Source organism: Streptomyces cucumeris (assembly GCF_024295805.1).
Classification (GTDB): Bacteria; Actinomycetota; Actinomycetes; order Streptomycetales; family Streptomycetaceae; genus Streptomyces; species Streptomyces cucumeris.
In genome coordinates this window covers 1-113,386 of sequence record NZ_JANCLX010000007.1, presented here as the reverse complement: position 1 = coordinate 113,386, position 113,386 = coordinate 1, and the positions used below count along the sequence as shown (strand labels likewise).

Here is a 113,386-nt window from a genome sequence, read left to right as displayed (position 1 = left end):
GCGCCGCACCCGGCCCACCATGGAGCGCACCTTCCGGGTGCCGCTCTCGCCGCTCTTCCCGGTGATCGGCTTCGCGCTCTGCCTGTGGATGATGGGCAGTCTGGAAGTCGTGACCTGGGTGGTCTTCGGTGTCTGGATGGCAGTCGGCCTTGTGCTGTACTTCGGATACGGCATGCGCCGATCCCGACTGGCCACAGCAGAAAAGTGATTCCCCCGCAGTGCGACTGAACGACCTCGACGAACGCATCGTCCACGCCCTCGCTGAAGACGCCCGCCGCAGTTACGCCGATATCGGCGATCTCGTCGGCCTCTCCGCCCCCGCCGTCAAACGCCGGGTGGACCGGCTGAGGACCGAGGGGGCCATCACCGGCTTCACGGTGCGGGTCGACCCGGCGGCGCTGGGGTGGGAGACGGAGGGCTTCATCGAGCTCTTCTGCCGCCACAACACCTCTCCCGAGGACATCCGACGGGGTCTGTCGCGCTATCCCGAGGTGGTGTCCGCGTCGACCGTCACCGGCGACGCGGACGCCGTCGTCCAGGTCTTCGCCTCCGATATGCGTCACTTCGAACGGGTCCTGGAGCGCATCGCGGGGGAGCCGTTCGTGGAGCGCACCAAGTCGGTGCTGGTGCTCTCGCCGCTGCTGCGGCGCTTCAGCTCCGGCGCTCCGGCCTGATCCGGAAGGGAACCCCGGGCGATACCGGCCCGCGCGCAACGAATCGTTGCCGCGGGCCGGAAACGTGTAATGAATCGACGCCGGATGCGCAACGGTCGCGCCTTGTCGATGGTTCTCGGCCACACGTACCGTTCTGGTGTCGCTTCCTCCCCCTCCTGGATCCCCAAGGTCTGCCCATGCCGCCGCTGCGCACCGCACTGCTCCAGAGCTCCGGTCACCCCGGCGACCCCGCCCGCAACCTCAAGGTCCTCGACGCGGCCGCCGAGCGTGCCGCGGCCGACGGAGCCGGGCTGCTGATCGCCCCGGAGATGTTCCTCACCGGCTACGCCATCGGCGACCGGATCCAGGAGCTGGCCGAGCCCGCCGACGGGCCCGGCGGGCAGGCCGTGGCCGCCATCGCCGCGGCACACGGCCTCGCGGTCCTCTACGGCTACCCCGAGCGCGACCGGATGCGCACCGAGGTCGTCTACAACTCCGCGCGGCTGGTCGGCCCGGACGGGGCCGAGCTGGCCAACTACCGCAAGACCCATCTCTTCGGCTGCTTCGAGCGCGACGCCTTCACACCCGGTGACACCCCCGTCGTCCAGGCCGCCCTGGGCGGGCTCACCGTCGGCATCCTGATCTGCTACGACGTGGAGTTCCCGGAGAACGTCCGGGCCCATGCGCTGGCCGGAACCGATCTGCTGGTGGTGCCCACCGCGCAGATGCACCCCTTCCAGTTCGTGGCCGAATCCCTGGTCCCGGTGCGGGCGTTCGAGAGCCAGATGTACATCGCGTACGTCAACCGCACCGGCCCCGAGGGTGAATTCGACTTCGTGGGCATGAGCTGTCTGGCGAGCCCCGACGGCACCACCCGCACCCGGGCCGGTCACGGCGAGGAGCTGGTCATCGGCGACGCCGACCCCGAGCTGCTGGCCGCCTCGCGCACCACCAACCCGTATCTGCGCGACCGCCGCCCCGGGCTGTACGGGTCGCTGACCTGAGCCCCGGGCGCCCGCCGCCCGCCCCCTGTTTCCCCTCCCCCCCACGCGCACCCGCACGACCGCAAGGAGTCCGTACCGATGACGTCCATGCCCAACGCCGTGCCCGGCGAGCACGAGCCGCAGCAGGCCGACGCCCTCCCGCCCATCACCATGTTCGGGCCGGACTTCCCCTACGCGTACGACGACTTCCTGGCCCACCCGGCGGGTCTCGGCCAGATCCCGGCCACCGAGCACGGCGCCGAGGTCGCGGTCATCGGCGGCGGTCTGTCCGGCATCATCACCGCGTACGAGCTGATGAAGATGGGTCTGAAGCCGGTCGTCTACGAGGCCGACCGGATCGGCGGACGGCTGCGCACCGTCGGCTTCGACGGCTGTGACGCCTCGCTGACCGCCGAGATGGGCGCGATGCGCTTCCCGCCGTCCTCCACCGCGCTCCAGCACTACATCGACCTGGTGGGGCTGGAGACCCGGCCGTTCCCCAACCCGCTGGCGCCCGACACCCCCTCCACGGTCGTCGACCTCAAGGGCGAGTCCCACTACGCCCGCACCATCGACGACCTCCCGCAGGTCTACCGCGAGGTCATGGAGGCGTGGAACGCCTGTCTGGAGGAGGGCGCGGACTTCTCCGACATGAACCGCGCCATCCGCGAGCGGGACGTGCCGCGGATCCGGGAGATCTGGGCGCGGCTGGTGGAGAAGCTGGACAACCAGACCTTCTACGGTTTCCTCTGCGACTCCTCGGCCTTCACCTCCTTCCGGCACCGGGAGATATTCGGCCAGGTCGGCTTCGGCACCGGCGGCTGGGACACCGACTTCCCCAACTCCATCCTGGAGATCCTGCGCGTCGTCTACACCGAGGCCGACGACCACCACCGCGGTATCGTCGGCGGCAGCCAGCAGCTTCCGCTGCGGCTGTGGGAGCGCGAGCCCGAGAAGATCGTCCACTGGCCGCACGGCACCTCGCTGTCGTCCCTGCACGGCGGTGACCCGCGTCCGGCCGTGACCCGGCTGCACCGCGCCGCGGGCGACCGCATCGTGGTCACCGACGCGGACGGGGACATCCGCTCGTACCAGGCCGTCGTCTTCACCGCGCAGTCCTGGATGCTGCTCTCCAAGATCGACTGCGATGACTCGCTCTTCCCGATCGACCACTGGACGGCGATCGAGCGCACCCACTACATGGAGTCCAGCAAGCTCTTCGTGCCCGTCGACCGTCCGTTCTGGCTGGACAAGGATGAAGAAACCGGCCGGGACACGATGAGCATGACGCTCACCGACCGGATGACCCGCGGCACCTATCTGCTGGACGACGGCCCGGATCGCCCCGCCGTCATCTGCCTCTCGTACACCTGGTGCGACGACAGCCTCAAGTGGCTGCCGCTGTCGGCGAACGAGCGGATGGAGGTCATGCTCAAGTCCCTGTCGGAGATCTATCCGAAGGTGGACATCCGCAAGCACATCATCGGCAGCCCGGTCACCGTCTCCTGGGAGAACGAGCCCTACTTCATGGGTGCGTTCAAGGCCAACCTGCCCGGCCACTACCGCTACCAGCGGCGGCTGTTCACCCACTTCATGCAGGACCGGCTGCCCGAGGACCAGCGCGGCATCTTCCTCGCGGGCGATGACATCTCCTGGACGGCCGGCTGGGCCGAGGGCGCCGTGCAGACCGCGCTCAACGCGGTGTGGGGCGTGATGCACCAGTTCGGCGGCGCCACCGACGGCACCAACCCGGGGCCGGGCGACCGTTATGACGAGATCGCGCCGGTGGAGCTGCCGGAGGACTGAACCGGCCAGGACGGCAGGGGAGTCAGCAGGAAGCGTCCGACCAGGCCCACACTCGCGTCGACACGTTCGGTGAACTCCTCCGCGAGCTCCGGGAGTCCGCGCAGCCCCCACAGGGCGCGGAACGCCGCCCACGCGGCGTCCCGCGCCCGCTCCAGGCTCCAGGAGCCCACCAGATGGGTCAGCGGATCGGCCACGTCCAGCAGATCCGGGCCGGGCATCAGCTCCTCCCGGATCCGCTCCTCCATCCCGGTGAGCAGGGCGCCGATCCGGTCGAAGTCCCCCTCCAGCGCATCCGGTTCGGTGTCCCGGGCCCGGCAGGTGTCCACCAGCGCGAGCGCCAGGTCATGGCCGATATGGGCATTGATCCCGGCGAGTGCGAACTGCACCGGACGCACCTGAGGATGGCATCGCAGCTCGAACAGCGGGCGCCAGCAGGCGGGCGGCCGGCGTCCCGCCGCCACCGTGTCCACCGCGGCCAGATAGCGCCCGGCGAAGCGCACGTCCAACTCCTCGGTGGCGGCCGGGTCCTGGAAGTACCCGGTCATGAGCCCCCGGCCGATCTCCTCGGTGACCGCGAGATAGACCCGGTTGAAGACCGCCACCCCGTCTCCGGGCGGCAGCGCCGCGCCGAGCGCCCGCATCCGCGCCACGACGCTCTGCACACTGCGCGGCGGTGCGGGCCGCGCGCCGGTCGGCATCGTCATGGACACAAGCGTGGCAGGGCGGCGCCGTCCCGTCCCGCCGGGCGGCCGGGCTTCCCCGGATCGGCCCAACGGACCGTCAACCCCGGGGCCCCGGCGCCCGGTCACGGGTCCGGGCACACGGTCGGCCGGTCGTCACTCCGGACGCTGGTCGTCGTAGCCGCTGGTGCCCTCGTCCAGCAGCGGCGGCTGCGGCTTCAGATGGGCCGGGGCCAGGGCACGCAGCGCGTGGTAGCCGACCAGCACCACGATGGTGCCCAGGGCGATCCCGCTGAGCTCGAAGTTCTCGCTGATCTTCAGATTGACCCCGCCGACGCCGATGACCACACCCGCGGCGACCGGCACCAGGTTCAGCGGATTGCGCAGGTCCACCTTGTTGTGCACCCAGATCTGCGCGCCGAGCAGCCCGATCATGCCGTAGAGGATCACGGTGATCCCGCCCAGCACCCCGCCGGGAACGGCCGCGACCACCGCGCCGAACTTGGGGCAGAGTCCGAAGAGGAGCGCGAAGCACGCCGCCGCCCAGTACGCGGCGGTCGAGTAGACGCGGGTGGCGGCCATCACGCCGATGTTCTCGGAGTAGGTGGTGGTGGCCGGGCCGCCGACCGCCGTGGAGAGCACGGTCGCCGCGCCGTCCGCCGCGATGGCGGTGCCGAGCTGGTCGTCCAGCGGATCGCCGATCATCTCGCCGACGGCCTTCACATGCCCGGCGTTCTCCGCGATCAGGGCGATGACCACCGGGAGGGCGACCAGTACCGCGGACCACTCGAAGCTGGGCGCGTGCAGGGACGGCAGACCGATCCAGTCCGCCGAGGACACCTTCGACAGATCCAGCCGCCAGTGGTCGGTGAGCTTCCCGCTGCCGTCGATGGAGTGGATCCTGCCGAAGACCCGGTCGAAGAGCCAGGAGACCGCGTAGCCGAAAAGCAGCCCCAGGAAGATCGCGACACGGGACCAGAACCCGCGCAGACAGACCACGGCCGCACCGGTGACCAGCATCGTCAGCAGCGCCGTCCACTGGTCCGCGGGCCAGTACGTCCCGGCGGTCACCGGGGCCAGGTTGAACCCGATCAGCATCACCACCGCGCCGGTGACCACCGGCGGCATCGCGGTGTGGATGATCCGGGCGCCGAAGCGCCGTACCGCGAGTCCGCTCAGCAGCAGCGCCGCGCCGACCACCAGGATCGCGCCGGTGACGGCCGCGCTGCCGCCGCCCTGCGCCCTGATCACCGCGGCCACGCCGACGAACGACAGACTGCACCCCAGATAGCTGGGCACCCGGCCGCGGGTCGCCAGCAGGAACAGCATGGTCGCGACGCCGGACATCATGATCGCGAGATTGGGGTCGAGGCCCATCAGCACCGGGGCGACGAAGCTGGCCCCGAACATCGCGACCACGTGCTGTGCGCCCAGACCCGCCGTTCTCGGCCAGGACAGCCGCTCATCCGGCTTGACGACGGCTCCGGGGGCGGGGGTGCGCCCGTCGCCGTGCAGGGTCCAGCGCACGCCGAGGCCCATGAAACTGCTCCACTTCCTTGCTGAGACTGCTGAGAGTGCTGTCGTCGCCGAGGGGATTCCGTGCGGGGTTCCGCGGGAGGCCGGCGAGCGAATCGGAGCAATGTTAGTTGGCTGAAAATGTGCTTCTCACCCATGCGCCGCCATGAAGGCGTCGGACAGCGACTCCGTCTCCGCGTATCCGGGAAGCGGGGCGGGATCGCTCCCGGGGTGGGCGAGGGACCAGGCCAGCTCGACGGCGCTGTGCAGCGCGGCACGGAAGAGCAGTGAACCGCAGCTGATCCGCCGTACGCCCAGCTCCGCCAGCCGCTCATAGGTGTGGTGGCCGGGGGAGAGGAGAATGTTGAGCGGGGTGTCGCCGAGGTCGTCCGCGAGCGAGGCGATGTGGTGCTCGTCCGTGAGCGCGGGGACGAAGACCCCGTCCGCCCCCGCCCGGACGTAATGCTCCAGCCGCTCGGCGGTGACCGACAGCCGGGGCGCACCGGCGGCGCCGGTGGCGGCGAGCCAGTGGGTGTCGGTGCGGGCGTTCACGAACAGCCGGGGGACCCGTTCCTTGACCGCCTCGATCACCGCGCACTGCCGCGCGAGCGGGGCGAGTGTGCCGTCCGGGCGCCCGTCCTCGATGTTCACTCCCACGACCCCCGCCGCGTCCAGTGCGGCGGCGAGCGCGGCGACCTCCTCGGGCCGCTCGCTGAAGCCGCCCTCGATGTCCACGCTCACCAGCGCCGGCAGCCGGGTCAGTCCGCGGGCGAGGGCGAGCGTCTCCGCGCGGGTGGCGCCCGTCGCGTCCGGCAGCCCGGCCGCGACGGCCACCCCCAGGCTGGTGGTGCCGATCGCGGGGAAGCCGCGGCGGACGAGGGCGGCCGCGGAGGCGTGGTCCCAGGCGTTGGGCAGCAGCAGTGGCCGTCCGGTGTGGTGGAGCCGGTGGAAGGCGGTGTGGCCGTCGGGGCCCGGGTGTGCGCTCATGGATCCGACGGTAGGTCCGCGACGGTTCGGCCCCGGCCGAACCGTCGCGGCGGTGCGCCTCACACCGGGGTGGTGACGCCCAGCAGTTCGCGCAGGGCCCGTTCACCCTCCGGGCTGACGCGCAGCGCGCGGCCGCTGCCGATGCGGATGCACCAGCCGGTGTCCAGCGCGTGGCGGCACAGCGCGGCCCCGGCCACCCCGGCCAGATGCGGTCGCCGCTCGGTCCAGTCCAGACAGCTACGGGCCATCGGCCGCCGTCCGCGCGCGGCGGCCTCCGGCAGATCCAGGCCCAGCTTCGCGAACCAGTCCATCCCGGCGTCGGTCAGCGCGAACCCCGTCGAACCCTGCAGCAGTCCGCGCTCCAGCATCGCGTCGGTGATCGCGGTGCCCAGCCGCCCGGCCAGATGGTCGTAACAGGTCCGCGCCCGCGCCAGCGCGCCGCTCGCGCTGGAGGCGCGCAGCGTACGCGGCGGCGGCGGTGGCGCGGCGTGCGCGGACAGATCCTCGATGAGCTGCGCCACCTGCGGCCCGGCCAGCCGTACATAGCGGTGCCTGCCCTGCCGTTCCTCGGTCAGCAGCCCGCCGTCGATCAGCTTGTGCAGATGCCCGGTGGCGGTGGAGGCGGCCACCCCGGCGTACCGTGCCAGCTCTCCCGCGGTCCAGGCCCGTCCGTCGAGCAGCGCAAGACACATGGCGGCACGGGTCTCATCGGCGAGCAGTCCGGCCAGTCGCGCGAGCCGCGGTCCCCGGTGCGGTGAGGGTGTCATGGCTCCATGGTGCGCCCGCGACGCTTCGGCGGTCACCGAAGTGTCGCGGGGTGCGGGCCGCGAACCGGGTGAGCCGTCGGTCGCGCTCAGCCGGACGCCGTGCGCTCAACCGGACGCCGTGCGTTCGGACGCGCCGGGTTCGTGGACCGGGGCGCCCGGCGCGGCGGCCGGTTCGCCGGAGGCGCCGCGGAGTACGCCCGCGCCCGCCACCAGCCCCAGGGCCCCCGCCGTGACCAGGCAGAACGACACCGTCAGCGAGGTCAGATCGGCGATCGAGCCCATGGCCGCGGGGGCGATCAGCCCGGAGGTGTAGGTGATCGTGGCCACGCCCGCGATGGCCTGGCTGGGGGCGGGACCGCTGCGGGCCGCCGCCGCGAACGCCAGCGGCACCACGACCGCGATGCCCAGCCCGATGAGACCGAAGCCCGCGATGGCCAGGCCCGCGTTCGGCGCGGTGACCACCCCGAGGCCGCCGAGCGTGGCGAGCACCCCGCCCACCCGTACCGTCCGCACCGCGCCGAACCGGCCGACCACCGCATCGCCCGCCAGCCGGGCCGCGGCCATGGTGCAGGAGAAGGCGGTGGTGCAGGCGGCGGCGACGCCGGGGGAGGAGTCCATGACGTCCCGCAGGTAGACCGCCGACCAGTCCAGGCTCGCCCCCTCGGCGAACACCGCGCAGAACCCCACCGCGCCGATGATCAGCGCGGACCGGGGCGGCAGCGCGAAACGGGGCGGCGGGTGCTCCTCGGCCGCGCTGTCCAGGTCCAGCACCCAGTGACAGGCGATCACGCCCAGCACCGTCAGCGCCGCGGCGGCGACGGCCAGATGGAGCCGGGCGTCCGCCTCCGCGTGGGCCGCGACCGTGCCCGCCGCCGAGCCGATGAGCGCGCCCGCGCTCCACATCCCGTGCAGCCCGGACATGATGGGGCGGCCCAGCCGGGTCTCGATCTCCACACCGAGGGCGTTCATGGCGACGTCGGACATCCCGGCGGTGGCGCCGAACACGAACAGCGCGCCGCACAGCCAGACCGGACCGGGGACGAGCGGGGGCACCGCGAGCCACAGACACCACAGCGCCAGCAGCCCCCGCAGGGCCGTGCGGGCCCCGAAGCGGTGACTGATCCGCCCGGCCAGCGGCATCGCGAAGGACGCCCCGACCGCGGGAAAGGCGAGTGCCAGGCCGAGTTGGCCCGCACTCAGGTCCAGCCGCTCCTGGATCCAGGGGATCCGGGTGGCGAAGTTGCCGGTGACCGCGCCGTGTACGGCGAACACCACCGCGACGGCCATCCGCGCCCGCCGTACGGGGGCCGGTTGGGCTGCCCCGGATTCCGTGGCACTGCTCATGGCTGTCGCTCCCTCCCCGAAGCGCGGCCCCTCCGGTGCGGCCCTGCCCTGTGTGGTCCCTTCCCGTGCGGTCCTTCCTCGGCCCGCATACCGGTGGGGAAACTATCAGGGAGCCTGCCTGATAGATAGGCGATATCCCCGGACAGCCGTCTGGAAGGACTCCGGCATGACCTCGACGCGTGGCCCCGCCGCGGGCCGCACTGCCTCTCCCGCTACGGCGCGGGCCATCAACGACCGCCTCGCGCTGCATCTGCTCAAGGACGAGGGGCCGCTGACCGCAGGTCAGCTCAAGACACTGACCGGTCTCTCCCGCCCCACCGTGGCGGACCTGGTGGAACGGCTGCGGGCGGCCGGACTGGTCGCGATCGTCGGGGAGTCGGGGGCGGAGCGGCGCGGGCCCAACGCCCGGGTCTACGGGATCGTCGCGGACAGCGCGTACGTGGCCGGGGTCGACGTCCGCACCGACAGCGTCGCCGTCTGCGTCGCGGACCTGCTCGGCCGGACGCTGGCCGAGGCGTCGCTGCCGGTCGCCGCGGACACCGACCCCGCGCGCACCGTCTCCGGCGCGGTCGCCCTGGTGGCGCGCACCGCCCGGCGGGCCGGGGCGGACCGGCTGCACCACATCGGCGTCGGCGCGCCCGGCCTGGTCGACCCGGCCACCGGTGAGCTGGACTCCCCGGGCGGATTGCCCTCCTGGCACCGCGAACTGGCCGCCGCGCTGCACCGCGGTCTGGCGGCGCCGGTGCTGCTGGAGAACGAGGTCAACCTCGCCGCCGTCGCCGAACAGCGGCTCGGCGCGGTGCGCGACCGTGACACCTTCGTGCTGCTGTGGCTGGGCCACGGGGTCGGCGCGGCCGTGGTGCTGGACCGGGTGCTGCGGCGCGGTGCCTCCGGCGGCACCGGCGAGATCGGCTTCCTGCCGGTCCCGGGGGCGGCGGGACTGCCGTCGGCGACCGGCTGCGACGGCGGCTTCCACGCCCTCGTGGGCAGCCGCGCCATCGGTGAACTCGCCCGGGAGCACGGCCTGTGCGCGGCCCCGGCGGGCGGTGCGGACGACGCGGCGACGGCGGAGGCGGTGCTGTGCGAGGCCGTCGCGGCGGGTGAGCCGGCCGCCCCCTTCCTGGACGCGCTGGCGGCCCGGGTCGCCCTGGGGGCCGCGGCGGTGAGCGCGGTGCTCGACCCCGGCTGTGTGGTCCTCGGCGGGGAGACCGGCCGCGCCGGGGGTCCGGCCCTCGCCCAGCGCGTCGAGGCCCAGGTCGCCCGGATGTCCCCGCTGCGCACCGAGATCCGCCCCGGGGCCGTCGGCGGCACCGGGGTGCTGCGCGGCGCGGTCCTCACCGCGACGGACGCGGCCCAGAACGACCTGTTCGGAGCGGACCAGGGCGTGTTCCGGACATAGCGCCGTCCGCCCGGAGGGCGGATCCCGCGGCGTCGGGGGCACCTCCCGGCGGAGGGCCGTCCTCGCGGCGATCCCGGCATCGCGGCGAGCGTATGCGCAGGCGTCGCTGGGCAGGGGGCGTCCGGCACACGCCCTGGCCACCGGCACGGCGCCGGACGGCGCCCGGACGGCCGGGCTTCCCTCCGGCGCGGTCGGGCGACGAGCCGAACGCACTGCCGGGGGAAGGGCCGACGGACACCCCGCACCCCGTCCCCGCGGGCCCGGAGCCCGCCCCGTGAGGGAGGCCACAGGGGGTGGGCCTCCAGCTCCGCTGATCGTCGTGGCACACTGGGCGCGTACCAGTGACGTCAGCGCACTCCGGGGTCGGTGAAAATCCGAACCGGCGGTTACAGTCCGCGACCCGTCCGCCGCCAGCGGTCGGTTGACCAGGTGAAATTCCTGGACCGACGGTGAAAGTCCGGATGGGAGGCAGTGCGCGGCGAATGCGACATCACCGGTGCGCCGCCGTCGGCGGTCCGCGCTGTTCCTGTGCGGTCCCGTCCGCGATCCCGGCGTACTGGCGGCGCCGTCGTTCGTTCGTGTCGTTTCCGACAGCCCCGGAGTCCGTGCCCGAAGAGGCAGGAGGACCCGGTGGCCACCGCAGCCGAACCCGACGCGATGCGTCGTGCCGTGACGCTCGCAGCCCGCGGCCTCGGCCACACCAGCCCCAACCCCGTCGTCGGCTGCGTCATCCTCGACGCCCAGGGCCGCATCGCCGGTGAGGGCTGGCACCAGCGCGCCGGCGGGCCGCATGCCGAGGTCCACGCCCTGCGCGCCGCGGGGGAACGGGCCCGGGGCGGGACCGCGCTGGTCACCCTCGAACCCTGCAACCACACCGGCCGCACCGGACCCTGTGCCCAGGCGCTCATCGACGCCGGGATCGCCCGTGTCCGCTACGCCGTCGCCGATCCCACCGCCGAGGCCCGGGGCGGCGCCGCCACCCTGGCCGCCGCCGGGATCGACGTCGCGGCCGGGCCCCTGGCCGACGAGGCCGAGGCGGTCAACGAAGCCTGGCTGACCTCGATGCGGCGCGGCCGCCCGTTCGTGCTGTGGAAGTACGCCGCCACCCTCGACGGGCGCAGCGCCGCGGCGGACGGCACCAGCCGCTGGATCACCTCCGCCGCCTCCCGGGCCGATGTGCACCGGCTGCGCGCCGAGGCGGACGCCGTGGTCGTCGGCTCCGGCACCCTCCGTGCCGACGATCCCCACCTGGCCGTCCGCGACCGGGACGGGGCGGCCCAGCCGCTGCGCGTCGTGGTCGACACCCGTGCGACCGTCACCCCCGGCGCCCGGGTGCTGGACGACGCGGCGCCCACGCTGGTCGCCGTCGCCGAGGACGCCGACACCGGCCATCTGCCGGGCGTGGCGACCGTACGGCTGCCGCGTGCCACCGGCACCCCCGGGCTCGACATCCCTGCGCTGCTGGCCGCCCTGCACGACCGCGGAGTGCGCTCGGTCCTGCTGGAGGGCGGGCCCACACTGGCCGGGGCGTTCCTCGCCGCCGGAGCCGTCGACAAGGTCGTCGGCTATCTGGCGCCCGTTCTGCTCGGTGCGGGCCCCGCCGCCCTCGCCGACGCCGGAATCACCACCATCGCGCAGGCGTTGCGCCTCGAACCGGCCGATGTCACCCGGCTCGGACCCGATCTGCGCATCACCGCCGTGCCCGCCCCCCTCGCCGAGGAGAACTGAAGTGTTCACCGGAATTGTCGAAGAACTGGGTGAGATCGTCGCCGTCGAGAACCTCGGCGACGCCTCCCGCTTCCTGGTGCGCGGCCCCGTCGTCACCGACGGTGCGAAGCACGGCGACTCCATCGCGGTCAACGGCGTCTGTCTCACCGTGGTGGACCGCCAGGAGGGTCCCGCGGGCGGCGAGTTCAGCGCCGATGTGATGGCCGAGACCCTGAACCGCTCCAGCCTCGGCGCGCTCACCGTCGGCTCCCGCGTCAACCTGGAGCGCCCCATGGCGCTCGGCGGACGGCTCGGCGGCCACCTCGTCCAGGGGCATGTCGACGGCACCGGCACCATCGTCGAGCGCACGCCCTCCGAGCACTGGGAGATCGTCCGGATCTCGCTGCCCGCCGGACTCGGCCGCTATGTGGTGGAGAAGGGCTCGATCACGGTCGACGGCATCAGCCTGACCGTCGTCGACGCGGATCCCGACTCCTTCACCGTGAGCCTGATCCCGACGACGCTCGCCCTCACCACCCTCGGCGTCAAACAGCCCGGCGACCCGGTCAACCTCGAGGTGGACGTGGTCGCCAAGTACGTCGAGCGGATGCTCGGCGACCGCGCCCGGGGCCCCGCCGCCCCCGGCCCCACGTCCGGAACCGCCGAGGAGGCCGTCTCATGACCACCGTCGACCGGCTGGACGCCGGACCCCGAACGATCCACCGCGAGACCGCGAGCGCGCCCGTTCCCGGAAGGAGTCTCATGACCGAGGCATCCGCGCAGACCGTGCCGCAGCACGCCGATCCGCAGCCGACGCCGGCCCCCGCGCCGCGCGCCGTCCGCACCGGCGGGCAGTGGCCCGACGAACTGGCGCTGGACTCCGTCGAGCGGGCCATCACCGAGATCGCCGCGGGGCGTCCCGTCGTGGTCGTGGACGACGAGGACCGGGAGAACGAGGGCGATCTCATCGTCGCCGCCGAGAAGATCACTCCCGAGATCGTCGCCTTCATGATGTCCGAGTGCCGCGGGCTGATCTGCGCCACCCTGGAGGGCGCCGACCTGGACCGGCTGGAGCTGCCCCAGATGGTGGAGCAGAACTCCGAGTCCATGCGCACCGCGTTCACCGTCTCGGTGGACGCCACCGCCGAGCACGGTGTCAGCACCGGTATCTCCGCCGCCGACCGGGCCACCACCCTGCGGCTGCTGGCCGATGCGCACAGCGTCCCCGGCGACTTCGCGCGCCCCGGCCACATCTTCCCGCTGCGCGCCCGCCCCGGCGGGGTGCTCTCCCGGGACGGCCACACCGAGGCCGGGGTCGACCTGGCCCGGCTCGCGGGGCTGCGCCCGGCCGCCGCCATCGTGGAGATCGCGGGCGAGGACGGCACCATGCTGCGCCTGCCGGACCTGGTCGCCTTCGCCCGTAAGCACGATCTGGCGATCATCTCCATCGAGGACCTGATCGCCCACCGCAAGGCGCTGGAGCCCGGGGTGCGGCGCGAGGCCCAGACCCGGCTGCCCACCGCCTTCGGGGACTTCCAGGCGTACGGCTACCGCTCGACGGCCGACGGCGTCGAGCACATCGCGCTCGTCAGCGGTGAGATCGGCGACGGCGAGGACGTGCTGGTGCGCGTCCACTCCGAATGCCTCACCGGCGATGTCTTCCACTCGCTGCGCTGCGACTGCGGCCCCCAGCTGCACGCCTCGCTGGAGCGGGTGGCCGCCGAGGGCCGGGGCGTGGTGCTCTATCTGCGCGGCCACGAGGGACGCGGTATCGGACTGCTGTCCAAGCTGCGCGCCTACCAGCTCCAGGAGCTGGGCCGGGACACGCTGGACGCCAATCTGGAACTGGGTCTGCCCGCCGACGCCCGGGACTACGCCGCGGGCGCGGAGATGCTCACCGACCTCGGTGTGCGTTCGCTGCGCCTGATGACCAACAACCCCGAGAAGACCACGGCACTGGTCCGCCACGGTCTGCGGGTCCTGGACCGGGAGCCGATGCCGGTCCAGGCCGGGGAGCACAATCTGCGGTACCTGCGGACCAAGCGGGACCGGATGGGGCACGACCTGCCCTGGCTGGACGGCGACCGCGCCGAACCCGTGTCCGCCTGCGGCAACCAGTAGCCGCGGGCGAACAGCACCACCCACCACCCCCATCAGCACGACCCGTACGGAACCCGTACGCGGGCACAACACGCACCGAGGAGAGACGTGAGCGGTAAGGGCGCCCCCGAACTGTCCGTGAAGAACTGCGGCGACCTGCGCGTGGCCGTCATCGCCGCCCAGTGGCACGAGCAGGTGATGGACGGACTGGTCGACGGCGCGCTGCGCGCCCTCGGCGAGCTCGGCATCTCCGAGCCCACCGTGCTGCGGGTGCCCGGCAGCTTCGAGCTGCCGGTCGTCGCCAAGGTCCTGGCGGGCCGCGGCTATGACGCGATCGTGGCCCTCGGCGTGGTCATCCGCGGTGGCACCCCGCACTTCGAGTACGTGTGCCAGGGCGTCACCCAGGGCCTCACCCAGGTCAGCGTGGACACCGGGGTCCCCATCGGCTTCGGCGTGCTGACCTGCGACACCGAGCAGCAGGCGCTCGACCGGGCCGGGATCGCCGGATCCAGCGAGGACAAGGGCCACGAGGCGGTCACCGCCGCCGTCGCCACCGCCACCACCCTGCGCTCGGTCGCCGAACCCTGGCGCTGAGCCGGGTGGGCCCGCACCAGTAGGATGGCGGGCATCATGGCCAACAAGACGTTCGAGGAGCTCTTCACCGAGCTCCAGCAGAAGGCCGCCACGGCCGATCCCGCCACCTCCCGCACCGCCGAACTGCTCCAGTCCGGTGTGCACGCCATCGGCAAGAAGGTGGTGGAGGAGGCCGCCGAGGTGTGGATGGCCGCCGAGTACGAGAGCGACGCGGCGACCGCCGAGGAGATCTCCCAGCTCCTCTACCACCTTCAGGTGATGATGGTCGCCAAGGGCCTCTCCCTCGATGACGTCTACGCTCATCTCTGAGCCGTCGCGCCCGTCCCGTCACCCCTCCGCGTCCCGAGTCACACCCCTCTCGCACCGATCGCTACCGAAGGAAAGAACGCTCATGCTGCGCATCGCCGTCCCCAACAAGGGTTCACTGTCCGAGCCTGCGTCGGCGATGCTCCATGAGGCGGGCTACCGGCAGCGCAAGGACCGCAAGGAACTGGTGCTCGTCGACTCCGACAACGACGTTGAGTTCTTCTTCCTGCGGCCCCGGGACATCGCGGTCTACGTCGGCTCCGGCCGGCTGGACATCGGTATCACCGGCCGTGATCTGCTGCTGGACTCCGGCTCCAAGGCCGAGGAGATCATGCAGCTCGGCTTCGCCGGCTCCACCTTCCGCTACGCCACGCTCCCCGGCACCGCCCGGGACGTGAGCGAGTTCGGCGGGAAGACCGTGGCCACCTCCTTCGCCGGACTGGTCACCAAGCACCTGGCCGACCACGGGGTGGACGCCGATGTGGTCCACCTCGACGGCGCCGTCGAGACCGCCATCCAGCTCGGCGTCGCCGAGATCATCGCGGATGTCGTGGAGACCGGCACCACCCTGCGCAACGCCGGGCTGGAGATCATCGGTGAGCCGATCCTGCAGTCCGAGGCCGTGGTGATCCGCCGCACCGGCGCCCCCACCGACGACCCCAAGGTGCAGCAGTTCCTCCGCCGGATGCAGGGCGTCCTGGTGGCCCGGCGCTACGTGATGATGGACTACGACATCCGGGTCGAGCACGTCGAGCGCGCCGTGGCGCTCACCCCCGGTCTGGAGTCGCCCACCGTCTCCCCGCTGCACCACGAGGGCTGGGTCGCGGTCCGTTCGATGGTCCCGTCCAAGGACGCCCAGCGGATCATGGACGAGCTGTACGACCTGGGGGCACGGGCGATCCTGACCACCGGGATCCACGCCTGCCGGCTCTGATCCGGCCCCGCCGCCCCAGCCCATCCGCCTCCCACGAGAGTCCGGCCACGTGTCCTCCGCGCCCCTGCCCGCCCTCCCCGTCACCTTCCGGCCGACCAGGACCCGGGCGGTCCTGCTGACCGTCGGTACCGCCGTCGTCATCGCGCTCACCGCGGTCGGACTGCTCCTGGACAGCCTGAGCCCGGGGGAGAAGGCCAGCTTCGCCATCACCGGCCTGATCTTCTTCGGGGTGCTGCTGCTGCTCAGCCGTCCCAAGGTGATGGCCGACACGGACGGGGTGACCGTGGTCAACCTCACCACCCGGCGCCGTCTGGCGTGGGCCGAGGTGCTCCGGGTCAATCTGCGGCCCGGCGATCCATGGGTCTTCCTGGACCTGGCCGACGGCACCAGCCTGCCCGCGATGGGCATCCAGCCGGGCATCGCCAAGGAGCGCGCCATCCACGACGCGCGGGCGCTGCGGGCCCTGGCCGAGAAGCACGGCACGGGTGGTGAATCGGCCTGATCCTCGCCGCCGCGGCCGGTCCGCGGCGGCCGGGCGGCACTCCACCGGCCCGAGGGGCCTGCCCGTGACGCCCCATCCTTGATTACCCTGTTGCCGGGGCCGAACGGTGCCCCACCCCGCCTTCCCATGTCCGCGCTCCCCCCGCGCGGTCGGCGGGCTCCCCTGCGACCCGAGGAGTGACTCCCTCCGCAGATGGACGGATCGTCCTGTAGTACCTGCGCCGCCGCCGGCTTCGAGGCGGCGGCATGAGCATCACCCTGTCCCTCCTGCTGCTCTGTGCGGCACTCGTTCTCATCCTCGCCAACGGCTTCTTCGTGGCGGCGGAGTTCGGCCTGGTCACCGTGGAGCGGCCGGACGCCGAACGGGCCGCCGACGAGGGCGACCGGCGCGCCCGCACCGTCGTCGAGGCGCTGCGCGAGCTGTCCTTCCAGCTTTCCGGGACCCAGCTCGGCATCACCATCACCTCCCTGGTGGTCGGCATGCTCGCCGAGCCCGCGCTCGGTCATCTGCTGACCCCGCCGCTGGAGGCCGCCGGCCTGCCGCACGGGGCCGTCCCCGGTGTGGCCGTGGTCATCGGCATGCTGGTGGCGTCCGCCGTGCAGATGATCATCGGCGAGCTGGTGCCCAAGAACTGGGCGGTCTCCCGGCCGCTCCAGGTCGCCCGGTTCGTGGCGGGCCCGCAGTACGCCTTCGCCCGCTTCTTCCGGCCCGTCATCGCCCTGCTCAACACGGTGGCCAACCGGCTGGTGCGGATGCTGGGCGTGGAGCCCACCGAGGAGCTGGCCTCCGCCCGTACCCCCGGTGAGCTGGTCTCGCTCGCCCGTCATTCGGCGCGCGCGGGCGCCATCGAGCAGGACACCGCCGATCTGTTCGTGCGGACCCTCTCCCTGGGCGACCTCACCGCGCAGCATGTGATGACCCCGCGGGTCCGGGTGAGCGCGCTCCAGTCCACGGCCACCGCCGAGGACGTGCTCAACCTCACCCGCGCCACCGGGCTCTCCCGCTTCCCCGTCTACCGGGACCGGCTGGACGAGGTCATCGGGATGGTGCACCTCAAGGAGGCCCTCGCGGTGCCCGCGCACGACCGGCTGCGCACCCCCGTGAGCCGGATCGCCCAGGCCCCGCTGCTGGTCCCGGAGACCCTGCCGGTCCAGCCGCTGCTGGAGCGGCTCCGCAGTGAGCAGCCGATAGCCGTGGTCGTCGACGAGTACGGCGGTACGGCGGGCGTCGTCACCCTGGAGGACATCGTCGAGGAACTCGTCGGCGAGGTCCGCGACGAACATGACGATGAAGCGTCCAATATGCCTGACTTGACACAAATTGCCATGGAGGACGGCCGCCACGCCTGGGACGCCGACGGCGGCTGCCGCGTGGACACCCTGCGCCGGATCGGCCTGGAGGCTCCCGACGGTCCCTACGAGACCGTCGCCGGACTCGTCGCCGATCTGCTGGCGCGTATCCCCGTCCCCGGTGACACCGCCGAGCTGCCCGGCTGGAAACTGGCGGTCCGACAGGTCGGCCACCACCGGGCCGAGCTGGTGCGCATCGTCCGCGCCAAGGCGGGTACGCCCGTGGGGCAGCAGGGCACCGCCCCCGCAGCCACCGCCATCTGTCCGGCAGCCGGCACGGCCGCCGGTGCCGCCGCCGGGAAGGGGACCGAGCGATGAGTCTCGTCCAACTGCTCTTCGCCGCCCTGCTGGTGCTCGCCAACGGCTTCTTCGTGGGCGCCGAGTTCGCCCTGGTCTCGGTGCGCCGCAGCCAGATCGAGCCGCGCGCGGCCGAGGGCTCCGCCCGCGCCCGCACGGTGCTCACCGGTCTGGAGAGCCTGCCGCAGATGATGGCGGCCGCCCAGTTCGGTATCACCGTCTGCTCGCTGACCCTCGGCGCGGTCGCCGAGCCGACCGTCGCCCATCTGCTGGAGCCGGTCTTCCACGCCGCCCATCTGCCCGCTCAGGCGGTCCACCCCCTCGGCTACGCCATCGCGCTCGCCGTCGTGGTCTTCCTCCACCTGGTCATCGGCGAGATGGTGCCGAAGAACCTGGCCATGGCGGCGCCGGAGAAGACCGCGCTGTGGCTCGGCCCGGGCCTGGTCGGCTTCGCCCGGCTGTGCCGCCCGGTCACCGCGGCGCTCGGGGCCTGCGCCCGGGTGGTGCTGCGGCTGTTCCGGGTGGAGCCCAAGGACGAGGTCGAGGCGGTCTTCACCAGTGAGCAGCTGACCCATCTGGTGGAGGACTCCCGGCAGGCCGGACTCCTCGAACCCGGGGAGCACGAGCGGCTCGCCGACGCCCTGGAGCTCGGTAGCCGCCCGGTCACCGATGTGCTGCTCGACCCGGCTGCCCTGGTCACCGTGGATCCCTCGGTCACCCCCCGGCGGATCGAGGAGCTCACCGTGCGGACCGGCTACTCCCGTTTCCCGGTGCGCGGTCCCGGCGGCGCCTTCATGGGCTATCTGCATGTGAAGGACGTCCTGGACCTGGAGTTCCGGGAGCGTGCCGTACCGCAGCACGTCTGGCGGCCGATCGAGACCCTGCGGGCGGAACTGCCGCTCGACGACGCGCTCACCGTGATGCGCCGGGCCGCCTCCCACCTCGCGGCCGTCACCGACGCCTCGGGGAAGGTGCTGGGCCTGGTGGCCCTGGAGGACGTCCTGGAGATGCTGGTCGGCGAGGTCAGGGACCCCGCCCACCGGGCCGGGAAGCGCCGCCGGGTGACCGAGCCCCGCGGTGCCTCGGCGGAGCCGTCCGGCCGCGAGCCGACGCGGCCCTCCGGGGAGGAGCCGGCGGAGCAGCCCGCGATGGTGGCGCGCTAGGGTCCGTCTTCAAAGGGAGTACACCGCCGCCCGGTGGCTCCCGGGGCGGTCAGGACAGCGGATCCTGCGGGTCGCGGTACATCGGACCGCGACCCGACAGGACCTCCCCGTATGCCTGCATCAGATCCGGCAGCCGCAGGGTGGCCAGATCGTCCCGGGTCGGGGTGCCCGTCCACCCCGACAGCCGCAGATCCCGGTACGCGCAGCTCTTCTCGTACAGGGTGCGCAGAAAGCGGCCGTTGCCCAGTTCGTCGATCCAGCCCTGGTCCACCACATGGCCGCTGATGCTGCGCAGCTCCTCCACGGCCTCCTCGTCCCAGACGTCACCGTTCTCCGCGGCCAGCACCTCGCCGATGCTGGTCAGCTCCAGCGGACGGTAGCTGGGGAAGTCCACCCGTGTGGTGAAGCGCGAGCCGAGACCGGGGTTGGCGGCCAGCAGCCGGTCCATGCCCTCGGGGTAGCCCGCCAGGATCACCACCAGCCGGTCGCGGTTGTCCTCGGCGCGCTTGAGCAGCACCTGGAGCGCCTCGTCGCCGTAGGCGTCGCCCTTGCTGTAGCCGGAGTTGGACAGGCTGTACGCCTCGTCGACGAAGAGCACCCCGCCCAGCGCCGAGTCGATCAGCTCATTGGCCTTCACCGCCGTCTGGCCCAGGTACTCGCCGACGAGGTCGGCGCGCCCGGCCTCCACCAGGTGGTCCCCGCCCAGCAGCCCGAGCGCGTAGAAGACCCGGCCCAGGATGCGGGCCACGGTCGTCTTGCCGGTGCCGGAGGGGCCGGAGAAGACGAAGTGGCGCTTGGGCGGCTGGACCGGCAGGCCCTGCCCGGCGCGCAGCCGCGCCATATGGAGCTGTGCGGACAGCGCCCGGACCTGCCGCTTGACCGGCTCCAGGCCGACCATGCGCTCCAGCTCCTGCAACGCGCTCTCCAGCAGCGCCGGATCCGAGGGGCCCGGCGGGGCGGGCGGTCCGGACCGCTCCCGGGTGCCGCCGGAGCCCACCACGGCGGAGCCCAGCAGCGCCGCGCCCCCGGGGCCGGCCTCGCCGCCGGTCCGCGGCTCACGGCCGTCGCCCGGATCGGCGGTGGGCAGCGGATCGGGGTCGAGGGCCGTGGCGTCGCGGAGGTCGCCCGCGTCCTGGCCGCCGGCCCCGGCCAGGGAGACGGCCGCCAGATCGGCGGGCTCGTCAAGACCGTCGGACTCGGCTATCGCCGCCAGCCGCGCCGAGGTGTCCATGAAGGTGGGATCGATCCGGTGCACCGCGCGGTACAGGGGAAGCGCGGCGGCGCTGCGCCCGGTGCCCTCATGGGCGCGGGCGAGCCAGTAGCGCAGCTCCTTGCGCTGCGGCTGTTCGCTGCGGCAGCGCATCAGCGCGGCGGCGAGCAGTGGTTCGGCCTGGCCGAACATCTCCAGCCGGACCCGGGCCATCCCGCCGAAGAGCCCCGCCTCGATACCCAGCAGCGGATCGTCCAGCAGCGGTTCGGTGTGCCGCACCAACTGCTCCCAGTCCTTGACCAGATAGGCGCGGCAGGCGTGCAGGAAGCGGGCCTGGGGGTCGGCTTCCACCGGCGGGCACCCGGCCAGTGCCCGGTCCAGCTCGGGGACGTGGCGGCCGTCGAGCCAGTGGGAGGCGTGCGCGAGCAGCAGATCGCGGCTGGTCTCCAGCACCGGCTGGACCCACCAGCCCAGCCAGTACCAGGAGTTGAGGGTGCGGCGGTGGCGGGCGCGCTGCTCCCCGAAGCGGTCGCGGTGGCGGTACATCCGCAGCAGGGCGGTGGCGGTGTCGGCGCGCAGCGCATGCAGCCCGAGCCAGGCGTCGGCCATCGCGGGGTCATGCCGCACGGCGGCCCGGAACTCCTCCTCGGCCTGTGCGTAGGCGCCCATCGTGTAGGCGTCGACGGCCCGCAGCCAGGCGAGATCGGCCGGGGCGTGCGATCCTTGCGTGCCGAAATCCATCACGTCCCCCACAACCCCTGCCCCCGTGGATGCCGCAGGGGCGACTGCCCCTTGGGCATCGTACCGGCGCAAACGGCACCGGCCGAGGGTGCCGCACTGTTGTTCGTCGCAATCGCATAATGCCGACCCGGTGTGCGCCGGGGGCGTATAGGGGGCGCGAACGGCCATGTCCGGCCGGATGTCCATGGTCACCGAGGGTGAGATACGCGCTGCTCACGGCATCGGAAAACCGACCCCAGACAGGACGAAGCCCCCGATCACGGGGGAACAACCGGGGGCTTCGCGTTGTGGGGCGACTCGTACGAGTCGCACATTGAGAACGTAAGACCTGTATGGCCCCCAGGTCAAGCCGAGTTGGGGCACGCGTCGCACCTCGGGCACCGGGTGCGGGCCGGTCGGCCACGCCGGATCACGCTGAGTGAGGAGGGGGCTCGTTTCGGTCGACCTCCGCCGGTCCCGGGAGCAACACATACCCCTCTCTTCCCTCTGTCACCAGGGTGTCGGCAAAGGGGCGCGAGGGGTCGGCGGTGAAGTGCAGCCGCTCGGCGTGTCGCCAGCCGTCCCAGAATGCGGACTGTTCCGGTCCGTCCCGGCGCTCGCCGCGCCGCCAGGCGAGGTGGCCGGGCAGATCCATCCACAACAGCCGCGCCAGGGAAGGGCGTACGGCACGGCGGCCACAGCCCACCCCCTCCAGCAGCACGACCGGCGCGGGGTCCAGCTCCCGCTCCCCGGCCGCGAAGCGGCGCGCCACCCAGTCGTACGGGGCGTACCGGGCGGTGGCGCCCCGGGCGAGCGGATCGAGGATCTGGTGGCGCAGCCGCCCCGCCCAGCCGAACAGCTCGTCATGAGTGGCGAGGTCATCGGTGTGCAGCACCGGGGCGCCGCCGAGCGCCGCCGCGAGCCGCCCGGTGAAGGTGGTCTTCCCCGATCCGGCGTGGCCGTCCACGGCGATGAGCCGCACCGGACCGCAGGAGGGCGGCAGGGCGCGCAGCCGCCGGGCCAGTGCGTCGAGCCCGGCGGTGGTGCCGGTGGTGCCGGTGGGGTCGTCCGTGCCGGGTGCGCCGGTCGGTTCGGGTGAGTCCATCGCCGCCCAGCCTACGGCGCCCGCCCTTCCGTTCACTCCACTGGTCCACACCAATATTGATGAGCCCGCGGGAGGGGAATCACTGGTCCGAGACCATCCGCAGCGGCCATAGTTGGGCGACGGTCACGTATCCGCCGCCCCGATGGACGACTGGACGACGACTGGGGGAACCCCGTATGAGCAGATCCGGATCCACGCCCCGCCGTTCCGTGCTCACCGCCGCGCTCGGCGTCGCCGGCGCGGTCGCCGTCTCCACCTCCGCCGCCTCGGCCGCCGGGACGGCCCGCCCGGCCGGGGAGCCGGTCGCGGCCGGCGGGCCCAAGCGCCGCAGGGCCCCCGCGGTCGCGGAGTACCACGGCTGGAGCAGCGACGCCGACTGGAAGGCCGGGACCGCCAAGGGCGTCCGCGTCCAGTCCGGCTCCCGCCCCGGCATCGTGATCTCCACCCCCGCGGGCAGCACGGACTACACCGACCCGCACACCGGCACCAAGGCCCGGTGGGAGTACGCGACCTGGACCTCCCCGGTGCGCAAGCTCTCGGTCCCCGCCACCGAGGCGATCGTCTCCTGGAACGCCCGCACCCCGGCCGGCACCTGGATCCAGATCGAGCTGAAGGGCACCTACTCCGACGCCACCAGTACGCCCTGGTACGTCATGGGCCGCTGGGCCTCCGGCGACGGCGCCGACTCCATCCGGCGCACCTCGGTGGACGACCAGAGCGACGACAAGAGCTCGGTGTGGACCGACACCCTCTCCGTCGACGCCCCGGCGAGCGGGCTGCGGCTGGTCTCCTACCGGATCCGGCTCACCCTCCACCGCAAGCCCGGCACCAAGCTCACCCCCACGGTGTGGCGGGTGGGCGCGATGGGTTCGGATGTGCCCGACCGCTTCGAGGTGCCCGCCTCCGCCCCGGGTCTGGACGGCGGGCGGGAACTGACCGTCCCGCGCTACTCGCAGGAGATCCACAAGGGTCAGTATCCCGAGTACGACAACGGCGGCGAGGCATGGTGCAGCCCCACTTCCTCGCAGATGATCGTCGAGTACTGGGGCCGCACCCCCACCGCCGAGGACCTGGCCTGGGTCAACCCCGACTACGCCGACCCCCAGGTCTGCCACGCCGCCCGCGCCACCTTCGACTACCAGTACGAGGGCTGTGGCAACTGGCCGTTCAACGCCGCGTACGCCGCCACCTACCGCGACCTCCAGGGCGTGGTCACCCGGCTGGGCTCGCTCACCGACGCCGAGAAGCTGATCGGCGCGGGCATTCCGCTGATCACCTCGCAGTCCTTCCTGAAGACCGAGCTGGACGGGGCGGGCTACGGCACGGCGGGCCACCTGATGACCGTCGTCGGCTTCACCGCCGAGGGCGACGTCATCGCCAACGACCCTGCCTCGTCCAGCAACGAGGCCGTCCGCCACATCTACAAGCGGCGCCAGTGGGAGAACATCTGGCTGCGCACCAAGCGGTACAACGCCGACGGCAAGGTGGTCTCCGGCACCGGCGGGGTCTGCTACCTCTACTTCCCGGCCAAACCCACCGCCGCCCAGCGCCGTGTGCTGGAGGAGCTCGGCATCCGGTGACCTCCGCAGGTCGGCCGCCCCCCTACGGCCGCCCGCGGCCGGATGCCGGGGGCGGGGAGGTGACCCCGTCGGTCAGCGCGCCGGCGGTGGTTCCTCCGGGCCGGTCCGGGTGATCTTCCACATCCGGGTGGCCACCTGGAGGTTGAGTCTGCTCTCCACGTCCGCGAGATCCATCCCCGTGATCTCGCGGATGCGGCGCAGCCGGTAGCGCAGTGTGGAGCGGTGGATGACCAGGGCCGCCGCGGCCTCGCTGTAGTGGCCGCCGCAGTCGAAGTACTGGGACAGCGTCTCCACCAGGGCGCTGTGGTGCCGGGCGTCGTAGTCCAGCAGCGGGCCCAGCCACTCCCGGACGAACCGGTCCACCTCCCGGTGGTCACCGCCGGGCGGCAGGATCCGGTACAGCCCCAGATCGTCGAAGAACGTCATCCCGTGCGCGGGGTGCGAACGGCTGCGCACCTCCAGCGCCCGCAGCGCCTCCTGGTAGGAGCGCGGCACCTCGTGCGGCGGCTCACAGCGGCCGCCCACCCCGATCGCCCCGGCTTCGCTGCCCACCTCCCGGCTCAGCGCCCGGTACAGCGACCGCTCGCCCGGCGCGCCCCGGGCCACCAGCACCGCCGTACCGTCACGCCGGGTGGGCAGCACCGGCAGGCCCAGCCCCGCGGCCGTGCGGACCACTGCCCCCAGGAACGCGTCGTCGACCGTACGGCCGGGCCAGCGCACCGCGATCACATGGTGCGGACCGTGCAGATCGTGGCCCACCGCCTCGGCACGGGCGTGGGCGCCGGGGACATCGGCTCCCACGAGCAGATCGTCGACCAGTTCATGCCGCAACCGCAGCTCCACCTCGGCCAGTTCGCGCACATGGGCCAGTTCCAGGGCGAGCGAGGTCGCCGCGTGGTCCAGCGCCCGCAGGGCCCGTTCATCGGCCCGGCCCCCGGGGTCCACCAGCGACAGCGCACCCAGCACCTCACCGCGCGGCGCGGCCACCGCCACCAGCCGGTCCCTGGACCGCACCGGCCGCGGCCGCCGGGCGGCGTCCCGCAGCAGCTCCTCGCGGTGGGCCGGGTCCGGCTTGGGATACGGCTCCGGACGGCCCGGACCCGCCCAGGCCCGGAGGTTGCCGAACCGGTCCTCGATCGCCGCGGGCAGTCCGGTGGCCCGGTGCAGCGCCCGGACGATGCCGTCCTCGCCGTCGCCCCGGGCGGCCGCGCGGGCCAGTGCGTCATGGACCGCGCGCAGATGCCCCAGGTCGGACAGGGAGGACTGGAGCCGCCGTCGGATGGCCTCCCGTTCATCCCGGGCCCGGCGCGCCTCGGCCGCATGGGCCCGCTCCCGGCGGTGGGCGGCGGCGATGGACAGCGCCGCGGCCGTCTGCCGCACCAGCACCCCCAGCAGGAACCGCTCATCGTCCCCGGGCCGGTCGCGGGAGCTGACCACCAGGGCGCCGCGCAGCCCGCCCGGCTCGCGCAGTGCGAACGCCCAGCCCCAGGCGCGCCGGGGGAACCGCACCGGTCCGTCCCGTCCCGCCAGCTCGCGGACCTGCGCGTCAAGGGCGGCGGTGGCCCGCAGGCCGTCGTGCGGACAGCGCACCAGCGCATCGCCGAGCAGCAGATAGCCCGCCTCGGCGCGGCCCGGTCCGACCACGCTGACCTGCGCCATCGCCCGGCGCAGAATCTCGGCCTCGTCCCGGCTGTCGAACATGGCCAGACAGCGCGACAGCAGATCGTGGATGACGCCTGATGTCATACGCCCTGGAGTACCCACTTTCAGATGAATAACCCCATAAAGCGACATTTCTTCTGTGCTCCCGGGGTGAGTCCCGCTGCCGCTCTCGACCTGTGGGCGCAGGGGAGCCCGGCCGCCGATGGGGCGGGGGCGCCCGTCAGTGGTTCCACCGGTGGCGGCGGCCGGGCGGGGGTGGCGCGGGACCGCCCCGGCGCGACCGTCCGCGCGGCACGCCGTCCCGCGACACGATCGCGACCGTCCGTGCGGCACGGCGCGACGGTGTGAGCCGCCCAACATCCCTCCACCCCGGGCGAGATGGGGGACGATGGGCGCACCTCCCCCCGGGCCGGGGCGGATTGACGGCGATGTGCTCAGCATCACCGTCTCCGTTCCGGAAGTCGGAACCCCGCCATTTCGGCCCCGCCGGTCCGTACGGGCACCGCGGCACCTGACGGCCTCGGCATACGCCCCGCGAGGCCCGTGGCCGACGCCCCGCGGAACCGCCGGATCACCGCGTCGTCCTGCGGCGGGGCAGGTTTTCGAGGGGTGCGCGATGGCGCGATCCGGACGGTGGCAGATGCCTCTGACAGGTGCCCGTCTTCTCCCGGCTTCTCCCTTCTCCCCGGCTCGATGCGGACTTCCGATTTCCGTTTTTTCCTTTCCCCGCCGAGCGGTTGATCAGTAATCTCGCCTCAGCAGCGGGTTGCCCTGCCGCTCTTCGTCGTGCTCCACTTCCCCGAGGACGCGGACGGCCCGAGGGCGGCCCCGGAAGCCGGAAGAGGGCGAAGGAAGTGCAGGACGTGGACTGGCGGCCGGAGGGAACGAGCGCCGCGGACGAGGTCGGAACGGGCCGGGAAGGCCATTCCGCGGAGCATGCGATATGACGTCGGAACCGGGCGGACCGAGACGTGACGGCGGCTCCCACGATGCCGCCGGCCCCACGGCCGGGGACCGTACCGAAGACACCGCCCGCGACGCCACCGGTCCGCGGGACACCGGACCGGAACGGTTCGCGGCGCTGTGGAGCCGCGCCGTCCACCCGGTCGTGGCCACGCCCCTGACCCTCGCGGAGTTCCAGGACCGTCTGGTGCCGCTGGCCCGCCAGTTGGCCACCGCGCTGCACGCCCGTCCCTTCGACACCGCGGTGGCCTACGAGGTCGGTGCCGCCCTGGTGGACGCCCACTGCACCGAGCCCGAGGCGCTGCCCGCCGTACTGGGCGCCGTCGACGCCCATCTGGTCGACCACTGCCCGCCGGAGGGCACGGAGCCGCCGGACGACTCCGGCGCGCGCGCCCGCTGCGCCCGGCTGCAGCATGCGCTCGCCACCGGGTTCGTCCGCGAGCTGCGGGCCCGTGAGCGCGCCGCCCAGCAGGCCATCTCCCGGGCCGCGCTGGCCGCCCGCACCGAGGCCGAGAAGGCGCTGCACGCCAGCGAGGCCAAGTTCCGGGCGGTGTTCGAGGGTGCCGTCATCGGCGTCGGCATCGCCGCGCTCGACGGTGAGATCCTCGTCGTCAACGACCCCATGGCTGTCATGTTCGGCGGACGCGACTTCTTCCGCCCCGGCCGGAACGTCAACGAGTTCGTCCACCCCGACGACGCGCCGGGCGCCCATGAGCTCTACCGCCAGCTCGTGAACGGCGAACGCGACCACTTCCGCATCGAGAAGCCGCACTACCGCGACGACGGCAGCGTGCTGTGGACCAATCTGACGGTCACCCTGCTCCGTGACTCCACCGGCGCCCCGCAGTACCAGCTCACCCTCGCCGAGGACATCACCGAACACCGTGAACTCCAGGAGCGGCTGCGCTACGAGGCCACCCACGACGAGCTGACCGGACTGCCCAACCGCGCCCTGTTCCTCGAACGGCTCGACCAGGTGCTCGCCGCCGACGCCGACGCCGAGCGGTTCGGCGTCTGCTACCTCGACCTCGACGGCTTCAAGGCCGTCAACGACAGCCTCGGCCACTCCGCCGGGGACCGGATGCTCATGGCCGTCGCCGAACGGCTGCACGCCTGTCTCACCTCGCCCGACGAACTCATCGCCCGCGTCGGCGGGGACGAGTTCATGGCCCTGGTCACCGGCCCCTCCGCACAGACCGACGGCACCGCGCTGGCCCGCCGGATGCTCGCCGCGCTGGCCGAACCCGTCCGCGTCGAGGGCCGTGAACTCCAGGTGCGCGTCAGCATCGGCGTCGTCGACGGACGGGCCGGGGAGATCGGCCGCGCCGAGGTGCTGCGCAGCGCCGACATCACCATGTACCGGGCCAAGGCCGCGGGCGGCAACCGCTTCGAACTCGCCGACGCCGACTCCAACGCCCGGGTGATCGCCCGTCACAGCCTCACCAACGGACTGCCCTCGGCCCTGGAGAAGGGCGAGTTCTTCATCGAGTACCAGCCCCTGGTGCGGCTCGCCGACGGCACCGTGCGCGGCGCCGAGGCGCTCGTCCGCTGGCTGCACCCGGTGCACGGAGTGCTCGGCCCCGACCAGTTCATCCCGCTGGCCGAGGACACCGGTCTGATCGTCCCGCTCGGCCGCTGGGTGCTGGAGCAGGCCGCCCGGCAGGCCCGGAAGTGGCGGGACAGCGCCGAGGACGACCGCGATCCGCTGCGCGTCAACGTCAACCTCTCGCCCTGCCAGCTCAACCACCCCACCCTGGTCTCCGACACCGTGGCGGTGCTGGAGAACGCCGGACTGTGCCCCAGCACGCTGTGCCTGGAGGTCACCGAGAACGACCTCATCGGAGCCGACGAGGACGCCTTGCGGCCGCTGCGCCAACTCGCCGACCTGGGCGTGGACATCGCCCTGGACGACTTCGGCACCGGCTACTCCAACCTCTCGTACCTGCGCCGCCTGCCGGTCAGCCAGCTCAAACTGGACCGTTCCTTCACCCGCGGGATGCAGCGCGCCCCGGCCGATCCGGTGGACGTCAAGATCGTCGAGGGGATCGTCTCACTCGCCCACACCCTCGACCTCGCGGTGACCGTGGAAGGCGTGGAGACCGCGGTACAGGCCGAGCATCTGCGGATGCTGGGCTGCGACACCGCGCAGGGCTGGTACTACGCCCGCCCCGGCCCGCCGGAGCGGCTGCACACCCTGGCACTGGCCGACGCCAGCTAGGGCGACGGCCCGGCCGGTGCGCTACCCGGCGTCCAGCAGCCGGGAACGGATGAGGAACCGGACGCCCTCCGGCGCCTCCAGCGAGAATCCGCTGCCCCGCCCCGGCACCACGTCCACCGTCAGATGGGTGTGCCGCCACCGCTCGAACTGGGACGCCGACATCCAGAAGCCCACCGGCCGCTCGACGTCCTCCACCACCAGCTCCCCGAGCAGCACATCGGACGCGCCGGTACGGAACTCGCCCAGCGGGTAGCACATCGGCGCGCTGCCGTCGCAGCAGCCGCCCGACTGATGGAACATCAGCGGCCCGTGAGCCGCGCTCAGCCGGCGGATGAGATCGGCGGCGGCCGGGGTCAGCGCGATCCGCGACACCTCGGACATCCTGCGGCTCCTCTCCTGGCCGGGTTCCCAACGGTACCGACCCAGCCAACCCGCGCCCAGGTTGCGAGAGGGTTGCACGGGCGCGCGTCGCGGATCCGCGCCGCCTCCGGTCACCGGGCGCCGCCTCCGGCCACCGGGTCACGCGGACAGCAGCCGCCGCAGATGCCGGCGGTCGGTGGCACCGATCTTCTGGTAGATCCGGTACAGGGTGTTGCTCACCGTCCGCGGCGAGATCACGAGTTGGCCCGCGATCTCCTTGTCCGTCAGCCCCTGCGCGGCCAGCCGTGCCACCGTGCGCTCGCGCGCCGACAGCGGCGCGCTCTCCCCGAGGAAGTCCAGGGGCGGAGTGACCACGTCGTCACAGCGTTTGAGCAGGGTCCGCGCCTGGGCCGTCGCCGCGGTCGCGGCCCGGTCGCGGCCCGCCCGGTGGTGCAGCCGCGCGAGTTCGGCGTAGCCCTCGGCCGCGTACAGATGGGCACCGGACTCGGCCATCGTCCGGGCCGCCTGCCCCAGCAGCTTGGCGTCCCCGTCCGCCACCGCGCGGGCGTAGAGCAGCCGGGCGCGCAGCAACGGCCCCTGGACCGGGTGGTCGTGGTGGACCGCCGGATGCTGCTCAAGACCCAGCCGCGCGCACTCGTGCAGCACCGCCACCACATCCGCGTAGCCGTGGTGGGACAGCGCGTCCTCGACGGCCTCGTGCAGGAACCGGGTGGCGCCCTTGACGTCCCCCGCGTGATGAGCCCGGCGCGCGTGGGCGAGCCGCAGCGCGCCGCGGCAGTGGCCGCCGAACAGCCCGTCGAGGGCGTCCTCGGTGCCGGCCGGGCCGTCCGCCGGACCGGCGGCCCCGGGCGGCAGACAGCTCATGGCCAGCGCCGAGTAGACACGGGACATGGCCTCCCACGGCTGCCAGCCGACCTGGTAGGCGGGGGTGAAGGTGAGGAACGCCAGGGCCTGGCGCGGGCGGCCGCGCTCGTACAGCACCGCGCCCAGGGAGAGCCCGCGCTGGGCGTCCACCCGCGTCGCGTACTCCCGGGTGGCCGCGTGGTACTCGCGGGTCAGCAGTATCTCCGCCTCCTCCAGCCGCCCGCTGAACAGCAGCGCCACCGCGTGCAGTTCCTCCAGCGAGTCCTGGATCAGCGGCCAGGCGATCGAGGTGTGCAGCTCGGTGTCGTCCCGCAGCCGCCGGTAGTGCTCCAGGGCCTCCGTCGGCCGCCCCTGGTAGCACAGGGTCGCCATGGCGAAGAGCCCGGACTCCAGCCGGTGGGTGGGCAGCGGGGCGCGCAGCAGCGGTGAGCAGTGCTCCAGCGCCGCGCCGAAGTGGCCGCGGAAGAAGCACACCATCCCGTTGATGAGCGCCGCGTCGGCCTCGGGCAGCCCCGTCGCCATCTCCTCGGCCTCGTGCGGACGGCCCTGGAAGACGAAGGCGCGCGCCCGCACCGGATCCAGCACCGTGCCGTACTCGCGGTGCTCGGCGCGCACCGCCGCGACGAACGTGTGCAGCTCCCCGAACTCCGCGCGGGCCAGCAGCGTCCGTGCCCGCATCTCGGCCGCCTCCGCCGTGCCGAAGTGGTCCCAGGCCGCGGTGGCGAGCCGGGCCGCCGTCGGCAGCTCATGGGCCCTCAGGGCGTCCTGTGCCGCCTCCAGCAGCGTCTCCTGGGCGGGGACGTCCCCGGCGTCCAGATGCCACTGGGCCAGCAGGATCCGCTCGGCCGGGGGCCGGGCCCCGGGCCCGGGCAGCGCCCCGGTCCAGGTCCGCAGATAGTGCTTGCGGCGCAGCGGCGCCACCCCCTGGCGCAGCACCTGGCCCAGGTACGGATGGGCGATCCGGACCGATGCCGCGTCGGCCTCGGCGGCCCGGCGGCGCGGATCGGGGGCCTGGATCAGCCCCTGGTCCTCCAGGTCCAGCAGGGTGGGCAGCCCGACGAGTGTCTCCAGCACATCCAGCCGGGCGGGTTCGGCCAGCGCGATCAGCTCCAGGGCGCGCCGGGACTCCGTACCGAGCGGGCGGAGCCTGCGGTCGGCCAGATCGCGCAGCGCGTCGGAGGTCGGCAGGGCGTCGTCCAGGTGCCACCAGCCCTCGTCCTGCCGCAGCACCCCCTGGGCGAGCGCGGCGCGCACCAGCTCGCGCAGCAGCAGGGGGTTGCCCGCCGACATCCGCGCCAGCCGGGCCACCCCGGTCTGGGCCAGCCGGTCCTCCAGCAGGGCACCGGCCAGCCGCCGGGAGGCCGGGACGTCCAGCGGTGGCAGATCCACCCGGGCGAGGTGCTGGTCCTTCCACAGTGCGTGCAGATGCGGCGGCGCCTCGTCCGGGTTCACCGTCAGGAGCATCTTGTCGCCGCGCCGCCGGAGCAGGAGCAGCAGCGGTTCGATCGCCTGCGGCGGCAGCAGATGCGCGTCGTCGATCCACAGCAGCCGTGGCCGCCGGGCGGTGGCGCACAGCAGCCGCTGGACGGTGGGCAGTACGCCGCCGGGCGCGAGTTCGTCCACACCGGTGACGACACCGGCGGCGGAGGCGGAGCCGGGGTGCGGGGTCATGATCGCCGCGGCGAGTTCCCCGCCGAGCCGGGTCTTGCCGATCCCGGCGGGGCCGGTCAGCAGGACGCCGCCGGGGCCGTGGCGGCGGCTCAGCACCGTCAGACCCGCGGTCAGCTCGCGTTCCCGGCCCACGAGGGGCGGCTCACTGGTCAGACCGACCGTGTGGAGTGCCTGCGCCTCGTCCGGGGACGAGGGCGGCGGCCCTCCGGAGTACGGGGGCGGCGGGGACGGTGCCGCGGGCACTGCGGTAGCCATCGAGATGTCCTTCAGCGTTCGGAACGGGCAGCGGGTCCGCCGTACGCAGCCGTCGGCATGCGGCACCGCCATCTTGAGCCCGCGGGCGGGCCGCCCGAATCCGTGACATCACTGGTTCGTCGCCGAGGACCGACTCGGCTCCGTGGGCCGAGCCGGTCCTTCCACGCAGATGGTCCCGCGGCGGCGCGGGCCGGTCATGAGCAAGCCGTACTCACATGGGCGATCCGGCTCTCCCCGTTCCGGGCCACTCCATCGGGGAGTAGCGAATACTCCGGAAACGGCGCGGCGGCGGAGCGACGATTTTTTCGTATTGCTGGATCCGCTTGCTGAATCCGCACCGCGGAAACGACCGGGAGGAGATTTCCATGACCGCGCCCGAGGCCCCCGAAATGCCGAAGAAGGACACCGCGCGCCGCCGGATGATGATCGGGACCGCGAGTGTCGTGGTGGCGGCACTCGCCATCGGAATCGGGGTGTATGCCTACGATTCCGATGACGACGACTCCGGCTCCTCACGGGCGGGCGGGAAATCCGGCTCCGAATGGATCGAGGAGTCCTTCTTCGCCCAGGTGCCGAAGGACGGTGTGTTCGAGACGCACCGGGGGAATCTGCCGCTTGCGAGGTTCCCGTCCGGGATCGCGAAATTCACCGAGCCCAAACTGCAGAAGGCATTCGCCCTGGGCGGCAAGCTCCGCGACAAGAACGGCAAGGTCGTCGGCTTCTCCACCGAGATCGAGGAAGTGCTGCCGGAGACCGACTTCGCTTCGGGCAAGATGATGACCCACACCGTCTGGACCCTGTTCTTCCCGGGCCGCGGATCCCTCGTCCTCGACCAGATCGAGAACTCCACGAAGGTCGCCACCAAGGTCTTCAAGCCCGCCTTCGCCAGTAAGAAGCCCTGGGTGGGGAAGCTGAAGGCGAACACCACCGCGGGCCCCCGCAAGGACGGCCGCGGGACGATCCTCGGCGGCACGGGAGCGTTCGCGGGCATCCGCGGCAGTGGTGTCGAGATCGCCGACCTCAAGCGCTTCGACCCGGCCACCGGGGGTCTGGAGGGCGTCTTCGAGCTGCGTTTCCGCTACAAGCTGCCCAAGCGCTGACGCATGCCGCCGCCGTCGCCCCGGCCGTCGCCGTCGGCGGCGGCCAGCGCCGCGTAGGTGGCCCGGACGATGCTCAGCCGGCGGGGGTCCATGGCGCTCCGGGTCTCCCGCATGCGGTTGGGGACATAGGCCAGGGCCATCCGCCGGTCGGGGTCGATCAGACAGAACGACCCTCCCGAACCGCCGAAGAAGGCGCCCCGCGGAGCGGGCAGCGGCAGCTCCGGCGACGGCAGCAGCCAGCTCATTCCCCATCGGGCGGGGGTCAGGAACGTCCGGTCGACCCCGTTGGTCTGCTCCTCGAACGCCCTGCGGCACCCGGCCTCCGACATCAGCCTGACCCCGAGCGTCTCGCCCCCGTTGGCCAGCAGCGACTGGACCGCGGCGAGCCCCCGCGCGTTGGCGATACCGCCCATGGCGGGCAGCTCGGCCTGCCGCCATGCGGGCGTCCACGCGATGGTGTGGGTCTCCTGGTGCATCGGCGGATTTCCGATGATCTCCCGCAGCGGATGGTCCACGGGCCTGCCGGAGAACATGTCGTCCAGCGGAATCACGGGGGAGACCCGGTGGTGCTCCTCGGGCGCCAGACCGATGTAGCAGGGGGCCCCGAGCGGCCCGGCCAGTTCCTCGGCGAGGAACCGCCCCAGGCTCCGCCCGGTCACCCGGCGGACCACCTCGCCGATGATGCTGCCCTGCGTATACGCGTGATAGCCGCTGGCCGTGCCGGGCTTCCATCGCGGCCGCTGCCGGGCCAGCAGTTCCACCGGCTTCTCCCAGCCGTAGAGATCCTCGAAGGTGATCTCCTCGTCCCAGGTCGGCAGCCCGGCGGCATGCCCCAGCACATGCCGGACCAGCACCCCCTCCTTGCCGCCCTGACCGAACTCCGGCCAGTACCAGGCCACCGGCTCGTCCAGGCCGATCTCGCCCCGGTCCGCCAGCAGCAGGACGCACATCGCGGTCAGATTCTTCGAGGACGACCAGACCGCCGTGACATCGTCCCGGTCCCACAGCCGCCGGCGCTCGATGTCGAAACAGCCGCCCCAGACGTCGAGGACCGGCTCGCCCTCCATGAAGATCGCCACGGAGGCGCCCAGGTCGGCGCCGCTCGCGATGTTTTCCGCGAGAACGTCGCGGACGCCTTCGAAACGCTCGTCCCAGGTGCCGAATATCTCATGCATACGGCCGACCGTAAGGCGGTGGGGAATGCGTCGACGACGCTCAGGGAGAATTCGAGTAACGATTGCTCACGGTGCCGGAAAATCCCTTCCGGTCCACGAGTCGAGGATAGCGCCGGCCATGGCGACGACTCTCGGGCGGCTCGTCGCCGGAAATCCCTTTCGTGCCCGCGCCGTTCACGTCCGTGTCCGTGCGGTGGCGTCCCAGGCACCAGAAATAGTGTGCCAAGCGAAGTGATTCCGCATAGGGACGTGCGCGAAGGCGCCCGACGGAGGCTGTGTGCCCGTCGGACGCCTTCCCGCTCAGCCGATGTCGGCTTCTAGAAGAAGCCCAGCTTCTTCGGCGAGTAGGACACCAGCAGGTTCTTCGTCTGCTGGTAGTGATCCAGCATCATCTTGTGCGTCTCGCGGCCGATACCGGACTGCTTGTAGCCGCCGAAGGCGGCGTGGGCCGGGTAGGCGTGGTAGCAGTTGGTCCAGACGCGGCCCGCCTGGATGGCGCGTCCGGCGCGGTAGGCGGTGGAGCCGTCGCGGGTCCAGACGCCCGCGCCCAGGCCGTAGAGGGTGTCGTTGGCGATCTCGATCGCCTCGTCGAAACCGGAGAACCGGGCGACCGCCACCACCGGGCCGAAGATCTCCTCCTGGAAGACCCGCATGTGGTTGGCGCCTTCGAAGATGGTGGGCCGGACGTAGTAGCCGCCCTCCAGCTCACCGCCGAGCTCGGCACGCGTGCCGCCGGTGAGGATGCGGGCGCCCTCCTGCTTGCCGATGTCCAGATACGAAAGGATCTTCTCGAGCTGGTCGTTGGACGCCTGGGCGCCGATCATGGTCTCGGTGTCCAGGGGATGTCCCTGCACGATCTTCTCGGTGCGGGCCACGGCCGCGTCCATGAACTCCTGGTAGTGGCCGCTCTGCACCAGCGCCCGCGACGGACAGGTGCACACCTCGCCCTGGTTGAGGGCGAACATGGTGAAGCCCTCCAGCGCCTTGTCCCGGAAGTCGTCGTCGGCCGCCCAGACGTCGTCGAAGAAGATGTTCGGGCTCTTGCCGCCCAGTTCCAGGGTGACCGGCTTCAGGTTCTCGCTCGCGTACTGCATGATCAGGCGGCCGGTGGTGGTCTCACCGGTGAAGGCCACCTTGGCCACCCGCGGGGAGGAGGCCAGCGGCTTCCCGGCCTCGACGCCGAAGCCGTTGACGATGTTGACCACGCCCGGCGGCAGCAGATCCGCGATCAGGCTCATCCACACGTGGATCGAGGCGGGTGTCTGCTCGGCGGGCTTGAGGACCACCGCGTTGCCCGCCGCCAGCGCCGGGGCCAGCTTCCAGGCGGCCATCAGGATCGGGAAGTTCCACGGGATGATCTGCGCGACGACGCCCAGGGGCTCGTGGAAGTGGTACGCGACCGTGTCGTCGTCGATCTCGGAGAGACTGCCCTCCTGGGCCCGGATCGCGCCCGCGAAGTAGCGGAAGTGGTCGATGGCCAGCGGGATGTCGGCGGCCAGCGTCTCCCGCACCGGTTTGCCGTTCTCCCAGGTCTCGGCGACCGCCAGCTCCTCGAGGTGCTGTTCCATCCGGTCGGCGATCTTCAGCAGGACGGACGACCGGTCCCCGGGCGCCGTACGGGCCCAGGCGGGCGCTGCCGCGTGCGCGGCGTCCAGGGCCCGTTCGACGTCCTCGGCGGTGCCCCGGGCGATCTCGGTGAATGTCTTCCCGTTGACCGGACTCGGGTTCTCGAAGTACTTCCCCTGGGCGGGCGGTACGTACGCGCCGCCGATCCAGTGGTCATAGCGCGGCTGGTAACTGACGACCGAACCCTCGGAGCCCGGGGTTGCGTATCGCGTCATGGGGCGGCCCTCCCGTGGGTGTTCCTCTTCTCGGCCGCTCGCCCGGGAACCACCGCACCTCGGCGGCGTCCCTCGTGGCTGCGGCACTCCTCGTCGAAGACGGAACGACGGTAGGCACCGGGACGTTGCGCGGACGTTGCGCCATGCGGAGCATTCCGGCCAGTGGACCGGTCAGGTCATGGGAGCGGCGCGGACGCCGGACGTCTCACGCCAGCCCGTACGCCTCGCGCAGCCGCCGCACCCGCGCCGCCGGGGCCGCTCGGGCCGGGGTCCCCTCCGGTACCGCCGCCACCAGCGCCTCGGCCACCTCGAGGTCGTCCTCGCCCCACGGCGTCTGCGCCCAGCGCCGCAGGAGGTCCGGATCGCCGCGGGACAGTACGGCGCGGCGCAGACCGTCCTCCAGGGCCTGTCGCATCCGGCTGATGCCCGGCGCCTCCGACAGGGGTAGCAGCGGCCCCGGATAGGCACCGAGGGCCGTGCTCGGGTCGCCCGCGGACAGTGCGTCGGCCGCCACCGCCACATCGGTGCGGACCGGTGCGCACAGCCGGTAGGGGCGCGATCCCAGCAGCGGTCCGACCAGCCGTCGCAGCCGGGACAGTTCGGCGCGCAGGGTCACCGGGGACTGGTGGTCGGCCCGGTGGCCGTACAGCTCCAGCGCCAGCCGGTCGCCGCTGAGCCCCTCCGGGTGGCCCGCGAGCAGCACCATGATCTCGCTGTGCCGCCGTCCCAGCCGCAGCCGGCGGCCATCGGTCACCAGCAGCGCCTCGTCACGGCCCAGCGCCGACAGACTGATCCGCGGTCCGGGCGGGCGCGGCGCGGTGGCGGCGAGCTGTGCCTCGGCGGCGCGGGCGGTCGCCTGCACCAGGGCCAGGCTGTGCGGGGCGGCCAGATGGTCGCCGCCGGTGATGTCCACCGCGCCCAGCAGCCGTCCGGTGTGCGGATCGTGGACCGGTGCGGCGGCGCAGGTCCACGGCTGTACGGTGCGGTTGAAGTGCTCGGTGGCGAAGATCTGCACCGCGTGGTCGACGCTGAGCGCCGTGCCGGGCGCGTTGGTGCCCGCGTGGCGCTCGTCCCAGCGTGCCCCGGCCACGAAGTTCATCCGCTCGGCCCGGTCCCGTACGCCGGTGTGTCCCTCGACCCACAGCAGGCGGCCCTGTTCGTCGCAGACCGCCATCAGATGGGCGCCGTCGTAGGCGATCGTGCCCAGCAGTTCCCGGAACAGCGGCATCACCCGGGCCAGCGGATGCTCGGCCCGGTACGCCTCCAGCGTGTCGTCCGCCAGCTCGATCGGCGCCACGCACTCCTGTGCCACCCGGGCGTCGGCCGAACGCCGCCAGGAATCCGCCACCACCGGGCGGACGGCCGGATCCACCGCCCCCTCCGTCAGGAACTCCTCATGGGCGCGGCGCACGGCGCGGGTGCGCTCCGCGGGGTTCGTACCGGGTGTCATCGCCAGCCAGGGATTGACGTTGACCACGGGGGCCTCACTCAGCAGTACGGGCGGGTGGGCGGAGGGCTCAGGTGGGGAGGGCCGGGGCGGGTGCGACGCCGGGCGGCGAGGCGTAGCCGCAGGAGTGACAGATCTTCCACCCGTCCTGGTTGACCGCGAGGTGGCCACCGCAGTTCGGGCACTGCTCGGAGCTCATGATCGATCCTTTGGTTCATACACGGGCGGTGTGGGGCCGCCGGCGTTCAGATTTCCTTGTGAGGCGGATGCCCCGCAATAGTCAGAACAAGTCGCGTTCAGGTACGGCGTGGCGCCTCTCCGCGTTCATGCGGCGGTGCGGTGCCCCAGTGCGCCCCCGACGTCGGTACGGATGCCTCGAATGCGACGATGAGGGCGTCATGGAAGCGGGGCGCGGACTACGGGCGCTGCGGGCAACGGTGTTCGCGGCGGTCTGTGTGCTGCTCGCCGCACTGGGCCACGCGGTGATGTCCGGTACGGGCGTGCCGTGGTGGGCCGTCACTGCGGCCGTGCTGGTCACCGGTGGTGCCGCGTGGGCCGTGGCGGGCCGGGAGCGGGGGCCGCTGCTGATCACCGCCGCGACCGTCGGGGCGCAGTCGGCGCTGCACCTGGGTTTCACGTTCGCGCAGAAGGTCACGGCGGGGGCGGTGGCCGGGGCGCCTGGGGCGGTGCGGGCGGTGGCCGGGAGCGGCCGCGTCCATCACACCGGACACTTGGCGCACGCATCCGCGCACGCCCACGCCGCCGTGGACACGATGGCGATGCACGCCGCGCCGACGCACTCCATGACTTCGCACGCGGCCATGGGCCACGCCGCCATGGGGCATGACGCCATGGGCCACGCTGCCACGGGCCACACCGCCATGGGGCATGACGCCATGAGTCACTCCGCCATGGGGAACGGTGTCGTGGCGGACGCCGTCATGGGGCATGGCGCGCTCGGCATGTGGTCCGCCCACGTCCTGGTCGCCCTGCTGTGCGGGATGTGGCTCTCGGGCGGTGAACAGGCCGCGTTCCGGCTCTTCCGGCTGGTCCGCACCCGGGCCGTGCGCCTCTTCGCACCCCTGCTGGCCCTGCTGCCGGGCGGCGCGCCGCCGCCCGGTCCGGTGCGCCCGCGCGCCGCCCGCGAGGGCACCGCGCAGCGGCTGCGCCGACTGTTGCTCGTCCATGTCATCGCCACCCGTGGTCCACCGGTGCCCTCCGCCGTCCCCGCCCGCTGACGGGCGATCCGCGACGGCACGCGCACCGAACCACGTCACCGGACGGCCGGCCGCTCAGCGGCGTCGTCCGGAATCCAGGAAGGACCGCAGGTGATGACCCCTGCCCGCAGCCGCCCGGCCGTGCCACGACGGCATCCGGCCCCGGCCACCCACCCCGCCCCGGCAGCCCCGGGGAGCTCAGGCCCCTTCGCGGCCCATCTCGTCCAGGCGCGCCGCCAACTCCCGCAGTTCGCGGGCCCGTTCACCCCAATGGCGGCACTCGGGGCACCGCCGCAGATGGGCGTCGAGCGCCCCGTCCGGCACCTCCGGCGGGAGCGCCTCGCCGTCGACACGGGCGGAAAGGGCGGTACGGAACGCTGTGCAGCTCACCTCCCCATCGTCGCCGACGGTGTCCGCCGCGCGCCCGGAGGTCCCCGTGCCGGAGCGTGACGACGAGACCGTGACGGCCTGGGCGCTCGCCGCGCGCGGTGGTGACCCCGACGCCGTCGACCGCTTCATCCGGGCCACCCAGCGCGATGTGTGGCGCTATGTGTCCCGGCTGAGCGATCCGCAGTCGGCCGACGACCTCGTCCAGGAGACGTATCTGCGCGCGCTGCGCGGACTGCCGCGCTTCGAGGCCCGCTCCTCCGCGCGGACCTGGCTGCTGTCGATCGCCCGCCGCGCGGTCGTCGACCGGCTGCGCCGCAACGCGGCGCGTCCGCGGCTGTCGGACACCGCCGACTGGGAGGCGGCGGCGGAACGCACCCAGAGTCGGGGGCTGCCGGTCGTCGGCTTCGACGACGGCGTGGCACTGACGCAGCTGCTGGCGCTGCTGCCGTACGAGCGGCGCGAGGCGTTCGTACTGACCCAGATGCTGGGGCTGCCGTACGCCGAGGCCGCCGTCGTCGCGGGCTGTCCGGTGGGCACCGTGCGCTCCCGGGTGGCCCGGGCCCGTGAGGCCCTGATCGGTGAACTGACGGCGCCGGACCCGTCCGACGGCTCCCCGTCGCCCCTGCCGCAACCCGCCCTGGCGGGCACCGGGTGACGACCGGCCCGGCCGGTCCCGCCCCCCGTGGTGTGACCGGCCGGGCGCGTCCCCGACTCCCGTGCCGGGAGATCGCACGCGGCTCCGCAGCGCCCAGGGCGAGGTCCGCCCATGGGGCTGTCGGAGCGTCCCGGTGGGCGGTGGCGACTGCCTCGGAGGTATCGCGGCTCTCCGGGGGACGGCAGCGAAGTCCGCGTCAACGCCCCGCCGCGGAACGGTCGGAGGCGAGAGGGCGGAACTCGTCGGCCGGGCGGGCAGCGGCCGCGCCGCACGGCCGCTCGCCGTCGGCTGACACTCTCCTGAGCCTCGGGCAGGGCCGCTGACCCCGCCCCGCTCGTCCCCGCGGCGGCTTCCTCACGCCGCGTACGGCACGGCACGCGCACCGAGTGGTCACGGCTGTCGTCGGAAGGGGCCCGTGCCGGGTGGTCATCCGCTCAGTCGGCCACCGCGGTGCCCGGCCGGACGGCCACCGCCTCCACCCGGACCCGCCCGCTCTCGCGGAAGTGCAGTACGAACGGTACGCGGTCCCCGGCCCGCAGCCGCCCCGGCGCGGGCCGGAGCATCACATCCAGTTCCTCCGCCGACATCCGCAGGGTGGTACGGGCGGGAACGCGGGCCGAGGACACCATCCGCATCGAGCCCGCGCCACGCCGGACGATCCGGCGGCTGAGCATCGCGCTGTCGGCCAACGGCGTGGTGACACGCAGGAGTTCGTCCTCCGCGCCACCGGTGTTGCGAAGGTCGAAGAAGGCGGCGGTGGCCTCGGGGTTGGAGGGCAGCAGCACGCGGGCACGGGCGACCGCCACGGCGGCGGGGGAGCCCGCGGCACCGGAGGCGGTCCAGGTCACGAGTCCGAGCAGGGCGAGGGCGCACGCGACGACGGGTGCGAGGGCGGGTGCGAGGGCGGTACGCAGCGCGGAGGCGGTCACCTGCCGGACTTCCTCAGCACGACGAAAGCCGCGACGGCGGTCCGGGGCGTGGCGGACGTGGCGGGCGGGGGCTGACATGCGGTCACCGCCGCATCGTGGCACGGCCGGAGCCGCCCGTCCGCCCTCCGGCCGCCCGGCGCCGGGTGACATTCCTCCCGCCCGTCCCGGGGAACCGGAGGGTCCCGCCGGACGACGCGGCGCCCGTGCGGGCGGGGAGCCGTGCTCCGGCTCCCCGCCCCGGGGGGTGGCGCGTGGGGGGTCAGCTGATGGACTTGATCAGCTCACCGTTGCTGGTGTCGCCGCTGAGCTCCCAGAAGAAGGTGCCGCCCAGCCCCTGCTGCTGCTTGTAGGTCATCTTCCCGGCGATGGTGGCGGGGGTGTCGTAGCTCCACCACTGGTTGCCGCAGCGCGCATAGGCCGTCCCGGCGACGGTGCCGGTGGCCGGGCAGGAGTTCTTGAGCACCTTGTAGTCCTCGATGCCCGCCTCGTACGTTCCGGGCGCGGCGCCGGTCGCCGTGCCGCCGGGTGTGCTCTGGGTGACGCCGGTCCAGCCGCGGCCGTAGAAGCCGATGCCCAGCAGCAGCTTGGAGGCCGGGACGCCGAGCCCCTTGAGCTTCTGGATCGCCGCGTCGGTGTTGAAGCCCTGCTGCGGGATGCCGTTGTAGGAGGTGAGCGGGGAGTGCGGGGCGGTCGGGCCCTGGGCCGCCCAGGCACCGAAGAAGTCGTACGTCATCGGGTTGTACCAGTTCACGTACTGGGCCGCGCCCGCGTAGTCGGCGGCGTCGATCTTGCCGCCGGAGGAGGCATCGGCGGTGATGGCCGCGGTCACCAGGTTGTTCTGCCCGAACTTGGCGCGCAGTGCGGACATCAGCTTGGGGAAGGCGGCCCTGCCGCTGGTGTCACAGCTGTTGCCGCAGGCGTTGGGGTACTCCCAGTCGATGTCGATACCGTCGAAGACATCGGCCCACCGCGGGTCCTCGACCAGGTCGTAGCAGGACTGGGCGAAGGCGGCGGGGTTCCTCGCGGCCTCGCCGAACCCGGCGGACCAGGTCCAGCCGCCGAAGGACCACAGCACCTTGAGCTCCGGATGGAGCTTCTTGAGTTTGCGGAGCTGGTTGAAGTTGCCGCGCAGCGCGCCCGCGTCCCAGGTGTCGGCCTTGCCGTCGACGCTGGTCGCCGCGTCGTAGGCCTTGTCGTAGTCGGCGTAGGCATCGCCGATGGCGCATTTGCCACCCGTGACATTGCCGAACGCGTAGTTGATGTGCGTCAGTTTCGCCGCCGAACCCGAGGTCTCGATGTTCTTCACGTGGTAGTTGCGCTGGTATATGCCCCATTCGGTGAAGTAGCCGATGACCTTGTTCCCCGCTGCCTTCGCGCCGGCGGCGGGGGCCGCGGGGGCGGCGGTGGTGCCGGTCGTGTCCCGGCGGTCGCCGGCCACGGCCGAACCCGCCAGCAGGGTGGCGGCCAATACCGCCGTACAGAGCGCCGCGAGAGCGGCGAGCAGTCCGCGTGGTCTGAGCATGGAATCTCCTCGGTGGGGGGTGAGGGGAGAGTGAAGTGCCCGACGACCTGCCGAGATCTTGACATGCACGCGCAGGGCGCGGTGCAAAAAAGGTAGAAGGACTAGACCAGTGGGGTCAATGGTCTGGGCCAATGCTCTTCCGTTGTCGTGCCCGGTCCCTGCCCGGGTTCCGTCCGCCGTCCGTCCGCTGCCGGTCCGATGCCTGTCCGTCGGCCGTCCGCCGCCGTCCGTTCGCTCCGTGCCCGTCGGACGGTCCGCCCGCCCCGTCCGGGGTGCCGTCCCGCGCGCTGTCCGAGAAGCTGTCCGAGAAGGTGGTTGAAGATCGGCCGACCGGTGACGGAGGGCTGCCGATCGGGCATACTCCAACCGCCGCGGTGCAGGTCATCACCCGCTCGAGACCCGATGGGAACCGGCCGGCCAGCGGTGACAACGGCGGTGCCGCCCCACCCCCGGCCGCCCGCCGCCGCGCGCCCGACAGGGAGAGGAGAGCGCCGCCATGACCGATCACGGCCCGCAGCCGGTGGAACGCGACCTGCCCACCGAGGAGGCCCGCGATCTGATCGCGCTCGTACGCGAGCTGATCGACCGCGAGATCCGGCCCCGTGCCGCGGAGGAGGAGGCAGCCGGCCGCTTCCCCCGTGAGCTGTTCACCCTGCTCTCCGAATCCGGGCTGCTGGGGCTGGTCCATCCCGAGGAGTTCGGCGGCGGGGGCCAGCCGTACGAGGTCTACCTCCAGGTGCTCGAGGAACTGGCCGCGGCGCGGCTCACGGTCGGCCTCGGGGTCAGCGTGCACACCCTGGCCTGCCACGCGCTCGCCGGGTTCGGCAGCAAACAGCAGCTGGCCGAGCATCTGCCCGCGATGCTGGGCGGTGGACTGCTCGGCGCGTACTGCCTGTCCGAGCCGTCCTCCGGTTCCGACGCAGCCGCCCTGACCACCCGTGCCACCCGCGACGGCGACACCTGGACGCTGGAGGGCACCAAGGCGTGGATCACCCACGGCGGTGTCGCCGACTTCTACACCGTGCTCGCCCGCACCGGCCCCGAGCGCACCCGTGGCATCAGCGCCTTCCTGGTCCCCGGCGACGCCCCCGGGCTCAGTGCCGCCGCGCCCGAGCACAAGATGGGCATGAACGGCTCGCCCACCGCGCAGATCCACCTCGACGGCGTACGGATCCCGGACGCCCGGCGCGTCGGCGACGAGGGGCAGGGCTTCGCCATCGCGCTGTCCGCCCTCGACGCGGGGCGGCTGGGCATCGCGGCTTGCGCGGTCGGCGTCGCCCAGGCGGCGCTGGACGAGGCGCTCGCGTACACCGCGCAGCGCCACCAGTTCGGGCGGCCGATTGCCGACTTCCAGGGGCTGCGCTTCATGCTGGCCGATATGGCGACGCAGATCGAGGCGGGGCGGGCGCTCTATCTGACCGCCGCCCGGCTGCGGGACGCGGGCCGCCCGTTCTCCAAGCAGGCGGCCATGGCGAAACTGTTCTGCACCGACGCCGCCATGCGGGTCACCACGGACGCCGTCCAACTCCTCGGCGGATACGGCTACACGGCGGACTTCCCCGTGGAGCGGTTCATGCGCGAGGCCAAGGTGCTGCAGATCGTGGAGGGCACCAACCAGATCCAACGGGTCGTCATCGCCCGTGCCCTGGCGGGCCCGGAGAGCCGCTGACGGGCACCGCCGCCGGTGTGGCGGTCCGGGGGCGCGGCGATGCCGGGCCCCCGCCGTCGGGCTCCCAGGTCCTGTCCTGCCGGGCGTCGCGGACCCGCGAAGACCGGCAGGGCACGCTCTAGACGCGCGGTGCCGTGCCCCGGCGCAGCACCGGCATGGTGATCGGCCGCGATCCGGGACCGCCGATGTGCGAGAACGGCTGGGTGCGCCAGTCCAGACCCTCCGGCAGCGTCAGCAGCAGCGCCGCGTCCGCCTCCTGAACGTCGAGCGACGCGTCGGTGGGGGAGGTGTCGGCCACCCCGCGCCCCGTACCGGCGCACACCGTGAGCCCGAACGGGTCCCACGGGGACGGGCACAGCGCATGCTCGGGGAGGACGTCCTCGTCCGCGAGCAGGGCGATGGGCCGCGCGCATTCCGGGCAGACGACCCGGAACATCTCGTAGGTCTCGTTCTCGTGGGATTCGACGTCGCCTTCGTCGAGGCGCTCAAGGTAGGGCATGAGTTTCCCCCTCGGGTGGGCTGGCCAGGCGCGTCGGCCTCGACCACAGCAAGCATTTCCCGCGCTGCCCGGGAGGTAATCTCCGCACTTCCGTGGACGCCGCCGACGGGATGTGGTGTTCGTCACATGCCCGGCGCAGATGCGGTGAACAAGGGCCGTACGGCCCCCGTCCCGGGTCCTGGGCACCCGCTGTGCCGGATCGCCCGCGACCACATAAGGTGATCGGCTGTGGAGGAGTTGGACAGACAAATCGTGGAGCTGCTCGTCAAGGACGGGCGGATGAGCTACACGGACCTGGGCAAGGCCACCGGCCTGTCCACATCGGCCGTGCATCAGCGGGTCCGCCGCCTCGAGCAGCGTGGAGTGATCCGCGGCTACGCCGCCGTGGTGGATCCGGAGGCCGTCGGCCTGCCGCTGACCGCCTTCATCTCGGTGAAACCCTTCGATCCCAGCGCGCCCGACGACATCTCCGAGCGGCTCGCCGAGGTGCCCGAGATCGAGGCGTGCCACAGCGTGGCGGGGGACGAGAACTACATCCTCAAGGTGCGCGTCGCCACCCCGCTGGAGCTGGAGCATCTGCTCAGCCGGATCCGTTCGCTGGCCGGGGTCTCCACCCGCACCACCGTGGTCCTCTCCACTCCCTACGAAGCGCGCCCGCCGCGCGTCTGACCGGCCCCGGGCGCGCCTGCCGGGCGTGTCCCCTCCGGATCCGGCGCGCCCGGAGCGCGCCACCGGAATCCGCCCCGCGAGAACCCGTCCCGCGAGAACCGACCCCACGAGGCAGCCCGCCGTGAACGACCCCACCCTTGACCGGACCGCCGAGGGCCGCACCGTGCTGCTGCGCGGCGGTGAGGTCCACAGCCCCGCCGATCCGTTCGCGACCGCGATGGTCGTCGAGCGGGGCGCCATCGCCTGGGTCGGCTCCGAAGGCGCCGCCGACAGCTTCGCCGACGGGGTGGACGAGGTGATCGAGCTGAACGGGGCGCTGGTGACGCCCGCGTTCACCGATGCGCATGTGCACACCACCGCCACCGGGCTCGCCCTCACCGGGCTGGACCTCTCCGGTGCCCGGACGCTCGCCGACACCCTGGACCGGGTCCGTGCCCACGCAGCCGGCCGCCCCGGGGACCGGGTGCTGCTCGGGCACGGCTGGGACGCCAGCGGCTGGCCCGAGGGCCGTCCGCCCCGCCGCGCCGAGCTCGACGAGGCCACCGGCGGCCGGCCCCTCTATCTGACCCGGGTCGATGTGCACTCCGCGGTCGTCACCACAGCCCTGCTGGACCTGGTGCCGGGCGTGTCGGACCTCGCGGGGTACCACCCCGACGCGCCGCTGACCGGCGCCGCCCACCACGCCGTACGCGCCGCCGCCCAGGGAAGCGTGACCGTGCGGCAGCGCGCCGACGCCCAGCGTGCCGCGCTGGCCCACGCCGCCTCACTGGGCATCGGTTCGCTCCACGAGTGCGCGGGCCCGGAGATCTCCGGCGAGGACGATCTGACCGGGCTGCTGGCCCTGGCCGCGGCCGAGCCGGGACCGCGGGTGTTCGGGTACTGGGCCGAGGCCGCCGAGAGCGCCGCCGACCTGGAGAAGGCGCGTGCGCTCGGCGCGCTCGGCGCCGCCGGAGACCTCTTCGTGGACGGTTCCCTCGGCTCCCACACGGCGTGTCTCCACCAGCCCTACGCCGACACGCCGCACACCGGCACCGCCTACCTGGACCGGGCCGCCGTCACCGCCCATGTCGCGGCCTGCACCGAGGCCGGGGTCCAGGCGGGGTTCCACGCCATCGGCGACGCCGCCGTCGGCGCCGTGGTCGAAGGGGTGCGCGCCGCTGCCGAGCGGGTCGGCCTGGCCCGGGTGCGGGCCGCCCGCCACCGTGTGGAACACGCCGAGATGATGACCCCCGAGACCATCGCCGCCTTCGCCGAACTCGGCCTCACCGCCTCCGTCCAGCCCGCCTTCGACGCCGCCTGGGGCGGCGAGGAGGGGATGTACGCCCAGCGCCTGGGCGCCGGACGGGCCAGGACCCTCAACCCGTACGCGGCCATGCTGCGGGCCGGGGTGCCGCTCGCGCTCGGCTCCGACAGTCCGGTCACCCCGCTCGACCCCTGGGGCACCGTGCGCGCCGCCGCCTTCCACCGCACTCCTGAGCACCGCGTGTCGGTCCGCGCGGCCTTCACCGCGCATACGCGCGGCGGCTGGCGGGCCATCGGCCGCGATGACGCGGGTGTCCTGGTCCCCGGCGCGCCCGCCGACTACGCGGTCTGGCGCACCGGTGAGTTGGTCGTCCAGGTCCCCGACACGCGGGTCGCCGGATGGTCGACCGATCCGCGGTCGGGCACGCCCGGCCTGCCCGATCTCACCCCCGGCGGTCAACTGCCCGTGTGCGTGCGCACGGTGGTCGGCGGACGCACCGTCCACCTCCGGCCGGACGAGTGACGCGCGGGCGCCCCGTACCGCCGAACGATGATCCCCCGGCCTGTCGCGGCATCTGAACACCGTCCGTACTGACCTGGTCATTTGAGGAAACGGCGCAGGTCATGCGGCTGTTGACAGGGTGCGGTCGGTGGCCGGTAGGTTCGGCCGAGTCCACCACTGGACGCCCGACCGGGGAATCTTCACGCAGTCGTCGAACGCCGCTGGGCCAGAGGGAGACGCACCGCACCGGTGCGCCACCACTGGGAGCCAGGTCCAGCGCACGGGGGCGAGGGAGGGATCGCCGGGTCGGCAGGTGCGACCCGGGAGGGGCCCGGACGCTCAGTAGACAACGGCTCTCGGTCGACCCGCAGCCAGCGGGTCCCAGGTCGGCCCGAAGGGCGTCGGGCCCCCATCCGCACGCACACGGCGGACCGCCCCCGGCCGCGGGGGCGGCGCCGCCGAGCCCCAGGAACCCCGGCCGTGGCAGTGGCGAAGCGTCCGCACCCCAGGAGCACATTCCGTACCTCGGGACCACTTCCGCGCGCTCGCGTTATACGGTCACCTCACCACAGCACGCATTGCAGGAAGGCCGAACGTGCCCCCGGGTTCCGACACCACCGCCGAAGCCGCTTCGCCCGGCCCCGCCGCCGACCGACCGGGCGGGACGCCCGGGCCCGCCGCCGAGCCGCCGTCCGGCGACGGCGAGACGCCCGTGTCCGCCGCCGCGGACCGGCCGGGCCGGTTCCGCCGTCTGGGGCTGCTGGCCCGCCGGGAGGCGGGCCGCAGCCTGCTCGCGGCCGTCAGCGGCCTCGCGCTCGGCTTCGCCTTCCCGCCGTTCGGTGTGTGGCCGCTGTCCCTGCTGGCGGTGGCCGCGCTGGCGCTGCTCACCCACGGCCGTACCGCCCGGCAGGGCGCCTGGACGGGCTTCGCGTTCGGGCTGCCGTTCTTCGCGCTGCTGCTGAAGTGGCTCAGCGTGATCGGCTGGGACGCCACGATCGGCCTGTCCGTCATCGAGGCGGCCTTCATGGCGCTGCTGGGCGCCGGGCTGGCCCTGGTCTCCCGGCTGCCGGTGCCGGCCCTGTGGCCGCTGTGGACGGCCTGTCTGTGGGTCGCCGAGGAGTGGGCCCGGGACCGTACGCCGTTCGGGGGCTTCCCCTGGGGGCGGCTGGCCTTCGCCAACACCGGTTCGCCCTTCACCCCGCTCGCCGCGCTGGGCGGTGCCCCGCTGGTCACCTTCGGGGTGGCGCTGGCCGGCGGGCTGCTGGCCTCCGCGCTGCTGACCGGATGGCGGCTGCGCGGCGCCTTCTCGCCGCGCGCCGCGCTGCCCGCCGTGGGCGCGCTGGTGGTCGCCGGGGCGGTGACCGCGGCCGGGTCCACGGTGCCGATCCCGACCGGGGCCGCGAAGTCGGTGGACATCGCGGTGGTCCAGGGCAATGTGCAGCAGCCCGGAATGGACTTCCTGGGCCGTCCCATGAAGATCCTCAACAACCACGTCGAGGCCACTCTCGCCCTGGCCAAGGACGTCAAGGCCGGGCGGATCAAGAAGCCGGACCTGGTGATCTGGCCGGAAAACGCCTCCGACCTCGACCCCTTCCAGTACAAGGAGGCCTACGCCCGGATCGACGAGGCCGTGAAGGCCATCGACGTCCCGGTCCTGGTCGGCGCCCTGGTGGACCACCCCACCAAGGAGGGCTACGTCGAGAACCAGGGCATCGTCTGGGACCCGAAGGAAGGTCCCGGCGCCTCGTACACCAAGCAGCACCCGGTGCCCTTCGGTGAGTACGTGCCCTTCCGCCAGCAGCTCAGCAAGGTCATCACCCGGCTCCAGCGGGTGCCCCGCGACTTCTACCCCGGTGATCACACCGGGGTGCTCCAGGTGGGCCCGGCCCGGCTGGGCGATGTGATCTGCTTCGAGGTGGCGTACGACGAGATCGTCCGCGACACGGTCAATGCGGGTGCCCGCGCGATCGTCGTACAGACCAACAACGCCACCTACGGCCGCAGCGGCCAGCCCGACCAGCAGCTGGTCATGTCCCGGCTGCGGGCCATCGAGCACGGCCGTCCGGTGATCACGGCGGCCACCAGCGGGATCAGCGCCGTCGTCTCCCCGGATGGCACGATCGAGCAGCGGACGAAAGAATTCACGCAAGATGTGCTCACCGCGCGCATCCCCCTGCGTGACGGCAAGACCCTCGCCGACCGCGTCGGTGCGACCCCGGAGTGGGTGCTCGCTATGGTGGGCCTTCTGTCCTGCGCGGCCGCGATCATGATTGGCCGTCGGGGACGTACGGACGAGAAGGGGCAGTAGCCGTGAGCGACGCACGCGAGGCCGACGAGCCGCAGAACAAGGCCGACGAGCCGCGCACCGAGGCCGACGGACCGCGCACCGGGGCGGAGGGGCCGGGCGAGGCGGCCGGGGAGCGGCCGGGCGAGGGGGACGCGGCCGCGGAGCCGCGCCGCAGCACCCAGGACGACGGCGGCCGCCGCAAGTACGGCCCGCTCGGCAGCATCTTGGTGATCATTCCGACCTACAACGAGGCGGAGAACATCAAGCCCATCGTCGCCCGGGTCCGGGAGTCCGTCCCGGACGCCCACATCCTCGTCGCCGACGACAACAGCCCCGACGGCACCGGCAAGGTCGCCGATGAGCTCGCGGTCGAGGACGACCATGTGCGGGTGCTGCACCGCAAGGGCAAGGAGGGGCTCGGCGCCGCCTACCTGGCCGGGTTCCGCTGGGGTATCGAGCACGGCTACGGCGTCCTGGTGGAGATGGACGCCGACGGCTCCCACCAGCCCGAGGAACTGCCCCGGCTGCTGACCGCGCTCAAGGGTGCCGACCTGGTCATCGGCTCGCGCTGGGTGCCGGGCGGACGGATCGTCAACTGGCCCAAGTCCCGTGAGTTCATCTCCCGCGGCGGCAGCACCTACTCCCGGCTGCTGCTCGACGTCCCGATCCGGGACATGACGGCCGGGTTCCGCGCCTTCCGCAAGGAGACGCTGGAGGGTCTGGGCATGGAGGCCGTCGCCTCCCAGGGCTACTGCTTCCAGATCGACCTGGCCTGGCGCGCCGTCAAGGCGGGCTTCCACGTCATCGAGGTCCCGGTGACCTTCATCGAACGCGAGCGCGGCGAGAGCAAGATGAGCCGTGACATCGTCACCGAGGCCGCCTGGCGGGTGATGACCTGGGGTGTGAGCAGCCGGGTCAACAAGCTGCTGGGCCGTAAGAACGCCTAGTCACAGCCTGCGTTTACCGCTCGGAGTAGTCCCACGGGCATCCGGCCGTTCCGTCCCCGAGACTTGAGGCGGAAGGAGGCGGAACATGCCTAAAACGACCATGAAGAGCAGCAAGAGCTCATCGCGCCGGACGTCGATGCCCCGCCGGGGCGCCAAGGGCGGCACGATGGAGTCACAGACCAAGGAAGAGCTCTACCGCAAGGCCAAGAAGGCCGGTATCGAGGGCAGGTCGCAGATGTCGAAGAGCGAGCTCATCTCGGCACTGCGGCACCGCTGATACCGGCCGCGGGCGGTTCCCCTGCCCCTGCCCCCCGCCCGTGGGAGGGGCGGGGGGCAGGGGACCACTCATGTCCGGGGCCGGGGCCGGGGCCGGTGTCGGGCGGGCCCGGCTGTCCCGGGCCACGGCCGTGGTGGTCTTCCGGGACCTTCCCCGCGATCCGGGAGGAATCCGCCGCCCCGGGGTCCGCGTCCCCGCGGCGTCCGGGCACACTGGGGGCATGACGACCGGCGCACCGCAGCAGAGCGACCCGACCCGCCCGAAGCGCTCGCGCGCCCGCACCTTCGTACCGCTGGGGATCGCCGCCTGGCTGGTGCTGGAGATCTGGCTGCTGACCGTGGTGGCGCACGCCACCGGCGGGCTGACCGTCTTCCTGTTGCTGGTGGCGGGTGTGGTGGTGGGCGCGGCCGTGGTCAAGCGCGGCGGACGCCGGGCCTGGCAGAGCCTGACGCAGTCCATGCAGCCGGGCGCCGATGCCTCGAAACCCGCGGCCCGGCCCGGCTCCTCGTTCACCATGCTGGGCGGGCTGCTGCTGATGATGCCGGGGCTGATCTCCGATGTGGCCGCCCTGGTGTGTCTGTTCCCGCCGACCCGCGCGCTGCTGCGGCGCCGTGCCGAGGGGGCGCTGTCGCGCCGGATGGGATACGTCCCCGGTGCGCCCGGCGATCCGTTCCGCCAGGCCCGGGAGGGCGGCGGGCACGGTAGGCGGCAGGGCGAGGACGGTCAGGTCATCCAGGGCGAGGTGATCCGCGACGATGAGCGCGCCGAGGGCCGTGACACCGGCCGTGGTGACGGCGGGGGCGCCGTCCGGGGCGAGATCCGGGGCGAGGAGGACGGTCCGCGCTCGGCGCACCGCGACTGATCCGTGGCCCGGGGCCGGGGAGGCGCCGGGGAGACCAGGACGCACGAGGGCCGGGGGGGCCCCCCCGGGGGGGGGGCCGGCCCGGGGGGGGGGGGGGGTGGGGGGGTGGCGCGGGGGAGACCTGCCCGCAGGTGGGCGGGGGCCCCCGCTCGGGGGGGCCCCCGGCCCTCGTATGTTCGGTGCTTCCTTGAGGTCCGCGGATCAGGCGGACTTGCGGTTGTCCCGCGGATGCACGGCGATGTTCATGGCGCCGGAGCGCAGGACCGCCAGCCGCTCGGCCAGCACCTCCTCCAGCTCCTCGCGGGTGCGCCGCTCCATGAGCATGTCCCAGTGCGTGCGCGCGGGCTTGCCCTTCTTCTCCTCAGGACCGTCGCCGTCCACCAGGAGTGCCATGGCGCCGCACGCCTTGCACTCCCACTCCGGCGGGATCTCCGCCTCAACCGAGAACGGCATCTCGAATCGATGTCCGTTCTGGCATGCGTACTCCACCGCCTGGCGCGGGGCCAGATCGATGCCGCGGTCGGTCTCGTAGCTGGTCACCACGAGTCGCGTGCCGCGGAGAGCTCGCTCACTCATGAATCGTGCCTCCCGGGCTTGTCGCCCACAGGACAGGTGTCGCTGTCGTCGTCATCCGGTCAACGTCCGGTCGGCGGTGAAGATTCCCGTGTTGGGACATGCGTCGCCCGTCGTGCCGCCCCGTTGTTCTACCCACAGGCGCCCGGTTTGTCACATCTGGCAGCAGATGTCACCCAGCGTTTCTGGTACTTTAGCGCGCAGTAACGGTCCGCCTGGTAGGCCAAGGGCGTACACTACCGCTCCACTGCCCCGAGCTCGAAATCAGGTCCCCGTTCTGTCCGGGATCCGGCCTTCGGTGCCGCCCCGCGCGACCACCTCCGAGCGCTCCCCGGGGGCGGTGGGGATTGCGAAGAGGCGCAGGAAGAACTGTGACAGCGGCCCGATGGTCAGCGCAAAGAGCACGGTTCCGGCACCCACGGACCCGCCCAGGAAGTATCCCGTCACCAGCACCGTGACCTCGATACCGGTGCGCACCAGACGGATCGAGCGGCCGGTGCGCCGGTGCAGTCCGGTCATCAGCCCGTCCCGCGGCCCCGGTCCGAAGCGCGCCGAGATGTACAGCCCGGTGGCCGCGCCGCACAGCACGATCGAGAAGACCAGCAGCGGGATCCGCACCGCCAGCGCCTCGGGTGCCGGTACCAGCCACAGGGTGGCGTCCGCCGCCGGTCCCACCACCAGCACATTGGAGACCGTGCCCAGGCCCGGCCGCTGCCGCAGCGGTATCCACAGCAGCAGTACGACGGCGCCCACGATCATGGTCACCGTGCCGAACGAGAGCGGGACGCGCTTGGTGATGCCCTGGTTGAGGACGTCCCAGGGGTCGAGGCCGAGGGTGGCCCGCAGCTGCAGTGCCATGGAGGCGCCGAACAGGGTGAGTCCGACGTAGAGCTGGGTGAGACGGCGGGCGAGGCGGCGGGATCCCCCCGACGGATCTGCGGACAACGTGCCCTCCTGCTTCCTGTTCTGATCGGCCTCACGGCCTCGTGGCCCGGGTGCCCTGGTGGTGATGGGCGGTGGCATGTCACTCTGTCCCCCGGGACCAGTCCAGTTCCATGGCCAATCCGTGAAAGGTGGACCGCTTTCGATGAGTCCGTGGACCTCCGCGGTGGGGGCACCGCAACTGGCGCGGCTGCTCGGATCGCAGCACACCCGCGACCGTACCCCCGAGGGCGCGGTGGCCTCACTGAACGGCGGCCGCCGGGTGCCCGCGTACCGCGCCCTGGCCGACGGGGTGCGGCTGCTGATTCTGGAGGGCCGGGTTCCGGTCGCCGCCCGGCTGCCCGCCGAACGGGAACTCGCCGCCGCCCTCGCGGTCAGCCGCACCACGGTGGCCGCCGCCTACGAGGCGCTGCGCGGTGAGGGGTTCCTGGAGTCCCGGCGCGGCGCCGGGAGCTGGACCGCCATGCCCGCCGGGAGCCCGCTGCCCACCCGGGGGCTGGATCCGCTGCCGCCCGAGGATGCCGCCTCGGTGATCGACCTCGGCTGCGCCGCGCTGCCCGCCCCCGAGCCCTGGCTCACCCGCGCCATGCGCGGTGCGCTGGACGACCTCCCGCCGTACGCCCACACCCACGGCGACTACCCCGCCGGGCTGCCCGCCCTGCGCCAGGCGCTCGCCGACCGCTACACCGCGCGCGGCATCCCGACCATGCCCGAGCAGATCATGGTCACCACCGGCGCGATGGGCGCGGTGGCCGCCGCCTCGCGGCTGCTGGTGCGCCCCGGTGAGCGCGTCGCCGTCGAATCGCCCAGTTACGCCAACATCCTCCAGCTGATGCGCGAGGCGGGCACCCGGCTGGTCCCCGTCGCGATGGCCGACCGGCTCGGCGGCTGGGACATCCCGTCCTGGCGCCAGGTGCTGAGCGCCGCCGCGCCCCGGATGGCCTATGTCGTGGCCGACTTCCACAACCCCACCGGCGCGCTCGCCTCCGAGGAGCAGCGCCGCCGGCTCGTGGACGCCGCCAGGTCGGCCGGCACCGTCCTGGTCGCCGATGAGTCCATGGCCGAACTCCGGCTCGACCAGGACGTGGAACTGCCGCCTCCGCTGTGTTCCTTCGACCCGGCGGGCAGCACCGTGATCACCGTCGGCTCGGCGAGCAAGAGCTTCTGGGCCGGACTGCGCATCGGCTGGGTGCGCGCGGCCCCCGAGGTGATCCGCAGTCTCGTCGCCGCCCGCGCCTACGCCGACCTGGGCACCCCCGTCATCGAACAGCTCGCCGTGGCCTGGCTGCTGAACACCGGCGGCTGGGAGGAGGCCGTCGCGATACGCCGTGAGCTCGCGCGCGGCCACCGCGATGCGCTGGTGGGCGCGCTGCGCCGCCATCTCCCCGACTGGGAGTTCACCGTGCCGCACGGCGGGCTCACCTTGTGGGTGCGCACCGGCGGCCTCTCCGGCTCGCGGATCGCCGAGGCGGGCGCGCGGCTGGGGGTGCGGGTGCCGTCCGGACCGCGCTTCGGGGTGGACGGGGCCTTCGAGGGCTATGTGCGGCTGCCGTTCACCGTGGGCGGCGCCGTCGCCGACCAGGCCGCCACCCGGCTGGCCGCCGCGGCCGAACTGGTCGCCACCGGCGCGGTCACCGAGGCCGAGGCCCCGCGCACCTACGTCGCCTGAGCCCGCGCCGCCTCCGCGCGGGCGGGCGAGGGGCGCTCAGGCGCCGGACGGGGCCGAGGTCCGGGGCGGTTCCGCCGGCTGTCCGGCCGGGCCGCCCTCCGGCCGCGGCAGCAGTCTGAGCACCGCCTGCCGCTGTGCCTCGCTGGTCGCGTCGTCGTACGGATCCGGGGTGGCGGGCACCTGGAGCCGGTGCACCGGTCCGGTGCCAAGCCGGGCGTAACCGCGGCCCGCGGGCATCTCCGGGGTCGGGGTGGTGTGCGGCGGCGCGCCGAGGACGGCCGCCGCCTGGTCGAAGGAGGCCGGGCCCAGCACCACCCGGGCCCGGGTGTGGGTCCGCACCGCCTCGGTGAGCCCGTCCGCGGTGTCGAGCTGGTCCGCGACCACCACCCGTACGTTCGCCGCCCGGCCGTGCCGCAGCGGTACGGCCAGCAGCTCCTGCGGATCGGGGCGGCCGTCGGCGGCGGCCAGATGGCTGAGCACCGACGGGCGGTCCAGCAGGATCCACAGCGGGCGCTGGATGTCGTCCGGCAGCGGATGGCCGAGCTGCCGCGCGCGGTTGGCGGCGATCAGCCGCCGCTCGGTCTCGTGCCCCGCCCACTCCAGCGTCGCGAGCGTCCCGGCCAGTCCGCACTCCACCGCCAGCACTCCGGCCCGTCCCGCCAGACACGCGTACTCGCTGGTGCCGCTGCCGTCCACCACCAGGACGTCCCCGTGGTGCAGCGCCTGGAGGGCGATGGAGCGCAGCAGGGTCGTGGTGCCGCTGCCGGGCTGGCCGAGGGCCAGCAGATGCGGTTCGGTGGAGCGCGGTCCGGTGCGCCAGACCACCGGCGGGACATCGCGGGTGGCGGGCTCCTCGGCCGCCCCGTCCCGGCCGCCTGCCTGCCGCGCCCCCTTCCCGGGTGGGTCCGCGGCACCGCCCTCGCCGCCCTCATGGCCTTCACCGCCCTCCAGCACCGGCAGGGTGCGCTGGACGGAGGAGGTGTCGGTGAAGCCGAGCACGGTCTCACCGGGGGTGGTGACGAAGCGCTGGGCGCAGATCGCGGTGGACAGCGGGGGCAGCACCGTCAGGGTGAGCCGGTTCGCCTCCTCGTCCCAGGCGAAGAGGTACTCCCGGCCGCGACCGGACTTGGCGTGCAGCAGCTGTTCGATCCGTGCCCGGGAGGAGGGCTCGCCGTCGGTGAAGTACGCCGGATAGCGCAGGTGCAGCTTGGTCAGCCGGCCGCCCTCGTCGAAGGCGTAGGACTCGAAGGCGTCCGACCACTCCCCGCCGTGGGCGTACAGCGGACTGGGGTCCTCGGCGGCCGAGAAGTAGGGCACCAGCGCCTCGTAGAGGGTGCGCAGCCGCTCGGTGCCGTCCGGTCCGGGGCCGTCCGGGGCGGCGGCGCGCTCCCGGCCCGCCCAGCACGCCGCTCCTATCAGGCAGACCCCCGCCACCAGCGGCCCGTACGGCAGCAGGAAGACGACGAACACCCCGCAGGCCGCGAGGAAGAGCGCCGGGCCGCGGCGTTCGCCCGGCAGCTCCCCCCACATCCGCCGCCCCGAGGCGGCCATCACGCGCAGCCCCCGGGTGAGCGCGATCAGCGGGTGGAGCACATCGGCGGCGCTGTCGGCCGCCGTCCGGGCGAAGTCGCGGCCGCGCAGCAGGGGGTCAGGGGCGCTGCCGAGCCGGAGGCGGGGGAGTCGTGCCACGTCAGATCTTGATTCCGCCCAGCAGGCTGGCCAGGCTCGCGCCGCCCGCCTTGATGCTCGGGGCGATCGCGGTGCTCGCCAGGTAGAAGCCGAAGAGGGCGCAGACGATCGCGTGGGACCCCTTGAGGCCGTCCTTGCGGAAGAACACGAAGACGACGATGCCGAGCAGTACGACACCGGAGATGGAGAGGATCATCACGGGCTCCTGGCTGGTGGGGGACGGTCACCATGAGTTGTTCCAGGCTCACAGCATGTATCCATCTAGGGAAAGGTGCAAATGGGTGGATTATCGGTGTAATCATCACAATGGGTGTGCTCTGGAAGGGGCGGGCGGCCCGGTGCGGGGATCCACCCCCGCGCCCTGCCCGCCCTGGGGTGGACGTGATCGCGTAGAAGTGATCACCTAGCGGGACGAGCCGGAAGCCGAGCCGGAGGCGAGACGCCATGAGCGAACCGAACGAGCCCGCCCACGACCCGGAGGTGCTCCAGCTGGCCGCCAAGGTCTTCGACCTGGCCCGGCGCGGCGACACCGACACCCTCGCCGCCTACGTGGACGCGGGCGTTCCGGCCAACCTCACCAACGACAAGGGTGATTCGCTGCTGATGCTGGCCGCCTACTACGGCCACCCGGCGGCCGTATCGGCCCTGCTGGAGCGGGGTGCGGACCCCAATCGCGTCAACGAACGGGGTCAGACCCCCATCGCCGGAGCCGCCTTCAAGGGTGAGGAGGAGGTGCTGCGGGTGCTGCTGGCCGGCGGCGCCGACCCGCGGGCCGGGTCGCCCTCGGCGGTCGAGACGGCGCGGATGTTCGGACGGCAGGACCTGCTCACCCTGTTCGGGGCGCCGGAAACCGACTAGGGCTTCGTTCAGGGGGTGGGCGAAGCGGTCGCCGGAGGCTGTGGTGCGGGGCTCGGGGCCGGTAGATTCGGGCCGGGGGAAGGAGCCTGATGGCCGAAAACCGGCGCACCGTACGCGATCTGCGGCGCGGCAACCGCTCGACACTGCTGCGCACGCTGTACTTCCAGGGGCCGGTGAGCCGCCAGGAACTGGGAGAGCTCACCGGGCTCAGCGCGGGCTCGGTCAGCAGCGTCGTCGCCGAACTGTTCGCCGACGGACTGGCGGAGGACGCCGGTTCGGTCGGCTCCGACGGCGGCCGTCCCCGGACGCTGCTGCGGGTCGCCCCCGGCAGCGGCCACCTCATCGGGGCCGACATCGGTGAAACCCACGTCCGGGTGGCGCTGTTCGACCTCGCGTTGACCGAACTCGCCCGATGGGAACACCCGCTGCGCCCCGGCCGCCCCGAAGCCGGGGCGGTCGTCGAGCACATCCTGACCGGAGTGGACCTGGTGCTGGCCAAGGGGGACGTTGCGGCCGACGCGGTCATCGGTGTGGGGGTGGGGGTTCCCGGCATCGTCGAGCGGGATCCCGAGGCCGTCGTCCACGGCCAGACCTTCGGCTGGGACGCGGTGCCGCTGGAACGGCTGCTGCGTGCCGGTACGCCGCTGCCGCTGTTCATCGACAACGGCGCCACCGCACAGGGCCAGGCCGAGATGTGGTTCGGGGCCGGACGGGACGCGGACACCGCCGTGATCGCGCTGATCGGCTCGGGTGTCGGCGCGAGCATCGTGACCGGCGGTTCGCCCTACCGTGGCGCGACCAGCAGCGCGGGGGAGTGGGGCCACACCGTCGTCCAGGTCGGCGGACGCACCTGCCGGTGCGGCGCGGTCGGCTGTCTGGAGGCGTACATCGGGGCGCGGGCGGTGCTGGACCGCTACCGGACCCGGCGCGGCGGGGGCATCGCGCCGGGCGGGGGCTCCCTGGACGGGTGCGAGCCCGCCGGATCCGGCCCGGTCTCCGCCGCCGGGCAGCAGGAGGCGTTCGCCGCGCTGCTGCGGGCCGCCGCCGACGGGGCCGACCCCCGGGCGCGCGAGGTCGTGGAGGAGGCCGCGGCCTACCTCGGTGCGGGCATCGCCGACCTGGTCAACCTGTTCAACCCCGAGCGGATCATCCTCGGCGGCTGGGCCGGACTGCTGCTGGCCCGTCATGCCCTGCCGGTGGTCAGGGAAGCCACCGCCCGCTACGCGCTGCGCCGTCCACTGGCCCGGACCGAGATCACCGCGGCCGCGCTCGGACCGGACGCGGTGGCCCTGGGTGCGGCCACCCTTCCGCTGGCCCGGTTCCTCGGCACCGGGGGCCGGACATGAGGTTCCGGTGATCTCCGGAGCTCTTCGGTGGGTTCGACTCCTGTCCGTTTCAGGGGAGTTGAGGAGGGCGCCGTCTCAAGTTCTTTGAACCAAGAAGGTCCAGACCTGTTGACATGGCGTAAACCCGGCTGGACATTATGTCTTCCCGGGAGGTGATGTATGACGGCCCAGGCAGCCCAGCCCCACCCGCTCACCGTTGGGCGCGGCCAGCGGCGCGGCGCCCGCTCCCCGGTCCTGTGGGCGCTGTACTTCGACTCCCCGCTCACCAGGCGGCAACTCACGCTGCGTACGGGCCTTGACGCCACCGCGGTGGACGCAGCCGTCGATGAACTGCTCCTGGAGGGCGTCCTCATCGAGCCGGAGACGGACCGGCCGGGCCCGGCGCCGCTGCGGCTCGTCCGCGCGCACCGGTACGTCATCGGCGTCGACGTCGGGGAAACCCGGGTGCGCGTCGCGCTGTTCGACCTGGCGCTGAACCGGCTCGCCGCCGCCGACCATCCGCTGTCCGCCGGACGGCATGATCCGGACATCGTTGTCGGCCATGTCCTGGCAGGGCTCGACACCGTCATCGGCGCCGCCGGGGTGCCGCCGTCGGCGATCCTCGGTGTCGGTGTCGGTGTCGGCGTCTCGGGCGCGGTGGAGCGCGGGGCCGAGACACTCGTCCACGGCCAGAGCTTCGGCTGGGACGCGGTGCCGCTGGAGCGGCTGCTGCGCGCGGGTACGGCGCTGCCGCTGTTCATCGACAACGGCGCCGGCGCGATGGGCCGGGCCGAGCTGTGGTTCGGCGCCGCGCGCGGCGCCCGGCACGTGGTGGTCGCGCTGATCGGCTCGGGTGTCGGCGCGAGCATCGTGACCGGCGGGTCGCCCTACCGCGGCGCGACCAGCAGCGCGGGGGAGTGGGGCCATACCACCGTCCAGGCCGGGGGCCGCCGTTGCCGGTGCGGTGCGCGCGGCTGTCTCGAGGCGTACGTGGGGGCCGGAGCGGTCCTGGAGCGCTTCCGCCAGGCCCGGCGCGGCCGTCCGGTCCCGGGGGAGGACGAGGAGTCCGCGTTCGGCGCGCTGCTGACCGCGGCCGACACCTCACCCGCGGCCCAGCGCGTCCTGGAGGAGGCCGCGGTGTACCTCGGCGCCGGGATCGCCAATCTGGTCAACCTCTTCAACCCGCAGCGCATCGTCCTCGGCGGCTGGGCCGGACTGCGGTTCGGCGCCCGGATGCTGCCCCGGATCCGGGAGTCGGTGGCCGCGCAGGCCCTGCGGCGCCCCTACGCCCACACCGCCATCGAACTCGGCACGCTGGGACCGGACGGAGTGGCGCTCGGCGCCGCGACCCTCCCGGTGTGCCGGTTCCTCGCCGACGGCGCGCGTCCGCCGCGGACCCCCGTTCCCTGACGGCCCGTCCGGCCCCCGCGACCGCTCCCCACCGATGTTCCACCGGCCGTGACCGCACCGGCCGCAGCACCTTCCCCCGCGGACCGGCGACGCCCGGTCCACCCCCCACAGGAAGGCACCACGGTTCCATGCGAAGGACCCTGCGCACCACCGTGATCGGCCTGCTCTCGGCCACCGCCCTCGCCGCCACCCCCTGGTTCACCGCCCCGGCCGCCGCCGGGCAGGACGGCGGCGGCCGGACCGCCACCGCCACGTTCACCGAGGACTTCGACGGCCCGGCGGGCAGCGCCGTCGACGGCTCCCGCTGGAGCCATGAGACCGGCGACAACGTCAACAACCACGAACGGCAGTACTACACCGCCGGGACCGGGAACGCGGCGCTCGACGGCCAGGGAAACCTGGTCATCACCGCGCGCAAGGAGAACCCGGCCGACTACGCCTGCTGGTACGGCCGGTGCGAGTACACCTCCGCCCGGCTGTCCACCGCCCGCACTTTCACCACCGCCTACGGCCACGTGGAGACCCGGCTGAAGGTCCCGCGCGGCCAGGGCATGTGGCCCGCGTTCTGGATGCTGGGCACCGACATCGGCAGCGCGGGCTGGCCCGACTGCGGTGAGATCGACGTGATGGAGAACGTCGGCTTCGAACCGGGCACCGTACACGGCACCCTCCATGGCCCGGGCTACTCCGGCTCCGGCGGTATCGGCGCCGGTTACACCCTGCCGGGCGGCGCCGCGTTCGCCGACGCCTTCCACACCTTCGCCGTCGACTGGTCCCCGAACAAGATCACTTGGTCGGTCGACGGACAGGTCTACCAGACCCGCACCCCCTCCGATCTCGGCGGCAACCGCTGGGTGTTCGACCACCCCTTCTACCTCATCCTCAACCTGGCCGTCGGCGGCTACTGGCCCGGTGACCCGGACGGCAGCACCGCCTTCCCGCAGGCGCTCGTCGTCGACTACGTCAAGGTGACCGGCGGCACCTGACGACGCCCGGGGCGACCGGGACACCCGGGGCGTGCGGGGGCCGAGTAGCGTGCTCCCATGGACATCGGTGATGTGGTCGAGGACTTCGAACTTCCCGACGAGACCGGTACGGTCCGGACGCTGAGCGGACTGCTCGCGGACGGACCGGTGGTGCTCTTCTTCTACCCGGCGGCCATGACCCCCGGCTGCACCAAGGAGGCGTGCCACTTCCGCGACATCGCGGCGGAGTTCAGGGCCGTGGGGGCACAGCCGGTGGGCATCAGCGCCGACTCCGTCGAACGCCAGGCGGAGTTCGCCGGCCGGCACTCCTTCGGCTATCCGCTGCTCTCCGACCCGGAGGGCACCGTACGGGAGCGGTTCGGCGTCAAACGCGGACTGGCGGCGGTACCGACCAAGCGGGTCACCTTCGTGATCGGTACCGACCGCCGGGTGCTGGAGATCGTCAAGAGCGAGTTCCGGATGACGGTCCACGCCGACAAGGCGCTGGAGGCGCTGCGCAACACGGCGGGCTGACCCCGCCGGCCGCGCATACGAAAAGGCCCGCGAAAGGCCGACGGGCGGGCCGCTGACGGCGGCCCGCCCGTCGCGGTCTCATCCCGACGCGGAGAAGACGAAGGTGAACGCGGCCGGTGCGACCGGGAGGCGGTACGGCTCCAGTACGCCGGGCCCGCACGACAGACTGCCGATGCCCTGCTGACCGTGGTCGAGGTTGACCCACACCGTGTCCGGCGACGGCACCAGGTCCGGGGTGTGCGCGGCGGCGTCCACCTGCTCACTGGTCCAGCGGCGCGCGGTGAACCAGAACGGCGGGGCGCCCTCGATCCGCATCCCCCGCCCGTCGGGAGCGGACAGCCGCGCCCAGCGGACGTCCGGCCGCGCCCCGTTCTCCTGCGGCCGGACGTACGGCGTCTGCATCGCGTCGACCGGCAGCGCCCAGCGCCCCAGGCGGCATGCGGTCCGGGTGTCCGGATACCCCTCGCCGGGGCCGCCGCCGAACCACTCGGCGTGGCCGAGCGAGGCCGGAACACCCAGCCGCAGGCCGAGCCGTGGCAGCGGACAGGACCACGAGCCGCGCGGTACGACGGACACCGCGAGCCGCAGCCGGTCCCCGGCGGCGGTCCAGCGGCAGACCGTCTCCAGGGCCAGATCGGTGGCCGCGGCGGCCACCCTCGTCCGTACCGTGAGCCCGGTGTCGTCCGGCTCCACCGCGTCCACCCGGTGCCTCATCCGGTGCAGCCCCAGCTCCCGCCAGATCAGCCCGTACCGCTCATCGGGCTGCCAGACGGCGCCGTTGTCGTTGTCGGTGGGCGCCCGCCACACATCCAGCCGCGGCCCGGTGACCGCGAGCGGGCCGAGCGCGGTGAGCTCACCGGTGGCGGCGTCGAAGGTGCCCGGTCCGAGGGTGATCCGCCGTGCGGCGCGGCGGGGAGCCTCCACCGGTGCGTCGGTGTGCGGGGGCTCGGTCCGCACCCGGGCGGGGAGCTGGCCCCAGGCCACCGGATGGCCCGCCGGGGCCCACGCCGTGGTGGCGGCCAGCCGCGCCTCCACGGTCCACCGGGTCTCCTGGCCGGGAGCGGTCTCCGGCGGCACCGGCAGCTTGAGGTCGGCGGCCAGTCCCGGGCCGATCGGGGGCACCGCCAGCTCGCCGGACGCCACCACCTCGCCCTCGGCCTCGTACGCCCAGGCGAAGACCAGATGGGACAGATCGGCGAAGTCATGGTGGTTGGCGATCCGCACCGTGCCCTCGACGCCGTCGCCGCCGATCCGGACCGGCTCGATGACCTTCTTGTACTCGGTCAGCCCCGGTGAGGGGGTGCGGTCGGGGAAGACCAGACCGTCGCAGACGAAGTTCCCGTCGTGCAGCTCCTCGCCGAAGTCCCCGCCGTACGCGAACCAGGGCGTGCCGTCGGCGGTGCGCCGGGCCAGACCGTGGTCGATCCACTCCCAGACGAAACCGCCCTGGCAGCGCTCATGGGTCTCGAACGACCGCTGGTACTCGGTGAGTCCGCCCGGCCCGTTGCCCATCGCATGCGCGTACTCGCACTGGATGAACGGCAGCCGTCGGCGCCTGGCGTCCAGCTCCGGATCGCCCCACGCCGGCTCCGTGCGCCGTCCGATCCGCTCGACCTCGTCGTGCGGCGCGTACATCCGCGAGTAGACATCGGTGTCGGCGCAGGACGGATCGCCCTCGTAGTGGATCACCCGCGACGGATCGCGCTCCCGGATCCAGTCGGCCATGGCGGACAGTCCGCGGCCGGTGCCGCACTCGTTGCCCAGCGACCACATCACGATCGACGGGTGGTTCTTGTCGCGCTCGACCATCCGGGCGGCCCGGTCGAGCAGTGCTGGGGTCCAGCGGGCGTCGTCCACCGGGTTGTCCCGCCAGTCCTGTTCGACGAAGCCGTGGGTCTCCAGGTCGCATTCGTCGATGACCCACAGCCCCAGCTCGTCGCAGAGCCCGAGGAAGGCCGGATGCGGCGGATAGTGGCTGGTGCGCACGGCGTTGATGTTGTGCTGCTTCATCAGTGTCAGATCGGCGCGCATGGTCTCGGTGTCCAGCGTGCGGCCGGACTCCGGGTGGAACTCATGCCGGTTGACCCCGCGGAACAGCACCCGCCTGCCGTTGACCTTCAGCAGTCCGCCCTCGACCACGACGGTGCGGAAGCCGACGCGCAGCGGAACGCTCTCGCCGACGGTGGTCAGCCATGCGTCGTACAGCCGCGGGGTCTCCGCCGTCCACGGCTCCACGGGCAGCGTGGCGCTCTCCCCGGTGGCCAGGTCCAGCCCCAGTTCGGGCACGGTGACCCGGCCACCGGGATCGGCGTCGATCCGCAGGGTGCCCTCGCCCCGTACGTGGTCGTAGGAGGCGTGCACGAAGTAGTCCTCGAGACAGCCCTCCGGGCGGTGTTCCAGAGTGACCTCGCGGAAGATCCCCGGCAGCCACCACTGGTCCTGGTCCTCCAGATAGCTGCCGGAGGACCACTGGTGCACCCGGACCGCCAGCACGTTGCCGCGCGGCAGCAGCAGTCCGCCGACGGCGAACTCCTGCGGCAGCCGGCTGCCCTTGAAAGTGCCCAGCTCCTCGCCGTTGAGCCAGACCCGGGCACAGGATTCGACGCCCTCGAACCGCAGCACCGCGTCGCCGCCGTCCGGCCAGCCCGGGGGCAGGTCGAACACGCGCAGATGGTCACCGGTGGGGTTCTCGGTGGGGACCCGCGGCGGGTCCACCGGGAACGGATAGCGGTGGTTGGTGTAGATCGGCGCGCCGTGGCCGTGCAGCACCCAGTGCGCGGGCACCGGGATCCCGGCCCACCCCGAGGCGTCGTAGCCGGGGCGGGCGAAGGAGTCGTCCTCGGCGGTGGCCGTCGGGGACAGCCGGAAGGCCCAGGTGCCGTCCAGGCTCAGCCGCGCCGCGTCGGTCTCGGCGGACCAGGCGCGGGGCGGCAGTCCCCCGCTGCCGGGGGAGACGTCCTCGTAGTACGGAAGGGGTGTGTGCGGCGTGTTGGGTGTGTGCTGCGTGTGCTGCGTGGAGCTCATCCTTCTCCTCGGTCAGCGTTCGGTCGGGCCGGTCGTGGCCGCGCTGGTCGAGCACATGGGTGGGGATGGAGCAGCCCGGCGGCGAGGCCGGGACGTCAGGGGGCGGACTCCTTCGCGTCGGCGGATTCGGACTACCCGTCGCGGCTCCTCCCATTCGCCCTCGTGCGGGCGGGCGCGCTGTCGACCACCCCGGCTGTCGGCCATCCCGGCCGCACCCGGGTTCACGAAGCCCTCGGGTGCGCGCGCCCGGCCGATGCGAGCCAGCCCTCCAGGGCGAAGGTGGCGGCGCCGAGGCTCACGGGGTTGTCGGGGATCGGGGACAGGACGATCCGGGTGCTCGCCAGCGGACGGCGCAGGGCGCGCCCGGCCACGGCGGTGCGCACCTCGGCGAGCAGGGGCTCACCGAGCCGGGCCGCGACCCAGCTGCTGAGCACGATCACTTCGGGGTTGACCAGGTTGACCAGGTCGGCCAGGCCCGCACCGAGATAACGCGCGGTGTTCTGCACGGTCTTCACCGCCACCGGATCGCCGTCCGCGAGCGCGCGGCCGAGCGCCTCGATCGTGGCCGTCTGGTCGTCGGGGTGCAGCAGCGGACTGCCGGGGCTCAGCTCGCGCAGGTTCCGCATGATGCCCGGGGCGCCGACGTAGGACTCCACACAGCCCTGGGCGCCGCAGTGGCACGGCCGTCCGTCCAGCACCAGGGTGGTGTGGCCCCATTCCCCCGCGCTGTTGCTCGCACCGCGGTGCAGGGTACCGCCGAGCGCGAGCCCGGCACCCACGCCCGTACCGAGGTTGACCACCACCGCGTCGTCCCGGCCGCGTGCCGCGCCGAACCACAGCTCGGCCACGGTGCAGGCGCGCAGCGGATTGTCCAGGTGCAGTGGATGGGGGAGGTGTCCGGCCAGCTGGTCCAGCACCGGGACGTCGTGCCAGTCCCAGTTGGGCGCGAACACCGACACCCCGCCCTCGCGGTCCACCTGCCCCGGCAGGCTGACGCCGACCCCCAGCACCCGCTCGTCGGGGACGCCCGCGGCCGTGACCACGGCCCGTACGGTGGTGGCGATCCGCGCGACGACCTGCTCCGGACCGCGTTCACCGGGGCGTTCGGGGCGCAACTCCTCCTCGGCGCGGGCCAGTACGGTGAGGGAGAGGTCGAACAGCTCGACATGGATATAGGTCTCGGCCACGTCCACCCCCACCAGGGCGCCGCCGGAGCCGTTCACAGCCACCAGCCCGCGCGGCCGTCCGCCGTCGGAGTCCTCGTGGCCGACCTCGGTGATCGCCCCGAGCCGCAGCAGTTCGCCGACGAGCGTGGCGACGGTGGCCAGGCTGAGCCCGGTTGCGGCGGCCAGGTGCTGCCGGGAGACCGGGGATCCGGCGATGACATGGCGCAGCACCTCGTAGCGGTTCGCGGTGCGGATGTCACGGGAGGTGCGCTTCACGCCGTGATGCCTCCTGGGGCGGGAGCGGGCCGATGGGCACGGGCCGGTGAGGCGTCACAGTAGGTGCCCCGATCCGGCATGGACAACCCCTTTGCATAACCCTTGGAAAAAGTGCTCTGGAGGAAGCCCTTTTCATCTGGAGGAAGTCCCTTTCAGGGGCTTCCCGCACGGCGGTGCCGCCGGGGCTCAGTGCGCGGTGAGGACCTCGCGGACGACCGGCCCCGCGGCGTCCCCGCCGTGACCGCCCTTGGTGACCACGGCGGCCGCGGCCATGTCGTTCCGGTAGGCGGTGAACCACGCGTTGGTCTCCGGCTGGCCGTCGATCTCCGCCGAGCCGGTCTTGGCGCCGATGTCCCCGCTCAGCCCGGACATCGCACGGGCCGCCGTACCGCTGGTCGCCGTCAGCCGCATCATGCCTTTGAGCTGCTGGACGACGGCGGGGCTCAGACCGCGGTCGCTGGTGGCGACGTCCCGGTGGCCCACCGAACGCGACACCAGGACGGGCTGTCTGAACCGGCCCGTCTGGGCGGTGGCGGCCACGGAGGCCATGGTGAGCGGGTTCATCTGCACCGTGCCCTGGCCGATGAGGGCGGCGGCCTTGTCGTCCCCGCCGCCGTCGGACACCGCGCCGTCGAACGTCGACACGCCCACCTGCCAGTCGCGCCCGATGCCGAACACCGACTGTGCCTCACGCGCCAGCGCACCGTCCGGGATCGCCCCGGCGAGCGTGACGAACGCCGTGTTGCAGGAGGCCGCGAAGTCCTGGGCGAAGGTGGCCCCCGGATTCTCGCTGTCCTCGACGTTGTGGAACGTCATGCCCTGCTGGTACGCCGCCGTCTTCGGGCAGGGCACCTTCTTGCCGGGCGTCACCGTGCCGGTCTCCAGCAGGGTGGCGGCGCTGATGATCTTGAACGTGGAGCCGGGCGCCGTCTGTCCCTGCAACGCCGCGTTGAACTCGCCCCTGTCGGAGTTGGCCACCGCCAGGATCTCGCCCGTACTGGGCTTGAGCGCCACCACCGAGGCACCGGAGCGCTTGGCCACGGCCTTCTCCGCGCTCTTCTGCACCGCGGCGTCGAGCGTGGTGCGCAGGGTGCCGCGCTTGCCCTTGGTGACCACGTGCAGGGTGTCCCCGGCCGTGCCGTCCGGACGCACCGCCCACACCTCGACCTGCCCCGTACCGCCCATACGATCGCCGTACCGCGCCCGGAGCGAGGTCAGCAGCGGATCGAGCGAGGGGTAGCGCCCCGGGCGCAGCTCCTCGCCGTCCCGGTCGAGGACCGTGACCGGCGCGTTCTCCGCCAGCTCCGTACGGACCGTCTGACCCCGCGCCAGCTTGGGATGGACGACCGCGGGTGTCCAGTCCACCAGCGGCTTGTCGGTCGTCCGGCCGCGCACCACGGTCAGCTGTGAGTCATAGCGCCAGGTCGAACGGGTCTTCCCGTAACGGATCTCGGCCTTCACCCGGAACGGTACCGTGGCGCCCTGCGCCGCGCCCGGCGTCAGGGTCACCTTCTTCACCTTGGCGTCGTCCCGGAACCCGCCCAGCAGACCGACGGCCGCCTGGGCGTCATTCGTGAAGCCGGAGGCCAGCAGATCATTGCCGTCCGCCCACGCGTTCAGGAAGCGCCGCGCGGTGTCCCGGACCTCGGTACCGGTCACCGCTCCGCCGTGCGTCGACGCGGTGTTGCCGCCGGTCACCCCGGCGTAGAGGTTGTACGCCCCGAACCCGGCGCCCCCCACCAGCACGACGACGGCCGCCCCGACGACGACCTTCCCCACAGCGCGCACGGCGCCCCCCGCCCCAGGTCAGATGGGCACCGGCCACTCCGGCGCCCCTCGCTCAGGCCGCCTTCTCCATCTCCCCGCGCAGCGCACGCGTATACACACCCAGCAACCGCCCGTACTCGGCCCGCTCCGCCGGACACAGCGCCCGCCCGGCCCGCGCCCGCAGAAACACACGGATGGCCTCGTTGGCCTGATCGGTGGTGGAGGAGGAGGGGGACAGTAAAGCCGCCTGGGGAGGAGTAGGAGTCGGACACATGACCCCCACCATAGAGGCAGCCACTGACACCGCGCACGGGTCTAAACCTCTTCGAGCCTCTCAACTGGCCTGATGTGAAGGTGATGTGAGCAACACCGCATCCAAGGGCACGGGGTTCGGATCCGGGACATCAGCCGTCCGGGGCCGTCAGCCCTCCGTGACGAGGACGACGTCCAGGGCGCGGGGGCCGTGGACGCCCTCGACGCGGGTGAGCTCGATGTCGCTGGTGGCGGAGGGGCCGGAGATCCAGGTCTGGGGGCGGGAGGGGTCGAGGCGTTCCAGGGCCTCGGGGACGGAGTCCACGACCTGCGAGGGCACCCGGATCACGAGGACGTGGTGGTCCGGGACCAGGGTGATCCGGCGGCGGCCCTGGTCGGGGGAGGCGTCCAGGACGACCGTGCCGGTCTCGGCGATGGCCACCGCGCAGCCGGTGACCACGCTGGACACCGCGTCCAGGTCATGCGGGGTCAGATCGGCGGAGTCCGGGATCCGGCGGACCTCGGTGGCGGACAGCCAGTCCGTGGGGAGGCCCGGCGGGACGACCACCGTGGTGGCGTTGCGGGCCGTCAGCAGACGGGCGATGAGGGCCGGGAGTCCGGCGGTGTCGGTGCGGTGGACCGCGGCGCGGTAGTCGGTCAGGTTCTCGGCCAGGAGGTCGGCGGTCTGCGCCGGGGTGCGGTCGCCGTGGCGGCGCAGATACGTGCGCTCGACCACCACCTCCGACGGGCTCTCGCCGCGCGGGACATCCGCCAGCGCGCGGCGGACCCTCGCCATCACGAGGTCGCGTGAGCTCATGGGGTGCTCCTGTCGTTCGTGGCGCGGGTCCGCTGCCACCAGTCGCGGAACGACTCGGCCGGCACCGCGGGCAGTTCACGGGTGTCGCTCCAGGCGCGCCCCGGGCCCGGCAGCCGGCGCGGATGCAGGCGGCGGGTGCGGGAGGCGAGGCGCTGGCCGGTGCGCAGCACGCTCGGGTGGTCCAGCGCCCAGCGCGCCGCCCGCATCGCGGCGCGTTCGGCCGCGTGGCCCTTGGCGGGCTTGATGACCGCGCGGGTGCCGCGGACCGAGACCGGGCCGCCCTCGACGACCCGTTCGCGCAGGTGGACCAGGATCTCGGGGATGTCGATGGCGACCGGGCACACCTCGTAGCAGGCACCGCACAGCGATGAGGCGTACGGCAGCGAGGCGTCCAGTGCGCTCTGGGTGCCGCGCAGTTGGGGGGTGAGGATCGCGCCGATCGGGCCCGGGTAGGCCGAGCCGTACGCGTGGCCGCCCGCGCGTTCGTACACCGGGCAGACGTTGAGACACGCGGAACAGCGGATGCAGCGGAGCGCCTGGCGGCCCACGGTGTCGGCGAGGGTGTCCGTACGGCCGTTGTCCAGCAGGACGAGGTGGAAGGTGCGCGGGCCGTCGTCGTCCGAGGTGCCGGTCCACATCGAGGTGTAGGGGTTCATGCGCTCGGCCGTCGAGGAGCGCGGGAGGAGCTGGAGGAACACCTCCAGGTCCTGGAACGTGGGCACCACCTTCTCGATGCCCACCACCGAGATCAGTGTGTCGGGGAGGGTCAGACACATCCGCCCGTTGCCCTCGGACTCCACCACCACCAGGGTGCCCGTCTCCGCCACCATGAAGTTCGCACCCGAGACAGCCACCTTGGCGTTGAGGAACTTCTCGCGCAGATGCAGTCGGGCCGCCTCCGCCAGATCGGCGGGCGCGTCGGTGAGCCCGTCCGGGGCCGGGCGGCCCCACCGCGCCATCCGCTCGGCGAAGATGTCCCGGATCTCGGACCGGTTGCGGTGGATCGCCGGGACCAGGATGTGCGAGGGCAGGTCGTCGCCGAGCTGCACGATGAGTTCGGCGAGATCGGTCTCGTACGCCGTGATGCCCGCCTCGGCGAGCGCGTCGTTCAGCCCGATCTCCTGGGTGGCCATCGACTTCACCTTGACGACCTCGTGTTCACCGGTCGCCCGCACCAGCTCGGTGACGATCCGGTTCGCCTCGTCGGCGTCCGCCGCCCAGTGCACCTGGCCGCCGGCGGCCGTGACCGCGCTCTCCAACCGCTCCAGATAGTGGTCGAGATGGCGCAGCGTACGGTCCTTGATGGCGGCCCCCGCCGCGCGCAGCCGTCCCCAGTCGTCCAGTTCGGCCACCGCGGTGGCGCGCTTGGTGCGGATGGTGTGCGTGGCGTGGCGGAGGTTGGCGCGCAGCCGGGTGTCACGGGTGGAGGTGTCGGCCGCCTCCGGGAAGGCGGGCATCCCCAGATAGGTGGCGTGGCCGGGTCCGCTCACCGGGGTCTCCTTTCAGGGCGCTGTGTCACCACACGTGTTCCTCGGTACTGGCCAGGATCTCGGCGATGTGCACCGGGCGCACCGCCGAGCCCTGCCGGGCGAGGGTGCCGCCGATGTGCATCTGGCAGGAGTTGTCCACCGTGCACACCGCCTGCGCGCCCGTCGCGGTGATGTTGCGCGCCTTGTCCGCGCCCATCGCCGCGGAGACGGCCGCGTTCTTCACGGCGAACGTACCGCCGAAACCACAGCACTCCTCGGCACCCGGCAGTTCCACCAGGTCCAGGCCCCGCACCGCGCCGAGCAGCGCCCGCGGCCGGTCGCCCAGGCGGAGCATCCGCAGTCCGTGGCAGGTGGGGTGGTACGTCACGGTGTGCGGGTAGTACGCGCCGACGTCCGTCACCCCGAGCACATCCGTCAGGAACTCCGTGAGCTCGTGGGTCCGGGGGACCACGGTGGCGGCGGCCTCGGCGAGCTCCTGGCCACGGCCCTCCGCGGCGGCCTTCGCGCCGATCCTGGGGTAGTTGTCCCGGACCATCGCGGCGCAGGAGCCGGACGGGGTCACGATGTGGTCATAGCCCCGGAAGGCGGTGGCGTAGCGGCGGACCAGCGGTTCCGTCTCATGGCGGTAGCCGGTGTTGAAGTGCGGCTGGCCGCAGCAGCTCTGTCCGGCGGGGAAGCCCACCTCGACGCCGAGCCGTTCGAGCAGGGTCACCACGGCCCGGCCGGTGTGCGGGTAGAGGGTGTCGTTGACGCACGTGATGAAGAGCCCTACGCGCACCGTTCCTCCTCCTGCCGGGCGGCGGCCCGGTCCCACGCCGAATGATCACCCGTGGACTCATACTGCCGCAGCGACCGGATGCTGTGAAGCAGCGCGGACCTCGTCGTATCCCCGCTACCGGCGGGTACCGCGCACTACGATGAGGCCGCGACCCCGGTGGGTCGCGGGAGCCGGAGGGCCGGGGTCGTGGGACGCATGGTGGGGATCAAGGACGTCGCACGTCAGGCGGGGGTGTCGGTCGGTACGGTGTCGAACGTGATCAACCGGCCGGATCTGGTGGCCGAGGGGACGCGGGACCGTGTGCAGGCGGTGATCGAGCGGCTGGGGTACGTGCGCAGCGAGTCGGCGCGACAACTGCGGGCGGGGCGCAGCCGGATCATCTCGCTGCTGGTGCTGGACATGGCCAATCCGTTCTTCGTGGACGTGGCCAGCGGTGCGGAGCGGGCCGCGCGCGAGGCGGGGCTCGGGGTGATGGTGTGCAACAGCGCCCAGAGCTCCGATGAGGAGGCCGACTACCTGTCCCTCTTCGCCGAGCACCGGGTGCGCGGGGTGCTGGTCACCCCGGCCGACGCCGACGGGGTCAATCTGCGCGACTTCCGCCGCCATGACATCCCGTTCGTCTACGTGGACCGCGAGGTGCCCGCCGCCGAGGGGTGTTCGGTGTCGGTCGACGACGTCGAGGGCGGGGCGCTCGCGGGCCGCCATCTGCTCTCCCGGGGCCACCGCGGCATGGTCTACGTGAGCGGTTCGATGCGGCTTCCGCAGTGCCAGGACCGGCTCACCGGGGCCCTCGCCGCGCTCGCCGAACACGGGCTGCCGCCCGGGGCGTTGCGCCATATCGAGACCGAGCGTCTTGACGTGGCGGCGGGCCGGGAAGCGGGTGCGCGGCTGCTGGCCATGTCGCCGCGGCCGACGGCGGTGTTCTGCGCGAACGACCTGCTGGCGCTGGGGGTGCTCCAGGCGCTCTTCGCCGCGGGGGTGTCGGTGCCGGGGGAGGTGGCGCTGGTGGGGTACGACGACATCGAGTTCGCGGCGGCGGCCGCGGTACCGCTGACATCGGTGCGGCAGCCAGCGTTCCGGATGGGGCGTACGGCGGCGGACCTGCTGATCGAGGAGACCGGCGAGGACGCGGCGGACCACCGGCACCGGCGGATCGTGCTCCAGCCCGAACTGGTGGTCCGTGACTCGACGTCGCGGACGGCGCTGCCGAGACAGCGGTAGCGCGCCGCAGTGCGTACCGGGCGTCGTGTCCCGTCGGCCTCAGAGGGCGGCCGGGACCGTGTCCAGCAGCGCCCGGATCTCCCGTACCGCGGCCCGCCCGGCCCGGTTGGCGCCGATCGTGCTCGCCGACGGACCGTAGCCGACGAGGTGGATCCGCGGGTCCCGGACGGCGCGGGTGCCCTCCAGGGCGATGCCCCCGCCCGGCTCGCGCAGCCTCAGGGGTGCGAGATGGTCGATGACGGCGCGGAAGCCGGTGGCCCACAGAATGGTGTCCGCCTTCACCACCCGGCCGTCGTCCCAGCGCACCCCGGTCGGGGTGATCCGGTCGAACATCGGCAGCCGGTCCAGCACCCCCTTCTCCCTGGCCCGCTGCATCGCTTCCGTCATGGGCAGACCGGTCACCGACACCACGCTCCGCGGCGGCAGCCCGCGCCGCACCCGCTCCTCGACCATGGCGACGGCCTCGCGCCCCCGGATCTCGTCGAACCGTCCCTCCCGGAAGACCGGCGGCCGCCGGGTCACCCAGGTCGTCTCCGCCGCCACCTCGGCGATCTCCAGCAGATGCTGCACCCCGGAGGTGCCGCCCCCCACGACGACCACCCGCCGCCCCGCGAACGCCTCCGGGCCGGGGTAGCGCGCGGTGTGCAACTGCCGCCCCCGGAAGGTCTCCTGTCCGGGGTAGCGCGGCCAGAACGGGCGGTCCCAGGTGCCGGTGGCGTTGATCAGCGCCCGTGCGGACCAGCTCCCCGCCGCGCTCTCCACCACCAGCCGTCCGCCGTCGCCCTCATGGACCGCGGTGACGTGTACGGGCCGGACGATCCGCAGGTCGAAGGCGCTCTCATAGCGGGCGAAGTATCCGGAGATCACCTCCGAGGACGGCCGTTCCGGATCGGCGTCCTCGTCGGCCAGCCGCATCCCCGGCAGGTCGTACATCCCGTGCACCTTGCCGTAGGTCAGCGAGGGCCAGCGGAACTGCCACGCGCCGCCCGGGCCCGGGGAGTGGTCCAGCACCACGAACCCGGTGCCCTGCTCGTACCCCGCCCGCCGCAGGTGGTACGCGGCGGACAGCCCCGCCTGCCCGGCGCCCACGACCACCACATCCACGTTGTCCATGCCTCCACCAACCCGCCGGGGCGGTGGGATCTTCCCGGCGGGATGACGGGCGGTCCACCGCCCGCCACCGGCCAGGTACGAGGATGGGGGTATAACCTTCCGTACCCATGTCCTCGAGATCACCACCGGCTCCCGCGAGACCGTCGCCGACCTCACGGCCGACTGCGCAGCCTTCGTGCGGGAGGCGGCGGACGGCGGCGACGGGCTCTTGAACGTGTTCGTCCCGCACGCCACCGCCGGAGTGGCGGTCCTGGAGACGGGCGCGGGCAGCGACGCCGATCTGCTTGCCGCCCTGCGCGACCTGCTGCCCGCCGACGACCGCTGGCGCCACCGGCACGGCAGCCACGGCCACGGCCGCGACCATGTGCTGCCCGCCATCGTCCCCCCGCACGCCACGCTCCCGGTCATCGGCGGGGCGCTCGCGCTCGGCACCTGGCAGTCGGTGTGCCTGGTCGACACCAACCAGGACAACCCGCACCGTCAGGTGCGGCTCAGCTTCCTGAGCTGACGCGTGTGCCTGGGCGCGCGGGCAGCGTGCCCGCGACACGCCCGTGCGGGGACGGCGTGATCAGCCGTCCTGCCGCTCCGCGTTCTTCTCCTTGATCCGCGCCGCTTCCTTGCGCACATCGGCCTGGGTGGCCCGTTCCCGCTCCAGCCACTCGGGGCGGCTCTCCTTCAGGGCGTCGATCTGCTCGGTGATCCCGCCGCGGGCGAGACCCGCGATGGAGGTGCCCAGCTTCGCCGCGACCACCGGGCGCGGGTGCGGGCCGTTGCGGCGCAGCTCCCGCAGCCACTCGGGCGGATCGGTCTGCAGCGCGTTCAGTTCGGCGCGCGAGACGACGCCCTCCTGGAACTCGGCGGGGGTGGCCTGGAGGTACACACCCAGCTTCTTCGCCGCCGTGGCGGGCTTCATCGTCTGGGATGTCTGGTGCGACTTCATGGGGTCAAGGGTATCGAGCGTGTGTGCGGCCCCTGACCACGACCGGTAGCCTGGCGGGGTGACCAGCTCGGAAGTGTCCCCGTCGTTCCGGCTCGCGTACGTCCCGGGAGTGACGCCCGCCAAATGGGTGCGGATCTGGAACGAGCGGCTGCCCGATGTGCCCCTGACCCTCGTCGCGGTGTCCACCGCCGAAGCGTCCGGGGTGTTGCGGGACGGCGGCGCCGACGCGGGGTTCGTGCGGCTGCCGGTCGACCGGACGGTGTTCAGCGCGATCCCCCTCTACACCGAGACGACGGTCGTCGTGGTGCCGAAGGACCACCTCGTCGCCGCCGTGGACGAGGTGTCCGCCGGGGACCTGGCCGATGAGATCGTGCTGCACCCCCTCGATGACGTACTGGAGTGGGAGCACCGGCCGGGACGGCCCGCGCTGGAGCGCCCCGCCACGACGGCGGACGCCATCGAGCTGGTGGCGGCCGGAGTGGGACTGCTCGTCGTACCGCAGTCCCTCGCCCGGCTGCACCACCGCAGGGACCTCACCTACCGCACGGTCACCGACGCCCCCGCGTCACAGGTCGCCCTGTCCTGGCCCGAGGACGCGACCACCGATCTGGTGGAGGACTTCATCGGGATCGTCCGCGGGCGGACCGTCAACAGCTCACGGGGCCGCAAACCGGCCCCGGAGCAGCCGAAGGCGAAGCGTCCGGACACCGGTGGCGCACGGCGCAAGCCCACGGCGGGCAGCAAGCCCACGCCGGGCCGCGCGGCCGGCAAGAGTCCGCGCGGCGGTTCCGGCGCGCCCAGGGGCGGTAAGCGCGGCAAGCCGCGCCGCCGGTCCTAGGGCGCGGAGCCGCCGTCCTCCCACAGCGCGGGGCTGTGGGAGGTGACCAGCGCGCCGATCCGCGCGAGGACCTCCCCGGCCGGCCGCGGCCCCATCCGGCGGCCGTCCCGCAGCCGCAGGCTGATGTGCCCGCCGGCGGCTTCCGCGGCGCCGATGACGGCCTGGTAGGGGATCAGCCGGGCGGCCCGGACGCGGGCGCCCAGACTGCCGCGCTCCGGCTCCGCCACCTCCGCGCGCAGTCCGAGGGAGACACAGCGCCGGACGAACTCCGCGGCGTACGGGAGCTGGTCCTCGTGCACCGGGAGGACCGCCAGCTGGACGGGGGCCAGCCAGGCGGGGAACGCGCCCCCGTAGGTCTCGATGAGGTGGGCCACCGCGCGCTCGACGCTGCCGATGATGCTGCGGTGCACCATCACCGGCCGGTGCTTCGCCCCGTCCGCGCCGATGTAGTGCAGATCGAACCGCTCGGGCTGGTGGAAGTCGATCTGCACGGTGGACAGGGTGAACTCCCGCCCGGCGCCGTCGCCCATCTGCACATCGATCTTGGGGCCGTAGAACGCGGCCTCGCCCTCGGCCGCCTCGTACGGCAGACCGCAGCGTTCCAGCACCTCGGTCAGCAGGCCGACCGAGCGCCGCCACAGTTCCGGGGCAGCCACGTACTTGCCGCCGGGGCCGGGGAGCGAGAGCCGGTAGCGGGCCGGGGTGATGCCGAGCGCCGCGTACGCCTCCCGGATCAGCTCCAGTGCGGCCCGGGCCTCGTCCGCCACCTGGTCCAGGGTGCAGAACACATGCGCGTCATTGAGCTGGATGGCCCGGACCCGGCTCAGCCCGCCGAGCACACCCGAGAGTTCGGAGCGGTACATCCCTCCCAACTCGGCTATGCGCAAGGGGAGTTCGCGGTAGCTGTGGGAACGGGAGCGGTAGATCAGCGCATGGTGGGGACACAGGCTCGGGCGCAGGACCACCTCCTCCCCGCCCACGTCCATCGGGGGATACATGTCGTCGCTGTAGTGAGCCCAGTGTCCCGAGATCTCGTACAGCTCCCGTTTGCCGAGCACGGGGGAGTACACATGGCGGTATCCCGCCCGCCGCTCCAGGTTCCGGACGTACTCCTCCAGACAGTGGCGTACCGCGGCGCCGTCGGGCAGCCAGTACGGCAGCCCCGCGCCCATCAGCGGATCGGTGTCGAACAGGTCGAGTTCACGGCCGAGCCGGCGGTGGTCGTTCATGGTGGTCTCCTCGCGGACGGAGGGCGAGTGACCACAGCGCGAAGCCCCGGGGCACTCGCCCCGGGGCTTCGGATCAGGACATCGATCAGCGCGCCGGGACTCTGTCCGGCGTCGTCGTCACGGCGATCGCGGCACGCTGCATAACGGAGAGCGTAGCAGTCCGGTCAGTCCTGGGGAGTGCCCGCGGGCAGCTTGCGCCAGGTCACCTGGGTGCGGGTGTGGTACGCCCAGTCGAGCATCTTCTTGGCGTCCGGGTACCGCTTGGTGTCGTTGAGCACCACGCCGATGACCGTGCGGCCACCGCGCTTCGCCGCGAAGACGATGCACTTGCCCGCCCGGCTGCCGGTACCGGTCTTCACACCGATCGCGCCGTCGTACGAGCCCAGCAGCTTGTTGGTGCTGGACCAGTAGTAGGTGCGGGTACGGCCGTTGGCCGCCGGGGCCTGCTGCTCGGTGTCCGTCGACTTCACCACCGTGCGGAAGGTGGCGTTGCCCAGTGCGTGACGCGCCAGCTTCGCCAGGTCCCGGGCGGTGGTGTAGTTGTCGCCGCGGTCGGTGATGCCGTCGAACGAGTCGTAGTGCGTCCTGGTCATCCCCAGCGCGTCGGCCTTCTTGTTCATCTTGGAGATGAACGACGCGGTGCGCTTGGCGGTGGTGTTCCCGGTGCCGAAGGTGTCGGCCAGGGCCATCGCGGCGTCGCACCCGGAGGGCAGCAGCATCCCGTACAGGAGCTGCCGGACCGTGAGCTTGTCGCCCTTCTGCAGATCGGCCTTGCTGCCGCCGCTGCTCTCGATGTAGTCCAGGTACGCCTGGCGCACGGTGACCTTCTTGTCGAGGTTCACCCCGCGGGTGTCCAGCACCACCACGGCGGTCATCATCTTGGTGATGCTGGCCATCTGGCGCTTGGTGTCGGACCCCTTGGCCCACAGCTTCTTGTTCGGGCCGCTGTCGAGCAGATACGCGCTCTTGGCATGGATCCCCGACGGCCCGGCCGCGGTCGTCCGCCCGGTGGGCTGTGGCTGTGCGGTGGCCGTCGGCGCGGCGACCGACAGCGCCGCCGTGGTGGCGATGACCGCCGCTCCCCAGCGGCGCACCGCCTTACCCCCATGTCGTCCCATACGCCCTCCATCTCCTCAGGTGACTGTTCGGGCGCGCGTATCCTCTCACGGGGACAACATGGCGATATGTCGGGGCGTCAGCCGCCGCCGGTGGTCCACGCGTAGGCGGCCCCGGCGTCGAACTCGTCCTGGCCGCCGGGGAAGACGAGCCCGGCGGAGGCGAACGCCGACGGATCAGGACCGCGCCGCCCGGCATCCGCGGCGTACGGGACGGCGATACAGCGCATCCCGGCCCGCCGGGCCGCCTCCACGCCCGGGGCCGCGTCCTCCACCACCACGCAGTCCGCCGGATCGGTCCCCAGCAGCCGTGCGGCGGCCAGGAACACATCCGGCTCGGGCTTGCCGCGGCCGACCTCCTCCGCGGAGACATACACGGGCAGCAGCCCGCTCAGCCCGGTGGCGGTGAGCGCCGCCTCGATCGCGGCGCGGGAGGAACCGGAGGCGACGGCCAGCAGGTGTCCGGCGGTGTGCAGCCGCTCGACGAAGGAGCGCATCCGGGGGAAGACGGCGGTGCCGCTCCCGGTCAGTTCCAGATAGTGCCGGTTCTTCACGGCCAGCAGCTCGTCCACGGACACGTCCAGGGCGTAGCGCTCGCGCAGCGCCTCGAGCGTCTCGCGGGTGCCCACGCCGATGAACCGGGAGTGCTCCTCCCAGGTGTACCCGGTGACGCCGTAACGCTCCAGGGTGCGCCGCCCGGCCTCGTAGTAGTGCGGTTCGCTGTCCACCAGGGTGCCGTCCAGATCGAAGATCACGGCGGGGGTGCGCGGCGGGACCGTCGGCGGTGTCGGACTGCTGCTCATGGCCACCAGCATGCCAAGGCGGTGGTCAGGGCCGGGTCCGCGGCTCCTGGGCGCGGGCCGTCGGGGCGGCCCGGCCCACCGCCTCCACCAGCGGCAGCATCCGGTAGCGCACCCGCTCGCGGAGGGCCATCTCGGTGCGTGTCCGCACCACACCGGGCGTCCGGATCAGCGTCTGGACGACGTCCTCCAGATGCGCGTTGTCCCGCGCCACCACCCGGGTGATCAGATCGCCGCCGCCGGTGATGGAGAACGCCTCGATGATCTCCGGCAGCGCGGCCACCGCGTCTCCCACCTCGTCCAGATGGCCCTGGGTGACCTCGATGTGGACGAACGCCAGGACGGGGTGGCCGAGCGCGGCGGGGGACAGCGACGGGCCGTAGGCCGTGATGACCCCGTCCCGCTCCAGCCGGTCCAGCCGCGCCTGCACCGTGCCCCGGGCGACGCCGAGCGTCCGCGCGTACTCCCGGATGCTGGTGCGCGGCTGCTCCAGCAGCAGTCGCAGGATCTTCGCGTCGAGCGCGTCCACCGCTGTCGCCATCGGCCGCCGGCTCCTTCGTGCTGTGTGGTACCCGGGGGCGCTGGTGTCGGTCTGCGGTGCGGCCCCGTCGTTCAACGATACTCACGGCTGTGAGCGGCGCGATCAGCATCGGACAGGCGACGGTTCTCGGTGTGGTGGAAGGGGTGACCGAATTCCTCCCGGTCTCCTCCACCGGACATCTGAAGATCACCGAGGGGCTGATGGGCATCCCGGTGGACCACCGGTCCGTCGTCGCCTTCACCGCGGTGATCCAGGTGGGCGCCATCGCGGCGGCCCTGGTCTACTTCTCCGGGGACATCGCGCGCATCACCCGGGCCTGGGCCCGTGGTCTGGTCCGCCCCGAGGAGCGCTACCGCCACGACTACCGGTTCGGCTGGTGGGTCATCTTCGCCACCCTCCCCATCGTGGCCGTCGGACTGGCGGCCAAGCCGCTGATCGAGGGGCCGCTCGCCTCGCTGTGGGTGGTGGCCGGATCACTGATCGGGGGCAGCGCGGTGATGTGGGCCGCGGACCGGCGGGGGCGTCATAAGCGCGGTGAGGACGACGCCGGTTTCCGGGACACCATGCTCGTCGGCTGTGCACAGATCCTCGCGCTGCTCTTCCCCGGCTTCTCCCGCTCCGGCGCGACCATGTCCACCGCGCTGCTGCTGGACCTGGACCGGGTGGCGGCCACCCGGCTGTCGTTCTTCCTCGGTATCCCGGCGCTGACCGGCGCGGGTCTGTACGAGCTGAAGGACGCGGTGGGCGCGGGGGTGGCGGTGGCCCCGCTGGCGGTCGGCACGGCCGTGTCCTTCGCGGTGGCCTACGCCTCCATCGCCTGGCTGCTGCGGTACGTGGCGCAGCACTCCTTCAACGCCTTCGTGGTCTACCGGATCGCGGTGGGGCTGCTGCTGTTCGGGCTGCTGGGCGGCGGCGTACTGCATGCCTGAGCCGCCGCCCGGCGGCGGGCCGAGGGGCGGAACCGGTCAGCGGTCGGCCGGATCGATGCGCTCGGTCCACACCATGCGTTCCTTGATGTCCGCGGCCGGCCCGCTGTCGTGGTTCAGCTTCTGCTGCGCCTTCTGGTAGCCGGGGATGAACGACTCCATGTCGGTGTCATTCTTCACGGAGTACTGCACCACCAGTTTGCCGTCGGGGTCGGTGCCCTTGACCTCATAGTCGATGTCATAGGAACCGAGCAGGGACTGCGCCTCGTTGGTGTCCCCGCCCCACAGGTTGTCGAGCCCGGAAAGCCCCGTCATGTCCTTGGCGTAGGTGCCCACCTGGCCCATGAACGACTGGCCGGAGATCCGGTGGTGCAGCCGCCCCTCCGCCTGGCCGTTCTTCCACTGCTCCAGGGTGTCGCCACGGATCTTGTCCATGCTCTCGCTCTTGCGGAGCTGCTCGACGAACGGATCGTGCTGGGAGAACTGGTACATGTCATCACCCGTCCCGGCCACCCAGTTGGTCAGCAGGGTGCGCGGGGTGAGGTGGTTCTTCCGCGGGTCCGGGTCAAGGCCTTTGAGCTCACGGCCGATCTGGTCGAAGCGGTCGGTGCTGATCCCGCTGGTGTGGTTGATGTCGGTGCGGACCTTCCCGCCGTTGAACCACAGGTCGGCGCCGATGTTGTCCATCAGGGTGACCGCCAGGTTCTGGTCGGTCACATAGGCGTCCCGGAGGATCATGTCGAGTTCCTTCTGGGGGCCTTCGGCCGTCTTCTTCGCCTTCTTGCTGACCTCGGCGTCCACGTTGCACTCGTCGACCGAGTGCACCTCGCCCCTGGCGTCGACGAACAGGTCCTTCCCGAGCCCGGCCACCAGCTCCCGCAGCCGCGTCTGGGCGGCCTTCAGCTCACCCGCCCCGTCCTCCAGCGAACGGCGCACCGCGTCCACGACCTTGGCGGCGGCGGTGACCTGGCGCTGGATGTCATCGATCTGCGCCCAGGCGTAGGGGGCGGCCATACCCTCCCAGTACCCCTTGTCCTTCAGGGGTTTGAGCACCTCGTCACGGACCTTGTCGTCAAGGTTCCTGACCTTGTCGTGGACGGCCTTCCACGCCTGCGCCAGGGTCTCCAGCGCCCCGAAGTCGGCCGTCTTGAGCGCCTCGTAGTAGGAGACGGGGGCGGTCACCGGTATCTCCATATCGACGAGGCCGACGGATCCAGCGGCGGGGCGGTCCGGTCCAGGAGGAACGGGCTCTTCTTGTCCTGGCCGAAGGTGCTCCCGGTGCCCTGGTCCTGCTGCACATGGGTGTTGGCGGCGAGCCGCAGGCTCTCCGAGATATACGCGAGCCACGCGGTCACCGTGCCCGCCTGCTTCTCCCAGTGCTTATGGGAACGGGTCAGCGCGCCTTGCACCGCGAGCCCCTCGACGCCCTTGGCCGCCTTGGACGTCGGCGCCTCCAGGGAGGCCGCCTGCTTGTGAAGGGTGTCGTAGACGTCGTCCGCCTTGCCCGCCGCGCCGCGCAGCACCCCGGGCGCGATCGCGAGGTGCTGCGGTACGGGGCCCTGGACGCCCGGCCCCAGCGGCCGCTGCGGGGCCGGTGCGGCGGGGTCGTAGATGTTCGGATCGCCCAGCGGCGCCTTCAGCGGCGGCGGGGCGACCAGTCCGTCGGACAGCGGTTTGCCCGGAGGTAAGGGGAGTTCACTGTCTTTCGGCTGTGGAAGATCATTATCACCCATCATTTCCCCCGTTCGTCATGGCGATGACCTTCGGATGCTAGTCGAACATCCATGCGGCAAAGCGGTCATTATGGTCAGGTGGCAGGCGTATGTGTGCTGGCCGAAAACACCTAAAAGGGCATAGCTGAATGACGTAGGAGAGACGTAGTCCAATGGCTCGCTCCCGGCCGTCCCGAGCGGGCCGGGACTGGGCCAATGGCCCAGCGGACCGGGGCTCTGTTGAGCCACGGGCCCTCCGGGTGCTGTGATGGGGGTGTCGATGGCGCTGCGGACCCCCGCGGCGCCTTTTTCATGCGGTTTTCCCACGGGGGCACGCCTTTCGCGTGCGAGGACAAGGAGAACGGGACGCAGTGCTGAAGAGGATGTTCATGGCGCCGGATCCGGGGCGCCTGCGGCTTCGCGTCTCGGCACGGGCCGTCCTCGGCGTCGGGCTGGCCGTCGCGGTCACCACGGTGGCCGGGCTTCCGCTGCCCGCCGTGATCGCGTCCGGGCTCGCCGCGCTGCTCGCGCTCTTCACCGTGGTCGATCCGACGGTCCGGCGGCAGGCCGTCACCACCGCCGTCCTCCCGCTCGTGGGGCTGCCGGTGCTCGCCCTGGCGGCCGCCCTGCACGGCGCGCCCGCGCTGCGGGACGCCGCCTTCCTCGCCGTCGTCTTCTGCGGGGTGGCCGCCCGGCGCTGGGCGGCCAGGGGCAACGCCCTGGGGATCTTCGCGTTCATGATGTTCTTCGCGGCGCAGTTCCTGCACGCGCTGCCCGCGGAACTGCCGCTGCTGACCGTGGCGGTGCTGACCGGTGTGCTCGCGGCGGCGCTCGTACGCTTCGTCGGCTGGCCGCTGGAGCGGCGTGACCCACCGCCCGCGGCCCCCGCGCCGCCGGGCGGCCGCGGGCTGGCCAGGCCCGCCACCCGGCAGGCGTTCCAGGCGGTCGTGGCCTGCGCCTTCGCCCTCGCCGTCGGTCAGGCAGTCTCCGGTGAGCGCTGGTACTGGGCCGTCGGCACCGCGTGGTGGATCTTCGTGAACACCGCCTCGCGCGGGGAGACGCTCGTCCGCGGCTTCCGCCGGGTGCTCGGCACCGGCTGCGGGATCGCGGCCGGGCTGGTGGTGGCCGTTCCTCTGCACGGCGCGCCCGCTCCCACCGCCGCCCTCGTCGCCGTCTGCGTCTTCGGCATCTTCTACACCGCGGCGCTGTCCTACAGCTGGATGATGGTGTTCGTGACCCTCATGGCCGGACTGCTCTACGGGCTGCTCGGTGTGCTCCATCCCGGGCTGCTCACGCTGCGGCTGGAGCAGACCGCCGTCGGTGCGATCGGCGCGGCGCTGGCCGTCGCCGTGGTCCTCCCGGTCACCACGCACGCCGCCAGCGACGCCTGGGTGCGCGGCGCGCTGGAATGCGTACGGCAGTGCGCCGCCGCGTCCGCGCGACGGCTCGCCGGGGACCCGGCGGCCGATCCCGCGCCGCATGTGGCCGAGCTGGAGTCGGCGCTGGTACGGCTGCGGATGTCGGTCGCGCCGCTGCTGCACCCGCTCAGCCCGCTGCGCGCCCGCCGGGCCCGCGCCCGTCAGATCATGGTGGGGCTCGATGACTGCGCCCGGCAGGTGCGCGGTCTCGCCGAGCTGGCCGCCGACCCGGACGCCCGTCATGACGCGCGGCTGATCACCGCCTGCCGCCGGGTGGAGACCGCGGTGGGACGGCTGATGACCCCCGGCGCCGATGCCGCCGCGGCCGCCGAATCCGCCGCGCCCGCGGCCCACCCGGCTCCGCATCCGCATAGGGACCGGGCCCTGGCCCAGCTGCACGACCTGGAGCGCTCACTGGCCACGCTCGCGGCCCCGCTGGGCGGCCACGCCGCCGCGCCCGTCCGGGCCTGACACCGCGCCCCGCCGGGGCCTGCACGGGTTCGTACGGCCGGGGGCTCGTGGGACCCGGGTGTCCGGACACGGCCCGGCGGGGATCGCTTGGTCTAGACCTTGCTGTTACCGTCGGCCCGGCAGCGGAGTCGACGGAAGGGCGGCGGGATGGCCGGGACGGACACGGGACAGCGGGCCTTCATCGGATCGTTCACCTCGGAGGGCGGCGCCGGGATCACCGTGGCCGACCTCGATCCGGAGTCGGGGGCGCTGCGTCCCCGGCACACCACGGACGCGGTCACCAACCCCTCGTACCTGGCCCTCGCACCCGGCGGGGACGTCCTCTACACGGTGAGCGAGACCGACGACGGCGCGGCCGCCGCCCTCACGGTCGCCGACCCCGGCCGGCCGCCCGCGCCGCTGGCCGGCCCCGTCCCCGTACGCGGCGCGGGGCCCACCCATCTTGCGCTCGCCGCCGGGCATCTGCTCACCGCCAACTACGTGTCCGGCAGCGTCAGCGCGCTCCCGGTGCTGGACGGCGGTGCGCTCGGCGAGCCGACGGCGGTGTTCCAGGACGAGGGCAGCGGACCGCACCCCGAACGGCAGCGCGGGCCCCATGCGCACGCCGTACACCCCGACCCCTCGGGCCGCTGGCTGCTCACCGTCGACCTGGGCACCGACACCGTACGGATCTACGCCCTGCCCGGCCTCCGGCCGCATACCGCGGTCCCCCTGCGGCCCGGCAGCGGCCCCCGCCACCTCGCCTTCCATCCGCGCGGTGAGCGTGCGTACCTGATCAACGAGTTGGAGCCGGTGATCACGACATGCCGCTGGGACGCGGCGGACGGCACGCTGGAACCGCTCGCCGAGACGCCGGTGCTCCCGGACGCCACCGCGGGCGCGTGCTTCCCCTCCGAGGTGGTGGTCCGGGGGGACGGCCGCGTGCTGTGGGCCGCCGCCCGTGGCTCCGACACCGTCACCACCTTCGCGCTCGACCCTTCCGGTGACCGTCCGGAACCGGTCGCCACCACGCCCTGCGGCGGCAGTTGGCCCCGGGACCTGGCGCTCGGCCCTTCGGGGCGCCATCTGTACGCGGCCAATGAACGCTCGGGCGACGTCACCTGGTTCACCGTGGACCCCGCGACGGGGGTGCCGAGCCGGGCCGGGTCCCTCCAGGCGCCCGCCGCGTCCTGCGTGGTGTTCGGCTGAATGCGGGTGGTCCTACGCGCGGTGGGGGGGGGGGGGGGGGCCCCCCCCCCCCCCCCCCCCCCCCCCCCCGCGGCGTTCGTGCCGCGTCAGCGCATGGCCGAGCTGCCCGGGAGGGTGAGTCCCAGCGACGCCGCGTACTTGGCCAGCACCAGCTTGCCCACGGCCGGGTAGGCGCCGAGCGCCTCGGCCGCGGCACAGCCCGCCTCCTCCGCGGCGGCGGCGGTCAGCCCGGCGGCGACCTCCGGGCCGATGAGGTACGGCGCGAGCGCGAGCCGGCCGGAACCGGCCGAACGGAGCTGGTCGGCGACGCGGAGGACCGCGCCGTCCTCGTCCAGGGCCGCGGCCATCACCGGCACGGCCAGGCGCGCGGAGAGCAGCATGCCGGTGATGCCACCGGCCTGGGCCGCCTCCTCACCGCCGACCGTGGCCAGGATGATGCCGTCGGCCGCGGTCGCGACCGTGAACAGCCGGGCGCGGTCGGCGCGGGCCAGGCCCGCCTCCGACAGCCGCACGTGCAGGGCCTCGGCGAGCAGCGGGTGCGGGCCGAGGACATCGGTGAGCTCGGCGGCCGAGCCGCTGCTCATGACGGCCTGGCGTATCCGGCGCAGCAGCGCGTTGTCCGGGCCCGCGAGCAGCGGGACCACCACGGCGGAGGGGCCGTCGGTGGGGATGCTGGGCTCGGGCGGCAGCGGCGGGATCTCCTCGCCCGCGGCCTCGGCGGCGGCGATGGCCTCCGCGGTGGCCGCGGCGGCGGCCTTGGCGGCCTCGGTCGCCTGCCGGACGCGCTCGGCGCGGTCCTGCGCGGCCAGCGTCAGCACGCTCTCGAGCTGCGGGAACTCCTCGCCGTCGCCGTCCACGTAACCGATGTGGACGTCGAGGCCGGGCAGCTCGGAGCGCGCGATGCTCACGACCTCCTCGGCCAGGCTCCGCGTGGCCGCTTCCGGGGTGCCCGGAACGGCCAGCACCAGCGGAGGCGCGCCGAGGGGTGCGGCGGCGGGCTCCGGTCGGCGGTGCCGTCCGGGCTGGCGGGGGCGAGGCATTCGTACAGGCAGGCCGGACGCGGGCCCAGTGGGGGAGCTCATGGCGCCGCATGTTAGTCGCTTCATGGGCTCGGCTGTTCGGGAGGGGTGCGACAGGGCGTTATCTGTCCCCTTTTGCCGAGCCGCGCTGTTCATTGATGAGCGCTGAGCGGTCGGGGATGTTCGCGTAACCACCAACCTGTCCGAATTGCGGATCTGAGTCTCCGCAGGTCGGACGCCCGAGGGCACGGAGCGCCGTTGCGGAGGGCGAAGCGGATGCCGGGTCCGGGCCCGAAGGTACGGTCGACCCCCGGTTCGCGTACGGCGGGTCCGCGGGCGGCCGTTGGTCTTCCGGCGGTGTCGGGGACGGGGCCGTCCGTCCCTGCGTCCGCGCGAGGCGTCGCGCCTTCCGCGCGGGCACGGGCCCCCGGCCGCGGACCCTGTTCAGGTGGTCGTGTCCACGACCGTCAGCAGGGCCGCGTCCCGCGGCAGTCGGAGGTCGTGTGTCGCCAGGGCCGCCGCCACGCACAGCGCGCCGTCCAGGGGGTCGCCGGGCGCCTCGGTCAGCCGGGCCGCCGGCAGGCGCGTCGACAACTCCGTGCGCAGCGGGTCCAGCAGGGGCGCGCCCATGCGGAAAAGGCCGCCGGTGAGGGCGACTTCGGGGGAGGCCACACGGGGGCAGACCGCCTCCGCCGCCTGCGCGATATGGCGGGCGGCGTCCCGCAGGATGCCGTGCGCGACCGGATCCGCCCCGGCCAGCCGGCCCACCTCGGGGGCGAACGAGGCCAGGACGGCGGGCCGGTCCTGACGGGGATACAGCACGCCCGGTAGCTGGGCCGCGGGCCCGAACAGCGCCTCCGCCCGGTCCAGCAGCGGCCGCGATCCGCCCTCGCGGCCGTCGTACGCGCGCATCGCCGCCTCCAGGCCCGCGCGGCCGATCCACGCCCCGCCACCGCAGTCGCCCAGTAGATGGCCCCAGCCGTCGGCCCGCCGCCAGCCGCCGGGGTGCGCCTGCGCGCCCCGGCCCCCCGGCAGCGCGCCGAGCGCGATCATGCCGGTGCCCGCGGCGACCACCGCGCCGGGCCGCTGGCCGAGCGCTCCGGCGTACGCGGTCACCGCGTCGGCCGCCAGGGCCAGTCGGCGTACCCCGAACGCGTCGGTGAGCGCGTCCGGCAGGGTGGCGCGCAGATCATCGCCGAGCGAGGCCATACCCGTCGCTCCGACGCAGACCGCGTCCACCCGCCCCGCCCCGGCCTCGCGCACCAGCTCGTGGGCGGCTGGCAGGACGCGGGCCAGCAGCCCGGCCGCGTCGATCCCGCGCTCGCCCACGGCGGCGGGAGTGGGCGAGGACCAGGTCAGCGGCTTCTCCGCGGAGCCGCCCGACGACTGGCCGACGCGCGCCACACCCACGCGTACGCCGGATCCCCCGGAGTCGATACCCAGCACACAGGGGCCGGTCACCGGCTCAGCCGAACCCTCGGGCGTCCTGCTTGAGCGCGGTGTCCACGGTCAGCGCGGTGGCCACCACCAGGCTCAGCAGCGGGTCGGGCAGCTGGCGGTGGATCTGGAGGACGTAGTTGTCCGCCGTGGTGAACATGGTCTTCGCCAGACCTTCCCAGGTCTTGGTGATCCTGGCGATCTCGGCGTCCGTGTGGTCGACGATGGCGAAGTTCCAGGCCCGCCAGTTCTCGGCCTTGATGGCGCCGATCTGCTGGCCGTTGACATGGATACCAAAGTTGATCTTGCCGATGGCGTTCTGCTGGACGATATCGCCGACCGGCTGTCCGTCCGGGCGCGTCACCAGCACCTTGGACTTGATGAACTTCGCGGGACGGGTGAGCACCAGATGCGGCTGCCCGTTGGCGTCCCGGATCTCCAGCTTGTGGGTCATGAACTGGTCGAGGCTGGAGACGAAGCGCGCGACCTTCTTCAGCGTGCTCTGACCGATCTGCACGACCGATCCGATGGTGCGGCCGTGCTGGTCGAACACGCTGTACTCATTGGTGAGCTCGATCAGCTTGGCCTTCTGGTTCACCACCAGCACCGGCTCGGTGAACAGGGTGCCGCCGCCGCCCCCGCCCGGGGCCACATGCGCCTGGTGCTGGACCTGGTGCTGGACCTTGGCCGGATTGGGGTGGGGCTGGGCCGCCTGCTGCGGGGGGACCTGACCCGGCTGGCCGGGGTGGGTGTGCTCGGTCCACTGGGCGCCGTCCCACCAGCGCAGCTGATTCGGCGTGCCCTGCGGGTCGGCGTACCAGCCCGCAGGGGTGTTCGGATGTGTCGTCATGGCGGGCAGACTACCTGTCGGCCCCCGTCACCGAGGCGGTCAGGGAAGGCGCCAGTCCACGGGTTGCGCTCCCTGCTGTACCAGGAGGTCGTTGGCGCGGCTGAACGGCCGTGATCCGAAGAAGCCGCGGTCGGCCGACATGGGGGAGGGGTGGGCGGACTCCACCGCCGGAAGGGGACCCAGCAGCGGGCGCACCGCGCGGGCGTCCCGGCCCCACAGGATGGACACCAGCGGACGGCCGCGCCCGGCGAGGGCCCGGATGGCCTGCTCGGTGACCTCCTCCCAGCCCTTGCCGCGGTGGGCGGCGGGCCGGCGCGGAGCGGTGGTGAGCGCCTTGTTCAGCAGCAGCACGCCCTGCCCGGTCCAGGGTGTGAGGTCGCCGTTGGACGGACGGGGCAGCCCGAGGTCGGTGTGCAGCTCCCGGAAGATGTTCTCCAGGCTGCCGGGCAGCGGGCGCACCTCCGGCGCCACGGAGAAGCTCAGGCCCACCGCATGGCCCGGCGTCGGATACGGGTCCTGACCGACGATCAGCACCTTCACCTCGTCGAAGGGCTGCTGGAAGGCGCGCAGGACGTTGGCCCCCGCGGGGAGGTAGGTGCGGCCCGCCGCGATCTCGGCCCGCAGGAAGTCGCCCATCGCCGCGATGCGCTCTTCGACGGGCTCAAGTGCCTTGGCCCAGCCCGGTTCGACAATTTCGTTCAAGGGTCGCGCTGCCACCCGCGTCACTCTAGTGGCTCAGCCGGTGACCGTGTGCCGCCCGGTGGATCACTTCCGGCCGCGCGCCCCCGCCCGGTCAGCCGACGACGGCCGCCCGTACGCACAGCACGTCCGGCAGGTGCCGGGCGATCTGCCGCCAGCTCTCGCCCTCGTCGGCGCTGGCGTACACCTCGCCGTTGCGATTGCCGAAGTAGACCCCGGCCGGGTCCGCGTCATCGGTGCGCAGCGCGTCCCGCAGCACCACCCCGTAGTGGTGCTCACCGGGCAGTCCGGCGGACCGCTCGGTCCAGGACGCACCCGCGTCGTCGGTGCGGTACACCCGGCAGCGGTAGTCCGGTGGATAGCGGTCCCCGCCGTCGATCACCGGGAAGACGTAGGCCACTCCGCCGCGCCGCGGATGGGTGGCGATCGCGAAGCCGAAGTCGGCCGGGAGCCCCTTGCCGATCTCGGTCCAGTGCACCCCGCCGTCGTCGCTGCGGTAGACCCCGCCGTGGTTCTGGAGGTAGAGCCGGTCGGGGTCGACCGCGTCCCGGGCGATCTTGTGCACGCACTGGCCGAAGTCCGGATACGGATCGGGCAGGAACTCCGCCTTGAGCCCGTTGTTGGACGGCGCCCAGCTCGCCCCGCCGTCGGTGGTGCGGTACACCCCGCCCGAGGACACCGCGACCACGACCGTGTCCGCGTCCCGCGGATCGGTGACCACGGTGTGCACTGCTTGGCCGCCGTACCCCGCGCCCCACGACGGCCGCTGGGGGTGGTCCCACAGCGCCCGGACGAAGTCGAAGCTCTCACCGCCGTCCGCGGAGCGGAACAGCGCGCCCGGCTCGGTGCCCGCCCACACCACCTCGGGCGCCGCGGGGCCCGCCGGGTGCAGCTGCCACACCCGCTCCAGCGAGGTGTCGGTGCCCTCGGGGAACCGCACCGCGGGCCGGGCGGGCTCGTGCCAGGTCCGCCCCAGGTCGTCGGAGCGGAAGACCGAGGGACCCCAGTGGGAGCTGTCGGCACCGGCGAGCAGCCGGGGGCGGCCGCGGCGGGTGTCGATACCGACGGAGTACACCGCCTGCATCGGGAAGTGCGGACCGGTGAACTCCCAGTCCACGCCGGAGGGTCCGCTCCGGCGGGCGAGGAACAGGCCCTTGCGGGTGCCGATGGCGAGCAGGACGTCGTCCATGACGGCTCACTCCTTGAGGTGCGGGGAGGTGCGGATGGCGGGACGTGGCGGATGTGTCCGTCATCCATGAGTCTGCACCCCGCCACCGGCATCGGCGCCTCAGGGGAGCCGGGATATCGCCGGGTGTCGCATCCGGAGGCCGTGGTACGAAGGGCATCGTAATTTGACGACCGCCGTAATACGATGAGTACCGTACTAGTGCACGGCCGGCCGGCCGGGCGCGGACGAACTGGAGACGTTCATGAGTGCTGCCCTCTTCGAGCCCGTCACCCTGCGGTCGGTGACCATCCCCAACCGCATATGGATGGCGCCGATGTGCCAGTACAGCGCCGTGGCGAGCGGCGAGGACGCCGGAGTCCCGCACGACTGGCACTTCGCGCACTACGCCGCCCGCGCCACCGGCGGCACCGGTCTGATCCTCGTCGAGGCCACCGCGGTCTCCGCCGAGGGCCGGATCAGCCCCCATGACCTGGGCCTCTGGAACGACCGGCAGACCGAGGCGTTCGGCCGGATCGCCGGCTTCCTCAAGCGGCACGGCACGGTCCCCGGTATCCAGCTCGGCCACGCCGGGCGCAAGTCCGGTACCGACGCCCCCTGGCGCGGTGGCGCGCCGCTCGCACTGGACGAGGGCGGCTGGCGGCCGCTCGCCCCGAGCCCGGTCGCCTTCGGCGAGCGCCACCTGGTGCCCGACGAGCTCACCGAGGAGGGGATCGCCGAGATCGTCGGGCAGTTCGCGGCCGCCGCGCGGCGCGCCCGGACCGCCGGGTTCGAGGTCATCGAGATCCACGGCGCCCACGGCTATCTGATCGGTGAGTTCCTCTCCCCGCACAGCAACCACCGCACCGACCGCTACGGCGGCTCCCTGGAGAACCGCGTCCGCTTCGCCCTCGAGGTCGTCGACGCGGTGCGCGCCGTCTGGCCGGAGGAGCTGCCGCTGTTCTTCCGTGTCTCGGCCACCGACTGGCTGGAGCGCGACGGCTGGACGCCGGACGACACCGTGGCGTTCGCCGCGCTGCTCAAGGAGCACGGCGTGGATCTGCTCGACGTCTCCAGCGGGGGGAATGCCACCGGGGTGCGCATTCCCGTCGGGCCCGGCTACCAGGTCCCGTTCGCCGCCCGGGTGCGCCGGGAGACCGGGCTGCCGGTCGCCGCCGTCGGGCTGATCACCGAGCCCGGACAGGCCGAGAAGATCGTCGCGGGTGGTGAGGCGGACGCCGTGCTGCTCGGCCGTGAGCTGCTGCGCAACCCCTCCTTCGCCCGCCAGGCCGCCCGGGAGCTGGACGCCCAGGTGTACGCGCCCGAGCCGTACGGCTACGCGATCCACTGAGCGCGTCGCCGGGCGAGCCATGTCCCCAACGGCGCCCGGCGGACCGGCCCATGGCCCCGGAGCCCCTCGTCATACGGAAAGTGTCAAACTACGATGGGTTTCGTACCATAGGGGTGAACCGTCCATGACGAGGAGCACCCGTGCCTACGCAGACCACCTCCCAGGCCCAGGCGGCCGGCCGCTCGTTGGAGCATCCGCAGCGCGCGGAGATCCATCTCGAGGGAGTGCTGCACGCGCTGGCCGACCCGATGCGGATGCGGGTGGTGCGGACGCTGGCGGAGGACTCGGGCGAGGTGTCCTGCACGGTCCTCGACCTGCCCGTCAGCAAGTCCACCACCACCCACCACTGCCGGGTGCTGCGCGAGGCCGGGGTGATCTACCAGATCTACCGGGGCACCGCCAAGATGAACGCCCTGCGCCGGGAGGACCTAGACGCGCTGTTCCCCGGTCTGCTCGACAGCGTGCTGGCCGCCGCCGCCCTCCAGGACGGGCGCGTCGACGGCGACCGGGGCTGAACCGGCGGCCGGGGCCGAACCGGGGGCCGGGGCTGAACCGGCGGCCGTGGCCGGGTCCCGGTCCGGGGTCCGGCCGCCCGGCAGATGGTTGAAGAGCAGATTGAGCACGATGGCCGTCACACAGCCCGCGCTGATCCCGCTGTTCATCACCGTCTGGAACCAGTCCGGGAACTCCTGGTAGACCCCCGGCACCCCGACCGGCAGCAGTCCGATGCCGACCGACACCGCCACCACCATGAGGTTGTGGTTGTCCCGGAACTCCACCGCCGCGAGCGTCCGCAGTCCGCTCGCGGCGACCGTACCGAACATCACCAGTCCGGCCCCGCCCAGCACCGGGGCCGGGATCGCCGCCACGACCGCGCCCAGCTTCGGCGCGAGCCCCAGCACCACCAGCAGTCCGCCCGCGGCCGCCACCACCCACCGGCTGCGCACCCGGGTCATCCCCACCAGTCCCACGTTCTGCGCGAAGGCGGTGTACGGGAAGGTGTTGAAGACACCGCCGAGCACGGTCGCGGCGCCATCCGCGCGCAATCCGTCCGCCAGCCGCCGGCCGTCCACCGGACGGTCGGTCATCTCGCCCACCGCGATGAAGTCACCGGTGGTCTCGGTCATCGTCACCAGGGCCACGATCAGCATCGACACCACGGCCGCCGCCTCGAACGTCGGCGCGCCGAAGTGGAACGGGGTGGAGACGCCCACCCAGCCGGCGTCGCCCACCCCGGAGAAGTCGGTGAACCCCAGCGGTACGGAGAGCGCGGTCCCGCCCACGATGCCGACCAGCACCGCGACCCGGCCGAGGAACCCGGGCCCGAACCGCTGGACGACGATCACCAGGGCCAGTACGGCACCGGCGAGGCCGAGGTTCTTCGGCTCCCCGAAGTCCGGGGCGCCCTGGCCGCCCGCCGCCCAGTTGCCCGCGACCGGCAGCAGCGAGAGTCCGATGACCAGGATCACCGTGCCGGTCACCAGTGGCGGGAAGAACCGCAGCAGCCGCCCGAAGACCGGTGCCAGCAGCATCATCGCCAGTCCGGACACGATCACCGAACCGTAGATCGCGGGCAGTCCGCCGCCCTCGGTGCCGATGAGCACCATCGGGGTGACCGCGGCGAAGGTACAGCCCTGCATGATCGGCAGCCGGACGCCGAATCGCCACAGCCCCACGCACTGGAGCACGGTCGCGATCCCGCACAGCAGCAGATCGGCGTTGATGAGATAGGCCAGGTCGGTGGGGGAGAGCTTCATCGCGCCGCCGACGATCAGCGGTACCGCGACCGCCCCGGCGTACATGGCCAGCACATGCTGGAGGCCCAGGGCCGTGAGCCGGCCGGCCGGTGGTATCTCGTCCACGGGGTGGCGTACGGGACGTACGGATGTCATGCCTGCTCCTTGCGCGGTACGGCGGGGGGAGTGGGGACGGCCGGGCGGTCCGTTCCCGCGGCGGGGGGAACGGACCGGACGCAGAGGGATTCAACAGTCTGTTGATTTCAGGGCCGTTGCCGATCTGTGTCAACCCTTGCGGCAGGATCCGGGACAGCCGGAACCGGATCGCGTCATCGGCGACGGGTCCCGGGGGCCGGCCCCCGGGCAGGTCAGGGCGCAGATCGCGGCGCCGGTCACGGCCAGCACCGGACCGGTCGCGCCGCCGGGGTCAGTCCCGCTGGTGCGCCGCGCCCAGCAGCCCCGTCCAGTCCGGGATCTTCACCGTCGGACGCCCCAGCGTCTGTCCGAGCGCGGCCTCCGCCGCCTCGATCCGCAGCCATCCCGGCCACCGCACCGGCTCCAGCCCGGCCGCGCGCAGCTCCCGCAGCGGATCGTCGGCCACCGGACGGGCCGTCAGCGCCTCGGCGTCGGCCAACAGCGCGGCCACCGTCTCCTTGGCGCAGGGGCGGTTGGTGCCGATCACCCCGGTCGGCCCCCGCTTGATCCACCCCGCCACGTACTCACCGGGCGAGGGCGCCCCGTCGCGCAGCACCCGGCCCGCCGCGTTGGGCACCGTGCCCCGGTCGGCGTCGAAGGGCAGCCCCGGCAGCGCCACGCCCCGGTAGCCCACCGACCGCAGCACCAGTTGCGCCTCGATCTCCTCGAACACCCCGGTGCCCGCGACCCCGCCGCTCCCGTCCGGGGCGGTCCGCTCGAAGCGCACGGCGTGCACCGCGTGCTGACCCAGCAGTGCCACCGGCCGCAGGAAGAACCGCAGATGGATCCGGCGCGCCCGGCCCAGCGGCGCGCGCCCCGCCCAGCCGCGCAGCACCTCGACATTGCGCCGGCCCTGGCCGGGCAGCTCCGACGGATCGCCGTACGCCGGGTCGAGCGCCAGCTCCCCGGGGTGCACCAGCACCTCGGCGCCGGTGAGGGCGCCCAGCTCCCGCAGTTCCTTGGTGGTGAACTTCGCCTGTGACGGACCGCGTCTGCCGACCATGTGCACATCGGTCACCCGGCTGTCGGCGAGTGCCCCGAGCGCGGCGTGCGGCACATCGGTGGGGCGCAGCTCCTCCGCTCCGCGGGCCAGGATCCGTGCCACGTCCACCGCGACGTTGCCGACCCCGATCACCACCGCGGAGCGGGCGCCGAGCGCGAAGGCGTCACCGGGCCCGAAGGCATCGCCGGACGCGTCCGGATGGGCGCTGTACCAGGAGACGAAGTCGGTGGCGGAGGCGCTGCCCGGCAGATCCTCGCCGGGGACGCCGAGCCGCCGGTCGGCCGCCGCCCCGACGCAGTAGACCACCGCGTGGTAGACGCCGAGCAGCCGCTCGGGCGTCAGCGGCGGCGGCCCGACCGGCACATGGCCGAGAAAGCGCACCCGGGGGTGTTCCAGCACCGCGCGCAGGGTGTTCTGGAGGGACTTGATCTTCTCGTGGTCCGGGGCCACGCCGTAGCGCACCAGACCGTACGGGCACGGCAGCCGGTCCAGCACATCCACCGTCACCTCGGGGACGGCTCGCTGTTCGACCAGTGCCTGGGCCGTGTACACCCCGCTCGGCCCGGATCCGACGACCGCGACACGCAGCACGGAGGAGCTCCTTCCGGAGGATGTCTCCAGCATTGCACCGGGGGGCGCCCGGTGTGAGGTACCCGTGCGCCGTTGTGACCGGCACGGGTGACGGGGCACCGCCGGGCGGCGCCGTCCGCCGGTAAGCGGTTACGCCAGCCGCCGCATCCGCCGGATCTCGCTGCTCTGCTGGGCGATCACATCGCCCGCCATCTCCTCCACCCGTACGTTGTTGCCCTTGGCGAGGACGTCCGTCGCCATACTGACCGCGCCCCGGTGATGGGCGATCATCAGTCTGAGGAAGAGCCGGTCGAAGGCGGCGCCCTTCGCGGCGCGCAGCGCGTCCAGCTCTTCCGGGGTGGCCATCCCGGGCATCGCGCCGTGTTCCCCGTGTTTCCCGTGTTTCCCGTGTTCTCCGGGCCGTCCGCCGCCCTCGGTCTTCAGCCAGCCCTTCATCGCGTCGATCTCCGGCCCCTGACCGGCGGCGATGCGCTCCGCGAGCCGTCTGAGCCGGTCCGAACCGGCCCGGTCGGGCGCCAGGGCGGTCATCACCAGCGCCTGCCGGTGGTGCTCGATCATCATGCGGACATAGGACCGGTCCGCCGCGTTGGGGGAGTCGTCGTCCCGCGCCGCCGCGGCCTCGTCGGAGTTCAGGGTCCGGGCCGACTCACCGGGCGCGCCCGGTGCGATGACCGCCGGGCCGCCGTCCTTCCCCCGGCCCGTGTCGGACCTCCCCCCGCCCTGTCCGTCGCATCCGGTGAGGGTGAGCGCCAGGGCGGCGGCCGCCGCGAGGGTGAGGGACGCGATGCGGAGCGACGTACGGCGGTGCGACACGTGGCCTCCCGGGGCGTGGGAATTCTCTTGAGACGATTATGTAGCTCCCTGTTGTGGTGTACATGGAAAGCGCCATACTGCCCTCGTCCGCGAACCGTTCAACCCCGAACGGGGACACCGGACATGGGAGGACGCAGTGAAGCCGTGGGACAGATCCCCGCATCGGCGCAGATACCTCGGAGCGGCCTTCGCGGCCATCGGCCTGGTGGCCTCGTTGCTGATGGCCGGACCGGCGGCGGCGACCCCCGACCCCGGTGACGGCCCGCGCGCCGAGCGGGTGACGAAGGGTCAGGCTGCCGACACCCGGGCGGCCATCGAGAACGGCGAGATCCCCGGGGTGGACGAGGTCGTCCACAGCGACAATGTCAGCCACCTCACCAACATCCCCAAACAGGACCTCAAGGGCACCAACTCCGATCTGGCCTTCCAGGGGCACTACGCCTTCGCGGGCAACTACGACGGTTTCGTCATCTACGACATCAGCCGTCCGAAGAGCCCGAAGATCGTCAGCCAGGTGCTCTGCCCCGGTTCGCAGAACGACGTCTCGGTCTCCGGCGATCTGCTCTTCCTGTCGACCGACTCCTCGCGCAGCGACAACTCCTGCACCAGCACCACCCAGCCCGCGACCGAGAAGTCCTCCTGGGAGGGCATGAAGGTCTTCGACATCAGCGACAAGCGGAACCCCAGGTATGTGGCCGCGGTGGAGACCGCCTGCGGTTCGCACACCCACACGCTGGTGCCCGAACGGCGCGACGTCTACCTCTACGTCTCCTCCTACTCGCCCAGCGCGACGTTCCCCGACTGCCAGCCGCCGCATGACGGCATCTCCGTGATCAAGGTGCCGCGCAAGGCGCCCGAGAAGGCCGCGGTGGTGGACTTCCCCGTGCTCTTCCCGGACGGCGGCAACCCCGGCGGTCCCACCAACCCCGGTGTCTCCCAGACCACCGGCTGCCATGACCTGACCACCTTCCCCGACCTGGAGCTGGCGGCGGGCGCGTGCATGGGCGACGGCGTCCTCCTGGACATCTCCGACCCGGCGAAGCCCCGGGTGATCGACCGGGTCGAGGACAACGTCAACTTCGCCTTCTGGCACTCCGCGACGTTCAACGAACGCGGCACCAAGGTGGTGTTCACCGATGAGCTGGGCGGTGGCGGCGCCGCCACCTGCAATGACCGGGTCGGCCCCGACCGCGGTGCCGACGGCATCTACGACATCACCGGCAAGGGCGACAAGCGCAAGCTGGTCTTCCGCGCCTACTACAAGATCCCGCGCCACCAGGCCGACACCGAGAACTGCGTGGCGCACAACGGCTCGCTGATCCCGGCGAAGGGCCGCGACATCATGGTCCAGGCGTGGTACCAGGGCGGTGTGTCCATCTGGGACTTCACCGACTCCACCCGCCCCAGGGAGATCGGCTACTTCGAGCGCGGTCCGCTCTCCGCCGACACCCTCACCGGCGGCGGCGCCTGGTCCGCGTACTACTACAACGGCTACGTCTACTCCAACGACATCGCCAAGGGCCTCGACGTGCTCAGGATCGACGACCGGCGCACCGACAGTGCCCGCAAGGTCCGGCTGCCCGAGCTCAATGTGCAGACCCAGCCCGACTACCGCTGACGGTCCGCCCCGGACGTCAGACCGGCCCGCCGGGCGGCTCCTCGCCCGGCGGGCACCCCAGCTCCCAGCCCAGTCCGTAGCGGTGGAACAGCTCGGCCCGCAGCTTCTCCGGGGGCATCGGCGCGCCCGGCAGCAGCACCGCCACCACCGCGCCCATCAGCAGTGCGCGCAGGAGCTGGTAGTCGCCGTCGGGGTCCGCGGAGCCGTAGCGCACCACCACGTCCCGCAACAGCCCCGCCAGCCGCTGCTGTTCGGGGCACTGGATGAACCCCTCGGCCGCGAGTATCCCCGCCATATGCGTCCGCATCAGCCGCGGCCGGTCCCGGGCCAGGCCCAGGATGGTGTCGATCGCCCGCGCCAGCAGCTCCCGGCCGGCTCCCCCGCCCTCCGGGACCGGTTCGCGCTCCAGCGCCGCGGCCAGCTCGGTGTGCATCAGCCGGTGCACGGCGGTCTGGAAGAGCTGCCGCTTACCGGGGAAGTAGTACGAGACCAGCCCCCGCGCCGCCCCGGCGCGGTCGGCGATATCGCCGAGTGTCGTCGCCTCGTACCCGCGCTCGCCGACCAGGTCCACCGTCGCCTCCAGCAGACGTGCCTGGGAACGGCGGCGCAACTCCTCATTGACCGATGCGCTGCGGGGGGACATGCTTACTCCTGCGTTGGCTGGCTCGGAGCCAATATACTCAGAGCGGCACCCGGCTGTCCGCCGATCATAGGGGGACGGCCCACTGTCTCCGCCGGTTCGGGCGACGCGGGGGATCGTCCGAACCGGCGGCTCGCACCTACAGCGCGGCGTGCCGTTCAGCCGGTCCCGGCGCGGTCCGGGAACAGCTCAAGCACCCCGCGCAGACCGTCCGGACGACGCTCCACCGGCAGATGGTCCACCAGCCGCACCCGGCACCCCACGGCCGCCGCACCGGCGTCCGCCCGCCGGTCGTCCCCCACCATCACCGTCTCGTGCGGGGCCAGGGACAGGGCGTCGCACGCCGCCAGGAACAGCCGTGGGTCGGGCTTCTGCGCGCCGTATTCACAGGAGAGCGTGTACGCATCGACCAGCGGGTCCAGACCGTGCGCCCGGAAAACCGGGCGCAGGTCCCAGCCGATGTTGCTGACCACCGCGATCCGTACGCCGCGCCGCCGCAGCTCGCGCAGGACCGCGGCCGCGTCGGGATACGGCCGCCAGGCGGCGGGTTGCTGATGGCGGGCGTAGAGGGCGTCGTACAACTCCGGGTGGGGGAGCGGCACCTGTCGCGCCAGCCCCGTGTACGCGGCCCGGTGCAGCTCCGCGGTACGGTCCCGGGCGGCCCACACCTCGGCCAGCTCCTCCGGCACCGCCCCGGCGGGTGCGCCGCCCGGCAGCGCCCCGGCCTCCTCCAGGGCCCGCGCGCGGCGCGCCAGCTCCTCTCCGGCCAGGGCCGCCCCGGTCGCCTCGACCGCCGCCCGCAGCCAGGACTCCGCGGACTCGATCCGGAACAGCGTCCCCGAGAAGTCGAACAGCGCGCCCCGCGCCGCTCCACCGCTGCCGTCACCGCTCGTCGATTCCCTCACGGTTCCCCCTCGTCGTCTCGGTTCCGGACACGCCCTAGTCCGGTACGTCCAGCGCGTCGGTCCGGCCGCCGGGTGTGCGGTCCGCGGCGCTGGGGAGCGCGAGGAGGTGGTCCAGCGTTCCGGTGAGATCCAGCAGACGGTCGAGTGCGGGCGGCCGGTGATCGAGGTGGAGGCGCGCGCCGACACCGCCGGTGAAGCGGCGGGTCTGGAGCAGCGCCGAGAGGCCCATCGAGTCGCACATGCCCAACTCGGCCAGGTTCAGGTGCAGATGGCGCAGCCCGGGATGGTGTGCCAGGGCGTCGCTGACCTCCAGGAGGAGGTCCTCGACGGTGTCGTACTCCAGGTCGCCGACCACCGTGATGTGCACGGTGCCCGGCGCGGGCGCGGAGGTGAGCAGGTGGAGGGGACCGAGGTCGGGGTGGGTCATACGGGTTTTCCCTGGCCGGTGCCGTCTGCGGCGATCTTTTCGGTGAGGGCTCGGTGTCCGTGGGCGAGCAGGTCGCGGGTGCGGGGGAAGTCCCGCAGCTGTTCCTCGAGAAGGTCGAGACTGGGCAGCAGCGAGGCGGCGGGCACCCCGCGGGCGGTGAGGATGTCGGCGGTCCAGGCGAGGAAGCCGGTGAAGAGGCCGACGTCGTCCACGTAGAGGGCGGCGCACAGGAAGTCGACGATATGGGCGAGGTCTTCGGCGGTGCGCTCGCGCTGCTCCTCGTCGTAGGCGGCCATCGCCGGGAACCGCTCGGCCAGTGCGCTGAAGGTGTGGCGCACCAGCTGCCGCGCGCTGCGCTTGACCAGCGTGTACTCCTGGTCGCTCAGATGCGGGAGGTCGTCCGTCACCTGATGGGCCGCACCCGGTGCGGCCAGGCCCGCCGAGAGCAGATCGGCGGCGGACCGGGCGTCCGGTGCCCAACCCTGGACACCCAGCCGCCCGGCGTACCGTCCGCCCGGTCCGAACGCGGCGCCGCCGACGATCACGGACGCCCCGACGGCCTGGCAGGCGGTGATGGCCGCGTGCGCGGTGGGCAGCCGGGTGGGCAGCGAGCCGGAGAGCGCCACCACATCGGCGCCGGTGCGGTGCAGATGGGTGATCAGGTGCGGGGACGGCACCTGGGCGCCGAGGTAGTCGACGTGCCAGCCGCGCAGCCGCAGCACCTCGGCCAGCAACCGCGCGGGCAGGGCGTGCCATTCGCCGTCCACACAAGCCACCGTCACCCGGCCGTGTGCCCGGTCGGGGATGCGGTGCGGCGGGAGGGAGGCGATGGCGCGGTCGTTGATGGCGGTCGCGGCGTGCTCGTCGGCCACCGACATCCGGTTGGCCGCCCACTCCACCCCGACCCGGTGCTGCACCGCGCCGATCACGTCCAGCAGGACCGTCTCGGTGTCCAGACCGGAGGCGAGCGCGGAGCGGACGGTGTCCAGCGCGGCGTACTCGTCGCCGGACGCGGCGGCCGACCACAGCTTCTCCACCCAGGGCCCGGTCTCCTCCGTGCGCTCCGGCGGCACCCCGCCGGCCCGGGCTCCGGGCATGAACGGGACGGACCCGCCGTCGGCGGGCCGCTCGGGGGAGGGCGGGGTCGCGGTGGGGGCCGTCATGCGGTGTACCTGCCCGCCGTGGTGCCGTCCACCGCCGTCAGATGCGTGCCGCGCGGAGCGGTGATCGCTATCAGGGCCATATCGTCGTGCTTGCCCTCGCCCACCCACTGGGCGGCGAGCATCTGCACCCGCTCCACCACCGCCTCGGCGGGCATCCCGGCGCACTCCCCGAGCGCACGCTTCAGCCGGGCCACCCCGAAGAGCTCATCGCCCATCGGACCGCCCTTGGCCTCGGGAATGCCGTCGGTGAACAGCAGACATGTCTCACCCGGGGCCAGCGTGGTGTGTGCGGTGGCCGACTGCACCTCGGGCAGCACCCCGACCAGGGAACCGGAGGTCTGCGCCTCCTCCACACCGCCGTCCCGGCGCACGATCAGCGGCGCCGGATGACCGGCGCTGGTGAGCTGCAGACAGACATGCGGGCCGATCCGCGCGATCGAGGCCAGCACCAGGGTGGCGAACCGGGTGTGGTCGGAGGTGACGAGCGCCCGGTTGAGCATCGACAGCATCCGGTGGTGGTCGTCGGCCATGGGCAGCAGCGCGTGCAGGGTGTTGCGGATCTTGCCCGTGATGACCGCGGCCTCGAGCCCCTTGCCGCAGACGTCCCCCAGCGCCACCAGCGCGCGGGTCGCGGTACCGGCGCCCTCGGTGAGATGGATGTCGTAGAAGTCGCCGCCGACCCGGGCGGAATCCCCCGCGGGGCGGTACCCCGAGGCGAGTTCCACTCCCTCGATCTGGCGCAGCCGGGGCGGCAGCAGCTCGCGCATCAGCACATCGGTGATCGACGCCTGCTCCGCGTAGAGCCGGGCCGCCGACATGGCCGCGCCCACCCGCGCGGCGAACAGCGCGGCGAACTCCTCCTCGCTCTCACTGAACCCCGCGTGGTTGCTGGTGCGCAGCAGCACCAGCGCGCCCGCCGGAACGCCGTGCCCCGGCAGCGGGGTGATGGCCACCGAGCCGACCCCGCCGAAACCTTTGGGCATCAGCCACTCGGGCGCCGAGCCGGGGTCTATCCAGCGGGAGGGCACCGGCGGGAATCCGCGCAGCGCCTCCTCCAGCCCGGGGACCCGCTCCGGGTCCACGGCGATCGCACGGCGCTCCACCGGCCCGCCGCGGGCGCACAGCGTCATCGGCAGCCGGCGCCCGATCGCGGGGGCCACGACCACGGCGGCGTCCGCCAGGTGCTTCGCGGCCAGCCGCGCCGCCACCTCCATGCACCGTTCCGGATTGAGGGTGGACAGCAGTGCGTTGGACGCCTCGATGAGGAACTGGGCCCGCTCGCGCTCCACCGCCAACTCGTCGACGGCGAGCCGGTATTCGGTGTCGTCCACCAGCCACCAGGCGGTGGAGCCGTCCTCCAGCGCGGTGGGGTGGGCGGCGAACAGACGCTCCCCGATCCGGCCGCGCACCTCGGCGCCGTCCACGGGCTCGGCGAGCCACGGGGGGACGGCCCCGGCCGCCGCCGTGCCGGACCGCAGGTCCGGCAGCACGGCGGACGCCGCGGCGTTGTGCCGGGTGACGCGGCCCTCCGCGTCGATGACCAGCATCGGGTACGGCGCGGCGGACGCCGCCGCGTCCACCCCGGCGCCCGGTGCGATGTCTCCCGGGTGGGATCGGTTGGCTGCCACGTTCACCCCCGCGGGGTCCTCACCTCTTCGTGCGTCTTCAGGTCGTGATCGACGGTGCTCACCGTCCACGGTGCCATCGCGCCGTGGAGGGATGGTTCCTCCGAGCAACCATCTCTCACCGACGTCGCACGGCGCAATGCGCGGTGGCCCCGGTGCGCCGGGACGCCGTCACTGTCATGAAACGGCGGGTCTCCGGGGTCCGGAAGCCGTTTGGCCCGGATTCACTTGAAAGGGGTATTTATCGGGCGCCGTGGGAACGGGTGCGGGGGAGCGGCCGTCGCGGCAGGGCATGGCCACGACGGCTCAGCGGCTGTCCTCGGTGACCGGCCACCGGACGGTGACGGTCTTGCCCTGCGCGGTCGGTGTGACCGTCATCTGCCGGGCCAGCCGGTTGATGATGTGCATCCCCCAGCCACCGGTGCCGTCCGGTACCCCGGGGCGCGGAACGGGCGGACTGCTGCTGCTGTCGTGCACACCCACGCTGAAGACACCGTCGGTCAGCGTCGCCGTCAGCGCCCACGAGCCCGCGGTGTGCCGGATCGCGTTGGTGATCAGCTCACTGATGACGGTCCGCACCGCCGCCGCGTCCACGGCCGGGCAGTGTTCGGCGAGGAACGCTCCGACGAGGTCCCGGGCGTCGGCCAGGGACACCTCGTCGGATCGCAGCGTCAGCATCGTGCCTCCCTGCCCTGCTCGTACAACCCTTGCTGGTACAACGTGTTCCCCGTGGCCGCCGGTGGTACGGCGGCGTGATGCCTGCTGTGCGGCGGTGTCCCGGCGCCGCGGTCCGGACGGTGATGCGGCCCCGGTCAGTCGCCGCCGCCGATCGCGGCCTGGGCGGACGCCAGGTCCGGGAAGTGCGGCAGATACCCCTCGGTGCCGGTGACGGTCAGCAGCCGCAGCACGTCATGGGGCGGTGAGACCAGGACCACCCGCTGTGCACCCGCGGTGCGCAGCAGATGGTTGAGCAGCGAGGAGTCGCAGAAGGTCACCGCGCCCAGGTCGAACGCCACCGGTCCGCTGTGGTGGCGCTGGGCATCGGCGGTGGCGTGGCTGACGCTGTCGATCGTGTCGACGTCGAAGTCGCCGAAGAGGGAGATCAGCCAGACGTCCCCGGCTCGTTCGGAGCGCGAGACACCGGCCGGTCCTTCGAGCGTGGTCATACGGCGACGCCCGCGCCCACCTGCGCCTGCGGTCCACACGGGTGCGTGCCTTGCATGGTGCGCTCGCCTCTCGTCGGCCGCCGTCACGGCGGATGGTCCCCGGTACCCCCGCTGCGAGGGCCCGTCAAGAATACGGGCGGCCGGGGGACCGGCCTGGGGCCTCCCCGTGCGCCGTCCGTCTCCTCCCGGCTTCTCCCGTTCTCCTCCCGCCGGTGGTCATCGGACTCCCGGCCGTCTACCCCCGGCGCCCCGTCCCATTCGTGACGGTCTCCCGATCGCCCGGTCCGCTCAGGACCGCACGGTCCCCTCGTCGGCGGGGGCACGCTCACCGTCGCGGGCTGCCGGGTACGGATACGCGGCGATCGCGGCGCAGACCAGCGCGGCCCCCAGCAGCCAGCCGCCCAGTACATCGCTGGGCCAGTGCACGCCCAGGTACAGCCGGGTCCAGCCCACGCCGAACACCGACACCGCGGCGGTCACGGCCACCGGCATCAGCCACCGGTTCCGTGCCCCGTGCAGCGCCATCACCCACAGCAGCAGACCGCAGGCGACGGTCGCGGTGAGCGCGTGACCGGACGGGAAGGCGGCGAAGTGCGCCGAGTCCACCGGATCGGGCCAGTGCGGACGCTCACGGCCGACGACCGCCTTGATCCCCTGCTGGAGCAGGGTGCCCAGCGTCGCCGTCACCGTGACCCAGCCGGCGAGCGGCCACTCCCGGCGCCACAGCAGCCAGCCCACCATGACCGCCAGCAGGGCGCGCATCGCCCAGGGGTCCCAGACCCAGTCGGACAGCACCCGGGCGGTCTCGGTCCGGTCGTGATGGGTCACGGCGGAGTGGTGCAGGGAGACCACGATGTCCCGGTCGGCGCGGTCCAGCGGGCCCCAGTTCACGGCGACCAGCGCGAGCAGGAGCAGGAAGAGCACGAGGAGCACGGCCGCGGTGCGGGCGGGGTGACGGATCGGCGGCTGCATGCAGTCGATGATCGCTGACGGGTGGGGCGGAGTGCCAGGAGGGTGCCGACGGCGGACGGAGCGCTGTCCGTCCGCCCGGTCCGGAACGGATGATCCCGGCAGCGCGGCGAGCGTGGGTGCCAGGCGTCGCGGGCACGGCGGCGCCTTGTGGATACGGCCTAGCCCAGCACCCGCAGGGCCGGAACCAGTGTCACCAGCAGCGGGACGACCGGTACCAGCACCGCCGCGGCCGTCAGCCGCCAGCGGCGGCCCACCGGGAGGCGGGAGGCGGGCGCGAGCAGCCGGTCCACCCGCTGTGGCACCTGGGCGAGTCCGCTGGGACAGGGACCGAACACCCCGCGGTCCTCATTGAGTTCGACCAGTGCCAGTGCGGTGGTGGTCCGGCCGAAGCGGCGTGAGGCGGAGTCGTCCGCGGCCAGCTCCACCAGCCGGTGCACCTCGTCGCGGAAGCCCGCGAAGACCGGCACCTGCGGGAAGCCGCCGGCCAGCGCGCCCGAGCAGTGCAGCAACCAGTGGTGCCGGGCGCGCGCGTGGCCCTGCTCATGGGCGATGACGGCGTCGAGACGGCGGCCCTTGAGGCGGCGCAGCGCCGCGGTGGTGATGATGAGCTGGGGGCTGGCGCCCGGCAGCAGCCAGGCGTCGGGCCTGTCGCCCTCGAGGACGACGAGGCGTTCGCCGGAGGGCTCCTCACCGGGCAACACCGGGGAGCGCACGAGGAGTTCCTCGCGGTGCCGCCTGCGCCAGGCGCGGGCGCGGCCGATCTCACGGGTGAGCATCACCGCGCTCCACACGGCTCCGGAGGCCAGTGCGAGGGCCACCGGTGCGGCCCACGCCCCGTAACCGGCGAGCGCGTACGCCTCGACGACGCCGTGCGGCGCGGGGGCGAAGACATTCCCGCGTACGGCCTCCGAGGCGGCCGCGGCGGTGAGCGCCATGGTGAGCGCGCAGCACAGCAGTACGGCGACGACGACGCACTGCCACACCCAGAGGGCGAGCACCGGTTCGCGGTCGACCCAGTCGGAGCGGGACATCAGGCGTGGCGCCATCGCCGCCGCCAGTGCGCCCAGGCCCATCAGTACGAGCGGGACCATCATGGCCGCCAGCCTATGGGCGCGGTGTCGGCCGGGGTACGGTCCCGCGGACGAAGTGACGCACACCACGGCCGGAGCGCGCATGGATCGCGCAGGGATCAGAGCGTGAGCAGCATGGTGAACGTCCCGATCGCCATCGACAGCCTGCACGCGTGCCGCAGCTCGGGCCGCCGCGCCCAGGAGACCGGGCCCGCTCCCGGGTCCGCCCCGCCGTCGGTCAGCGGCACCAGCCGCAGCCCGCAGCGCATGACATAGACGGCGAAGTAGGCGAGCAGCGCTCCGGTGAGGAGGGGGACACCCGTGGCCATCCCCTCCCGCGCCACACCACCGGTGTGCTGATGACCCTCCGCGGAGCCCGACGCCATCGCGAGCGCCGTGTAGACCATCGCCAACGCCCCTATGGCGTGGTGCAGATGGTGTCCGGACCACTCCGCGCCCCCGCGCGCCGCCGGCAGCGCCCCCACCGCCGCCACGCCGAAGACCACCGCGAAGGCGGGCGGCCCCCAGGGCCCGGGGTCCAGCGCGGCGGACGGCACCGCCATCACCGCCATCCCCCAGCCCATCAGCGCCTCGGCCCCCGCGCCGCGCCGCCCCGCACCCGGCGGCTCGCCCCGCATCCGCACCAGGCAATACGCGCCGCTCGCCGCGCACAGCGCCACCAGCAGCCAGCCGACGAGCGGAGGTCCGTGCACGGCACACCTCCCGGGACGGACGGGGTACCGGCAGGATTCCCCGCCGCGCGCCCGGCTACGGGAGCGCACGGGCGCAATGGGGGAGCGCGACGAGGCCATCCGCCCCACGCGCTACGGTGCGGGCCCATGGAGAACGGCCGGTCCCCGCGGCGCCCCGCGCACGAGCCACATGAGCCACCTGAGGCGCATGAGATGCATGAGGAGATCGAGGTGTGCCTGGTCGCGCTGGTCGAGGGACGGCTGAGCCGGGACGCCGCCGACCGGTGGGCCGCCGGGTGGGTCACCGATGACACGCTCGCCCTGGACGAGTTGAGCCGGTGGGCGCTGGAGCTGCTGTACGGGGTCGACCTGCCCGCCGGTCCGGACGGCGGCCCGCTCCACGACGACGCGCAGTTGCGCGAATGGCTCGGGGAGTTCCGGCGGCGCCGGCAGGGCGGTGCGGCGGATCCCGGGTGACACCGGTGCGGCGCCCGCCGGGTGTGGCACGGTGATCACGCAGCCCATGGATCACCGAAGAGGAGAGACCGTGTCGAACCCCCCGCTTCCCGAGGCCGCCGTCACCATGCTGGAGAAGGCCAACCCGGCCGTCATCGCCACGCTCCGGCCCGATGGCCAGCCGGTGTCCACGGCCACCTGGTACCTGTGGGACGACGGCCGGATCCTGGTCAACATGGACGAGGGGCGCAAGCGGCTCCAGCACATCCGCGCCGATCCCCGGGTCACGCTCACCGTGCTGGACGAGGGCAACTGGTACACCCACCTGAGCATCATCGGGCGCGTCGTCGAACTGCGGGACGACAAGGACCTGGCCGATATCGACCGGCTGGCCCGGCACTACATGGACCGGGACTATCCGCGGCGGGACCGCGACCGGGTCAGCGCCTGGATCGAGATCGACCGCTGGCACGGCTGGGGCGAGATGAAGGAGAACAGCCAGGCAGGCTGATCCGCCGCGCGTCCGCGCCCGGGGTGCGCGGGCGCGGACGGACCGCGGTGCCCGGCGTCAGGGCCGGTGGCGCAGCGGATGGTCCGCCGGGACCTCCACGACCGCGATGCGCACCCCGTCGGGATCGGCGATCCACATCTCGATCAGCCCCCACGGCTCCTGCTTCGGCGGGCGGAGCACCTCCACACCGCGTGCGGCCAGCTCGGCGTGTGCCGCCGCCGCGTCCGCGACCTGGAGCCATAGCTGGAGACCGGGCGCGGGCGGCGTCTCGGAACGGCCGGAGAGCTCCAGGAAGCCGCCGCCCAGGAAGTAGACCGTGCCCCGCTCGGGGCCGGTCCCGAACTCGCGGTAGACCGCGAGCCCGAGCGCCTCGCCGTAGAACGCCCGGGAGCGCTCGGGGTCCGTCGGCCGCAGCAGTGTGCGGCTGCTCAGTACGTGCACCATGCCCGTGACCCTACGCAGCCGCCCGGTGGCTCCGGCGGCGCGCGGAGCGTTTCACGCCGTGTAGCGCGTCGCCCGCCGGATCTCCGGGAAGTCGGTGGTGCCGCCGTCGAGGCCGAGGCCGCGGGCCAGCTTGAGCTGGTCGGGGGTGTTCACGGTCCAGCCGATGACCTTCAGATCGGCGGCGTGGGCCTTCTCCACCAGCTCCAGGGTCAGCCTGCGCAGGTTGAGCACCAGCATCCCGGCGCCCACCGTCCGCGCCCGGTCGATCACGTCCAGGCCGTAGCGGCTGGCGACCAGGGAGGTGCGCGCCTCCGGCAGCAGGGTGCGGATCTCCGCCAGGGCCTCGTCGTGGAAGGAGATGACGTCCACCCGGCCCAGCAGATCGCGCCGGGTCATGACCTCCGCCAGCGCCCGTGCCGCGGCCACGTCCTTGATCTCGGCCTGGAGCGGTGCCCGGACGGCGTCCACGACCTCCTCGAAGACCGGGATCCGCTCACCCTGCCCGGCGTCCAGCTCCCGCAGCTCGGCGAGGGTGCGGTCGCTGATCGGCCCCGTGCCGTCGGTCGTCCGGTCCACCTGGGCGTCGTGCATCACCACGAGCGCGCCGTCCTTGCTGAGGTGCAGGTCCAGCTCGATGACGTCCAGACCCTCGTGATCGGCGCGGACGAACGAGCGCAGGGTGTTCTCCGGCTCGACGCCCATCACTCCACGGTGTCCGATGGTGAGAAAAGTCAACGCTGTCTCGCTCTTCTGTCGGCCGCTGACGGGTTAAGTGGAGGCAGGCTGCCCGGACCGGCGCACAGCCTAACGGCCGACCGTCCCAGGGCGGCTGAAGCGCGCCCGTGGCATGGCTTGGCCCGGATGGGGCAGGAAAAACAGCGGCAGCGCGGGTGTGACGCCGGATAATTTCCGGTAACGCCCCTTGAGTGGGAGAACCGTCCACAGATACGGTGGCGTCACGATAGTTTCTTCGGCGAAGGAGAGGTCATGACGGAAATCCTTTCGTCCGCCATAGCGGACGGTGGCGTTCTGCCTGCGGAGCGTGTTGTTGAGCACCCGGCGTGGCCGACGTTGAAGGATGCTGTCGAAACGATTCGCCCCTGGCAGTCGAAGGACGGCTCGATCGACTTCGACGCGGAGGGCGCCCCCTCCCGCGCCACCGCGGCGGCCGCCGCCGATCGGGTGATCGAGGCGATCGAGGAGCTGGCCCCGCTGCTCCCGCACAACGCCGAGTACCACCGTGCGCTGGTCGCCGATCTGCGCCGCTGGGCCGACGGCGGCTTCGAGGTGCCGGACTTCCTGGACTCGCTGCTCGCCTTCCAGCCCGCCAAGGCGCGCACCGACGGCCTCCAGCACCTGGTGGTCTTCCCCATGTACACGCAGAACGGCAACCCGGACCGCAATCTGGAAGCCGTCGTGCTGCGTATGGTCTGGCCGGACTGGCTGGCCGAGCTGGAGCGCACCCGCTACGACAACCCGCTCTACATCGGTATCGCCTTCGAGGACTTCACCTCGGGCTACGACACCAACTCCGCGGTCCTCTTCCCGGAGACCATCGCCGTCCGCGAGGCCCCCGAGCGCTTCAGCTGGGGCGGTATCTTCTGCGACCGCGAGGCCGCCCGCTTCCGCCGGGTCAGCCAGGCCGCCGTCCGCGTCCTCGGTATCGAACTGCCCGAGGACATCGCGGAGATGCTGGCCGACCAGGACCGCTGCCAGGAGGCGTTCGCCCTGTGGGACATGGTCCACGACCGCACCCACAGCCACGGTGACCTGCCCTTCGACCCCTTCATGATCAAGCAGCGGCAGCCGTTCTGGATGTACGGCCTGGAGGAGCTGCGCTGTGACCTCACCGCCTTCAAGGAGGCCGTGAAGCTGGAGGCCGAGGGCTTCTCCCAGGCCCGTGACGTCCAGTACGCCGTGATCTTCGACCGGATGTTCCGCTTCCCGGTCACCGGCGACCGCGTCCGCAACTACGACGGGCTCGGCGGTCAGTTGCTCTTCGCCTACCTCCACCAGCACGACGTCGTACGCTGGACGGACAACACCCTGCACATCGACTGGGCCCGTGCCTCGCAGGTCACCAACGAGCTGTGCGGCGAGATCGAGAAGCTCTACCGCGACGGTATCGACCGTCCCAAGCTGGTCCACTGGTTCAAGGCGTACGAGCTGGTGTCCACCTACCTGGCACCGCACCCCGGCTCGGTGTGGGCCAAGGGTCCCGACGCCCTGGACCTGAACCAGCCGCCGCGCAAGCTGGTCGACGACGTGCTCCCCGACGAGTTTCCGCTCAGCATGTTCTACGAGGCGCTCGCCAAGAAGCTGCGTGACGTGGTTGCCTCCACCAAGGGGATCACGGCGGGCGACGATCTGCGGACGGCCGCGTGAGCCCCGTCGAGGGACAGTCCGACGGACATTCGGCAGGGAAGACCGAGGAGGCAACGACCATGACCACACCGACGTCGAGCCCGACCCCCAACGAGCCGGGCGACACGAGCCCGCTCGATGGCGCGGTCGTGGCGGTGGCGGGGGCGGCGGGCCCAGCGGGCCGCGCCACCCTGCTCCGGCTCGCCGAGGCCGGAGCGACCGTCGTGGCCTCCGACGCCGACCCCGCCCGGCTGGCCGAGGCCGTCGACGCGGCGCGCTACGCCCATGGCGGTGCCACCGTCACCGGTGAGACCGTCGACCTGCTCGACCTGGACGCCACCCGCGCCTGGGTCGACCGCACCGAGAAGGAGTTCGGCCGGATCGACGGTCTGGTGCACCTGGTCGGTGGCTGGCGCGGCAGCAAGACCTTCCCCGACGCCCCGCTCGCCGACTGGGACACCCTGCACAACCTGCTGATCCGCACCGCCCAGCACACCTCGCTCGCCTTCCACGACGCCCTTCAGCGCAGTGGCAACGGCCGCTATGTCCTGATCAGCGCGGCGGGCGCGTCCCAGCCCACCGCCGGGAACGCCGCATACGCCGCCGCCAAGGCGGCCGCCGAGGCATGGACGCTCGCGCTCGGCGACTCCTTCCGCAAACTGGGGGGCGAAGGCGGACCGTCCGCCGCCGCTGTCATCCTGGTGATCAAGGCGCTGGTGCACGACGCCATGCGCGCGGAACGCCCCAACGCGAAGTTCGCGGGCTTCACGGACGTCAAGGAGCTGGCCGAGGCCATCACCGGAGTCTGGGACCGGCCCGCGCAGGAAGTGAACGGAACCCGTCTGTGGCTGACCCCCAAGCCGTGAGGACCGACGCCCGTCGCCATCACGACCCCGAGATACGCGGATTCGCCAGCGACAACTACGCGGGCGCACATCCGGAGATCCTCGCCGCGCTGGCCCTCGCCAACGAGGGCCACCAGGTCGCCTACGGCGAGGACGACTACACCGCGCATCTGCAGTTCATCATGCGCAGCCACTTCGGTCCCGACGCCCAGGCGTTCCCGGTCTTCAACGGCACCGGCTCCAATGTCGTCGCCCTCCAGGCCCTCACCGACCGCTGGGGCGCCGTCATCTGCGCCGAGTCCGCGCATATCAACGTGGACGAGTGCGGTGCCCCCGAGCGCGTCGGCGGGCTGAAGCTGCTCACCGTGCCCACCGAGGACGGCAAGCTCACCCCCGACCTCATCGACCGCCAGGCGTGGGGCTGGGACGATGAGCACAGGGCGATGCCGCAGGTCGTCTCGATCGCCCAGAACACCGAGCTGGGCACCGTCTACACGGTGGACGAGATCCGGGCCATCTGCGACCACGCCCATGAGCGGGGGATGAAGGTCCACCTGGACGGGGCGCGGATATCCAACGCGGCCGCGTCGCTGGACGTGCCGATGCGCTCGTTCACCAATGTGGCGGGCGTGGACATCGTGTCCTTCGGCGGCACCAAGAACGGCATGCTCTTCGGCGAGGCCGTGGTGGTGCTCAACCCGGACGTCGGGCGGGCCATGAAGCATCTGCGCAAGCTGTCCATGCAGCTCGCCTCCAAGATGCGGTTCGTCTCCGTCCAGCTCGAGGCGCTGCTCGCCCGCGACCTGTGGCTGCGCAACGCCCGCCAGGCCAACGCCATGGCCCGGCGGCTGGCCGACGGCGTCCGCGGGGTGGACGGGGTGGAGATCCTCTACCCGGTGCAGGCCAACGCGGTCTTCGCCCGGCTGCCGCACGACGTCAGCGAACGTCTCCAGAAGCGCTACCGCTTCTACTTCTGGGACGAGGCGGCCGGGGACGTGCGCTGGATGTGCTCCTACGACACCACCGAGGAGGACGTCGACGGCTTCCTCGCGGCGCTGAAGGAAGAGCTCGGAAAGGCGTAGCGCCGAACGGACGACGCGTCGAAGGGGCGGGGCCCCCCGGCGGGGCCCCCCCCTCAATTGAATCGCCCCGGGGGGCGCAGCCGCCCCCGGGCCCGGGCCGCGCTCTCATGGGGGGCGCCCCCCCGGCCCGCGGGGTCGGGGGGGCGCGCCCGCGGGGCGGCCCCGCCCCTTCATGTCATGCGCCGCGGAGCGCTCAGCGGCCCCGGTCCAGGGCCAGCGCCTCCGCCGGGGTGGGCGCCGTACCGCCGAGGTGGGCCGGGACCCACCAGGTGTCCTCCGGACCCTTCGGACGCACCGGATACGACCGCTGCGCCGCCTCCAGCAGCTCCTGGACCCGGCCCCGCAGCCGGTCGGTCAGGGAGTCCGACGGCTCGGCGGGGTCGGCCTCCATCGGCTCGCCCACCCGCATGGTGATCGGGAAGTGGTTGCGGCCCAGCGCCCGCTTGTGGCCCTTGGTCCACAGCCGCTGGGTGCCCCACAGCGCCATCGGCAGCAGCGGGACGCCCGCCTCCTGGGCCAGCCGCGCCGCGCCCGACTTGAAGTTCTTCAGGGTGAACGAGCGCGAGATGGTGGCCTCGGGGAAGACCCCGATGATCTCTCCGGAGCGCAGCGCCTTCAGCGCGTGCTTGTAGGCGTCCATACCGGCCGCCCGGTCCACCGGGATGTGCTTCATCGCGCGCATCAGCGGTCCCGACACCTTGTGCCGGAAGACCGACTCCTTCGCCATGAACCGCACCAGCCGCTTCGCCGGACGGGCGGTCAGCCCGCAGAAGACGAAGTCGAGATAGCCGATGTGGTTGCTGACCAGAACCGCGCCGCCCCGCTGCGGGACATTCTCGGTGCCCTTCATGTCGAAGCGCAGATCCTGCGCCTTGAACATGGTGTGGGCGACGCCGATGACCGGCGGGTAGACGAGCTCTGCCATAGGAAGGACCCTTCGTCGAATTTCCCGGGGAGGGCTCTCCCGGCGGAAGTTACGCCGCCGTAGGTATGCGGCTTCTGCCAGATGCTGCCCGAAGTCGGGTCATGGTGCTACCGCCGGACACCCCCCACCCGGGAGATCCTCATCACGTCGGGAATCCCCACGGCCCCGGAAACGCTGCACCAAGGACGGCTGAAGATCGGTGGAAGGAAGTGCGCACGGGTGCGCGAGACGGACCGGAGCGGGCGGCTGAGCGCCGCAGAGCTGGGCGGGGAGCTGGGGCGGCGGGCCACGCTCGTCCAGTTCTCCAGCGCCTTCTGCCAGCCCTGCCGGGCCACCCGGCGGACGCTGGGCGAGGTGGCCGCAATGGTGGACGGGGTCACCCATCTGGAGGTGGACGCCGAAGCGCGGCTGGAGCTGGTGCGGGCGCTGGGGATCGACCGGACCCCCACCGTGCTGGTGCTGGACGCCTCCGGCCGGATCGTCCGCCGCGCCTCCGGGCAGCCCCGCCGGGCCGATGTCATCGCCGCTCTGGGTGATGCGGTGTGACGACCCCCATCCCGGACCGCACTTGACGTTGTGCTCCGGGCGTCGTCAGGGTGAACCCCATGCGGCCTGGACTCCTTCTCTGTGGACGCGTGCACGTGGATCCGCTGCGGACCGCGAGCGCACGCTGTCCGGGCGGGTGAGCGACGACGAACCCACGGCTCCCCCCGCTCGTACTCTCCCGCAGAAGGGCATCTCCATGACGGCCACGCACGACCTGGGCTCACCCCGGTTCGCCGCGTCCTACCCCTCCGCCGACTTCTCCGACTCCTCCGGTCACTCCGGGTCCTCCGGCGCCCTCGACCCCTCCGCCCTGCTCCGCTCGGCCTTCCGGCGGCACGCGGCCGGGGTGGCCGTGATCACCGCGCACGGTGAGCGCCCCGTGGGGTTCACCGCCACCTCGCTCACCTCCGTCGCCGCCGAGCCCCCGCTGCTCTCGTTCGGCGTGGGCACCGCCTCGTCGAGCTGGCCGGTGATCGCCGAGGCGTCCCACGTCGGTGTGCACGTCCTGGGTGAGCACCAGCGGGAGCTGGCCGCGACCTTCGCCCGCAGCGGTGCGGACCGCTTCGGCCCCGGCACCGGCTGGCGCCGCGGCCCGGAGGGAGTGCCGCTGCTGGACGGGGTGCTGGCGTGGCTGGTGTGCCGGGTGGTGGCCCGGATACCCGCGGGGGACCACCATGTGGTCATCGGTGAGGTGACCGCCGGGGACCCGGCCGGGGCGGGCAGTCCGCTGCTGTACCACCAGGGTCGCTTCAACGCTTTGCGGGACTGAGTCGTCCCACTGATCCTCCGTTGGCAACGTCACAGTTCATGCGGGTTGCGTACGGGGAACCCGGTGGGTGTACTGACGAGTAATATTCCGTTCGGTGCAAGGGCCGCCCCGACCGGGAACCGCACGGGTGCCGTCCCCGAAGGCGCCTATGCTGCCAGCACAAGGCAGCTCGGAAGAGACGATGCAGTAGGAGAGCCGGCGTGAGCTTGAGGATCGTTGTCTGTGTGAAGTACGTGCCCGACGCCACCGGTGATCGGCATTTCGCCGAGGACCTGACTGTCGACCGTGACGATGTGGACGGTCTGCTCTCGGAGC

106 protein-coding genes, 1 pseudogene and 1 riboswitch (1 of these 108 cut by a window edge) are annotated in these 113,386 nt (G+C 72.8%); of the genes and pseudogenes, 49 read left to right on the top strand and 58 right to left on the bottom strand.

The genetic code is table 11. The annotated features are described in order from the left end of the window. From NMK44_RS12995 to NMK44_RS12980, 4 genes are all read left to right on the top strand, one after another. Positions 1-208: the 3' portion of an amino acid permease gene (locus tag NMK44_RS12995; protein WP_254742001.1), read on the top strand. It extends 1,265 nt beyond the left edge of the window; the window shows 208 of its 1,473 coding nt (coding positions 1,266-1,473); the start codon falls outside the window, past its left edge; its stop codon occupies positions 206-208. A gap of 10 nt (positions 209-218) precedes the next feature. Beyond that, complete coding sequence (locus tag NMK44_RS12990; RefSeq protein WP_254741998.1) at positions 219-674, top strand: Lrp/AsnC family transcriptional regulator; 456 nt, start codon at positions 219-221, stop codon at positions 672-674. A gap of 176 nt (positions 675-850) precedes the next feature. Further along, positions 851-1,657 (top strand): carbon-nitrogen hydrolase family protein, encoded by an 807-nt coding sequence (locus NMK44_RS12985; protein WP_254741995.1) that lies wholly within the window; start codon positions 851-853, stop codon positions 1,655-1,657. Positions 1,658-1,735: 78 nt separating this feature from the next. Further along, the gene (locus NMK44_RS12980; protein ID WP_254741992.1) at positions 1,736-3,442 is read left to right on the top strand and encodes a flavin monoamine oxidase family protein; all 1,707 of its coding nucleotides are present in this window, start codon (positions 1,736-1,738) and stop codon (positions 3,440-3,442) included. Here the strand turns inward: NMK44_RS12980 and NMK44_RS12975 are convergent. The 5 genes from NMK44_RS12975 to NMK44_RS12955 form a co-directional block, all read right to left on the bottom strand. Next, a complete protein-coding gene (locus NMK44_RS12975; RefSeq protein WP_254741989.1) occupies positions 3,403-4,146 on the bottom strand; it encodes a DUF5995 family protein in 744 nt (247 codons plus the stop codon). The genes NMK44_RS12980 and NMK44_RS12975 overlap by 40 nt on opposite strands. Positions 4,147-4,278: 132 nt before the next feature. Then, positions 4,279-5,661, bottom strand: a complete 1,383-nt coding sequence (locus tag NMK44_RS12970) for a uracil-xanthine permease family protein (RefSeq protein WP_254741986.1) — start codon at positions 5,659-5,661, stop codon at positions 4,279-4,281. 126 nt (positions 5,662-5,787) lie between these two features. Continuing rightward, positions 5,788-6,624, bottom strand: a complete 837-nt coding sequence (locus NMK44_RS12965) for an isocitrate lyase/PEP mutase family protein (protein ID WP_254741983.1) — start codon at positions 6,622-6,624, stop codon at positions 5,788-5,790. Between the two features lie 59 nt (positions 6,625-6,683). Then, positions 6,684-7,391, bottom strand: a complete 708-nt coding sequence (locus NMK44_RS12960; protein ID WP_254741980.1) for an ArsR/SmtB family transcription factor — start codon at positions 7,389-7,391, stop codon at positions 6,684-6,686. A 105-nt stretch (positions 7,392-7,496) separates the two neighbouring features. After that, on the bottom strand, positions 7,497-8,735 hold the full coding sequence (locus tag NMK44_RS12955) for an MFS transporter (RefSeq protein ID WP_254741977.1): 1,239 nt from the start codon (positions 8,733-8,735) through the stop codon (positions 7,497-7,499). Positions 8,736-8,901: 166 nt separating this feature from the next. Here NMK44_RS12955 and NMK44_RS12950 point away from each other — a divergent pair, with 166 nt between their 5' ends. The 10 genes from NMK44_RS12950 (at position 8,902) to NMK44_RS12905 (ending at position 19,086) form a co-directional block, all read left to right on the top strand. Further along, on the top strand, positions 8,902-10,134 hold the full coding sequence (locus NMK44_RS12950; protein ID WP_254741974.1) for an ROK family transcriptional regulator: 1,233 nt from the start codon (positions 8,902-8,904) through the stop codon (positions 10,132-10,134). Positions 10,135-10,482: 348 nt separating this feature from the next. Then, positions 10,483-10,613: riboswitch (FMN riboswitch) on the top strand. 151 nt (positions 10,614-10,764) lie between these two features. Further along, positions 10,765-11,862 carry a bifunctional diaminohydroxyphosphoribosylaminopyrimidine deaminase/5-amino-6-(5-phosphoribosylamino)uracil reductase RibD gene (ribD, locus tag NMK44_RS12945; RefSeq protein ID WP_254741971.1) on the top strand — a complete coding sequence of 366 codons (1,098 nt, stop codon included), beginning with the start codon at positions 10,765-10,767 and terminating at the stop codon, positions 11,860-11,862. Between the two features lies 1 nt (position 11,863). Continuing rightward, a complete protein-coding gene (locus tag NMK44_RS12940) occupies positions 11,864-12,523 on the top strand; it encodes a riboflavin synthase (protein WP_254741968.1) in 660 nt (219 codons plus the stop codon). A gap of 80 nt (positions 12,524-12,603) precedes the next feature. Then, complete coding sequence (locus tag NMK44_RS12935) at positions 12,604-13,962, top strand: bifunctional 3,4-dihydroxy-2-butanone-4-phosphate synthase/GTP cyclohydrolase II (RefSeq protein ID WP_374215269.1); 1,359 nt, start codon at positions 12,604-12,606, stop codon at positions 13,960-13,962. An 87-nt stretch (positions 13,963-14,049) separates the two neighbouring features. Further along, on the top strand, positions 14,050-14,535 hold the full coding sequence (gene ribH / locus NMK44_RS12930; protein WP_254741962.1) for a 6,7-dimethyl-8-ribityllumazine synthase: 486 nt from the start codon (positions 14,050-14,052) through the stop codon (positions 14,533-14,535). A 36-nt stretch (positions 14,536-14,571) separates the two neighbouring features. Beyond that, positions 14,572-14,844 carry a phosphoribosyl-ATP diphosphatase gene (locus NMK44_RS12925; RefSeq protein WP_254741959.1) on the top strand — a complete coding sequence of 91 codons (273 nt, stop codon included), beginning with the start codon at positions 14,572-14,574 and terminating at the stop codon, positions 14,842-14,844. Between the two features lie 82 nt (positions 14,845-14,926). Continuing rightward, a complete protein-coding gene (gene hisG, locus NMK44_RS12920; RefSeq protein ID WP_254741956.1) occupies positions 14,927-15,775 on the top strand; it encodes an ATP phosphoribosyltransferase in 849 nt (282 codons plus the stop codon). Between the two features lie 49 nt (positions 15,776-15,824). Then, positions 15,825-16,277, top strand: coding sequence for a PH domain-containing protein (locus tag NMK44_RS12915; protein ID WP_254741953.1), 453 nt, complete (start codon positions 15,825-15,827; stop codon positions 16,275-16,277). Positions 16,278-16,522: 245 nt separating this feature from the next. Further along, a complete protein-coding gene (locus NMK44_RS12910; protein WP_254741951.1) occupies positions 16,523-17,944 on the top strand; it encodes a hemolysin family protein in 1,422 nt (473 codons plus the stop codon). After that, a complete protein-coding gene (locus tag NMK44_RS12905) occupies positions 17,941-19,086 on the top strand; it encodes a hemolysin family protein (protein ID WP_254741948.1) in 1,146 nt (381 codons plus the stop codon). The genes NMK44_RS12910 and NMK44_RS12905 overlap by 4 nt, the downstream gene beginning before the upstream one ends. Before the next feature lie 49 nt (positions 19,087-19,135). On the opposite strand, the gene NMK44_RS12900 is transcribed toward NMK44_RS12905, so the two are convergent. Both NMK44_RS12900 and NMK44_RS12895 read right to left on the bottom strand, forming a co-directional pair. Further along, complete coding sequence (locus NMK44_RS12900) at positions 19,136-21,037, bottom strand: AAA family ATPase (protein ID WP_254741945.1); 1,902 nt, start codon at positions 21,035-21,037, stop codon at positions 19,136-19,138. Positions 21,038-21,446: 409 nt separating this feature from the next. Then, positions 21,447-22,121 carry a uridine kinase family protein gene (locus tag NMK44_RS12895; RefSeq protein ID WP_254741942.1) on the bottom strand — a complete coding sequence of 225 codons (675 nt, stop codon included), beginning with the start codon at positions 22,119-22,121 and terminating at the stop codon, positions 21,447-21,449. A gap of 176 nt (positions 22,122-22,297) precedes the next feature. On the opposite strand from NMK44_RS12895, the gene NMK44_RS12890 reads away from it, so the two are divergent. Next, positions 22,298-23,701: a C39 family peptidase gene (locus NMK44_RS12890; protein ID WP_254741939.1), complete on the top strand. Its 1,404-nt coding sequence runs from the start codon at positions 22,298-22,300 to the stop codon at positions 23,699-23,701. A gap of 72 nt (positions 23,702-23,773) precedes the next feature. Here NMK44_RS12890 and NMK44_RS12885 read toward each other — a convergent pair whose 3' ends face one another. Next, entirely contained in the window at positions 23,774-25,447 is a 1,674-nt protein-coding gene (locus NMK44_RS12885; RefSeq protein WP_254741937.1) for a PucR family transcriptional regulator, read from the bottom strand. 859 nt (positions 25,448-26,306) lie between these two features. On the opposite strand from NMK44_RS12885, the gene NMK44_RS12880 reads away from it, so the two are divergent. Continuing rightward, the gene (locus NMK44_RS12880) at positions 26,307-28,544 is read left to right on the top strand and encodes a putative bifunctional diguanylate cyclase/phosphodiesterase (RefSeq protein WP_254741935.1); all 2,238 of its coding nucleotides are present in this window, start codon (positions 26,307-26,309) and stop codon (positions 28,542-28,544) included. 21 nt (positions 28,545-28,565) lie between these two features. Here the strand turns inward: NMK44_RS12880 and NMK44_RS12875 are convergent, their stop codons facing one another. Then, the gene (locus NMK44_RS12875) at positions 28,566-28,925 is read right to left on the bottom strand and encodes a DUF779 domain-containing protein (RefSeq protein ID WP_254741933.1); all 360 of its coding nucleotides are present in this window, start codon (positions 28,923-28,925) and stop codon (positions 28,566-28,568) included. Positions 28,926-29,063: 138 nt separating this feature from the next. Then, positions 29,064-31,715, bottom strand: coding sequence for a helix-turn-helix transcriptional regulator (locus NMK44_RS12870; protein ID WP_254741931.1), 2,652 nt, complete (start codon positions 31,713-31,715; stop codon positions 29,064-29,066). Positions 31,716-32,080: 365 nt separating this feature from the next. On the opposite strand from NMK44_RS12870, the gene NMK44_RS12865 reads away from it, so the two are divergent. Continuing rightward, entirely contained in the window at positions 32,081-32,815 is a 735-nt protein-coding gene (locus NMK44_RS12865) for a hypothetical protein (RefSeq protein ID WP_254741929.1), read from the top strand. Here NMK44_RS12865 and NMK44_RS12860 read toward each other — a convergent pair. The 4 genes from NMK44_RS12860 to NMK44_RS42045 all read right to left on the bottom strand — a co-directional run bounded on the left by NMK44_RS12860 (position 32,794) and on the right by NMK44_RS42045 (position 37,477). Then, a complete protein-coding gene (locus NMK44_RS12860; protein ID WP_254741927.1) occupies positions 32,794-33,990 on the bottom strand; it encodes a serine hydrolase domain-containing protein in 1,197 nt (398 codons plus the stop codon). The two genes, NMK44_RS12865 and NMK44_RS12860, sit on opposite strands and share 22 nt — an antisense overlap. 317 nt (positions 33,991-34,307) lie before the next feature. Further along, positions 34,308-35,831 carry an acetaldehyde dehydrogenase ExaC gene (gene exaC, locus NMK44_RS12855; protein ID WP_254741924.1) on the bottom strand — a complete coding sequence of 508 codons (1,524 nt, stop codon included), beginning with the start codon at positions 35,829-35,831 and terminating at the stop codon, positions 34,308-34,310. 205 nt (positions 35,832-36,036) lie between these two features. After that, complete coding sequence (locus NMK44_RS12850; RefSeq protein WP_254742595.1) at positions 36,037-37,281, bottom strand: GAF domain-containing protein; 1,245 nt, start codon at positions 37,279-37,281, stop codon at positions 36,037-36,039. Positions 37,282-37,348: 67 nt separating this feature from the next. Then, entirely contained in the window at positions 37,349-37,477 is a 129-nt protein-coding gene (locus NMK44_RS42045; RefSeq protein ID WP_302888135.1) for a hypothetical protein, read from the bottom strand. A gap of 199 nt (positions 37,478-37,676) precedes the next feature. Here NMK44_RS42045 and NMK44_RS12845 point away from each other — a divergent pair, with 199 nt between their 5' ends. Continuing rightward, positions 37,677-38,516, top strand: a complete 840-nt coding sequence (locus NMK44_RS12845; protein WP_254741919.1) for a hypothetical protein — start codon at positions 37,677-37,679, stop codon at positions 38,514-38,516. A 177-nt stretch (positions 38,517-38,693) separates the two neighbouring features. Here NMK44_RS12845 and NMK44_RS42430 read toward each other — a convergent pair whose 3' ends face one another. After that, entirely contained in the window at positions 38,694-38,885 is a 192-nt protein-coding gene (locus NMK44_RS42430; RefSeq protein ID WP_254741917.1) for a zf-HC2 domain-containing protein, read from the bottom strand. 46 nt (positions 38,886-38,931) lie between these two features. On the opposite strand from NMK44_RS42430, the gene NMK44_RS12835 reads away from it, so the two are divergent. Continuing rightward, a complete protein-coding gene (locus tag NMK44_RS12835; RefSeq protein ID WP_254741914.1) occupies positions 38,932-39,540 on the top strand; it encodes a sigma-70 family RNA polymerase sigma factor in 609 nt (202 codons plus the stop codon). Positions 39,541-39,974: 434 nt separating this feature from the next. Here the strand turns inward: NMK44_RS12835 and NMK44_RS12830 are convergent, their stop codons facing one another. Together NMK44_RS12830 and NMK44_RS12825 are read right to left on the bottom strand one after the other, a co-directional pair. Beyond that, positions 39,975-40,469 (bottom strand): copper chaperone PCu(A)C, encoded by a 495-nt coding sequence (locus NMK44_RS12830; protein WP_254741912.1) that lies wholly within the window; start codon positions 40,467-40,469, stop codon positions 39,975-39,977. Positions 40,470-40,728: 259 nt separating this feature from the next. Beyond that, complete coding sequence (locus tag NMK44_RS12825; protein ID WP_254741910.1) at positions 40,729-41,991, bottom strand: glycoside hydrolase family 18 protein; 1,263 nt, start codon at positions 41,989-41,991, stop codon at positions 40,729-40,731. A gap of 496 nt (positions 41,992-42,487) precedes the next feature. Between NMK44_RS12825 and NMK44_RS12820 the strand changes: the two genes are divergently transcribed. Continuing rightward, positions 42,488-43,660, top strand: coding sequence for an acyl-CoA dehydrogenase family protein (locus NMK44_RS12820; RefSeq protein WP_254741907.1), 1,173 nt, complete (start codon positions 42,488-42,490; stop codon positions 43,658-43,660). 118 nt (positions 43,661-43,778) lie between these two features. Here the strand turns inward: NMK44_RS12820 and NMK44_RS12815 are convergent, their stop codons facing one another. Next, positions 43,779-44,159: a hypothetical protein gene (locus NMK44_RS12815; protein ID WP_254741904.1), complete on the bottom strand. Its 381-nt coding sequence runs from the start codon at positions 44,157-44,159 to the stop codon at positions 43,779-43,781. Positions 44,160-44,387: 228 nt separating this feature from the next. Here NMK44_RS12815 and NMK44_RS12810 point away from each other — a divergent pair, with 228 nt between their 5' ends. The 6 genes from NMK44_RS12810 to fxsA all read left to right on the top strand — a co-directional run bounded on the left by NMK44_RS12810 (position 44,388) and on the right by fxsA (position 50,945). After that, complete coding sequence (locus tag NMK44_RS12810; protein ID WP_020866923.1) at positions 44,388-44,828, top strand: Lrp/AsnC family transcriptional regulator; 441 nt, start codon at positions 44,388-44,390, stop codon at positions 44,826-44,828. Positions 44,829-44,949: 121 nt separating this feature from the next. Next, positions 44,950-46,593, top strand: a complete 1,644-nt coding sequence (locus NMK44_RS12805; RefSeq protein ID WP_374215263.1) for an amidohydrolase — start codon at positions 44,950-44,952, stop codon at positions 46,591-46,593. 574 nt (positions 46,594-47,167) lie between these two features. Further along, the gene (gene lnt / locus NMK44_RS12800) at positions 47,168-48,880 is read left to right on the top strand and encodes an apolipoprotein N-acyltransferase (RefSeq protein WP_254741901.1); all 1,713 of its coding nucleotides are present in this window, start codon (positions 47,168-47,170) and stop codon (positions 48,878-48,880) included. 200 nt (positions 48,881-49,080) lie between these two features. Continuing rightward, entirely contained in the window at positions 49,081-49,806 is a 726-nt protein-coding gene (locus tag NMK44_RS12795; protein WP_254742590.1) for a polyprenol monophosphomannose synthase, read from the top strand. 85 nt (positions 49,807-49,891) lie between these two features. Then, positions 49,892-50,083: a Rho termination factor N-terminal domain-containing protein gene (locus NMK44_RS12790; protein ID WP_254741898.1), complete on the top strand. Its 192-nt coding sequence runs from the start codon at positions 49,892-49,894 to the stop codon at positions 50,081-50,083. Positions 50,084-50,303: 220 nt separating this feature from the next. After that, on the top strand, positions 50,304-50,945 hold the full coding sequence (fxsA, locus tag NMK44_RS12785; RefSeq protein ID WP_254741895.1) for an FxsA family membrane protein: 642 nt from the start codon (positions 50,304-50,306) through the stop codon (positions 50,943-50,945). Positions 50,946-51,146: 201 nt separating this feature from the next. Here the strand turns inward: fxsA and NMK44_RS12780 are convergent, their stop codons facing one another. Both NMK44_RS12780 and yczE read right to left on the bottom strand, forming a co-directional pair. Continuing rightward, positions 51,147-51,521 (bottom strand): RNA polymerase-binding protein RbpA, encoded by a 375-nt coding sequence (locus NMK44_RS12780; protein WP_254741893.1) that lies wholly within the window; start codon positions 51,519-51,521, stop codon positions 51,147-51,149. 261 nt (positions 51,522-51,782) lie between these two features. Continuing rightward, positions 51,783-52,463, bottom strand: coding sequence for a membrane protein YczE (yczE, locus tag NMK44_RS12775; RefSeq protein ID WP_489660292.1), 681 nt, complete (start codon positions 52,461-52,463; stop codon positions 51,783-51,785). Between the two features lie 142 nt (positions 52,464-52,605). On the opposite strand from yczE, the gene NMK44_RS12770 reads away from it, so the two are divergent. Beyond that, the gene (locus NMK44_RS12770; protein ID WP_254741890.1) at positions 52,606-54,129 is read left to right on the top strand and encodes an SCO1417 family PLP biosynthesis transcription factor; all 1,524 of its coding nucleotides are present in this window, start codon (positions 52,606-52,608) and stop codon (positions 54,127-54,129) included. A gap of 36 nt (positions 54,130-54,165) precedes the next feature. Here the strand turns inward: NMK44_RS12770 and NMK44_RS12765 are convergent, their stop codons facing one another. Both NMK44_RS12765 and NMK44_RS12760 read right to left on the bottom strand, forming a co-directional pair. After that, positions 54,166-55,818, bottom strand: a complete 1,653-nt coding sequence (locus tag NMK44_RS12765; protein ID WP_254741887.1) for a hypothetical protein — start codon at positions 55,816-55,818, stop codon at positions 54,166-54,168. Position 55,819: 1 nt separating this feature from the next. Beyond that, positions 55,820-56,014: a hypothetical protein gene (locus tag NMK44_RS12760; protein WP_254741884.1), complete on the bottom strand. Its 195-nt coding sequence runs from the start codon at positions 56,012-56,014 to the stop codon at positions 55,820-55,822. A 248-nt stretch (positions 56,015-56,262) separates the two neighbouring features. On the opposite strand from NMK44_RS12760, the gene NMK44_RS12755 reads away from it, so the two are divergent. From NMK44_RS12755 to NMK44_RS12735, 5 genes are all read left to right on the top strand, one after another. Further along, the gene (locus NMK44_RS12755; protein WP_254741881.1) at positions 56,263-56,676 is read left to right on the top strand and encodes an ankyrin repeat domain-containing protein; all 414 of its coding nucleotides are present in this window, start codon (positions 56,263-56,265) and stop codon (positions 56,674-56,676) included. An 89-nt stretch (positions 56,677-56,765) separates the two neighbouring features. Beyond that, complete coding sequence (locus tag NMK44_RS12750; protein WP_254741878.1) at positions 56,766-58,022, top strand: ROK family protein; 1,257 nt, start codon at positions 56,766-56,768, stop codon at positions 58,020-58,022. Positions 58,023-58,181: 159 nt separating this feature from the next. Next, positions 58,182-59,411 carry an ROK family protein gene (locus NMK44_RS12745; RefSeq protein ID WP_254741875.1) on the top strand — a complete coding sequence of 410 codons (1,230 nt, stop codon included), beginning with the start codon at positions 58,182-58,184 and terminating at the stop codon, positions 59,409-59,411. A gap of 128 nt (positions 59,412-59,539) precedes the next feature. Continuing rightward, positions 59,540-60,397, top strand: a complete 858-nt coding sequence (locus NMK44_RS12740; protein WP_254741872.1) for a glycoside hydrolase family 16 protein — start codon at positions 59,540-59,542, stop codon at positions 60,395-60,397. Positions 60,398-60,454: 57 nt separating this feature from the next. After that, a complete protein-coding gene (locus tag NMK44_RS12735; protein ID WP_254741870.1) occupies positions 60,455-60,910 on the top strand; it encodes a peroxiredoxin in 456 nt (151 codons plus the stop codon). Positions 60,911-60,988: 78 nt separating this feature from the next. Here NMK44_RS12735 and NMK44_RS12730 read toward each other — a convergent pair whose 3' ends face one another. From NMK44_RS12730 to NMK44_RS12700, 7 genes are all read right to left on the bottom strand, one after another. Beyond that, on the bottom strand, positions 60,989-63,934 hold the full coding sequence (locus tag NMK44_RS12730) for a glycoside hydrolase family 2 TIM barrel-domain containing protein (protein WP_254741868.1): 2,946 nt from the start codon (positions 63,932-63,934) through the stop codon (positions 60,989-60,991). A 221-nt stretch (positions 63,935-64,155) separates the two neighbouring features. Continuing rightward, positions 64,156-65,376 carry an ROK family protein gene (locus NMK44_RS12725; RefSeq protein WP_254741866.1) on the bottom strand — a complete coding sequence of 407 codons (1,221 nt, stop codon included), beginning with the start codon at positions 65,374-65,376 and terminating at the stop codon, positions 64,156-64,158. Positions 65,377-65,562: 186 nt separating this feature from the next. After that, positions 65,563-67,164 (bottom strand): penicillin-binding transpeptidase domain-containing protein, encoded by a 1,602-nt coding sequence (locus NMK44_RS12720; protein ID WP_254741864.1) that lies wholly within the window; start codon positions 67,162-67,164, stop codon positions 65,563-65,565. Positions 67,165-67,216: 52 nt separating this feature from the next. Then, complete coding sequence (locus NMK44_RS12715) at positions 67,217-67,417, bottom strand: hypothetical protein (RefSeq protein ID WP_254741862.1); 201 nt, start codon at positions 67,415-67,417, stop codon at positions 67,217-67,219. Between the two features lie 147 nt (positions 67,418-67,564). Continuing rightward, positions 67,565-68,212 (bottom strand): LutC/YkgG family protein, encoded by a 648-nt coding sequence (locus NMK44_RS12710; RefSeq protein ID WP_254741860.1) that lies wholly within the window; start codon positions 68,210-68,212, stop codon positions 67,565-67,567. Beyond that, positions 68,209-69,669: a lactate utilization protein B gene (locus tag NMK44_RS12705; protein WP_254742585.1), complete on the bottom strand. Its 1,461-nt coding sequence runs from the start codon at positions 69,667-69,669 to the stop codon at positions 68,209-68,211. Before NMK44_RS12705 ends, NMK44_RS12710 begins: the two co-directional genes overlap by 4 nt. A 58-nt stretch (positions 69,670-69,727) precedes the next feature. Beyond that, on the bottom strand, positions 69,728-70,480 hold the full coding sequence (locus tag NMK44_RS12700) for a (Fe-S)-binding protein (RefSeq protein ID WP_254741858.1): 753 nt from the start codon (positions 70,478-70,480) through the stop codon (positions 69,728-69,730). A gap of 195 nt (positions 70,481-70,675) precedes the next feature. Between NMK44_RS12700 and NMK44_RS12695 the strand changes: the two genes are divergently transcribed. Continuing rightward, the gene (locus NMK44_RS12695; protein ID WP_254742583.1) at positions 70,676-71,701 is read left to right on the top strand and encodes a LacI family DNA-binding transcriptional regulator; all 1,026 of its coding nucleotides are present in this window, start codon (positions 70,676-70,678) and stop codon (positions 71,699-71,701) included. 39 nt (positions 71,702-71,740) lie between these two features. Here the strand turns inward: NMK44_RS12695 and NMK44_RS12690 are convergent, their stop codons facing one another. Further along, positions 71,741-72,814 carry an NAD(P)-binding domain-containing protein gene (locus NMK44_RS12690; RefSeq protein WP_254741856.1) on the bottom strand — a complete coding sequence of 358 codons (1,074 nt, stop codon included), beginning with the start codon at positions 72,812-72,814 and terminating at the stop codon, positions 71,741-71,743. Positions 72,815-72,905: 91 nt separating this feature from the next. Between NMK44_RS12690 and NMK44_RS12685 the strand changes: the two genes are divergently transcribed. Beyond that, on the top strand, positions 72,906-73,322 hold the full coding sequence (locus NMK44_RS12685; RefSeq protein WP_254742580.1) for a YjbQ family protein: 417 nt from the start codon (positions 72,906-72,908) through the stop codon (positions 73,320-73,322). A 60-nt stretch (positions 73,323-73,382) separates the two neighbouring features. On the opposite strand, the gene NMK44_RS12680 is transcribed toward NMK44_RS12685, so the two are convergent. Further along, positions 73,383-73,754, bottom strand: coding sequence for a DUF5997 family protein (locus NMK44_RS12680; RefSeq protein ID WP_254741854.1), 372 nt, complete (start codon positions 73,752-73,754; stop codon positions 73,383-73,385). A gap of 58 nt (positions 73,755-73,812) precedes the next feature. Here NMK44_RS12680 and NMK44_RS12675 point away from each other — a divergent pair, with 58 nt between their 5' ends. Next, complete coding sequence (locus tag NMK44_RS12675) at positions 73,813-74,592, top strand: LysR family substrate-binding domain-containing protein (protein ID WP_254741849.1); 780 nt, start codon at positions 73,813-73,815, stop codon at positions 74,590-74,592. Here NMK44_RS12675 and thrS read toward each other — a convergent pair. The 4 genes from thrS to NMK44_RS12655 form a co-directional block, all read right to left on the bottom strand. Next, positions 74,589-75,821 (bottom strand): threonine--tRNA ligase, encoded by a 1,233-nt coding sequence (gene thrS, locus NMK44_RS12670; protein WP_254741846.1) that lies wholly within the window; start codon positions 75,819-75,821, stop codon positions 74,589-74,591. The two genes, NMK44_RS12675 and thrS, sit on opposite strands and share 4 nt — an antisense overlap. A 164-nt stretch (positions 75,822-75,985) precedes the next feature. Next, positions 75,986-76,939: a D-alanyl-D-alanine carboxypeptidase family protein gene (locus NMK44_RS12665; RefSeq protein ID WP_254741843.1), complete on the bottom strand. Its 954-nt coding sequence runs from the start codon at positions 76,937-76,939 to the stop codon at positions 75,986-75,988. A 77-nt stretch (positions 76,940-77,016) separates the two neighbouring features. After that, positions 77,017-77,739 (bottom strand): HAD family hydrolase, encoded by a 723-nt coding sequence (locus NMK44_RS12660; RefSeq protein WP_254741841.1) that lies wholly within the window; start codon positions 77,737-77,739, stop codon positions 77,017-77,019. A 25-nt stretch (positions 77,740-77,764) separates the two neighbouring features. Next, complete coding sequence (locus NMK44_RS12655; RefSeq protein ID WP_254741839.1) at positions 77,765-78,277, bottom strand: Lrp/AsnC family transcriptional regulator; 513 nt, start codon at positions 78,275-78,277, stop codon at positions 77,765-77,767. A gap of 89 nt (positions 78,278-78,366) precedes the next feature. Here NMK44_RS12655 and NMK44_RS12650 point away from each other — a divergent pair, with 89 nt between their 5' ends. After that, positions 78,367-79,206 carry an undecaprenyl-diphosphate phosphatase gene (locus NMK44_RS12650; RefSeq protein ID WP_254741837.1) on the top strand — a complete coding sequence of 280 codons (840 nt, stop codon included), beginning with the start codon at positions 78,367-78,369 and terminating at the stop codon, positions 79,204-79,206. A gap of 36 nt (positions 79,207-79,242) precedes the next feature. Here the strand turns inward: NMK44_RS12650 and NMK44_RS12645 are convergent, their stop codons facing one another. Next, the gene (locus tag NMK44_RS12645; RefSeq protein ID WP_254741835.1) at positions 79,243-80,385 is read right to left on the bottom strand and encodes a hypothetical protein; all 1,143 of its coding nucleotides are present in this window, start codon (positions 80,383-80,385) and stop codon (positions 79,243-79,245) included. After that, complete coding sequence (locus tag NMK44_RS12640; protein WP_254741833.1) at positions 80,382-80,936, bottom strand: WXG100 family type VII secretion target; 555 nt, start codon at positions 80,934-80,936, stop codon at positions 80,382-80,384. Before NMK44_RS12640 ends, NMK44_RS12645 begins: the two co-directional genes overlap by 4 nt. A gap of 362 nt (positions 80,937-81,298) precedes the next feature. Between NMK44_RS12640 and NMK44_RS12635 the strand changes: the two genes are divergently transcribed. Both NMK44_RS12635 and NMK44_RS12630 read left to right on the top strand, forming a co-directional pair. Beyond that, positions 81,299-82,804 (top strand): FUSC family protein, encoded by a 1,506-nt coding sequence (locus NMK44_RS12635; protein ID WP_254742578.1) that lies wholly within the window; start codon positions 81,299-81,301, stop codon positions 82,802-82,804. Between the two features lie 147 nt (positions 82,805-82,951). Further along, positions 82,952-83,992, top strand: coding sequence for a lactonase family protein (locus NMK44_RS12630; RefSeq protein ID WP_254741831.1), 1,041 nt, complete (start codon positions 82,952-82,954; stop codon positions 83,990-83,992). An 86-nt stretch (positions 83,993-84,078) separates the two neighbouring features. Here the strand turns inward: NMK44_RS12630 and NMK44_RS12625 are convergent, their stop codons facing one another. From NMK44_RS12625 to NMK44_RS12605, 5 genes are all read right to left on the bottom strand, one after another. Further along, complete coding sequence (locus tag NMK44_RS12625) at positions 84,079-85,074, bottom strand: sirohydrochlorin chelatase family protein (RefSeq protein ID WP_254741829.1); 996 nt, start codon at positions 85,072-85,074, stop codon at positions 84,079-84,081. A 381-nt stretch (positions 85,075-85,455) separates the two neighbouring features. Then, complete coding sequence (locus NMK44_RS12620) at positions 85,456-86,472, bottom strand: N-acetylglucosamine kinase (protein WP_254741826.1); 1,017 nt, start codon at positions 86,470-86,472, stop codon at positions 85,456-85,458. Positions 86,473-86,476: 4 nt separating this feature from the next. Further along, positions 86,477-87,298: an LURP-one-related family protein gene (locus NMK44_RS12615; RefSeq protein ID WP_254741824.1), complete on the bottom strand. Its 822-nt coding sequence runs from the start codon at positions 87,296-87,298 to the stop codon at positions 86,477-86,479. 39 nt (positions 87,299-87,337) lie between these two features. After that, positions 87,338-88,015, bottom strand: a complete 678-nt coding sequence (locus NMK44_RS12610; protein ID WP_254741822.1) for a uracil-DNA glycosylase — start codon at positions 88,013-88,015, stop codon at positions 87,338-87,340. Between the two features lie 76 nt (positions 88,016-88,091). Continuing rightward, positions 88,092-89,186 (bottom strand): WD40/YVTN/BNR-like repeat-containing protein, encoded by a 1,095-nt coding sequence (locus NMK44_RS12605; RefSeq protein WP_254741820.1) that lies wholly within the window; start codon positions 89,184-89,186, stop codon positions 88,092-88,094. Positions 89,187-89,427: 241 nt separating this feature from the next. Here NMK44_RS12605 and NMK44_RS12600 point away from each other — a divergent pair, with 241 nt between their 5' ends. Further along, positions 89,428-90,513: an NADH:flavin oxidoreductase/NADH oxidase gene (locus NMK44_RS12600; RefSeq protein ID WP_254741818.1), complete on the top strand. Its 1,086-nt coding sequence runs from the start codon at positions 89,428-89,430 to the stop codon at positions 90,511-90,513. 140 nt (positions 90,514-90,653) lie between these two features. Continuing rightward, positions 90,654-91,028: an ArsR/SmtB family transcription factor gene (locus tag NMK44_RS12595; RefSeq protein ID WP_254741816.1), complete on the top strand. Its 375-nt coding sequence runs from the start codon at positions 90,654-90,656 to the stop codon at positions 91,026-91,028. Here the strand turns inward: NMK44_RS12595 and NMK44_RS12590 are convergent. From NMK44_RS12590 to NMK44_RS12580, 3 genes are all read right to left on the bottom strand, one after another. After that, on the bottom strand, positions 90,942-92,405 hold the full coding sequence (locus tag NMK44_RS12590; protein ID WP_254741814.1) for a nucleobase:cation symporter-2 family protein: 1,464 nt from the start codon (positions 92,403-92,405) through the stop codon (positions 90,942-90,944). The genes NMK44_RS12595 and NMK44_RS12590 overlap by 87 nt on opposite strands. 271 nt (positions 92,406-92,676) lie before the next feature. Beyond that, positions 92,677-94,038, bottom strand: a complete 1,362-nt coding sequence (locus NMK44_RS12585; protein WP_254741812.1) for an FAD-dependent oxidoreductase — start codon at positions 94,036-94,038, stop codon at positions 92,677-92,679. A gap of 129 nt (positions 94,039-94,167) precedes the next feature. After that, positions 94,168-94,851 carry a DUF305 domain-containing protein gene (locus tag NMK44_RS12580; RefSeq protein WP_254741810.1) on the bottom strand — a complete coding sequence of 228 codons (684 nt, stop codon included), beginning with the start codon at positions 94,849-94,851 and terminating at the stop codon, positions 94,168-94,170. Between the two features lie 220 nt (positions 94,852-95,071). On the opposite strand from NMK44_RS12580, the gene NMK44_RS12575 reads away from it, so the two are divergent. Beyond that, complete coding sequence (locus tag NMK44_RS12575) at positions 95,072-96,469, top strand: LVIVD repeat-containing protein (protein WP_254742575.1); 1,398 nt, start codon at positions 95,072-95,074, stop codon at positions 96,467-96,469. A gap of 16 nt (positions 96,470-96,485) precedes the next feature. On the opposite strand, the gene NMK44_RS12570 is transcribed toward NMK44_RS12575, so the two are convergent. The 10 genes from NMK44_RS12570 to NMK44_RS12525 form a co-directional block, all read right to left on the bottom strand. After that, positions 96,486-97,112: a TetR/AcrR family transcriptional regulator gene (locus NMK44_RS12570; RefSeq protein ID WP_254741807.1), complete on the bottom strand. Its 627-nt coding sequence runs from the start codon at positions 97,110-97,112 to the stop codon at positions 96,486-96,488. Positions 97,113-97,267: 155 nt separating this feature from the next. Next, positions 97,268-98,014 carry an HAD family hydrolase gene (locus NMK44_RS12565; protein ID WP_254741804.1) on the bottom strand — a complete coding sequence of 249 codons (747 nt, stop codon included), beginning with the start codon at positions 98,012-98,014 and terminating at the stop codon, positions 97,268-97,270. A 34-nt stretch (positions 98,015-98,048) separates the two neighbouring features. Then, on the bottom strand, positions 98,049-98,441 hold the full coding sequence (locus NMK44_RS12560) for an STAS domain-containing protein (RefSeq protein WP_254741801.1): 393 nt from the start codon (positions 98,439-98,441) through the stop codon (positions 98,049-98,051). Continuing rightward, positions 98,438-99,538: a cobalamin B12-binding domain-containing protein gene (locus NMK44_RS12555; RefSeq protein ID WP_254742573.1), complete on the bottom strand. Its 1,101-nt coding sequence runs from the start codon at positions 99,536-99,538 to the stop codon at positions 98,438-98,440. The genes NMK44_RS12560 and NMK44_RS12555 overlap by 4 nt, the downstream gene beginning before the upstream one ends. 62 nt (positions 99,539-99,600) lie before the next feature. After that, entirely contained in the window at positions 99,601-101,151 is a 1,551-nt protein-coding gene (locus tag NMK44_RS12550) for a PP2C family protein-serine/threonine phosphatase (protein WP_254742570.1), read from the bottom strand. Between the two features lie 384 nt (positions 101,152-101,535). Next, positions 101,536-101,907 carry an ATP-binding protein gene (locus NMK44_RS12545; protein WP_254741798.1) on the bottom strand — a complete coding sequence of 124 codons (372 nt, stop codon included), beginning with the start codon at positions 101,905-101,907 and terminating at the stop codon, positions 101,536-101,538. A 134-nt stretch (positions 101,908-102,041) separates the two neighbouring features. Beyond that, complete coding sequence (locus tag NMK44_RS12540) at positions 102,042-102,395, bottom strand: STAS domain-containing protein (protein ID WP_254741796.1); 354 nt, start codon at positions 102,393-102,395, stop codon at positions 102,042-102,044. 288 nt (positions 102,396-102,683) lie between these two features. Beyond that, positions 102,684-103,367 (bottom strand): phosphatase PAP2 family protein, encoded by a 684-nt coding sequence (locus NMK44_RS12535; protein ID WP_254741794.1) that lies wholly within the window; start codon positions 103,365-103,367, stop codon positions 102,684-102,686. Between the two features lie 158 nt (positions 103,368-103,525). Then, positions 103,526-104,461: a M56 family metallopeptidase gene (locus NMK44_RS12530; protein WP_254741792.1), complete on the bottom strand. Its 936-nt coding sequence runs from the start codon at positions 104,459-104,461 to the stop codon at positions 103,526-103,528. A 95-nt stretch (positions 104,462-104,556) separates the two neighbouring features. After that, positions 104,557-105,150, bottom strand: coding sequence for a DUF5134 domain-containing protein (locus tag NMK44_RS12525; protein ID WP_254741790.1), 594 nt, complete (start codon positions 105,148-105,150; stop codon positions 104,557-104,559). A gap of 192 nt (positions 105,151-105,342) precedes the next feature. Between NMK44_RS12525 and NMK44_RS12520 the strand changes: the two genes are divergently transcribed. Both NMK44_RS12520 and NMK44_RS12515 read left to right on the top strand, forming a co-directional pair. Then, positions 105,343-105,606, top strand: a complete 264-nt coding sequence (locus NMK44_RS12520; RefSeq protein ID WP_254741788.1) for a hypothetical protein — start codon at positions 105,343-105,345, stop codon at positions 105,604-105,606. 70 nt (positions 105,607-105,676) lie between these two features. After that, the gene (locus NMK44_RS12515; RefSeq protein ID WP_254741786.1) at positions 105,677-106,096 is read left to right on the top strand and encodes a PPOX class F420-dependent oxidoreductase; all 420 of its coding nucleotides are present in this window, start codon (positions 105,677-105,679) and stop codon (positions 106,094-106,096) included. A 57-nt stretch (positions 106,097-106,153) separates the two neighbouring features. Here NMK44_RS12515 and NMK44_RS12510 read toward each other — a convergent pair whose 3' ends face one another. Together NMK44_RS12510 and NMK44_RS12505 are read right to left on the bottom strand one after the other, a co-directional pair. Continuing rightward, positions 106,154-106,540, bottom strand: a complete 387-nt coding sequence (locus NMK44_RS12510; protein WP_254741784.1) for a VOC family protein — start codon at positions 106,538-106,540, stop codon at positions 106,154-106,156. 51 nt (positions 106,541-106,591) lie between these two features. Next, a complete protein-coding gene (locus NMK44_RS12505; RefSeq protein ID WP_254741782.1) occupies positions 106,592-107,275 on the bottom strand; it encodes a glycerophosphodiester phosphodiesterase in 684 nt (227 codons plus the stop codon). Between the two features lie 252 nt (positions 107,276-107,527). Here NMK44_RS12505 and NMK44_RS12500 point away from each other — a divergent pair, with 252 nt between their 5' ends. Genes NMK44_RS12500 through NMK44_RS12490 form a run of 3 tightly spaced genes read left to right on the top strand, consistent with a single transcriptional unit; the run spans position 107,528 to position 110,831 of the window. Next, entirely contained in the window at positions 107,528-108,925 is a 1,398-nt protein-coding gene (locus NMK44_RS12500) for a DUF6421 family protein (protein WP_254741780.1), read from the top strand. 59 nt (positions 108,926-108,984) lie between these two features. Beyond that, positions 108,985-109,770, top strand: a complete 786-nt coding sequence (locus tag NMK44_RS12495; protein ID WP_254741778.1) for an SDR family NAD(P)-dependent oxidoreductase — start codon at positions 108,985-108,987, stop codon at positions 109,768-109,770. Continuing rightward, positions 109,767-110,831: a threonine aldolase family protein gene (locus tag NMK44_RS12490; RefSeq protein ID WP_254741776.1), complete on the top strand. Its 1,065-nt coding sequence runs from the start codon at positions 109,767-109,769 to the stop codon at positions 110,829-110,831. Before NMK44_RS12495 ends, NMK44_RS12490 begins: the two co-directional genes overlap by 4 nt. A 193-nt stretch (positions 110,832-111,024) precedes the next feature. Here NMK44_RS12490 and NMK44_RS12485 read toward each other — a convergent pair whose 3' ends face one another. Next, positions 111,025-111,756 (bottom strand): lysophospholipid acyltransferase family protein, encoded by a 732-nt coding sequence (locus NMK44_RS12485; protein ID WP_254741774.1) that lies wholly within the window; start codon positions 111,754-111,756, stop codon positions 111,025-111,027. A gap of 219 nt (positions 111,757-111,975) precedes the next feature. Here NMK44_RS12485 and NMK44_RS12480 point away from each other — a divergent pair, with 219 nt between their 5' ends. From NMK44_RS12480 to NMK44_RS12470, 3 genes and pseudogenes are all read left to right on the top strand, one after another. Next, on the top strand, positions 111,976-112,302 hold the full coding sequence (locus NMK44_RS12480) for a TlpA family protein disulfide reductase (protein WP_254741772.1): 327 nt from the start codon (positions 111,976-111,978) through the stop codon (positions 112,300-112,302). 196 nt (positions 112,303-112,498) lie between these two features. Continuing rightward, positions 112,499-113,071: a flavin reductase family protein gene (locus NMK44_RS12475; protein WP_254741770.1), complete on the top strand. Its 573-nt coding sequence runs from the start codon at positions 112,499-112,501 to the stop codon at positions 113,069-113,071. 200 nt (positions 113,072-113,271) lie between these two features. Then, positions 113,272-113,386 (top strand): annotated as a pseudogene (locus tag NMK44_RS12470) (electron transfer flavoprotein subunit beta); the annotation flags it as partial.

Bases quoted from the DNA above. Each gene is read 5' to 3' on its own strand.
- NMK44_RS12985 (WP_254741995.1), top strand. From the start codon at position 851: ATGCCGCCGCTGCGCACCGCACTGCTCCAGAGCTCCGGTCACCCCGGC.
- NMK44_RS12980 (WP_254741992.1), top strand. From the start codon at position 1,736: ATGACGTCCATGCCCAACGCCGTGCCCGGCGAGCACGAGCCGCAGCAG.
- NMK44_RS12975 (WP_254741989.1), bottom strand. From the start codon at position 4,146: ATGACGATGCCGACCGGCGCGCGGCCCGCACCGCCGCGCAGTGTGCAG.
- NMK44_RS12970 (WP_254741986.1), bottom strand. From the start codon at position 5,661: ATGGGCCTCGGCGTGCGCTGGACCCTGCACGGCGACGGGCGCACCCCC.
- NMK44_RS12965 (WP_254741983.1), bottom strand. From the start codon at position 6,624: ATGAGCGCACACCCGGGCCCCGACGGCCACACCGCCTTCCACCGGCTC.
- NMK44_RS12960 (WP_254741980.1), bottom strand. From the start codon at position 7,391: ATGACACCCTCACCGCACCGGGGACCGCGGCTCGCGCGACTGGCCGGA.
- NMK44_RS12955 (WP_254741977.1), bottom strand. From the start codon at position 8,735: ATGAGCAGTGCCACGGAATCCGGGGCAGCCCAACCGGCCCCCGTACGG.
- NMK44_RS12950 (WP_254741974.1), top strand. From the start codon at position 8,902: ATGACCTCGACGCGTGGCCCCGCCGCGGGCCGCACTGCCTCTCCCGCT.
- NMK44_RS12935 (WP_374215269.1), top strand. From the start codon at position 12,604: ATGACCGAGGCATCCGCGCAGACCGTGCCGCAGCACGCCGATCCGCAG.
- NMK44_RS12925 (WP_254741959.1), top strand. From the start codon at position 14,572: ATGGCCAACAAGACGTTCGAGGAGCTCTTCACCGAGCTCCAGCAGAAG.
- hisG (WP_254741956.1), top strand. From the start codon at position 14,927: ATGCTGCGCATCGCCGTCCCCAACAAGGGTTCACTGTCCGAGCCTGCG.
- NMK44_RS12910 (WP_254741951.1), top strand. From the start codon at position 16,523: ATGAGCATCACCCTGTCCCTCCTGCTGCTCTGTGCGGCACTCGTTCTC.
- NMK44_RS12905 (WP_254741948.1), top strand. From the start codon at position 17,941: ATGAGTCTCGTCCAACTGCTCTTCGCCGCCCTGCTGGTGCTCGCCAAC.
- NMK44_RS12900 (WP_254741945.1), bottom strand. From the start codon at position 21,037: ATGGATTTCGGCACGCAAGGATCGCACGCCCCGGCCGATCTCGCCTGG.
- NMK44_RS12895 (WP_254741942.1), bottom strand. From the start codon at position 22,121: ATGGACTCACCCGAACCGACCGGCGCACCCGGCACGGACGACCCCACC.
- NMK44_RS12890 (WP_254741939.1), top strand. From the start codon at position 22,298: ATGAGCAGATCCGGATCCACGCCCCGCCGTTCCGTGCTCACCGCCGCG.
- NMK44_RS12885 (WP_254741937.1), bottom strand. From the start codon at position 25,447: ATGACATCAGGCGTCATCCACGATCTGCTGTCGCGCTGTCTGGCCATG.
- NMK44_RS12880 (WP_254741935.1), top strand. From the start codon at position 26,307: ATGACGTCGGAACCGGGCGGACCGAGACGTGACGGCGGCTCCCACGAT.
- NMK44_RS12875 (WP_254741933.1), bottom strand. From the start codon at position 28,925: ATGTCCGAGGTGTCGCGGATCGCGCTGACCCCGGCCGCCGCCGATCTC.
- NMK44_RS12870 (WP_254741931.1), bottom strand. From the start codon at position 31,715: ATGGCTACCGCAGTGCCCGCGGCACCGTCCCCGCCGCCCCCGTACTCC.
- NMK44_RS12865 (WP_254741929.1), top strand. From the start codon at position 32,081: ATGACCGCGCCCGAGGCCCCCGAAATGCCGAAGAAGGACACCGCGCGC.
- NMK44_RS12860 (WP_254741927.1), bottom strand. From the start codon at position 33,990: ATGCATGAGATATTCGGCACCTGGGACGAGCGTTTCGAAGGCGTCCGC.
- exaC (WP_254741924.1), bottom strand. From the start codon at position 35,831: ATGACGCGATACGCAACCCCGGGCTCCGAGGGTTCGGTCGTCAGTTAC.
- NMK44_RS12850 (WP_254742595.1), bottom strand. From the start codon at position 37,281: ATGACACCCGGTACGAACCCCGCGGAGCGCACCCGCGCCGTGCGCCGC.
- NMK44_RS42045 (WP_302888135.1), bottom strand. From the start codon at position 37,477: ATGAGCTCCGAGCAGTGCCCGAACTGCGGTGGCCACCTCGCGGTCAAC.
- NMK44_RS12845 (WP_254741919.1), top strand. From the start codon at position 37,677: ATGGAAGCGGGGCGCGGACTACGGGCGCTGCGGGCAACGGTGTTCGCG.
- NMK44_RS12825 (WP_254741910.1), bottom strand. From the start codon at position 41,991: ATGCTCAGACCACGCGGACTGCTCGCCGCTCTCGCGGCGCTCTGTACG.
- NMK44_RS12820 (WP_254741907.1), top strand. From the start codon at position 42,488: ATGACCGATCACGGCCCGCAGCCGGTGGAACGCGACCTGCCCACCGAG.
- NMK44_RS12815 (WP_254741904.1), bottom strand. From the start codon at position 44,159: ATGCCCTACCTTGAGCGCCTCGACGAAGGCGACGTCGAATCCCACGAG.
- NMK44_RS12790 (WP_254741898.1), top strand. From the start codon at position 49,892: ATGCCTAAAACGACCATGAAGAGCAGCAAGAGCTCATCGCGCCGGACG.
- fxsA (WP_254741895.1), top strand. From the start codon at position 50,304: ATGACGACCGGCGCACCGCAGCAGAGCGACCCGACCCGCCCGAAGCGC.
- NMK44_RS12780 (WP_254741893.1), bottom strand. From the start codon at position 51,521: ATGAGTGAGCGAGCTCTCCGCGGCACGCGACTCGTGGTGACCAGCTAC.
- NMK44_RS12770 (WP_254741890.1), top strand. From the start codon at position 52,606: ATGAGTCCGTGGACCTCCGCGGTGGGGGCACCGCAACTGGCGCGGCTG.
- NMK44_RS12760 (WP_254741884.1), bottom strand. From the start codon at position 56,014: ATGATCCTCTCCATCTCCGGTGTCGTACTGCTCGGCATCGTCGTCTTC.
- NMK44_RS12755 (WP_254741881.1), top strand. From the start codon at position 56,263: ATGAGCGAACCGAACGAGCCCGCCCACGACCCGGAGGTGCTCCAGCTG.
- NMK44_RS12750 (WP_254741878.1), top strand. From the start codon at position 56,766: ATGGCCGAAAACCGGCGCACCGTACGCGATCTGCGGCGCGGCAACCGC.
- NMK44_RS12745 (WP_254741875.1), top strand. From the start codon at position 58,182: ATGACGGCCCAGGCAGCCCAGCCCCACCCGCTCACCGTTGGGCGCGGC.
- NMK44_RS12740 (WP_254741872.1), top strand. From the start codon at position 59,540: ATGCGAAGGACCCTGCGCACCACCGTGATCGGCCTGCTCTCGGCCACC.
- NMK44_RS12735 (WP_254741870.1), top strand. From the start codon at position 60,455: ATGGACATCGGTGATGTGGTCGAGGACTTCGAACTTCCCGACGAGACC.
- NMK44_RS12730 (WP_254741868.1), bottom strand. From the start codon at position 63,934: ATGAGCTCCACGCAGCACACGCAGCACACACCCAACACGCCGCACACA.
- NMK44_RS12715 (WP_254741862.1), bottom strand. From the start codon at position 67,417: ATGTGTCCGACTCCTACTCCTCCCCAGGCGGCTTTACTGTCCCCCTCC.
- NMK44_RS12710 (WP_254741860.1), bottom strand. From the start codon at position 68,212: ATGAGCTCACGCGACCTCGTGATGGCGAGGGTCCGCCGCGCGCTGGCG.
- NMK44_RS12705 (WP_254742585.1), bottom strand. From the start codon at position 69,669: ATGCCCGCCTTCCCGGAGGCGGCCGACACCTCCACCCGTGACACCCGG.
- NMK44_RS12695 (WP_254742583.1), top strand. From the start codon at position 70,676: ATGGTGGGGATCAAGGACGTCGCACGTCAGGCGGGGGTGTCGGTCGGT.
- NMK44_RS12690 (WP_254741856.1), bottom strand. From the start codon at position 72,814: ATGGACAACGTGGATGTGGTGGTCGTGGGCGCCGGGCAGGCGGGGCTG.
- NMK44_RS12680 (WP_254741854.1), bottom strand. From the start codon at position 73,754: ATGAAGTCGCACCAGACATCCCAGACGATGAAGCCCGCCACGGCGGCG.
- thrS (WP_254741846.1), bottom strand. From the start codon at position 75,821: ATGAACGACCACCGCCGGCTCGGCCGTGAACTCGACCTGTTCGACACC.
- NMK44_RS12665 (WP_254741843.1), bottom strand. From the start codon at position 76,939: ATGGGACGACATGGGGGTAAGGCGGTGCGCCGCTGGGGAGCGGCGGTC.
- NMK44_RS12660 (WP_254741841.1), bottom strand. From the start codon at position 77,739: ATGAGCAGCAGTCCGACACCGCCGACGGTCCCGCCGCGCACCCCCGCC.
- NMK44_RS12655 (WP_254741839.1), bottom strand. From the start codon at position 78,277: ATGGCGACAGCGGTGGACGCGCTCGACGCGAAGATCCTGCGACTGCTG.
- NMK44_RS12640 (WP_254741833.1), bottom strand. From the start codon at position 80,936: ATGGGTGATAATGATCTTCCACAGCCGAAAGACAGTGAACTCCCCTTA.
- NMK44_RS12635 (WP_254742578.1), top strand. From the start codon at position 81,299: ATGTTCATGGCGCCGGATCCGGGGCGCCTGCGGCTTCGCGTCTCGGCA.
- NMK44_RS12630 (WP_254741831.1), top strand. From the start codon at position 82,952: ATGGCCGGGACGGACACGGGACAGCGGGCCTTCATCGGATCGTTCACC.
- NMK44_RS12625 (WP_254741829.1), bottom strand. From the start codon at position 85,074: ATGAGCTCCCCCACTGGGCCCGCGTCCGGCCTGCCTGTACGAATGCCT.
- NMK44_RS12615 (WP_254741824.1), bottom strand. From the start codon at position 87,298: ATGACGACACATCCGAACACCCCTGCGGGCTGGTACGCCGACCCGCAG.
- NMK44_RS12605 (WP_254741820.1), bottom strand. From the start codon at position 89,186: ATGGACGACGTCCTGCTCGCCATCGGCACCCGCAAGGGCCTGTTCCTC.
- NMK44_RS12600 (WP_254741818.1), top strand. From the start codon at position 89,428: ATGAGTGCTGCCCTCTTCGAGCCCGTCACCCTGCGGTCGGTGACCATC.
- NMK44_RS12590 (WP_254741814.1), bottom strand. From the start codon at position 92,405: ATGACATCCGTACGTCCCGTACGCCACCCCGTGGACGAGATACCACCG.
- NMK44_RS12575 (WP_254742575.1), top strand. From the start codon at position 95,072: ATGGCCGGACCGGCGGCGGCGACCCCCGACCCCGGTGACGGCCCGCGC.
- NMK44_RS12570 (WP_254741807.1), bottom strand. From the start codon at position 97,112: ATGTCCCCCCGCAGCGCATCGGTCAATGAGGAGTTGCGCCGCCGTTCC.
- NMK44_RS12560 (WP_254741801.1), bottom strand. From the start codon at position 98,441: ATGACCCACCCCGACCTCGGTCCCCTCCACCTGCTCACCTCCGCGCCC.
- NMK44_RS12555 (WP_254742573.1), bottom strand. From the start codon at position 99,538: ATGCCCGGAGCCCGGGCCGGCGGGGTGCCGCCGGAGCGCACGGAGGAG.
- NMK44_RS12550 (WP_254742570.1), bottom strand. From the start codon at position 101,151: ATGCTGGTCATCGACGCGGAGGGCCGCGTCACCCGGCACAACGCCGCG.
- NMK44_RS12545 (WP_254741798.1), bottom strand. From the start codon at position 101,907: ATGCTGACGCTGCGATCCGACGAGGTGTCCCTGGCCGACGCCCGGGAC.
- NMK44_RS12540 (WP_254741796.1), bottom strand. From the start codon at position 102,395: ATGACCACGCTCGAAGGACCGGCCGGTGTCTCGCGCTCCGAACGAGCC.
- NMK44_RS12535 (WP_254741794.1), bottom strand. From the start codon at position 103,367: ATGCAGCCGCCGATCCGTCACCCCGCCCGCACCGCGGCCGTGCTCCTC.
- NMK44_RS12530 (WP_254741792.1), bottom strand. From the start codon at position 104,461: ATGATGGTCCCGCTCGTACTGATGGGCCTGGGCGCACTGGCGGCGGCG.
- NMK44_RS12520 (WP_254741788.1), top strand. From the start codon at position 105,343: ATGCATGAGGAGATCGAGGTGTGCCTGGTCGCGCTGGTCGAGGGACGG.
- NMK44_RS12510 (WP_254741784.1), bottom strand. From the start codon at position 106,540: ATGGTGCACGTACTGAGCAGCCGCACACTGCTGCGGCCGACGGACCCC.
- NMK44_RS12500 (WP_254741780.1), top strand. From the start codon at position 107,528: ATGACGGAAATCCTTTCGTCCGCCATAGCGGACGGTGGCGTTCTGCCT.
- NMK44_RS12495 (WP_254741778.1), top strand. From the start codon at position 108,985: ATGACCACACCGACGTCGAGCCCGACCCCCAACGAGCCGGGCGACACG.
- NMK44_RS12485 (WP_254741774.1), bottom strand. From the start codon at position 111,756: ATGGCAGAGCTCGTCTACCCGCCGGTCATCGGCGTCGCCCACACCATG.
- NMK44_RS12475 (WP_254741770.1), top strand. From the start codon at position 112,499: ATGACGGCCACGCACGACCTGGGCTCACCCCGGTTCGCCGCGTCCTAC.